Here is a 115343-nt window from a genome sequence, read left to right on the forward strand (position 1 = left end):
AAAGTGAGCGTTGCGGTTAGCATCAGATTGATTAAATTGTGCTAACCGTCACTGGCTTTAAATGCTATACTGTATTGCGTTTGACCAATGTTAAGTGATGTCAGGATAAGTGCAATTGAAACAATTTTGGTTAACTAAAAACAAGTGGTGTATGACCAGTTTTTCTGTTCTTTTCTGGCTCAATAAGAGCCGTACTAAAAACAATAAGCCCGCTATCTATCTTCGCGTCAGCGTAGGCGGCAAACGTGCAGAACTTTCCACGTATCAGTATGTAACCCCGGCGTTATGGAATGCGGCCTCTCAACCTGTTAAAGGAAATTCCGAAGAAGTGAAAGCCATTAACCGGCAGCTAATAATCCTGAAAGCGGATCTATAAAAGCATTACAGCCTGTTAATTACAGTCACCGCTAGTTCTGTCAAAAATTCCTTTGTGGGAATTACTGAATACTCGCGTACATTATGTGAAGCGATAGACTTCCATAACCGCCGGTTTGCAGAGAAGGTAAAAGCCGGAATGAAGTCCGGGCGAACGCTGAAACGCTTTGAGATCACAAAAGAGAAAGTGGTAGCGTTTTTAAAATCGCATTTCCATGTATCAGATAAGCCGCTTTCCGAAATCAAGTTTTCTTTTGCCCCTGATTTTGAACACTTCCTCACCACCGCGCAGGGGATAGGGGCTAATACTGCTATGAAGTATGTGAAGATTTTAAAACAGATGCTCAAATTGGCTGTAGATCAAGGCTGGTTGGTCGTTAGCCCACTGAGCAGGTTTAAGTGCAGCTACGAAGAACCGCAGCGGGAACGGCTTACAAGGGACGAAATTATGGCTTTGTATAACAAAGAGCTGATTCCAAGACTGGAGGAGGTGAGAGATATTTATTTGTTCTGCTGTTTTACGGGCTATGCTTACACAGATGTACTGCATCTTACAACGGATAAATAAGCACTTAACCACGTATACCGCACGGCATACATTTGCAACTACAGTAACGCTGGAAAATGATGTGCCGATTGAAACGGTGAGCCAGATGTTAGGGCATAAATGTATCAGGACAACACAGGATTGGGTTCAAATACGATTGTACATTTGGAGGATATTGGAGCAATTTATCAAACGCACAAACAGGGAATAAGTTTACAATTGTAGATGTAAATCTTTCCCTGTTTTGCTTCAAAGCCTATAGTTCACCATATGGAAGAACTGCTGCAGTTTAATAAGATACGAAGACACTATCCTTTGCCCACGCCCCGTCCACGCCAACGCTGGTACCACTTCCGACAGGAGCAAAGAGTGTACCCGACAGGATGGTGTTTTTATTCTTTGTAACCTGAATATTAGAAATAACTTTTTGTGCGATGACTTTCCATTCTAATTCAGGTTCGGTAGCGCACTGCAAATCCAATTGAATCTTTTGTGTACCAGTATTTGTTATGTAAAAATCAAACTTATAGTTGTTAGTCCCCAGGACAGAATCAGGAAGCGTAGTAACAATTTTCGCCATCTCGAAAGTACTCCTGTCGTTTCCCCGAATCACAGCTCCGGAAAAATAGCTGAAGTAGGGAGGAAGCCCCTCCAATATTGACCCGTTGGTCTGTGGCTGATAGCTAAGATACTTTGCGTTATAAGGTATCTGATCTTTAATGATAACACTTACCTTAGATACAATCCTCTCTAGTACGACAGGCTGTGAAACCGGTCCGCTGATCGTTAATTCCATTCTCCGGTAGAACATATCACTGCCAGGGAGCCAGTTCACCATACCATCAATATCTGGTATGGAATAACCATTAAAGATGGAATCCGGAGATGCGGCAATGGCAATAACATAGTTGCCGGTAGGAAGTGTATCATTCAACTGACCAAATGTGTCATTTCCGGTGCCACTTTGATTAATTGTTTTGATAAGTTTCTGAGTCTGGGCATCAAATACCTTATAGGTTATAAAGTTGATATGATCTTTTAGTGTATCCGAAGGGGTCCTATCCAATGCTCCAGATGCTTTATTGTTGTTATTATCTGTAATTTCCTGGGAGAAGGTTGATACGTTAAATTGTAAAGAATATTTTTCATGATTATCAACCGGCGAATCTTTTTTGGCCTGATCTTTTTTACAGGCCGCAAAGAAAATGGTAATGGCTAATAAGCCTGGAATAATGTTTTTCATGAGGGGGAAATTTTAGATATTTGATTTTTGAGGTTAATATTTTATATTGGAAATCTTCCGATTAACAGAATATCAGGATGCCGATGCTTTTTCTTATCTTGAAGAAGGTCTGTACCCATGAAGTTACAGGGAAATGATTAGATTCCCTATTTTTATTGTTAGATTTTCTATCGGGAATAGTTTGTGCAAAGTTTCATTGGGGATAGGGATTGAATCAGATTTTCAAAGCCCAAATGGATTCAAGTTAGCACCATAAAGTTCACCTCCAATGTAAAACTAAGTACGCTGAAGTAATTAAAGCCTTGTAGAAGTTCATTTACCTGAGCGAGCAAATTTTCTGGACATTCAATTCCTTTCGATAAATTATTGGGCATTTTTTTAAAATTCCTTTTTTCAAATTCTCCATAGTCCAGGTATTTATATACTCCATGAGCTGAGACGCTGTATATATTTTGTAAATTTATTTATTATGTGAGGAATCCAGATAATTTTACTAAATTCGATCGCTCAATATAACCTTATAGACCTATAACCATTTTTTTTCACCCTCAAATCACCATGTACTATGGAACCCAAAACTTCCCAAACAACAGCCCAATCCAGTAATGGCGGGCAACAACCCGCAGATGCAAAAATTGCCGTACAGCTGTGCGCATTAACGCTTGATCTGAATATCGTCAATGATATCGGCAAGCTCATGCCTGGTTGGAAGATCGTCTGGAATGGCAAACCGACTATTGACGACAACTATGCATTTGTGGCGTACAATGCTTCCGAAAAAAAGTATGCGTTGGTTATCCGTGGATCGGCATTCGACGGCTTTACTAGCTGGGACACCTTCGCTAACTGGATACTGGAAGACCTGAATGCGATTGTAATGCTGCACTGGCCTTATGCCCCCACAACTTCAAAGCCACTTATTGCCGCAGGAGCTTATATCGCCTTCACGAACCTGCTCCTGATGGAAGATGCGCTGGGATCTGGTAAAAATGTTGGAGAGTACCTCCTGGCCCATGCGACCGGCGGAGACAACCGCCTGATCATTGCAGGGCATAGCCTTGGGGGTAATATAGCCAATGTATATGCCTCCTATTTTGTGCAAACGCTGATAAGCAGGAATATTTCCACTGCCAATATTTCGCTTTTCACCTTTGCGGCACCCGCTTCCGGAAACGCTGATTTTGCGCTGGACCTGGACAACAAACTGACTACTGCATGGCACTACGAGAACCAGAATGACATGGTTCCCAAGTTTCCTGTGTTTACCGGGCTCGTCTATACCAGCAATACGTTTGCACCTAAAACACCGGATGCGCACAAGATTACAGTTACGCTTAATCCCAAAACAATTACCCTCAACGGTCCGAACCTCACGTTGCATGACGCGTATATGGCTATAGCGGGTATATTCGCGAAGAATGGCTACGTACAGCCAATACAGAATAATTATATCATCTTTCCGACAAACCTGGACCCTAATCTTACCGAGAACAGTATCACAGACTGGCTTGGTCAGGTGGCCCCTCAGCATGGACTGGATTACTATGCGGCGTTCCTGGGTGTAAAGCTGCCGGTACCGGCAGCTAATGCCGTAGTAGCAACGGCGCTTGCCTAAGTACATCACAAGAAAATATCAAAATAGAAGGCTGTCTCAAGGTGTATCACTACCTTGAGCAGTCTTTTTATTTATTGCTAACATCGGTGAATAACTGGTTAACTTCTAACTATACCGCTTATACGGGTTATCGTAATATTGCATCGAATGAAAAAACGGTCACAGCTAAATATTGGCGAGGCATACTAGTGATATTATAAAGACAATTATTCTCAAATAACCATGAATAAGTTTAACTCTTCGGAGTCCCTGACGAATGATATCATTATGTTTTTGCCAAAAAATCAACTTCATCTTGTAGTGCCTGATCCCAGATAAATTCCATATTGAATTTACCATCAGGAGTTACTGTAAAAATCGCCCTGTTCCATTTATTGTTGCCGCCCTCGGTAGTAATTGAATGGAGATTAAGGACAGACTTGGCCAATGAAAAGCCTCCCGGCGCATTGAACCGTTCATTGTCATTCAGGTACCCTTTAAAATCCACACTAGTCCCTAATACCTCCAGGTGAAGCTGAGCTTTTCGCCAGGTATTCGTTTCAATGCTGTTAGAAACAGCTTGGACTAATTTTTCATAAATATCATCTACCGTTTCCATAATATTGTAATTATGATTAGCTAATAAATATTTTGTCACTTTTACATCACTACCTCTGTTGAGCCGTCACCGCGACCTGCGGTGTGCCATTCTAATATATAGAAAATGTTTCAATTTGAGATGCCAAAATATTTTTGGGGACGGTTTACCCAATTTACAGCCTTTATAAATCTTTAAATTTGCCCCAATACCTGGATTGAATATGATGGTATATATCATTAAAATAACGCAAATCATTTCTCCCTAACTTATCCCAACAATCAGTTGTAAAGGCCCCCTTTAGACTATGCTTAGGGGAGTTAGCTAAAAAAACAATTTTGCTAAAAGCATGAACATCATCGCGGCATCCGGAGAAATTTATAGTTGTATCCAACCGGGCCTTATCAATACACTTAATATAGTTTGATTTGTCCTCCTTTGTTAATCTTATCAGGTGCGCCTCCATTTCCACCATGGTCTACTCCGTCGCGGTACCCCTTGAAGGCAAATCCGCTTTTCCGCAGACGCAGCCACAGCAACGCGCCCAATGTAAAAAATACACTTTCAATGATCAGCCATTGTGTACCAAAAGCCCCCAGCGGTCCTTCTACCATCCAGGTAATTATCCTCGACAGCGCATACAAACCCCAAAGCCAACACAAGAAAATTACACCCTGTTGTATATCTTTAAACGCCCAACGCACCAGCATGATGGCGATGGTGAGCCCAACGCCGCCATATACCCCTCTGATAGAACTGAAAGCATCGCTGTTAGGCAACTTCACCTGTACAAGGTCCATAACCGCCTGGGGGCTGAAAAAGCCCATCATACTCACCATTAAAAAACTTCCCGCAGACAGGAACAGGTATATGCGGGATAATACATTGATAGTTCGGGAATGATTCATATTACTTTTTTTATAGCGCAAATTTGACAGTGTTGCACAAATAAAATCTTTGTGTGCGCCAAGATTTTTATGCAAATGATCACTTTATGATATAAACGAAGAAGGGAGATTTCCAAGAACTATCGATTTGAGCTAGTTTGTGAAGATCAGAAAGTAAAAGGTTCGATATTCGAGTGTACATTTAACTAATATTAAAACTTCTGATAATTAGCTTATTGAGTTCATGGCATAGCAATTGAAGGCTTAAGGCGTGAAAAGATTTTATAAGGAAATATCTGCAACGGTGTCGCGTTTCATGAGCTCCGAGAAATCATCTTCATTTATGAAAATAATACTTTCCCTATTATCCGGACTTTTCCTGCACAACAGCCTGCAGGCGCAGGCACAATATGTTATCCAGGATTCGCTCGTTGCCCGCTACAATCGGGATGACTTCAGCGGATTTTATGATCTCGGTTCCGCTTCCTGGAAATCAAAGGCCAACCCGGATGGTATTGCAGGCTGGCTAAATTATATGAGGTCGCAAACCGGACCGATTAGACACAATGCTTTAATGACAGACACTGGAAATACAAAATATTTTATGTGGGATGGCGCAAAAAAGGTAATGACTTTTAAATTGACCTTATCAGACACAGGTGGTTTTGACGGATTTGACTTTCAATCCTATCATTTACCGGTGTCCAAAGTGTATGCTGCACCTATCCCAAATGATAATCCACTGATAACGCAGTTGGATTCGGTTGTCCACTACAACACAATCGACTTTATGCTTACACAACATTTGGCAGGCCTGTCTGTCGGCGTAGTTAGTAACGGTCATAAACACTTTTATAATTACGGTACGGTAGAAAAAGGCAAAACGCAGCTACCTGCTTCACAGACCATATTTGAGCTGGCTTCGATCGCAAAAACATTTACCGGCATTTTACTGGCACAAGCGGTACTGGACCACAAAATTTCGTTGGACGATGATATCCGGAAATTTATGCCGGGCGACTTTCCCAACCTGCAATATCAGGGGGCTCCCTTAAAAATCGTTAACCTCGCTAACCATACTTCCGGTCTTCCGTTGGAGTTGCCTAACCTGGATACTTTCAAGAATGAATTTGATGTGTTGAAAATGTACGATCATTATACCAATAACAAATTTTTCGCTGATCTGCATTCCGTAAAGATCGATACGCTGCCCGGCGCCAGATATGCCTATTCCAATACAGGCATGAAGCTGCTCGGTATTATCCTGGAAAAGGCTTACGGCCTGTCCTACCAGCAATTGCTAAAAAAGTATATTACTGGTCCACTGGATATGCCGGCAACGCGAACAGCGCCGGCGATAAGTGATACAACAAGTTATACAAAAGGTTACAACGCTGATGGCATCACAATGCCGCATGGAAACTGGAACATGTTTGGCGGCGCCGGGGCGATCATTTCCGACAGTCGCGACATGGCGAATTATGTAAAAGCAAACATTGATGAGACGCTGCCTGCAATCCGGCTTTCCCATAAGCAGACTTTTACCGATGGTGATCTTACGCTGGGCCTGGGCTGGCAGATTTCCAGGGATACTATCAATGGCAGTCGCATATGGAAAAGTGGAGGCGCACTGGGCTTTCGTAGTTACTGCGTGGTTGTGCCAGATAAAAAGACCGGTATGATCTGGCTTTCCAACCGGTCAGACCTTGCAGACAATGAAATCGCGGAAATGGTCAACCGTATATTATCTGCCGCTATACAATAGTCTATATCCAGGTTGATCTTTGAGGATTATTGCAATGATTTTTATTCTCCCTTTAGTCGTCAGTTTTGTTGTGACTAAGATTCCTTTAAAAGCCGCAATGGCTTTTTATCCATTACGTAAGATTACCAGGCCTGCGCTTAACGCAGGCTTGGTAATCTTACGTCGGTGCAAATACCCTGTTAGCGGTTCGCTATTTTAGTTCTTATACTTCATCCGCGTTACCACGGGATTTCTCCTGTTTCAGGATTATTTTCCTCGCTGAAAAATTTTCCCGTTGGGCCATCATTGTCAATCAGCGCATATTTTACTACCCGTTTTCCTGCATCGTTGACAGTTCCCGGCCCACGATGGCCATTGAAATCCGTTTTTGTATATCCCGGGCAAACGGCATTTATTTTGAAGTTGGTATTTTTAAGTTCGTAAGCCAAAACAACGGTATACATATTCAGGGCCGATTTTGAAGAAAGATATACCGCACCTTTGTAGTCGTAGTATTTATAATTTGGATCGCTGTGTAGCGTAATTGAACCTTGGCTTGAACTTACATTTACAATACGGGGTGCTGACGACTTTTCCAATAAATCAATAAATGCCTGTGTAACCCGCACCACGCCATAAACATTAGCATCATAGGTTGCTTTAAACTGATCAATGGTTGAGTTAAGTGCCATTTGCGGATAACCACCATAGATACCCGCATTATTAATAAGTATGTCCAACACGTTTGTTTTTTTACCTATTTCTTTACGGGCTTTAATTACGGATTCGTCATCCGTAATGTCAAGCTGAATAACTTCTACATTGTTTAATCCGTTCGCTTTTAATTTATCAACGGCTTCAATACCATTTTCTATATTACGACTGCCGAGGTAAACATAAACCCCTTTTTGAGCCAGCTGCTGTGCAACTTCAAAGCCAATGCTTTTGTTAGCTCCTGTTACTAATGCAAATTTCATTTCTTGTATGAATTTTATGAAGCAAAAGTAGGGGGCTGAAAAATAGCGGGAATGGACAATTCATTTTATTTCCCCGACAAATCTTGCTTGGGCAAAAATTCACTTGCACTTTTTCCTGTACTTTTTTTGAAGAGCCTGGAGAAGTAATCAGGGTCATTAAAGCCCAGTTCATAGGCCAATTCTTTGATAGAAGTATTAGAATAGCGTAATTTTCTCTGGGCTTCCGCTATCAAACGGTTAATAAAATAGTCTTTTGGCGATGTGCCGGCATATTCTTTTACAATCCGGTACAGACTGTTTGTCGTTAAAGCTAATTTTTCCGCAATGGCGTTCATGGAAGGTTGCTCTGTAAGGTGCGTTTCCACGACTAATTTGAATTCGATAAACTTTGAAAGGTTGGCGTTTAAGATATTGGCGGGTTCTTTGTTTTTGAAATAGGCACTGTTTAATTCTGATAGCAATGTGTTCAGATAAGCTAATATTATTTCAGTGTCGGTCTCATATTTATCTGAGTAAAGTAGCTGGTTTAGAATTCCAAAAACCTTTATTACCCTTTCTTTTGCAGCATGGTCAAGAACGATGATTTGTGCGTTTAAGGGGTTGACCAAAAAGGGATACTGTTGGGGCAATAATGCCAAAGTATTTTCGTCAAACAGCAGCTTGAAATATTTAAGATCGTCTGTTTTGGCGGGTGGCGTAAAAAATTGATTGGGCATCGCAAAAAGCAGGTGCCCATCAGTAAGCGTAAAGTTTTGTGAGTCTATGTTATAGGTAATTGAACCGCTTTCAATTAATACAATAAAATAGGAAGATAACCTGCGCGGTTGCAGCAGTTTTTTTTGACTATCAACCGGAAGGTAAGGATTGTCGTTTGAGCGAATCTTTATTCCCAGCTCATCCCGCTGTGAGTCCTCATATTTCCCTTTTTGTTCCTGCATATTATCTTGCTAGAGATAGATCTGTTTAAATATTGTAATTGGTTATGCTATTTCAGCTAATTTACGTAAATCGAATATAAAAAGCTCGAATTTTGTACCATAGGGGTCACCAGGCTATGCTTAGCGTAGCCTTTTTTTGGGCGGCAGTTTACCATTTATCGATGGTCTTTCGCCAGATTTCCTTTACACCAGACCAGATAATAACCGGTGCTTCAGGCGTTGTGCGCCGGGGGCTAACTTTGTCAGAAATTCTTCACTTAAACCACTGGTTATGAAATCAATCTCTAAATGGATATTCCTGCCGGGAATAGTAGCCCTGTTATCGCTTTGCATGCCTCGCGCGGTACTGGCCCAGGATGTAACAAAAGTGGCTCCCGCTGGTTATCAGAAAGTATTGCTGGACAATGAACATGTTCGTGTACTAAAAGTAGAAATGAAACCAGGTATGGAAATACCCTGGCATAGTCACCCTAACCATGTGGTATATGCAGAAACTTCCGGGAAGGTGCAGCTCACCGAGAAAGATAAACCGGCCCAGGATCAGGATATCAAAGCCGGATCCGCCATCTATGTACCTGCTGTAACACATATGGCTAAAAATATTGGAAAAACCACCATTAGATTGATCATGGTCGAAATGAAAGATTAAGTTACTCCGCCTGATTACCCGACCCTACTCTTAATTACCGAACCCGATCCGGATGCCAGAATCGCATGCGGGAGATAAGGGTTTGCCGTTTCTTTTATCAAAGAGGTGTATATCATTCTTTGATCAGGCTGATTTTTTTCATGTTTCCCTGTGCATCTTTTATCGTGAGGGTGGTTGCTTGTTTATTCATAAACCAATCAGCCTTATCATTCATCCATGCGCAAAGGTCTATCATCTCGCAGGATTCGCCATCAATTGACATGATCTGATCACCTGTTTTAACGTCGTCTCTAAGTCTTCCCCATACCATACCAGCTACCAGTTTATTATCGGCTATGATTGGTCGCAATGGCAAGAGCTTTTCATTCAGATTAGTATTGTCAGTGGTGGGCTCAAAATAAAAGGAGTGGTGTATAAAATCGATGGTTACGATACCGTAGTCCAATAATTTTGAACCCACTCTTGTATTCCTGCTATTACCTGTTTCCGTTATCAGATTTGTAAAATTACATCCGGCGATACTGAGCGATGGCACTTTCATCCGGGATAAACTATCCGGCACGGCTAAACCTAAAATGCTCATATGATTAATGCCATAGCCGGTTGAGATCTTTTCGATGATGCCATCCTTTTCAAAACGTTTTGCATGTACTGCTGTCATCCTTAAAAAGTCTTTCGTACCTGTATCAAAGCCAACATTCAGCGTCTCTTTGTCTGAAAGCTGTATCGTGAATAATGGATAACTCTGTGGCTCCCCGGTTTTAAGCGTCGTTTGCATTTTCCTGTTAAGGGAAAGTTTTGTTTCATCGTCCGTTAAAATAATAATATGCTTAGCAGGTATAATCTGCACAATGCTTGTACGTAGTAAATTACTACCAATAACACCATCAATCTGCCAGCATTTGTAAATACTGCTGCCTGAAACCAAAGCAGGGATCCCTGTGAAAGAAAGGTTGTTCAGTTTAAGATTTGCGATAGAAACAATATTTAACCGGTCCTTGTTTCCTGTGGCATCCGTTATTTCAGTATGATTAATAATCTCAGGTTTTAACTCCTTAAATAGTTCATCCGTGATCTGCAAAGGAGCACCCGTATCGAAAAGGAATTTTCGTTTTATACCGTTAATCTCCGGAGTAACAAACATAACACCATTAATAAATTCATAGGGAATTTCTTCATAATAATTTTTACTGTTGGTGCCTCCTTTGTTAAAGGTAACACGCTGCGCATGACTTACAGTAGCAGATACTAACAAAAAGATAAGACTAAGCGTATATCTCATATATGCATTATTTCATCGGGAAAAAGCTTAATATAACTTATTTTAAGCAATCTTCCCTCATCGAGCCCTGTCGCTGCAGTTCAATAAAAATTTTTTGTTCGTTAGAAAATACATCGTAATATTGCGATAGCGAAACACTTAAACCAATGGGCGCCACAAAGACAGATCTATTCACCAAGCAGCAGAACGAAATAGCCGCCATGGCTAAAGCACTGGCGCATCCGGCCCGTATTGCCATACTGCAATACCTGGTTAAAAAGAATGCCTGTGTTTGTGGAGATTTAGTGGAAGAACTGGGCCTTGCCCAGGCCACCACTTCCCAGCACCTGAAAGAGCTGAAAATAGCCGGTATCATACAGGGTTCCATCGAAGGAGCCAGTGTATGCTATTGTATCAATCCTAAAGTTTGGAAGCAATACAAGGAACTGTTCAACACATTTTTTAAGGATGTAGACCTGCAGGCATCCTGCTGCTAATATTTTTTTGCCTGAATATATCGCAATATTGCAATAATACAATAATAATAACACCATGACTACCGAGGAACAAATGAAGGAACTGGTAAAACAGAAATATAGTGAGATCGCTTTACAGGACAGGGCTACCAACGAATCTTCCTGTTGCGGCTCCGGTTGTTGTTCTACTGAAGTATATAACATCATGAGCGATGATTATTCCCAGCTGGAGGGATACAATCCCGATGCTGATCTGGGTTTGGGATGTGGCTTACCAACGCAGTTTGCAAAAATTAAAAAAGGGGATACCGTCATCGATTTAGGTTCCGGCGCTGGTAACGACTGTTTCATCGCCAGACAGGAAACCGGGGAAGCAGGAAAAGTAATCGGCATCGACTTTACGCCTGCCATGATTGAAAAGGCCCGCGCCAATGCAGAGAAACTGAATTTCAATAATGTGGAATTCCGTCAGGGCGACATAGAGCAAATGCCTGTTACAGCCAACGTGGCGGATGTGGTGGTCAGCAATTGTGTGTTGAACCTGGTGCCCAACAAAAACGGCGTGATCAAAGAAATTTTCCGTGTGCTGAAACCCGGTGGTCACTTCAGTATCTCCGATATAGTATTGCAAGGCACTTTACCTGCCGGCATCCGGCAGGCGGCGGAAATGTATGCTGGTTGCGTGTCCGGCGCCGTACAAAAGAAGGAGTACCTGGACATGATCGAAAACAACGGCTTCAAAAACATTACCATCCAGAAAGAAAAGACCATCACCATTCCGGACGACATTCTTTCCAACTACCTGAATGGCGAAGAAATAGCCGCCTTCCGTTCCAGTGACACCGGCATCTATAGTGTTACGGTTTATGCGGAAAAACCGTTTGATGCTGCATGTTGTGCTCCGGGCTGCTGCTAACCGATCACCTGAAATCAAATGGATCATACATAGAGAGATACGCTATTATTTGAAAGAAGAAGTACATAAGCAGATATTTAAACTATATACAGTAACATCATGCAAAACTGCCATCCTGCCCGGCGCAAGCAACTAGGCTTCCTGGACCGCTACCTCACCTTATGGATATTCCTGGCAATGGCTATTGGTGTTGGCATAGGATATTTTTTTCCATCGTCCGCCGGGTTCATCAACTCCTTTTCATCCGGCACTACCAACATACCGCTGGCAATAGGGCTGATCTTAATGATGTACCCGCCGCTGGCCAAAGTCAGGTATGAAAACATGGGTGAGGTATTCCGGAATACAAAAGTATTGTCCGCTTCCCTGATACTGAACTGGGTAATTGGTCCCATCCTCATGTTTGTGTTGGCCGTAGTGTTTCTGCATGGTTACCCGGAATATATGACGGGCCTTATCCTGATTGGGCTGGCCCGTTGTATTGCGATGGTTATCGTGTGGAATGAACTGGCAGACGGTAACCGCGAATACGCCGCCGGACTGGTAGCTTTAAACAGTATCTTCCAGGTGTTATTGTACAGCGTTTACGCCTACATCTTCATCACCTGGTTACCGACCGTTTTTGGTATGAAAGGACTTACCGTAGCTATATCCATTGGCGAAATCGCTAAAAGCGTGGGTATCTACCTGGGTATCCCGTTTGCTGCCGGTATTATCAGCCGTTATAGTCTTATTGCGTGGAAAGGAGAGCAATGGTATCAGGAAAAATACGTACCCTTCATTTCTCCGATCACATTAATATCCCTGCTGTTTACCATTGTAGTGATGTTCAGTCTTAAAGGAGAACTGATCGTGCAGATACCTTTCGATGTTATCAGAATAGCTATCCCGCTGATGATCTATTTTGCCATTATGTTTTTGGTAAGTTTCCTGCTGGGCAAAACAATGGGTGCCGACTATTCCCGGAATGCCTCCATTGCCTTCACCGCCGCAGGTAACAATTTTGAACTGGCCATCGCGGTAGCTATCGGTGTGTTCGGCATCAACTCCGGTCAGGCTTTCGTTGGTGTGATAGGTCCGCTGGTAGAAGTGCCCGCGCTCATCGCACTGGTAAACGTGGCCTTCTGGCTCCGGAAGAAATGGTATAACACTCCCGCCAACACTGTAAAAGCATAAACCTTCAACACATTATACTACACATCACATGAAAAAAATCCTTGTCCTTTGTACCGGCAACAGCTGCCGCAGCCAAATCGCAGAAGGCTATTTAAGATATTTTGCCGGAGATAAGGCGGAAGTGTATAGCGCAGGCGTGGAAACACACGGTGTCAACCCACGGGCCATTGCCACCATGGCGGAAGACGGTATCGACATTTCCGGGCATACCTCCAACAACATTACGGAATATCAGGACATACCTTTCGATTACGTAATTACTGTTTGCGACAACGCAAAAGAAAGATGCCCTTTCTTCCCCACCACCGCGCAGAAATTTCATGAAAACTTTCCCGACCCTGCAAAAGCTACTGGAACCGAAGGAGACATCATGCAGCAGTTCAGGACAGTACGCCAGATCATTAAAGACTACACCAAATCCTTTGTAGCAGCAAACCTGTAATGGAACAGCCGGTAACCGATATATGGAAGCAATTCAGCGCCGAACTGGAAAAATTCATCTGCGGGCAGATGGGCCACGATGCCGTGTGTGAGGATCTCTTGCAGGAAGTATTTCTGAAAATCTATATCAACATCAGGAAAGTTAAGGCCGCTGATAACGTCAGGGCATATCTGTATCGAATGACGAATAACGTCATAACAGATCACTACCGCCGTAACCAGGTAGGGAAGGTGTCAGCTGCACAATGTCCCGAACCCGCTGACAATGTTGTCAAGTCGCATGATGAATATAAATTGGCAGATTGTCTGAGACCTATGATAGATACATTGCCTGAAATATACCGGCAGGCCCTGATCATGACAGACCTTAACGGCCACACTCAAAAACAATATGCTGAAATATCCGGCATATCCGTATCTGGCGCCAAATCAAGGGTGCAGCGGGCCAGGGAGCAACTGAAAGAATTGATTCTGCGATGTTGTGAGTACGAATTTGATAAATATGGCAACATCCTGTCCTGCTGTAATGATTCATCACCCAACAGGAAATTTTGCTAAAATAACTGCGTCCTTTTGCAGAAATGTCCGTCTTATCAGCGATAAATATTTTAAACATCTAAAACTTATCCAGATGAAACGTTTCTTATTCGCAGGATTATGCGCATTGAGCCTCACAGCAGCGATGGCGGCTGGAATTGAAAAGAAATCAAAAAACAAAAAGCCAGCGGCTACTAAAGAACAGTGCTGCGACAAAAAAACCGGCAACTGTTGTCAACAGGGCTGTTGTCATTAATCATCAAGGCCGTAAGCAGCTATACTGCTTACGGCTTTTTCCATCCACACCGGCTACAAACAAAGGATTTTCTTATACCACACATGGAGCAAACACCAGCTGATTAGCCGGGAAGCCTCGTTACCGCCAGGGCATATTATTCAATAAACAATAATGTCGCTTTTCACAGATACTACTTTTTTATACGGGTCATTGAGGAACAGCCGCATGAACTGCTGGAAGTCCAGGCTGCCTACGCCATGACCACGGTTAGTGAACAACAGCCGTTGGCTGTTTGGCATATAGTGTCCTGAAAGATAGTTCTGGACAATATCCAGCAGGTCATTACGGGTGTATTGGATGTTGATGGTATCTGTGGTACCCTTGAAGATATGATCTGAGGGCTGGTTATAACGGTATCCCGGTCGGTTATGTAATAGTTAAATGTAAAGAATTGGACGGATAAATGTGAAAAAGGCTGTTTCAGTGAATGACTTTTTTGAAATGAGGTTCCATACTCATTTAGAGGGGAAACTGGCAGATCTATGTTCAAAGGATGGTGAAGTGTTGCTTCCGCACCCTCCGCGATGACAGCGAGGTTCCCCAAAAAATGGCATTATAATGGTGGGGCTTGGGCTATGAAAAATAAATTTCTTGTCTTTATTATCACTTTCGCTGCTGTAATCATTGCAGACAAAGTAAATGGACAAAGTCCATCTGCTGATACAACTGATACTATCTTAGAAAACAAACGGAAAGATATCGACTCGCTCGACAGAAAGCTTTTCGAGGTGCTGGGCGCAAGAGAAAGAGTTGTCCGTGAGATAGGCGTTTACAAAGAGCAGCATCATATTGCTCCATTACAGGCAGCCCGATTTCAGAAGGTGCTGGAAAAAGGCATAGAGGCAGGTAAGAAAGAAGGATTGTCGGCTGAATTCGTCACTGAAATGCTTAATGCCATCCATAGGGAGAGTTTGAGGATAGAAGAGGCTATTTCGGATGATAAGCGCTAGACGAGTTGCTGCCGGTATAAACAAATCTATATATAAGCGATCTTAACGATGCTGAATGGCAATACCATTGTCAGCCTGCCACTCAGTGGTAACAGGATCTTTATGGCCTATTCAGAAGCTCCCTTCCTCTTAAATATATCTGCCGGGAGCATTTTTCGTTGAATCGGATATAATTTTTAATGCCTGGTTGTCTTACCTATCTGGTCAACTTTCACGTGACTTGTTTTTTGTCGTTGAGATTTTTTATGAAAATGTTGGGAAAATGTCCGGAAATGATAACTCCAAACGTCTTAGTTGTGGAGCGTGAATGATTCACGTATAATTTCTCAACATAAAAATAGCATCATGAATGACTTAAAAGACAAAGTGGTAGTGATCTATGGGGGCGGCGGTGAAATTGGCGGCGCTGTTGCACGTGCCTTCGCACGCGAAGGAGCCAGGCTTTTTCTTACAGGGCGCCGCCTGGCATCTGTGGAAACGGTTGCCAGGGACATCGTGTCTGCTGGCGGCGTTGCTGAGGCAGCGGAGGTGGATGCCCTTGATGAGCAGGCTATAGACAAGCATCTGCAGTTTGTAATGGCGCAGGCAGGCCGTATCGATATTTCGTTCAATGCGATAGGGAATTCGCCAACCAGGTACCTGGGGCATTCGCTGGTCGATATGGATCTTCAACAATTCTCTATGCCGATCACCAGTTATACCACATCGTACTTTCTGACAGCGCGATTAGCAGCAAGACGCATGCTCCCGAATAAATCCGGGGTGATCATGACCGTCACTGCGCCTCCCGCAAAAATAGGCACGCCAAACGGAGGTTATGGTCCCTCACAGGCTGCCAAGGAGGCGCTTACCCGATACCTGTCGGTTGAACTCGCACCTCAGGGTATTCGTGTGGTTTGTTTGCAACCGCACGGCATGCCGGAGACGGAGACAATAAGAGAAATATTTGAAACGAAGGCCAGGCCAGCGGGCGTAACCTGGGAACAGTTCACAGATTACCTTGCAGGCATGAATCATCCCAAGCGCTTCATGACACTCGCTGAGGTGGCGAATGTAGCGGCTTTTGTCGCTTCCGATAAGGCCAGCGGGATGATGGGGACGACCGTCAACCTGACTATGGGCGCCCTGGACGATTAATTTCTGCCGACAAAAATCTATACAATATTAACCATCAACATAAAGAAAACTGCTATGACTGAATTTGTATACCTCTATCGGGGTTATGAACTACCTGCATCTCCGGAGGAAATGCAGCAGAAAACTGCCAAATGGATGATCTGGCTTAAGGAGCTTAGTGACAACGGTCATCTGAAGTCACTCGGAGACCCTTTGCAACCTGGCGGCAAAGTAATCAAAGGGGCAAAAAAGCAGGTCATCGACGGTCCTTATGCCGAAGCTAAAGACGTGGTCGGAGGTTATAGCATCATTGTGGCCAAAGACATTGAACAGGCTGTGGGGTTTTCCCTGGGATGCCCGATTTTTGAGGATGGCGGTTCCGTAGAGGTACGTCCGATCGGACAGTAAGTATCAGGCGATGGATATGGAGGAACATTTTTTTCGGCATGAATTCGGAAGAATTGTTGCCACACTTACCCGGCTTTTCGGAGTCGATAACTTCGCATTGGCAGAAGACGTTACTCAAGACGCCTTCTGCCGTGCGATGGAAACGTGGAAATTGCGCGGCCTGCCAAAAAATCCTTCTGCATGGCTGATGACCACCGCGAAGAACCGTGCCCTGGATATCTTGCGCCGGGAGCGCACCGCCAGGGTGTCTGAGCCGGAACTGGCGAGGTTTCTTGAATCGGAATGGACACTGGTTCCAACAGTAGAGGAGGCGTTTAGTACGTACGCGGTGAACGATTCCCAGCTGCGTATGATGTTTTCCTGCTGCCATCCCCGCCTCTCAGAAGAAGCTCAAATTGCACTTATATTGCACATTTTATGCGGATTCAGTGTAAAAGAGATTGCACAGGCATTCGTGAGCAGTCATGCCGCTATTGAAAAACGTATCACCCGGGCAAAGAAAGTATTGGCGGAATCCACGAAACTTTTTGATCTTGCCGATGCGGATTTTACTGCCAGGCTTTCCTCCGTGCTGCAAGCATTATATTTGCTTTTCAACGAAGGATATCATGGCGCTTCACCAGAGGCGGCAGTGCGTATGGAGCTTTGTGAGGAAGCCATGTGGCTGATGAATTTACTTATCAAACAACCTGCTTTAGTAACTCCCCAATCATATGCGCTCGCTGCGCTGATGTATTTCAACGCGGCCCGTTTGCCAACTCGTTTAGATGATGCGGGTAATCTTGTTTCGTTCTTCGAGCAGGACCGGTCTTTATGGAATCATAACTTCATAGCAGAAGGACAAGCGCTCCTTAATCTTTCTTCTTCCGGTACAGCGCTAACAAAATATCATATGGAAGCCGCTATTGCTTCCATGCATACCAGTGCCGCTAAAAGCGAAGATACCGATTGGAAACAGATAGTATCGCTTTATGATATGCTGATGGCTATCCATCCTTCTCCGGTTATTGCACTTAACCGTGCCATTGCTATCGCACAGGTAGATGGCCCGGAAATGGGATTGCAGAAGATAGGTGTCATCCATGACCTTCATCGTCTCTCTTCTTACCCGTTTTACCCGGCTACGCTGGGGGAACTTGAACTTCGTCGGGGAAATTATCACGTTGCGAAAGAGCGCTTCTGCACAGCGCTTTCGCTGGCGCGCAATCCTATGGAACGTAATTTCCTGCAACGGCGTATAGATACATGCAGGGAAAGGTAGGGCCAGCCCTCAATGTTACGCCTCTATTGAGGTAGAAGGCGAGGATAGGTGGGGATCACCGTATAATTTTAAAACCGGTTCAGCTGTTTAATTTTTTCCTGGATAACCACTTTTTCTGTTTGTGTTTTTGCTAAAGCATAAGAACGCTGAAAGCATTCCCTGGATTTTTCCAAATCAATATTTTTATATAGTTCACCCAACAAAATAAAATAGAAATGATTGTTATCCATTTTCAGGTTTTCGGCTTCAGCTAATGCGAGCTCCCAACCATTTACCTTATATAGTGCGAAGATCCGATTAAGAGCTACAGCCGGTGAATAATTGATAAGAAGCAGCTGGGTATAAAGCTTTAAGATAGCTTCCCATTTTTCCCGGGTATCAGTTTTTAAGCAATGCCAATAAACTATCTGCGCTTCGATATGATAGGAGCTAACTTCATTACCCTGTACGGCGCAGTCCAGATAATGTACTCCCTGGTTAAACAGTTCCACATCCCATAGTTGCTCGTTCTGCTCTGCGTATGTTATAAAATAGTCATCTGCTGTTTGCCGTGCGTTGAAACGTGATGCATGGAAACACATTATCGCCACCAGTGCATTTGTTTTTGGGAGATTGGTTTTTTCATTTTCGGTGAGCATCAGGCCTAATTGCAGCCCTTCCCAGCATAGCTTTTTACGCAGAATCTGTTTTTGTGTTCTCGAATAGTAGCCTTCGCTGAAAAGCAGGTAAATAATATGGAGTACATTGTCAAGCCTGTTTGAAATTTCCGTTTCGGGTGGTAATGTAACGCTTACATTTTCGGACCTTAGTTTTTCTTTTGCCCGGTAAAGTCTTTTATTAATCGTTTCCTTATTGGTAAAAAAAGCCTCCGCTATCTCATCGATGCTAAACCCGCATAAGATCCGTAAGGCCAGTCCCACTTGCGCTTCGCTGGCGATTGCCGGCGTGCAAATGGCAAAGATCATGGCTAACTGGCTGTCTTTTATATTCTGGGTCGAAAAATCCGGCTCTGTAAAATCCATATCGGGCTCTTGCAGTTCAGGAGCGATTTGCGCTGCCTTAGTTCTAAGCCGCCTATCCCGTCGTAGATAATAAAGTGTTTTTTGTTTGGCCACGGAATATAGCCATGCTGCCGGGTTTGCGGGTATACCCTTAACGCCCCAGGTTTCGGCGGCTTGCAGGAAGGTTTCACTTACAAGATCTTCTGCGACTTCAATATGCTGTAACTCAAAGCTGCTGCTGATAACAGCAACCATCTTGGTGAACTCCCGCTGAAATAAATTTTTCAGATCATCATTTTCCCACTCCATAGCTAGCAACGATCTTTCCCGGCCTTCCGGGAAAGATCGTATTGAAAATAGTTATTAATTAAGTACTGGCCTGATCTCTACACTACCACCCCGGTCAAGCACAGGGCAACCATGGGCCACGGTTGTGGCATCATCCAGACTTTCTGCAAGGATGACCACAAAGCTTCCCAATATTTCTCTGACCTCCACGAAAGGCCCATCAGTCAAAATTCCCCCTGCTTTGAGCACTTTACCAGGAGTGTCAAGCCGAATGCCGTTATTAACTAAACGTCCTTCTGCTACGATGACGGCGGCCCAATCAGCCCATTTTTTTCTTAATACCGCCATTTCATCAGCCGATAAATTGCTATAGTCAAACCCCGGTTGCCTGAATAGCAGTGCAAATTCTTTCATCCTTTTGAGTTTTACTAAAATTATGTTTTATCATGAACTTTATAAAATTATTGAACAGCGTGAACCCCGGGCTTATAGGTACCCACCACCGCAACATTCGGAAAGGCAAGATTTACGCGATTGTAACCATTTATAGCTATCACAGCTATCGTAATGTCAATCAATTCCTCTTCGCTGAATTGCTTTAACGCGGCATCGTATATTTCGTCAGATACGGCACCTTCTAATTTTGTCAGCGCTTCAGCCCAGGCTAAAGCCGCACGCTCGCGGTCAGTGTAAAACGGCGCTTCGCGCCAGGCCGGTAGAACATAGAGGCGCTGCTCCGTTTCTCCGAGTTCGCGTAAGTCCTTGGTATGCATATCCAGGCAGTAGGCACAACCGTTTATCTGGGACACCCGGTAATAAATTAATTCTAACAGCGATTTTTTAACCGGAGAAGTCGAAAGATAAGTGCCCATACCATACATTGATTTCATGGCAGGCATCCCTTTTTTAGCAACATTGAGTCTTTGTTTCATTTTGATGTTTATTTAGAGTTTAACATTTACCCTAATAATGCTTTGGAACGACTGGATTGGACATTTATAGAGAATTCTTTTCAGGGATTGAAAAAATTAACATTGATTTTTTAAAAGTATTTGACATTTCCTGTCCTGTTTTCATTCGCTCCCGCATTATTGTAATGAAAATAGTAACTCGTTAAGCAATGAAAGAAGCATGTAAACTTGACAAATTCAGTTGACGGGCCGCTATGAGAGAATTTTATTATTCATTAAATAATTTACCAGATGTTTATTTTTCCTGCTTTATTAATGCTGCATTTAATGGCGCTCGTTCTGATGGCGGGCACTACGTTAATCGATTTTATTAATTATCAAACCTTCTGGAAGCTCTTTGATCGTCAGGAAGAACAGGCTGTTGGTGTGTTATCGGCAACCGCCCGATTTCCGAGATTAATTGGTATCGGTGCTGGTTTGCTCGTAGTTTCCGGTGCAGGAATGATCGCTCTTACCCATGGCTTATTGGCGGAACAATTATGGTTCAGGATCAAGTTTGCCCTTGTGCTTTTATTAATCGGCAATAGCATTTTAAACGGTAACAGAGCTGGTGTGAAACTTAGGAAATTAGTTGTTTCTGATGCCCCTTACCTTACGACGCAGGTAATGAGCCTGAAGAACAGATTGCGCATTTTCCACCTTTTGCAGTTATGCATCTTTGTCATCATTATCTTTCTAAGCGCCTCCCAATTCCGTTATTTCTAAAGCCAGGTTTTGCAAAGCGTCAGCTCTGCGGGCGCCTATTACAACTTTACATCCCTGTGTGGCCAGGAGCATGGCAGTTGCTTTGCCAATCCCACTGCTGGCACCCGTTATTACAACTACTTTTCCGCTGAGTTTTATGTCCATATGCATGATTATTTATGGACAAAGTTCATAAAATGCTTGCAGAAGCATGTAGCCATTTTCGTCAATTCTGAAGCCCAAAATACGACTTGTGTGTTTATTCGATCATAGAAGGTGGGCATCGTCGGGATTGGTGGTTTGGGCACATGGGAATTAAAATAGCTAAAGCTATGGGGCACATGTCGTTGCTTTTACGACCTCTGAACCCCAATTTGCAGAAGCTAAGTGGCTGGGCGCCGATGAAGTGCTGTTGTCAAAAGATGCAGAACAGATGGCCGCTACCGTGGGAAGTTACATTTTATCCTGGATGCAGTATCGGTGGCGCACGATATTAATGCTTATCTTGCCCTGCTTTATGTTGACGGTGTGGCCAATATTTTTATCATCAAAAAATAAAAAGAAGTAACCGGGAAGCAGATGACACGGTATTACAAGATCGTTTTCTGGCCGCCTGTGCGCAGTTAACAGGTATTAAATTTAAATGATATGGAAATTACAAGAACAGCGACAAAACCTTCAATGAAAGGCCCTGAGGACTGGTTTACGGGGGCTGTCAGAATTGACCCTTTATTCGATGCAAACGACGCGCGACGTAGTGCTTCAGCAACCGTGACGTTTGAACCAGGTGCAAGAACCGCCTGGCATACACATCCACTGGGCCAAACCCTCATCATCGTCAGTGGTTTAGGCTGGGTACAGCGTGAAGGCGGTCCGGTCGAAGAAGTCCGCCCGGGAGATGTGGTATGGTTCGAACCGAATGAAAAACACTGGCATGGCGCTTCAGCAACCAATGGCATGAGTCACATTGCGATCCAGGAACATCTGAACGGCAAAGTTGTGGATTGGTTGGAACAAGTTACTAATGAACAGTATGGCTCAAAATAGTAGTTTATCTTTAGCAAAAAGGCAAGAAATTAAGGAGTAGCGAAGGTGCCTGCATCTACTGTTAGTTGATGGTGCCAAACACATGCAATGCCTCTATGCCTATTAATTACTTTATCGTATACTCCTTTACGTCCACTTCCGATAATCTGAAATATCCATAAGCGAAGTTTTCGAAATGGGTCTGATTGATGATATTCCCTCTCACCGAACCCGGTGTTGTTTGGAACGGGCCGGTACCAGCGCCGGATGCTGCTAACAGTTTCCTGAAATAATCATAATATCTCCTGGAAATTCCATACAGCCTGATGTTTATCATGTCGCCGGTCTTCAGGTCCTTGTCGGAAAAATATTCCTGCATTAGTTTGCCTTGACTGTTCTGGTCATCCTGGGCTTTGTAATCCGGAAACGTTGATACAGGTGATAGAATACGGTGTAGATAGTAGTTTTCCTCATTGCCATTATCCTGGTAGCTGTAACTGATTTCTACTTCATCACCTCCAAATCCGCCGGCATTATTCTGTACAATATTATTTTCAATATTTGGTACACCTATACAAGTTTCAGTTGCGGTATAGGTCTCCCCATTTAAAACTACTTTTAACGTATAGGTTTCCCCGATAGCCGGGTGAAAATTGGAGCAGATATATACTCCCGTACCGGGATTTTCTATAAAACTAAAAACAGTATTCTCAGAATTTGTTATAACGATGTTCGCTCCCGAAACTGTTGGAAATGTAGTACTGTAATATCCGGTTGTGGTGGAAAGTTTAATTTTCTGCTCACCGCCTGTTGTACCCTTTACCCAATCAATCGATGCGTCAATCACTAACTTTGGTGCTGCTGTTTCTAAATCTACGTCTATTACTTTTGTGCAGGACAAAAGAAAAAAACAGCATAATAATATCAGGTATTTAACTTTATTTTTCATTTGTATACTATTGGAATTAAAATTTGAAATTGTAAGTCACGCCCGGAATGATACCGAAAATCGATATCCTCTTTGCTTCGCTCGACCCTGTTTCCCTGTTTTGCTCAAACATAAGAGATGCAGCGTTGCTTCTATTGTAAACATTGTAAAGACTGAATACCCATTCACCTTTCCAACTTTTTTTGCTGTCGGGTTTTGGGGTGTAGGTGGCCGATAAGTCCAAATGATGATAGGCCGGAAGCGAATTAACATTTCGCTCTCCGTAATTCCCAATCGTAATTTCCTGATACTGGTATTTGCCGATGGGGTAGGTGGCTGCTTTCCCCGTTTGGTAGGTAAAAATGCCGCCAAAACTCCATTTTTTCGTCAGTTGATAGGCGGCTGTAAGTGAAAGGTTATGCGTTTTATCGTAATTGGCACGATACCATTCGCCGTTGTTAATCCCGGGTTCTTCTGCATTTCTTCCTGGTGTGCGTTGTTCCGCTCTGGAAAGTGTATAGGAAAGCCAGCCTGTCAGCTTCCCGGTATTTTTCTTCAGCATCACCTCAAGTCCGTAGGCCCTTGCCTCTCCGTTTAACATTACCTGTTCTATGGCTTTTTGGGCAATGAGTTCGGCGCCGTCAATGTAGTCTGCTTTGTTTTTAATTTTCTTGTAAAAAGCTTCTGTTTCCAAAGAATATTTTCCATTGCTGAAATCTCTGAAATAGCCCAACGCAACCTGGTCAAGAATTTCAGGTTTCAGATATTGGTCGCTCGGCGCCCAAATGTCCAGTGGTGATACGGAGGCTGTGTTGGAAATCAGATGAATATACTGGCTCATCCGGTTATAACTCGCCTTAATGGATTGGTCGTCATTTAGAGAAAAAGAAACTGCCAGACGAGGTTCTAAGTTGCCAAAATCGACGATCTTTTTGTTTTTATCGTAATAAGTTGTACTGGTGGGCGTTCCTTTCTCATAAATTTGTAACTCGCGATTGAAAATCACTGCCTGATTGTTGGCATAGTTATTTACATGCTGTTCTCCCAACCGTTGAAAATTGCTGTACCGCAGCCCATAGGTCAATGAAATTTTGTCCGTGAGTTTTTGCTCGGCACTGATATACAATGCATTTTCCCAGGCGTATTTTTTTTCAATCTGGTCGGGATTGACAGGCGATTTATCATCCATCGGTTTTATAGTACCCGGGTTGAATTTGTAGTAGATGGAATTGAGGCCATAATTCAACACCAGCTTATCAGACAGGTGATGGTTAAAATCATACTTAAAATTATAATTACGGATGTCCGATATCCAATCAATGCCTACATATTTTATCTTCAGGCCATAATCGTACTTACTGTAAATGACTGACGCATTGGAAAAGAATTTCTCGGAATAGATATGATTCCAACGAAGATTAAAGAATGAGTTCCCATAATTGTTGCTGAAAAAATTACTGAAATCCATTTTGTCTTTGCCGAAATATGCGGAAAGGAAAACCCTGTTATTGTCATTGAACTTATAATTCAGTTTAGCATTCAAATCATAAAAGGACACAGAATTGTCGTTGTTAGCCAGTTTCATAAACAATTGAGCATAAGAAGTACGACCGGCAACTACGAACGAACCTTTATCTTTTACAATTGGGCCTTCTGCCAGTAGTCTGCTCGAAATCGCCCCGATTCCACCCGTTATGTGATATTCTTTGTTGTTCCCTTCCTTTTGATAAATATCCAAAACAGAGGAAGTGCGCCCACCGAAATTAGCAGGTATTCCGCCTTTATACAATTTCAAATCTTTAATCACATCAGCATTGAAAACAGAGAAAAAGCCGAACAGGTGTGAGGTATTGTACACAACGGCTTCATCTAACAATATCAGATTGCCGTCGACCGCACCACCCCTGACGTTAAAACCTGTTGCTCCTTCCTGTGCATTGGAAACTCCCGGAAGTTGCAGAATGGCTTTCAAAATATCCACCTCGCCCATAACCGCCGGCATCTTTTTGATGGTAGAAATAGAGAGTTTATTCACGCTCATTTCCGGTTTCCGGATGTTGCTTGCTGAACTGTTGTTTTTTATTACTACTTCATCTAAAGTTCTGGTTTTTTCAAGCATGGGAAAATCTTTCCTGGTGTTTCCTCTCAGGGAGATATGTTCCTGGATACTCTCAAATCCTATACAGCTGATAACGATCGTATATTCTCCTTTTGGCAACGTAATAGAATAAAATCCATACGCATTGGTAACCGTTGAAGCTTTTACTTCAGGAATGAAAATGCTTGCCCCGATTATTGTTTCGGTGTTTGTTTTCATGGTGATTATTCCACTCAATGTGACTTTCTCCTGTGACCAGGCCACTAATGAAATGGGTATAAGCAACAGTGTATAAATGATTTTGTATCTCATATTTTTAAAATCGATTTAACAATTACAATTCGGATACAAAACTATTTCTTTCAATAACCGTCTTTTTCCAATTATACCAAACGCGGTATCTTTTATAGCAAAGCATGCAGGGGCACTACAAAATATATTTCTTGCTTATGCGTTTTTCCAATACTTCCTGCTTTCGTATAAAAAGCCCACAGTTTCGTATAAAAAGCAGATCAAACGATAGCTTAAAATGTTAAGTTTGTACTATATAATTTTATAAATGAGTGATTTTACCCATCAACAGCTTATTAGCGAGAACACACTTTTCCGTTTCCTGATTTCACCTGAACGCAGGGTATTCCGGCATCTGCTGCTCATTGTTTTTCTAGGTATTGTGTTGTACAACAGCACTCCCGTAATCGACAACCCGATAGTGGTATTTATATATTTCATTATATTATTCTATGTAAATATGTATGTGCTGGTACCAAAGCTTTTATTCAGGAATAGAAATATCGAATACTGTTTATCCGTGATCAGCATCCTTATTGTGGTGGCTATTTGTGGTTATTTTTTCAATCCTTTTAATAAGGAAAACGGGCTGAATATCCCACTTTTTTCTTTCCTTACGGTACTGCTGTTAGCAGCTTCATCTTCCATAAAACTGTTTCAGAAGGGAATGCTGGACAAGCAATTGATTTACGAGTTGGAGAAATCGAAGACTTATGCAGAATTGGAACAATTAAAAAACCAAATCAACCCGCATTTTTTGTTTAATATGCTAAACAATGCCAATGTGCTGACGAAGAAAGACCCCGATAAAGCCTCGCAGGTGTTGGTGAAGTTGAGCGATTTACTACGCTACCAACTTTATGACAGTGCAAGAGATAAAGTATTACTGACTTCGGACATTCATTTCCTGGAAGACTTTTTAAATTTGGAAAAAGTAAGGCGGGATAGTTTTGATTTCCTGATTTCAAAAGAAGGCGATTTGAGTGGCGTGCAAATTCCTTCTTTGTTGTTCATTTCATTTGTGGAAAATGCGGTGAAGCACAATAATGATGCAACAAAATCGTCTTATGTAAACCTGTATTTTGATGTTAGGAATAATGAACTTTTCTTTAAATGCATCAACTCCAAACCTGCGCTTAAATCCGTTAATAATGCAGGCGGATTGGGGTTGGCAAATGTCAGGCGAAGACTGGAACTTTTATTCCCCGCAACACATAGTTTGAATATAGAAGATGACGCAGAAAGGTATTGCGTAACCTTAACCATAAAGCTATGACAAGATTAAATCGTATAGAATTATGAACTGTATTATTATAGATGATGAACCATTGGCAAGAGAAGCCATAGAGATGTTGATTAACCAAACTGATAATTTGGATTTAATCGGCTCGTTCAACAGCCCCGAAACCGCCACTGGTTTTATGGAAAGCAATACAGTTGAATTAGTCTTTCTTGATATTCAAATGCCGGGAATCAACGGCATTGAGTTTGCCCGATCCATTCCCAAAGAAACATTTGTGATTTTTACAACCGCCTATTCTGAATTTGCTACCGACAGCTACGAAGTAGATGCGATTGACTACCTGATAAAACCCGTAAAATTGGAGCGTTTTAAAAAGGCTGTTGAAAAAGCTCATACCTATTCCAAATTATTCAAAGCGGATTACGCTAATAACAAAATCGAACAGGTTGCAGACGATTTTTTCTTTGTGAAAGCAGACCGGAGAATTTTTAAAGTCTATTTCAACAGCATACTTTTTATTCAAGGTTTAAAAGATTATGTGGTGATGCACACCGAAAATCAGAAAGTCATTACGGCAATGAACATCAAAACTATCTGCGATCAATTACCAAAAGATATGTTCGTGAGGGTAAGTAAATCCTATGTTATCAATGTTAAGCATATCGGTTCTGTGGATAATAACACCGTGTACATAGGTACAAACGAAATTCCTATCGGAAGTATTTACAGGGATTACTTTTTCAGCGAATTTGTAACAAAGAAAATTGTGGGGAGGTAATATGACAGTATTTGCAATAGATGCCCTTAAAGATAAAACCGCTCACTGACAGGCAAATAGTCGGTTTTGTATAAAAAAAGTCTAATTAAAACAAAGGTTGGGTAAGCATTTCGGAGTAAGTTTGACTTATCAATTACCCGTTTCTTTTATAAGCCGGGAATTGCCGGTAAACGACTGGTAATTCCCGGCATATAACAGCAGCCAACAAAATTAGATTCCATGAAAAGGAAAACGCTGATCAAGTGTTTAACGACAGGCCTGTCATCTCTATATCTATCAAAATCTGCACGCACACCGTTTGTTAAAGACGCAGTCAAATCCACGTATGGCGCAGTTTCCTGTTCCCTGAGCCAACTAACGGCAATGCACGAACGTATTCCACGTTGTCAATCCCTGTAAAATTTAAGACGCATATATGGCAAAGAACCATACATTATTCCCGTTTATTCTGATTACAAGCCTGTTTTTTTTGTGGGGTTTCGCACATAACCTGGATCCTATATTAATACCGCACCTGCAGAAATCATTTACTTTAACTACTGTTCAGGCCACCCTCGTTGATTCTGCGGTGTTTATCGCCTATTTTCTCATGGCTTTACCCGCAGGGTTTATCATGAAAAAGTATGGCTATAAAACGGGAATTATCGCAGGACTGCTGGTTTTTGCCCTCGGCTCGTTTCTGTTTATTCCTGCTGCCAATACGCAACAGTATATTTTTTTTCTTATAGCATTGTTTATTATTGCCTGTGGCCTGACAATTTTGGAAACGGCGGCTAACCCTTATGCATCATCGCTTGGCGATCCTGCTTCCTCCACACAACGGCTGAATCTTGCGCAGTCGTTTAATGGCCTTGCTGCTACGCTGGCGCCCGTAATAGGCGCACGTGTTATTCTTACGAAAGGATATACCGCCGCGCAACTAAGCACAATGACAGCAGAAGGTCGTCAACTCGCGCTTGCTGCGGAAGCGGCCACCGTAAAAATGCCTTATTTTATCCTGGGTAGCATACTGGTATTGATAGCAGTCATTTTTGCCTTTACCCGTTTACCGGCCATCCAGACAAACGAAGATCATGTAGCCAGCAAGCATATCTTCCATGCGTTTAAACATCGTCACCTGGCCTGGAGCGTTGTGGCACAGTTCTTTTATGTAGGCGCCCAGGTATGTGTGTTTAGCCTTTTTATCCTTTACGCAACAAAGGCTGGGGGCATAACAGAGGTAAAGGCGGCTGACTACCTGGGTTTATGTGGGCTGGCATTCTTAATTGGAAGATTTATTGGTACCTACTTAATGCAGCATTTCAGTTCTGCCAGGTTGCTGGCAGTGTATGCCGTGATGAGTACTTTACTTTGCGTGATCGCCATCATGGGCACTGGTATGATCACGATTTACGCGGTGATGGGTATCTGCTTTTTTATGTCTATCATGTTTCCAACCATCTTTGCCCTGGGCATAAAGGAATTACGTGGCGATACCGAATTTGGAAGCAGTTTAATCATCATGTCTATTGTAGGAGGCGCTATCCTGCCCCTGGCATTTGGCTACATCAGCGATCTGAGGGGTAGTATTCAACATGGTTATGTAGTGCCATTGGTTTGTTTCCTGGTGGTAGCTTATTTTGGATATAAAGGTCATCGCGTAAAAGTGAAGACCGAAAAGTTAATGGTGTCAGCTATTCTTTGAAAATAAGTGGGTTTAGTATGGAGAAAATTATGTGGCCGAAGGTAATTTTCGGCACCAGCGGGTTAGGAAATTTATATGTAGCACTCCCGGATGAAGTGAAGCGATCTATTGTTGAGGAGTGTGTAAAGTGTTCGGCGGGACCAGTAATATTTGATTCCGCTGGCAAATACGGGGCTGGACTGGCGTTGGAAGCGCTGGGCCGGAGTTTGAAGCAATTGAACGTTGATCCGTCAGCAGTGCTGATCAGCAATAAGCTGGGCTGGTTGCGTACGGAGTTAAAAACAACAGAGCCTACTTTTGAACCCGGGATATGGCGAGATCTTGAACATGATGCCGTTCAGAAAATAAGCTATGATGGCATCCTGGAATGTTATGAGCAGGGAAATGAATTGCTGGGAAACTATCATGCCGCGCTGGTATCGGTACATGATCCTGATGAGTACCTGGCAGCGGCCGGAAATGAGCAGGAGTATCAACAACGTTACCAGGATATATTGGATGCTTACCGCGCTTTACATGAATTAAAACAGGCGGGTAAAGTCAAAGCTATTGGGGTAGGGGCAAAAGATTGGCGGATCATAGCCAGGATAGCCGGTGATGTAAAACTGGATTGGGTAATGATTGCCAATAGTATGACGATTCATAGCCACCCTGCTGAATTGGTGAATTTTATGAGAAAGCTGGAACAGGAGGATGTGGTCATCGTAAATTCTTCCCTTTTTAACGGCGGCTTTCTAACAGGATCTGCGTACTATAATTACCAGTTAACAGACCCGGTAAAAGATAAGGCATTGTATCATTGGCGTGTACAGTTTTACCAGCTATGCGTCGATCATAATATCAAACCGGTAGAAGCATGTGTGATTTTTGGCCTGAACGCGCCAGGGGTAAGTAGTATCGCGTTAAATACCACGCAGGCTGAAAGGGTGGCGCAGAATGTGGTATTGCCCTATTCAGTCATCCCGGATGAATTTTGGAAAGAAATGGAAAAGTTTGGGCTGATTGACCCGGCGTATGCTTCCAGCTATTTGTAAATGTTAAATAAAATGATGAAAAGACACTGTTTGGCTCTTGATCTGAAAGATGATCCACGGCTGATTGAAGAATACGAATATTGGCACAAAGCAGAAAACGGGTGGCCGGAAGTTAGAAAGAGCATTCTTGAGGCAGGAATTGTTGAAATGGAAATTTATAGGACCGGCAATCGCCTGATGATGATTATGGAAACCAGCGATCTGTATAATGAAACGGCAAAACGCACGTCGGATGCCGCCAATCCTAAAGTACAGGAATGGGAACAACTCATGTGGAAGTTCCAGCAACCATTGCCATGGGCAAAAGAAGGAGAGAAGTGGGTATTGATGGAACAGATTTTTCAACTTTAAAAAATGAGCATGCGAACAATAATTTGTGAGGAACCGGGAAAACTGGTATTTCAACAAACGGAGAAACAAGCGCTAGGAGAGGGTTATGTGCAGATCAGGATTCGAAGGATCGGGGTTTGCGGCACAGACCTGCACGCCTTTGAAGGAACCCAACCTTATTTTAATTATCCACGGATTTTAGGCCATGAACTTTCCGGGGAATTGGTGGAGGCCAATGGCGCAACGGGATTTACAAACGGAGAAGTCGTAACATTTATTCCCTACTTTAACTGCGGCGTTTGTGTTGCCTGCAGGTCGGGAAAACCCAATTGTTGCGTTAACATCAATGTTTGTGGCGTCCATGTTGACGGAGGAATGCGGGAATACCTGAATGTACCTGCAGCTGCGCTGGTACACGGCGGCGGCCTGGGTTACGATGACCTGGCCCTGGTAGAACCCCTGGCTATCGGCGCGCACAGCATCAGGTGGGCGGATGTAAAACCCGGAGAATTTGTATTAGTGATTGGCGCCGGTCCTATCGGGTTAGGCGTAATGGAATTTGCGCGCATTGCCGGTGGTAAAGTTATTGCGGTAGACGTCAACGCCAAAAGATTAGCGTTTTGTAAGGAAACGTTGAACGTTGATCACGTGATCGATGCATCCAACGAAAACGTAACAGCGCAGTTCGCTGCTATCACCAACGGAGACATGGCAGCAGCAGTGATAGATGCCACCGGTAGTTTAAAGGCAATAAATAACAGCTTTCAATATATTGCGCATGGTGGCAGGTATATCCTGGTAGGTTTGCAGAAAGCAGATATCTGTTTCAGTCACCCGGAATTTCATAAGCGGGAAGCTACCTTAATGAGCAGCCGTAATGCAACACGGGAGGATTTTGACCACGTTATAGCTGCCATAAAAAAACGTTGGGTACAACCGGCCAATTACATTACCCATCGTATCGCGTTTGAAAAAGTTACACAAACGTTTGAAAGTTTGCTCGATCCCGCTAATGGCGTTATTAAAGCAATTATAGAAGTGGAATAATAAGGGAAAGTTTTTTTTGTGAAAGTCACTGCCCACAAATCAATAACGGCAATACTCACCTGGTGAGTATTGCCGTTATTGATTTGTTCCTGCTGTGCAGTTTATGCCTGTTTGTCTTCGGGCAATAACCCCGCAATACGTTTATTGTTTAATGACCTTGAATGATTTTGTCCAGGTATCGCCTGTCACCTTAATAATATAAGTATTAGGTTGGAGTGAGGCGCCAAACGCTAACCGGTTTTTAACAGCAGCTGGTTTTATAGCTTCAACCCCTCGGCCGTTTATATCAACTACTTCGATAAGCTTTATCTTTTCGTTGTCATTAATTACCAGGTTGAAATTTGACGAAGACGGATTAGGATATATCACCACCTGCGACGTTTGTTTGTCATTAGAAGAATTGCTGACTAATGCCATGGAAGCCGGTTGCGCCGCGGTTCGTGCATTGGCCGTTGCCGAGGAGGTCCACTGCTGGTTATAGCTGGAACTTGTGCTCCATTGCCCCAGGTCAACACCGTTGCCTGATTGGCCAAGGCCGTCGAGGTACAAACCTGTTGCCCGGTTCTTGAATTTCACAAAGCCGCCGGCACTTTCCATGGTCCATTGCTGGTTATTGCTGCTACTGCCGGCCCATTGTCCCGCAATTGATCCGTCGGTGGTTCTGCCCATTCCATCCAGGTATAACCCTGTGGCGCGATTTTTTAGCTTTACATAACTTCCGGTTGTTTCTAAAGCCCATTGCTGGTTATAACTTCCGCTATTGCTCCATTGTGAACAGTTAGACCCGTTGGCTGTTCTGGCTATTCCATCCATCAATAGTCCTGTAGCGCGATTGGCCAGTGTAATGTAACCGGAAGTTGATCCGCCGGCCCCTTGCATGATAGCATTGATTACGCCCTGGTCAGTTACTGCTGCCGTGCTACGGTTAAACAAACCAAAATCCGTAGCGCCATTATCCCAATAAACCGGAATCATGCCTTTATTCTTTGCTGAACTGGTCACATACTTATTGAAATACTCCCTGGACGCCAGGTGAAGCGAGAGATCCGAAGGATTACTTCTTTTAATGGCGCCAAATTCACCGATGATGACCGGAATACCATTATCTACATACTTCGTTTTCATCAGTCCCAATGCGCGTTCTACTTCGCTTTCTTCCCCCCAGGTGCTGTTGCGGTTTGTTTGGGAGGTAGAATGGAAGCCATTTCCCCAATAGTAAAACATGGTGCCCCAGGAGGCATCTTCTGTTAACCCGCAAAATTGCCAGGGTGCGTGATAGTGAACTTCCATCATCAAACGGTTGGAGATCTGATCGGTGGGCATCGTATTCATCAGGTTATAGGTATTGTCTATACTTGTTGATGGCCCTTGTATAATAAGACTGCGGGAACTATTATTTCCACCGGTTGCACGGACCGCATTGATAAATGTTTGGTGGTAAGATAATAAGACCGACATCCCGGTTGCATCGCTAACAGCTGGTTCATTAGCACTGGCAAAAAGCAGTCGTTCATTATAGTTCTTAAAATAATTGGCAATCTGGGTCCAGTAATTTTGTTGTTTGGCGTTTACAGCGTTTTGTGCACTGGTGGTACAGTTATTCTCCAACCAGCCCCCGTCCCAATGAATGTTTATGATTACATACATATTGTTATTGATACAGTAGTCTACTACTGTTTTTACGCGGGATATCCATGCAGCATCAATTACGCCGTTGCTGGTATGGCAATCCCAGGCACAGGGGATTCGTACGGTGTTGAAGCCGGCAGCCTTTACCGCATTGATAAGTGCCTGGCTGGTATTAGGATTACCCCAGGCATTTTCGCCGCAAATGGCTTCCAGGGTATTACCCAGGTTCCAGCCAACTTTCATCTGGCTGGCCACCTGCTGCGCTGTGGGTAGCTGGCCCGAGGCAGGAATTGATAAGAAAATACCGGCTGCTACAAATAGAAGTTTGCAGCCGTATCTTAACAGTGCTGGTAAAAATAGAAAATGTTTCATAGCGTGAATCTTTTTTAATTTGGTTGAAAGTGATTATTAACTATATTTTTATGGATTGATTGTAGTATGTCTGGAAGAGGAAGGCTATATTTGCCAAATGGAATCTGTCGTACAGTAATAAAGGGTCTTTTACTTTTGTTCTGCCATTAATCATAGTACAGATCATCTACGAATACTACAATACGCAGGAATGCTGATGAAATAGGGGATGGAGTTGCAGTGGTTCTTTTTAAAACAGCAAATTAACATCAACACATTATTTGCAAAAGCATAAGATATTATTGGCCCCTCTGGTCATTAGAGGATTCATTGTGATAAAAAAGTATCGGGAAACTGGATGAGGAGTTCAAAAAGTATGGAATTAAGCACGCATTTGAAATTTATGACGGTGACCATATTAATCGTGTTGAAAAGAGGATTGAAGAAAAAATGCTCCCGTTTTTTGGAGAGAATTTGTCGTTTTCAGGTAACCGATAAAACCTGTCAGTCATATCTTTGAGTACCTTTAGTATACCACAGCACCTGGCCTTTTAAGAAGAGTTCGGCGTTAGTAATAAACCTGTCAACGTCTTTGTTATATGCGCCAAAACCAGGCCTGGAGTGCTTTATTTTAATAAACTCATTTAGATCAGCGTCATGGATCCGGATTGCTTCGGCGTATGCTTCTTCCAGCGTACAATGTTGCTCCTGCCGGATAACCAGTACCAGGTTCATTGCCTCATTTTTCAGCAGATCCTTCTTCACTGAATAAATGTCGTTATACCAGGCCATCATGCGAACGACTAGTTGTCGCATGCAATTAATTCCGACGTCCAGGTGGATGATAATCGGGTTTACTTTCGACGATTTCTATGGCCCCTATCCAAAGAATCAATTGGAGGACGCCTGTAAGCGCTTTATTGATGTATTAGGCGGGGGCTCCATTCTCCGTCTCAGATCCATAAAACGCATGGCGCCAAACATCATCATGCAACCTATGATTTGAATCTTCCATTTGCCGGACAACAACACCATGTGTGTCTCTGATCGCCATCAGCCCGGTCTTCCCGCATTCAGTTGAATCTAAAAGTTGTTTAACTGTTTCCATAACCACGAAGTTATTATTTTTTGCCTGGTTTCACGCTTGTAACCGGTTTCCTGCATGAAACCCGGAGTAGTTTTATGCACCATCCGGCTTCTTTATCAGCCGCCTTGGAGGCCGGAGAAGGCGACAAATTAAAAGCCGCAGATCTTGAGGCCATTGATCAGCAAACACTCATGAATCTGTATATGACCTTTTCATTTTTCCCGTCATTTAAATTAAAAGATCCCAGGTACAAGGAGGCTTTAAAATAAGAATGGGGGCCGACTGAAAGACAACTTTTACTCGGCCTCTACTTGATAAAAGTTAACCGAACCTGTAGTTGTTTACTCCAAAATAGCAATCCTGCCGACCACAACTTTAGTCATCGAGGAATACAATATCATCAGAGTCAGAAAAAAACTTCACGCTCCGTCCACTCAAAGACAGCAATTACAGAGAGCAATCACCCTTTTTAAAATTGACTTGTCGTAATGGTATACTTGAGCTCAAACGATCAAATAGGATTGGCTGCAGGGCGATACCTGTGATATAGCAATTGGTGAAACTTTTGATCTTTGGCAGGTAGGTCAGGAGAACGTCCATATTTTAACGGGTTCGTGGTTGGCCGGTTTTAACCCAATGATTATGACAGTTATTTGATGCTATTTTTGTCTACAAAAAATTAATATTCAAAACTCGAAAAGTATATTAATTTTTTATGAATAAAGTTTCATAGAAAGTTATAATTTCATTTTCGCGATATGATGAATAATAAGATGATAATTAGTAGTGCTAATAATTGCAGCAAAGTAACCCGGTTTGTTTAACTGTAGTGTAAGGAATCATCGCATAAAATTTATAAAATTATGTACTGAGCATTATTCTTTATGGTGGCGCATTTCACGGACGGTGTGCCTGGAAATGTATATCCTGATGTTTCCCCGGAATTTTACAACATTCATTTACAGTGAATATTTATGTCTTGGCCCAAAGCGTATTTTGGTGCGTGTATAAACGTCTGTAGACTTTTATGCATGTAGTTACTTTACGCCTGCGTTGACACAGAATAAAATAGCCATTTATTTAAATTATCTATGGATGAATTATAGATCCTATTCGTTAGCCAATTTTGAACATATTCCGCAGGTCAGGAACTATCTTTCGAAAGACGATATTGATGCCGTTAAAATAATTGGCAGTGTGCTTCCTTTTAAGATAAATAACTATCTGGTAAATGAATTGATTGATTGGGATAATTTCAGAAATGATCCTATATATCACCTGACTTTTCCTCAGTACGGTATGCTATCCGGTGAGGATTACATATTAATGCAGCAGGCGATTGCGCGGGGAGCGAATAGTACACAGTTGGCTGAAGTCGCCAGCAATATCAGAAAACGTCTTAATCCCCATCCGGGGGAGCAGCTGACGCTAAATGTACCGGTAGTAGATGGCAGCATTATAAAAGGAATGCAACATAAGTATGATCAGACGGTACTGTTTTTCCCCAGTCATGGCCAAACCTGCCATGCCTACTGCACTTTTTGTTTCAGATGGCCACAGTTTGTAGGAGATACAGAGCTGAAGTTTGCATCAAGGGAGGTAAGTACGCTTCTTTCTTACGTAAGATCGCATCCCAAGGTAACAGATATATTATTTACAGGAGGAGATCCCATGATCATGTCGGCGAGGATGCTGATGGCTTATTTGGAACCCATCATAGAAGCAGATTTACCCAACCTGTCTACCATCCGGATAGGAACGAAGGTCTTAGGCTATTGGCCTTACAGATTCCTTACTGATACAGATGCAGATGAGCTATTACGTTTTTTTGACCGGATCGCCGCCAGGAATATTAACCTGGCATTAATGGCACATGTAAATCATCCTAAAGAACTACAACACCCCGCCGCTCAAAAAGCCATCAGAAGAGTATTAAACACAGGGGTACAGATAAGGACCCAATCTCCTATACTCAATCATATAAATAAGTCCGCCGAAACATGGAGAGACATGTGGAATTTACAGGTGAAGTTAGGGTGCATTCCCTATTACATGTTTATTGCCAGGGATACGGGGGCGCAGGATTATTTTTCTGTTACCCTGGAGGAAAGCAGCTACATTTTTAATGAAGCATACCGGCAGGTAAGCGGGCTCGGAAGAACTGTCCGTGGACCCAGCATGTCTGTAGATACAGGTAAAATTGAAGTGATGGGAGTAACGGAGATAAAGGGGGAGAAAGTATTCCAGCTCAGGTTAATTCAATGCAGAAATGCAGCCTTTGTAGGGAAGATTTTTTATGCAAAATATAATCCTGATGCTATTTGGTTCAGTGATCTGGAACCCGCATTTGGTGAAACCGGTTTTTTCTTTGAAGATAAAAAGGAATTATTGAATCTCTAAATAGCAAATCTTAATAAATTATTTTAAGGTCATATGAGAATTGAAACATTCTTATCAAAAGATGGTATTCCATTGGAATATTATGTATTTGGCCATGGTCCCAGGCGAATAATGATCAATAATTCACCGGGCATGAGCATCAAGTTTTGGATACCTATCATCAATAACTTTCCGGAAGATGAGTACACCATTATTGGGATGGAGTATCGCGGATTTCCAAAACTGGAGATAGAAATACCATTCGATCAGTGTAGTCTCGAACTCATTGTGGACGATTGCTTACAGATATTGGAACGGGAGCAGGTAGATAAAGTACATTTATTTAGCTGGTGCGTGGGGGCAAAAGCAGCCCTGAGTGTGTATGAACGTATTCCAGACAGAATATGTTCCATCAATGCACTGAATTGCGCTTATCGTGTACATGATTTAGCTAATCCCGGCACTTTTACCAGGTTAATGTATGCGATTAAAAGCAAGATAAAGCGGGACGATTCCTATATCCCCAGGATGATCAAAATAATGAAGGAGGTAGGAGATATTCCCAAGACAGATTTCCTGGAAATTATGGGAGAGCAGGAAGCCGAGTCGCCGAGCTATGAGTTGTACAAGCACCTGGATGACCAAAGTCCGTTGGCGGGACTGGCTTTTTACCTGATTGATAATTACTACGGACTGGTGAACTACCTGAATATCTATGAAAACTTTGGAAAAAAGGATGTAGAGCCGGTGATCCTGGGTATAAAATGTCCGTTTAACATTATTAATGGCGAACTGGACACAACTGTTAAATATGAAGAACGGGATTTTCAATTAATCAGGCGAAATTCTAATGTCAGTTACGCAGATATTGAAAAAGGCGCACATTTTATGATGATTGACTTTCCGAGGAGAGTTTTTAGGAAACTGAAGGGAAATCTGGATCTGGTTGGTATCTGATTGATAAATAAGCTGAATAAAAAAGTATGAGTTATAATAAATATGCCAGGCCAGGTCTGAGTAAGTTAATGCGCCTGCTTAGAATTGATAAATTTTATTACAAGGGAATAGCGGATTACCTATATTATAAGCCTGCAGGGGGTGAAGAAGATGTACAGGTAGTTGATTTTGTGGGCGGTTACGGAAGCCTGTTACTGGGGCATAATCACCCGGCAATGAAAGCCTATATACATGAATTACTCGATAGCGGTTTGCCGGTTCATACGCAACTTTCAGAAAAATATCATACCGGTTTGCTGTGTGAAAAGATAAGTGAACTGGTAAACCCCGATGAAAAATACATCACTACGCTGACAAATTCCGGCGCAGAATCCGTAGAAGCGGCAATTAAGCATATCAGGCTTAAAAAGAGAAAGGCATTAAATAAGATCACCGACGATATTACCATCCGCTTTAATTATGTAAGCAGTTTATGGGAAAGCCGGTATAGCATGATTTTAAATCATAAAGGTACGGTTTACAAAAGCTTCGACGACTTTAAACATGCGGTGATGCAGGAAAATGACGGGAAAATATCGCGGCTTGTTCCATGTGTATTGTCAGTGAAAGGTGCTTTTCATGGCAAAACGATGGGAGCTTTAAAGGTCACTTATAACAATGATTTTAAGGATTTGTTTCTTTTCGATGCAGAAAAATATGATGCTGGTTTTTTTGATGGGGATATAACTGAAGTTCAGCAGATGTTGGACGCCAATGTAATAACGCTCTACATTCCACGTGTTTCCTACGATGGTAATGTGGTAACAGAAGAGGTGTTATTTAATGCATGTTTAGGCGTAATCGTTGAACCGATCCTGGGAGAAGGTGGGGTCAGGGAGATATCGCCGGATTTTTTGCGCGCGGTGCAGTGTGCTTGTGCTGAACGGAAGATTCCATTGATTGTGGATGAAATACAGACGGGAATGTTTAGGACCGGCCATTTCCTGTATTCCAGGTCTATTGGCGTAAACGCCGATTACTACCTGCTCGGGAAGTCAATGGGCGGTGGCTTTGCCAAAATAGGAGCAGTGGTCATTAACGGGAAAGAGTATGATGAAGATTTTGGTTTATTGCATTCCTCTACGTTTGCAGAAGACGAGTTTACGTCTGCCGTGGCACTCAGGGGGATGGCATTGATGGCTACCCTGGCCGGAAGTATTATGGAAAAGGGGGCTTTCATCAAGGAAGAACTAAAGAAGTTGCAAGCTGCATTCCCGGGTGTTTTAGATAGTGTTTCAGGCGTTGGATTGATGATTGGTGTGAAGTTCAGGAACTTTGACAACAGTGCATGTTATCCTTTGCAGTTTTTGTCCCGGTCCAGGCGGTTTAACTATCTGGTATCGGGGTATCTGTTAAATACCCATCATATCCGGGTCGGAGCCACTTTGTCGGAGAGCTTTACATTGCGAATTCAACCCAGTGCCTATATTTCCAATGATGATATTGGTCGCCTGCTTAAAGGACTTACCAGCGTTTGTGAGATTCTGGCAAATGAAGATATTTATCATCTGATTAATTTTCTCCTTCCCGAGAAATACAGGAATCTGAGACCAATCCAGAAGTTTGAGAATGGCAGTATAGCGGTGCAGGACACCGGTGCTGTCAACAGGGTAGCATTCCTGGCCCATTATATTGACACCGAGAATGTATATAAATCAGATTACTCGTTATCTGTTTTACCTAAGCATGTTATTGAAGATTTTTTGGAAGATGTGGTGGACATAAAATCTTATATTCTTACAGGCAGTCAGATCATTGAAAGCCCAACAGGAGATAAAGTGGAGATACTATTTGCCGCGTTGCCGTTTACATCCACGATGGCCAGAACCGCGTTGAAGAATGGATCTTTGCCTGCCTATTCAGAGATTTGCCACCTGGCGATAAAACAACTGAGAAAAAAACATAATGTTAGCCTGGTTGGCTTAGGGCAGTATACATCTATTCTTACCAGGAACGGCACTTCCATCCCCGAAAAGAACATCTGCCTGACTACAGGTAATAGCTTCACGGTGTACATAGGCATTCAGTCAATTATTGAAAAAATAAAACAGCGGAAAGAGGAGGGGCTAATGCGTGAATGCGTTATTGGCATCCTGGGGGCGGCAGGAAATATCAGCTCGGTATATGCAAAAATGTCTGCCAGTTTTGCTTCAAGGATTTTTCTGAAAGGGAGCGATACCACGGCTGGGCTGGCCCGGGTAGAGAGGTCGGCAAGAGAGTTAACCAAATACATTATACAATTATTGCTGCGGGCTACTCATCCTGGCGCTCTTTCACCACTGGAATGTGTGATAAAGGAGTCCCGGTTTTATAATCAGGTAGAACAGGGGCTGATTAACATCGATACAGCAAATCCATTTCTTGCACTGGAAGATGAATTGCAGGAGCATAATCCCATTAAAATTTTCAGTGATCTAACAACATTGAAACAATGTAACATTGTTTTCGTTGCTACCAATGATCCACATCCTTTTATAGGCGTTGAACATCTTAGTCCTAATACGCTGGTGTACGATGTTTCGGTACCTATGAATGTAAAGGAGGAACTAATAGATAATGACCAGAATATCGAAGTTTTTTTTGGTGGTATCGTAAAGCTGCCGGATAATTCAAAACTCCCTTTGAAAGGCTTTCCACTGGAAGATGGAACCGCTTATGCCTGTATTTCAGAGACCATACTATTGGGGCTGGAACAAAGTTGGGTGAATTTTTCCTATGGGAATATAACGGTGGACCAGGTACGAAAGATAGGAGATATAGGGAAGAAACATCAATTCGAATTTTGTGATGTAAAACGTGTTAATATTTCTTAAACAGTAACCGGTTTTGAACGATAAGCAAAAAATCAACAAAGTATGAGTGCAATACTTTACGGACATCTGCAACAATTCAGGGAGCATCTCAATACCAATATAAAGTTGCGTAAACTGCTCGGTGATTGGAATATACATGTTGTATTGAGGGCAACGGACCCGGAGATAAACTATACGCTCGTAGTAGAAAATGGCTACCTGATAGATATTGTAGCGTCGGAAATCATTGGCCCGAAGATGTTTGTCGCCGAAGCCACCTATCAAACATTTGTCGAAATATTCACCGGAAAGCTCAATCCGACGGAAGCAGTAATAGATGGAGATATGTCTACTTACGGCGAAGACAAGGATGAATCTTTATTAGATGGAATTATATTAATAATCTGGGGATTTTAAATATCATCATGAAGAAATTTGAGTTGCTTTTTTATATTTCTGTATGCGTAGGTATATTTATCAACAATAGTTCCTATGCTATTATTTCCGGTATGTTTGAAAATGTAACCGGTTTTTGGAGTCTTATTGCATTAGGTATTGCCGGCATGCTTTGTATTGTAATTGCAGATGCTATCGCCTGTCTTGCCTACAAATATCCTTCTGCGCCAGGTATAAGGACCTACCTTAAAAAAGCTTTCCCTAACCGCGTATCACTTTTTTTTGTATACCTGTATATTTTTTTCCTGTTGATAGCGGGCGCCGTAGAAAGCAGCGTGTTTGGAAATATCTACCGGCTCATATTTCCCGGAGCTGATCCGGTATTTATATTTAGCAGCATGATATTTTTAATCGTAGTGGTTAATCTTTATGGGTTACGTTTATCGAGAAGTGTGCAGTTTGTTACCACTGTGGTGATGTGTTTCATTATACTGTTTCTCGGCATTTATGGTGTCGCAAACGGACCTGCCGGAAGAAGCGCCGATTTTATGGACATATCAAATGGGCTGATCTACCTGCAACACCTGCCTGCTGCTGTGGGTATTGGCTTTTTCTTATTTGTAGGATTTGAATGGGTAACTCCCCTGGGTTTCTCGAAGTCATCTTATGAAGTGAAAATTCCGGCATCTATGCCCATCGCCATCATAATTGGGACGCTGGTGTATGGCATATTCATCATTGGAGCTTCATTTACCTTGCCGAGAACACAAATTGTAAATACCAACGTTTATCAGCTGGAACTGGCAAAACAGATCACATTTATGGATGGCAGATGGATCATTGTATTGCTGTCTTCCCTGTGTGTTATCTCCACCTTTAATGCAGGCATTATGGGAGGCGCCAGGCTGCTGTATGCGCTTGGCCGGGAAAATAAACTTCCAAAAGTACTTACCCGCATCTCATTACGTAACGGAAATCCTTATGTGGCCATCATCACACTGGGGGTGTTAGTGGAAGCTCTAACTATTCCTGTTTATTATACAGGCAGCGAACTGGTTTTTGCAGTAGCTGCATCCTCCCTGATGTGTTTTATCTATATCATGCTGATGATATCCAGCATGCGAATCTTGAAAGGAAATATTCAATCTTCCGGATTCACCGGCTACTTTTCAGATAGCACCAAAAAAGTAGTCATCTTTTTACTGGCAGGGGTAGGTATGGCAACGCTTTTTTCATTGCCGGGAAAAGAAAGGTATGTACTTGGATTACTATGCGGACTTTCTGCGCTGGCGTTGGGTATGTGCGTTTACTACGGAAGGGAGAAGGCCAGCGTGACCGGCAGCATACAGGATCCCGTGCTATAAACAATATCATTTATAGATTTTAACCGAACTAATATGAAACATAATAAAGAGTGGAAAATACTTGAGTTCATTTGCACTTCCGGCGGAGCGGCCGATTTTGGGAAACATTTTACAGCAATACTGAAAGACGGCGTTTTCTGGGGAGAGTTAATAGAGCAGGCAGTAAGACATAAACTGTTACCTACACTGGGCTACTATGTTTGTAAATACGGAAAGAATGAACAGGGAGAGTTCGCATCGTATATCCCTGTTCAGATAGGCATGCACCTGGAGGAAGCTTTTCTGGCCAACCGCCACAAGGCGCTTGTTTTTAAAATGAAAGTTAGGGAAGTCGCCTCTTTTTTATGTGAGAATAGTATTCCTTTTGTTTGTACCAAAGGTCTGGTATTGGATGCAACAATATATGAAGAGGAAGGAGTAAGGAATTTTTGTGTGGACGTGGATTTTATGATCCGGCAGCAGGATATGGCTAAGGTGGAACAGGGGTTAAAACACCGTGGATTTGAATATGGATATTACGATCATTTTCAGGATAAAGTGGCTCCCTTTGCCAGACAGGAGATGGTATTGTACCGCATGAATCCCGATCATCTTCCTCCTATGAGTATTGGCACCCATGATGCCATATACAGAGGTGTAACCATTGATTTTTCCAGCAAATTTACCTGGCATAACAGCGATTTTGAGGTAAACCAGGACGATGCGTTTAAGGAAAATGTACAGATTCTCCTTTCAAGGCGGATAGAGAACAGTTACATATCCTCCTTTTCACCCCGCTACCAGTTTTTGTTTGTCCTCCTTCACCTATTCAGGGAAGCCTGGTTTGAAAGATGGATGGAGTTTGAAAATGATGTTAACCTGATGAAATTCAGTGATATCGTCCGGCTATGGAGGCATTACCAGCTGGTATTGAAAGATGGCATTTTTTGGGAAATCGTGCAAAAGAATAATATAGAAATGCCGGTGTTATGGGTGTTACAACATCTTGATGGCGCCTTCTCATTAAATATTCTGGACGATTTAGGTATAGCAGAAAGGGTCAGTGATGCGTGGCTCTCGAGCACCCATCAGTCCAGCATGGATAGCGGCGATGGATGGGATGGTAATATGAGGGATCGGCTGGCATGGAAGGATAGAAAGGATTTTCTGACCAGGAAATAAATCATTGTAAAGTTTTGCCTGATGAATTGCTTACATCATATTTTATACCAGAAGGAGAAGCATTTTGCCGCGAAACCGGCGATTATTTTCGGCGACACCATCATCAGTTACGGCGAATTGGTGGCAGAAACGGAGAAAATGGCGAAGTGGCTTCAGGTGGCAGGATTGAAAAAAGAAGACCGGTTGATAATTTTTTTACCTAATCATCCTATGGTGATTAAGCTGATAATGGCCGCTTCGCGGATAGGCGTTATCTTCATCGTTATTAACGACAAAACCACTCCTGCTACGCTGCAACGGATTATCGGTAATGCCGTGCCTTCCTGCATTGTGAGCAGCGGGCAATATACCGGAATCATTGCGCAGGCTACAGCAGTGCCCCCGCTTCTTATAGAAGAAATTGATTTACATGGCACACCGTTAATGGTTGCCGAAACAGTAGGAAATAACGATAAAGATGCCATCGCCGGCTTAATCTATACTTCCGGAAGTACGGGTGAACCCAAAGGAATTGCTACCACGCATAGGAATATCCTTTTCTCAGTGCAGGCGATTCAGCAAGCGCTTGATATCAGGGAAACAGATATTATTGGCAGTTTTTTACCATTGTCTTTTGATTACGGGTTATACCAGGTGTTTTTGGCTTTTAATGTTGGCGCAACCATCATGTTGGGGATGGAAGGAGAAGCCGGGCCACTTATCGCCAACAGGATTGTTGAAACAAAAATAACCTGTCTCCCCATCAACCCGCATATATTCGAAATGCTGGTAAAGTTAATAGAACGGAAAGGAGGCGGCTGTTACTTTCCGGATGTCCGGCTGATTACTAATACAGGGTCCTATCTGAGTTATGATCTTATTCTTCGCTTTAAACAGTACTGCCCACATGTAGATGTTGCCCTCATGTTTGGGTTAACAGAATGTAAGCGGGTATCTATTTTACCTCCGGCAAAGCTGATCAAAAAAAAAGATTCTGTAGGCATACCCTTGAGCGGCACTCGGTGTTTTATCATCGATCAGGCGGGGAATGAGGTGGAAAGAAATACCAGGGGAGAGCTGATCGTTCAAGGGGAACATGTTACAGCGGGATACTGGAATAATGCTATTCAAACCCATGAGAAATTTAGGGTATGGGCTGGTAATAATATCAGGTCATTGTTTACAGGCGATACCTGTAGCATGGATGAAGATGGATATCTGTATTTCTATGGCAGAAACGACGAACTGCTGAAGAACAAGGGATTTCGCATTTCTGCGTTGGAAATTGAGCAGGAGGCCGCCCGGATTGTCCGCTCTGATAAGGTGGCAGTGGTATCTGCCGGTAATGAAAACAGCATCATATTGCTGCTGGAAAAACAGGCGTCAATTTCTGAAAGTATGCTGTTGAATGCTTTGAGAGAATGCCTGGAGGAATATAAGGTGCCGGACAGGGTCATTTTTGTTGACGCGATTCCCCGTAATGTAAATGGAAAAATCGATAAAAAAGCATTAAAACTTAGTTATGGATTATAAGGATTTAATCGGTAGTTACGGGAGCCCTTTATATGTTTATGATATAAACAAAGTAATAGCTGCATATCAGCATTTGCAGACATGCTTGCCGCCGGAAGCTGCAATTTTTTATTCGGTAAAAGCTAACCCGCATCCGTTCATTATCCGCCAGCTCTATGACTGTGGAGCGGGAGTAGAAGTGTCTTCTCCCGGCGAAATACACGCCGCTCTCCAGGCAGGAGTGGCGGCAGAGCGGTGCTTGTTTACAGGTCCTGGGAAAAGTATATCCGATCTGGAATTTTCGTTACATAAGGGTATCGCTTTTTTTTCTGTTGAATCGGAAATGGAACTTCGCCGGATAGAAAAGGCAGCAGATAATTTTCCTGCAACGGAAATCAGTTTATTGCTGCGCATTAATCCGGTACAAGCCGCCAGGGGAATATCATTGACGATGATGGGGAAGGATTCTCAGTTTGGAATTGATGAAGCGCTTATTATCAGCTATCCGGAAAGGTTTAAATCCCGGAAAAAGAATGTGGCGATAGTGGGATTTCATACTTACATGGGATCAAATATCACGACGATAGCACATCTGACAGAAGCTTTTGAGATAGGACTGCAATGTGCCTGCAGGATGGGGAACGCATTGAATATAAAGCCGGAAGTAATAAACCTGGGAGGTGGTTTCTGGCATCCCTTCGCCAACAACGAGCCATCGCCCCGGTATGAGCCGCTGCAACCTGTTGTGGCAGCCCTTCTGGCTCGTTATTTTCCAAACCATCGCCCGCGATTTATTTTCGAGTCAGGCCGTTTCCTGGTAGGGGCAAGCGGATGTCTGGCAACTACAGTGCAGGACGTTAAATGGTGCCGCAATACACAATATGGAATACTCGACTCCGGTATTAACCACCTGGGCGGAATGGCCGGATTGAGGAGGGTACCCAGGTATGAAATAGATATCCATAAAGAAGACAAAGCTCATGAGCCGCTTTCCTGTTGGGTGCTGGCCGGACCGCTATGTACCCCGCTGGATGTTTTTACCTATGATATTACCACAACTCCTTTTTTTTGCGGAGATATTATCGTTATAAAAAATGTAGGCGCTTATAGTCTCACGGCCAGTTTGATCGGCTTTCTGAGTTTTGAACCACCTGTAGAAATCTGCGTACTCGACGGAACAGTCTGTGAAGTATCGAAACTGGAAATTAACAGAAAAAAAATAGCATATATATGAAAGAACGTTTTTTTAATATTTTAAGATCGTACCTGAAGTTTGCACCGGAGGCGGAAGTATTTGACTGGAATGAACCACTAAAGAACATGGGGTTGGATTCTATGGCTTCCATCAACCTGGTCATCGTTATTGAAGATGAGTTTGGAATTATTATTCCGGACGAATATTTGAACGCTGCTACGTTTAGGTCGGCTGCTACTTTATATCAGATGATTGGTAAAGTGATGGATACTACGGATACTATAAAATAGGAAATATGATACACATACATGCAGCGATGATAGGCAAACTTGTGAAAACCGCTATTCCACTTTCTTTTGGCGGACTCGCAATTACTTTTCTTGCCATTATGGATGGTATATTTGTTTACCGGTATGCTGCTGCTGCCTATGAGGCCATTGTTTTATCAATCCCTTTAATTTCCGTAGTGAGTGGAATCAGTGCTGCCATAGCCGTAGCGATTGCCAATGGCGTTAGCCGCTCATCTGATGAAAGTACGCTATTCCGGGAGATTTATGTCGTGTTCATTATTGCTCTTATATTGGCCATCGCCGTTTTTCTACTGTCTAATGGATTAACAGATCGTATAATCGGTTATTACAGGATTGGGGAAGTGCCTACGGGTGGGTACTTTCGCATTTACTGGCGCAATATGATTTCCGCGTTTGTATTGCAGGTATATTTTAGTTTGCTGGTGCAGTTTATTACTTCTATTGGCAAAATCAGGCAGGCAAATATCGCGTTGTTGGTAATGCTGGGGGTTAATCTTCTTGTAAATCCCCTGTTGATATTCATGATGGGGTATGGAATTAAAGGAGCTGCTATTGCTACCAATCTTTCTTACCTGGCAGGTTTTCTTGTGATTTTTGGAATATGGCTATGGCCGGCGAGAAGTACGTTTTACCGGTTATGCAGGTTTGGAAAATGCATGGTGCATAACCGGTTACTTCAGGTTACAGTTAAGGCCCAGGTAACAGATGTCGTGTCCGTATTTATTTCCTCCATGGTATTTACCATCAGGAGTGTTTTATTTACTAAGCTGGCACTCGGGCAAGGGCCGTTGGCTATCACCGTATTTGGTATTGCAGAGCAACTTAAGAATATCTGCATTATGCCAGTAAGAGGAGTAGTATCTGCCTACCTGGTCGAATTCGGTAAACTGCTGTCTCAAAGAAATATAGCAGGCTATGCAACAGTGTACTGGCAGGCAACCATCATTACAGGTGTGGTTCATTTTGGGATTGGACTGCTGTTTGTACTAACATCAGGATATATAGCAGATATATACGGCATTACAGACGTGTCTGCCAGGAACCTGCTGCGTTATTTTATATTTTATACTTTTCTTATTCTTCTCGTGGAAATATTACCGCGATGTGCGCAGTTTGGCTTTCTATCTGTAGGGAAACCAGGCATTTTCATATCGCATAGTATTGTTACCGTGACATTGAGCTATGCTTTTATGATGGCTGCAATGAAGTATCAGCCGGTGGAGGGGTTAATGACCGGGCAACTCTCAGGCATCCTGCTTACGTCCGTCATCTTTGTATTTATTTTTTTTCGGATACTGAAGAAATTGAGCCGGCAGCCGGATATCCGTTTGGCTGGTAGCGGGTAGCATTCGGTATTACGGTGCTATTACTTATATAAACCAAAATATTTTTTAATTATTAAAGTATCGTTATGAAGAAATACGGGATTTTAATTTTAGTTAAGCACTCAGATCTTTACTTCCAGCAAACACCTGAAGAAGAAGCGGAAAGTCAGCTTGCGGTTAATAATTTTATTAGCTCATGGCAACCGAGAATAGTGCAAACATTTGGATATCATGCCTGTGGTCTTGGGGAATATGACTGGTTTGGCTTGTTTGAAGTGGATGAAATCGCTGACTGGGAGGCTTTCAGGGAAGAATATCACCGGCGATTCCGGGGACGAACAGTGAAAAGAGATGTTGTAATTGGCGTCAGTCACCCGGCTTTTGTGGAGGCAACTAAAGATATTGACCATTACAAAAAATTAAGGGAAATGAATATTCTTCCCGGAATGGCGGAAAAAAACAATCATTATGGAAAGAATTAATAAAGCGGTAGAATATTTAGCTACAGGAAAACCTGTACTGATTTCTGATTCGGTTGACCGCGAAAATGAATACGATATTGCATTTTCAGCACGGCATGTAAATCCGCAGCTGGTAAAATTATTGCAGGAGCGCGGCGGCGGCTTACTATGTCTGGTACTTAGCAGTGAGAAGGCCGGTGAGCTGGGCATTCAGAGACTCAATTCCAACGGGAATGATTTTTTTGATACGCCCTTTGGTTTTCCGATTTCTTATAAACACATGACACATTCAGCCGTTTCGATCGAAGGAAGGGCACATACTATTGTAAAGGTAAGCGAGCAATGTGCCAGTATCCAGAACTTTGTTATCCCGGGGCATATCGCCACCCTGATTGCCAAAACCGGTGGCTTACTGGAAAGAAACGGACATACGGAAGCGATCGTTGATTTGCTGAAATTAGCGGGTGAACCTCCCGTTGGGGTGCTCTGTGAAGTACAGGGAATTAACGGAGGGATGGCAGATCAGCGGGAGTTGAAGGAAATATTCAGCGACATAGATACCTGCGAAGTTTCTATAAAAGAAATTGCGGAATTTATAAACGGAAGAATGAAAAATGATGATTAAAGACCTGGGGATTATTCCATCGGAAACAATCGCTAAAAAATTTTCTGCTAAACCGCATCAGGATACCCCGTTAATGACGGGTTTCGGGGAAGTGCTGCTGCCATGCCTGGAAGTATTAGGCGTCAGGCCGGAGCAGCTGCTGGCTGATACAGCTGCTTATACACCGGAATTGGGAATACCGGAGTTGAGAAGCTTAATTGCCGGAAAAATAAGTGGCCGGCTTGGCAGCAATATTTTATCAGACCAGGTAGTTGTTTCGCCCGGAAGTAAAATGGCGATCTATAATCTTTTACAATCCCTGGAAGGCGATGTTATTATTCCGGTTCCTTCCTGGCCTACCTACTTTACACAGGCCAAAATGCTGGGGAAACGGATTATTCCTTTTGAAGCATATCCATCCGGAGGTAGTGGTTTTGACCTGGCAGCATTCAAAAAACTGCTGCAACATGCGGCCGGCAACACGTTGATATTAAATTCTCCCAGTAATCCGACGGGCGCCGTTATTCAGCAGGAACAGATGGAGGAGATTGCCTGTCTTTGCCGTGCAGCCGACGTGTTCATTATCTCTGATGAGGTATATGCAGATATTGTTTTCTCAGATAATTTTTTCGTCAGCCCTTACCGGTATTCTCCTGACAACGTGGCCGTTATTGGAAGTATGAGCAAATCATTTTCCGGGGGGGGCTGGAGGGGCGGTTATTGTGTGCTACCGCAGGGGGAAGCAGGAACACAACTGAGAACAAATATTCATGCCATCGCCGGCGCCACCTGGTCCGGGTGTTCGGCCATCAGCCAGCATATTTTAATAGCCTTGTTGAGTGCCCGGCATACCCCGGCGCTGTTGCAGGTCATAAGTGACATGCATGAAGTAACAGGATTATCAATTTATAACAAATGGAAAGGAGAGATAGATATGCTTCCCCCTCAGGGCGCATTTTATCTTTACCTGAATTTTGATGAGTACAGGGAAAGCCTTGAGAGGAATTTATCAATCAGTAAAGGAAGTGAATTGGAAGCATTATTTAACAGGTACCAGGTACCGGCATTGTCCGCTCATCACTTTGGAGCAAATGAGTCACAGCTTTCCGTGAGGATCTCTTATGCACAACTACTGCAGCCAGATGCCGCTACGTTGTCCGGGTTTTTGAATATAAGGCAAAAGGAAGAACGGCTGTTGCTGTGGAAGCAATACTTACAGGCGTCAGATGCATATAAGTTTTTTGAACAACAGATGAAAATCATACAGCACAAGGTGTCTGGCGCCTGACTGCTATCTCATATAACAGTGGCTGGTTGGATAAACAGCCACTGGTGAGCCCCTGATTTATGATGTTTAATTTTAAGTTAAATGACGATATCAAATTTAAGACACAGAGGGAAAAAACCGAAAACGTACCTTTACCGGGATGGATATTATCTGGTTGACAATGCTGGAAAAAAACTCCTTGATTTATCAGGTGGCACGCTTGTACAAACCCTCTATGAAACAACCTCCTTCCCGTATAATTTCGAAAATTATATGTTTACTCCTTCCTATGGAGTAACAACACCGGAAATTGAAAGACTGGAAGCCCGCATGCTGGAGAGGACGAAGCAGGTATTCGATGATATGGTATGGTGTTCAAGCGGAAGCGATGCCATTGAGATGGCCCTTAAACTGGTACTGCATCATGCCACTCATATGCACCCGGACCTGGCGCCTGCTGTGGCCGTATTGAAAGGAGCCTATCATGGTAATACACTATTTGCCTCGGTGTTGAATGATCGCATAGGAAAGCGTTCAAACCTCAGTAAAGCCGCCGTAGAAGTATTGGTGCTGGATAATATAGAGACAGCGCCCTTAAATATTGCCGCTTATCAGCAAAGAACCGGCAAACAGCTGATTAGTGTTGTTGTTGATCCCATCAATATAACCGGCGATTTTGGTTACAGCATAGAACAGCTGAATACCTTTGTGAAGGCAATGGAGGATCTTCATGTGATCACAATTTTTGATGAAATTGCCTGTGGGTGTTACCGGCATGGATATTTCAGTATAGCGACGGCCATGAAAACCCCTCCCCGGATAACCATTTTGTCGAAAGGGCTGACAAATGGCATAACGCCTTTATCTGTGTTGCTGTTGAATAATATTGGTACAGATACACTTCCTGAAAATAGCCTTTCCTTTGGTCATACATTCGGCATAAATCCTTTTTCAGAACGTATTTGTTCATGGGTAATGGAAAGATACGACAAGCTGGAAGCGTCCGGCCAGATGAAAGCCTTGTCGGACTGTTTGCAGAAACAGGCCCTTGCGCTTGATAGCATACCGGGTATTCAGGCCAGGGCATACGTTCATCTTCTCAGGATAACGATTACTGACAAGACGTGCTGGCATCAGTTTAAAGCTACATTAACTGCCAGGCAACTATCGATGTATGAAACAATAGATTATGACCAAAGGTATACTTTTATTGTAGCCCCGCCATATGATATGGCCCCCGCTTTTTTATGCGAAATTTTTTCCGGATTTATACACGAATTTAAGTCAACCTGCTCATGAAAATACTGGCATGTCTGAGAGGGCGGCCCGGTCTGGGCCATGTAACACCGGGACTGGTACTGCTCGACTATATGAAGAAGAATATAGCCGGTTGTGAAATACTGATATGCTCTTATGATAATGGTATTTCATTTTTGAAAGAAACGGATTATAAGGTAGTTGACCTGAATATCAATCCTTCTTATGAATGCTGGGCAGGACTGAATGTAATTGATGATTTGTTATTGAAAGTGCAACCGGTCATACAGGACTTCGGTCCTGATTTTATACTATCCTCCGGGGAATACTTGCTTCCTGTAATACAGCCTTTTACCAACGCCAGGATGGGATTGATTTATAATCCGGAGGTTTTGATGGCCAAAGCCCATAACAGGCCATACAAAGATTTATTCTGTGAGCTGTTTTCAAGATGCGAGGTGCTGATAGCCAATGGCTATCCACTTCAGCAGCATGATATCTGGGAGGAAGCACAGCAGGTATATGAGCGGTCGGTTAAAACATTGCTGGTGAGGTCCCCCAGGCTGCCTGTCAGGCAGAGCGTAAAAAAAACATTCCTGGTAGGAAATGGCGGTGGGGTAAGCCTCCCCGCCAATACGAGCACCTATAGCAACAGCGCAGACCTGGTGCAGATCTGGAAAAAACAAAATGTTGAATTTTTGCAGCACACATTGAGCATCATCAAAGAAGAATGTGAGGGTGAAGAAATAGAAGTACATGCTTTTCTTTGTGTAGATCAGCCGGATTATCTCCGGATAAGCGATCAGTTCAGGGAGGATAAACGTTTCCTGTTTTATGCCTTCTCTCCGCTGTATATAGATATTCTGGCTATCGCAAACCTCGTGGTTACCAGGGCTGGAGTAAGTTCAATCATGGAGATAGAACATTATAATAAACAGGCTATCATATGGCCTTTATACCAGCATGCGGAACAAATAAAAACAGTGGAGGAAGTCGCCGGCAGAAATACCAATATAGGCGCGTGGTATGAGGCAGCTGCCTTTAAAACATTATTTAGGGAGAAAATGACGAAAATAGCCGCAGCCGGTACGCTTGTCAGGCAACAGGCGACGGATGATGATTTTTCTTTTAAAACTATAGTAGATAAACTAATTAAAACTAAAATTTAATGTAACATGGCAACAACAACAAAAATTACCCTGACAAAGGAACAGATATCAGAAATTGCGCTGGCTCTGCGGGTAAAAGAAGACAAAATTCCAACCGAAATCAGTATCATAGCAATATCACCTGAAGCGGGAGAACGGAATAATATGCCGAAAGATATGCAGAGTAGCTTCTCTCCGGCTGTAATCATTACCTGACGTACTTTTTTTATAGGCACGTTGGCAGTCTGATTAAACGGATCATTTTAAAACTTAGTAATTTAATGATGGATAAAAGCATGGTAGAGCAGCAGTTGTCTCTTTTGTCCGGGATTAACTGGGATGATCTGCAGGAAGTGGAGCGTAGTACCACCGGTATCTTACAGGAACTGGCCACACATAAAAGCCTGTTGAGTCAGTTTATTGCGGCAGTTGAAACCAACAATACCTTGATGGAATTATCGGAATACGACGCGGTACTGATAAAACTGGTGTTGTTTGATGATAGGGGGATACGCCTGCGGTTGCATATTTTTAAAGATGATGCGGTAGACCGGGCGCATAATCATCGCTGGACTTTTGCCGGTAAAGTGTTGAAGGGAGGCTATAAGCATATTCTGTACAGCACAGAAAAGGAACTGTCAACAGCACTGAGGTATACAGACCTCAAACCTGTTGTTATCCGGTACGAAAAAGCCGGAGATGGGTATTGTTTGCATCATTCTTTCATACATACCCTGCATGCCGAGGCTGACGGCGTTTCTTTAATCATCCGGGGACCTTCACTCAAGGAAAAAATGATTATCCTGGACAAAGATACCGGGGAGTCGTGGTGGCAGTATGGAGCGGCAAATGATCTTACTGCGGCACACAAGAAAAATGCGAAAATTACCTTGGAGGAATACAAAGAAATTGTCAGTTTTTTACGTGAACATAACCTGATGGACCTATGATTAATCTAAGCGTGAATATCAATAAAATAGCATCATTAAGAAATACCAGGGATATTAATGTTCCCGATCTGGGGGATGCAGTGGAACTGGTGATTGCAGCGGGCTGCCAGGGTATTACTGTGCATCCCAGGATTGATCAGCGGCATATCAGGTTTTCAGATCTGCAGGTGGTCAAAGCACATATTAATGGACGGGTTGAATACAATATTGAATGCGACCCCCACGAGCTGTTTATCAATATGGTGTTGGAGGTGAAACCTACGCAATGTACGCTGGTCCCTACCAAGCCCAATGAAATTACTTCTTCGGAAGGATTTGATCTGAAAGTAGATTATGAAGATATCTGTAAGAAAGTTAAATTGCTGAAAGCAGCAGGTATCAGAACCAGCCTTTTCTCCGGTACGGAAATTGATCAGATCCGGTTGGCGAAAGAAACAGGTACTGATGCAATAGAACTCTATACAGGCCCCTATGCGATGGCCACAGGAGATAGGCGGAAACATTATTATGAACAGCTGTATGCCGCAGCCGCATTGGCGCATCAGCTGGGATTAAGGGTGCATTGCGGGCACGATTTGACACTAGATAACCTGGGGCTGATAAGGAATCTTCCGGGGCTGGCAGAGGTATCAATAGGACACCATTTAATTGTACAGGCCATGTTTCAGGGACTTCCCGGCATTATACATCAACATTTATCTATTCTTAATGACTAAGATCATCGCATTTTGTGGCGTAGATGGAAGTGGAAAGACTTCTATCGTTGATTATCTCCACGAACAAGATTTTTTTGACCGTGCGCTTTATATTAAGAAAACATTCTCCCGGAATGTTTCGGTTATAAAGAATTATCATCACAGAAACTATAACAGTAATAAGGATTGGGTTACCGGGTCCTTTGCGGAAGCAGTTTCCTATGCCAGTTGCCTGGATTTTTTACAGCATTACCACTCCTGCATTGCACCGAATATCGGGGCATACGATTTCCTGGTTTGCGACCGACATGCGTTGTGCTTTGCCGCCTATCACCTGGCAGTAGGAGGAAGTATGAATATGTCTGATCTGTTTGAAGGCGTTCGCGTACCTGATTTATATTTTTTTATAGATGCTCCGCTGAGTGAGCTGGAAAACCGCTATGAGAAAAGAGGGGGGGCATCTGAAGACGAGTCTGTAGAAGTTATGCATATTTACAGGGAATCTTATATGCGATTATTAAAAGAAACAAAAATACCTGTTGTATGGATAAAAAATGACGGCTCACTTGAAGAAGTATTTGAAAAAGTAACAACCGCACTGCGCGGCATCTATCCCGGTCATATGAAATGATGGTAGCCGGTACGTTTTTTTTGATTATTCACAATACTTTAGTTATCTGCTAATGTTATCTGTATCATTTTACGAAAAGGTTTTAGCCGTTATTGCAGCCGTTCCTGCCCAAAGTGTCTGGATATCCGGGTCAGTGGTGGAGCATCTTGGCAATGCCGCATCGGATGTAGATGTATTTGTGGCGGTGGAAGACAGAGCCGCAGCATCCGTACTGCCACTAACCAAAATTAACGGGAATTTTGATATCCTGATTTCATTCGTAGAAGGGAGAAGAGTAGATTATGAGTTTTGGTCCCAAGATGAAATTTTGCGTATCGCAGCGCGTCTGCATGCCATTCCGTTGAATGATGCAGGCAAAAATATTTTGAACCAGCTGAGTGGGAGCGATACCGATTTTGTGCACCGGCTGAAAACAGGATGGCCGGTTATGGACAAAGCCCGTTTTAACGAAATTCAATCCTGGTTTGATTTTAACTTTTATAAAGACTATCTGGTAGCGAATACTATCTTGTACGTAGATGACGCTTTCGACGATACTGTGGGAATGTTTGATAATAAAGACATTGATTGTGCTGCGCTACGGGCAAGGTTTACCGTTGAAATGAGTGTGGACGTACTGCTGTACAGTAATGGGATTACCAATGACAAGGCAAAGTACCGTATAAAAAAGTTGAAGACCCTGGGGGAAAGCAATGACTTTGCAAAAGATGTATACAACAGGTTCTGGCAACTACAGTCTAAAATCCCTGGCTCGCTGAAGGGGAAAATAGCATACATACAAGACGCATTGAAATTTTCTTCCGAAATAATAGAGTCGGTACAACACTAAAAAGTCAACTTTATGCAGCAGGTGGATATTTCAAAATGCCCCGTTAAACTATTCTATGTACGGAAAAGGAAACATCACAACAAAGTATACCTGATACATTTGAACAGAATCTTTGAACTGACGCCGTTTAGCGAGGCGGTATGGGATCTGTGCGGTGGACAGATCCCCGTTAGTGGAATGGCCACTGTTTTGGCGTCCCGGTTTCAGATGAATATGGAAGATGCTATGGAAGATGTTATAAGGAATATATTTTTTTACAGGAATAATCAACTCATTCAATATGATAAATACACTGGATGATATTATTATCGCTTTTCATAAAAATGAACCGGCAGAACATTGGGTACATTTTGATGTCGCCATAAAGGAAAAAATATATAACAGGTTTTTCCAGATATTGTTTGAATTGTATAGCCGTGATTACGACTATAATAGCCAACTTAAACAACAGTTTTATCATACTTTATCGGGAAAAATAGAAGCGGGATGTGTGGAAGAATATTTGCAACATACCTATAAACTGATTCATTGGAAATATAGTCAGGAAGAAGAGAAACTGGAAATGGTTTTCACCAATAATGTATACGTGGGTTCAATTCACGACAGGTTTTAAATGGAAAGACAATTAAATATTATCATTGGCGTATCCTCATTTTTAGGGCAACAGGTAGCGTCGTTGCTGCTGAATAACGGGCAGTTGGTAGCAGGCACATTTTATGAGCATGAAGATGCTATTGGTCAGCTCGGTGACTATGACCGTTTTTTCTCTTATAGGCTAAATGTTACAGATGCAAACGCATTGCATCGTTTTGTGAAACTGTATCTGGCCGGTATTATTGAGCAGCACCACATCAGGTCTCTTAATATTATATACTGCTGTGGTGCATGGTACCAGGGGAAAATAAAGGATTGGAAACCGGATGATTTTGACCGGGTATACCAGGTAAATGTAAAAGCGCCATGTGTGCTCACATCTCTGATATTAGCTGCTGGTGGTTGGCCGTGCCGGTTTGTATTTGTTTCGGGTCTGGCGGGAGATGATAATGCATTTGAAGGTAATGGGCTGTACGGGTTGTGTACTAACAGTATACGTTTTTTTACCAGGGTATTAAGTAAAGAACTAGTGGACCGGTCCGCATCCGCTTGTGTTTTGTTAACTTTAGGACTGTTCGACAAGGGACAGCCATATTACGCAAGCCTGATCAATGATATAGGAGTACCACAGTATTTTTCAGTACCACATGTGGCTGCATTAATTCATGATCTGGTCGAACACCCGTCCCGGATGGTGTTATTAAATGGCAGCGAATTGAAAGCACCTAACAATATTACCAGTTATGAAAAAGTAGTACATTGGTTAGATAAATATTATGATAATGTCTGCAAATAAGAAAGCCTTTATACTTCCTTTCTGTGGAGTGGATGGTACGGGCAAGACAAGTACATTTAAGTGGCTGGAGAAAAAATTTGAAGGAGATGACGCTGTCATTTTTATAGGGAGAGGGCCTTGCCGGGTAGAGACTTTTGTAGAGCATAATTTCCCGCGGCAATTTAATGTGGAAAAAGACTGGATCGACACTTCATTCGGTAATGCCATTGCATTTGCCTGTGCAGTGGATTATGTGGAGTACTACAACGTGGTAATCGCTCCACTGCTGGGTGACAGGAAAATCATCGTTTGCGACCGGTATGCCTCCTGTTTTATTGCACTGGCACTGGCAATGGCCCGGAAGGAAGAAATGGCTATCACGCTTTTAAATACTCTGGCAAAGCCCGACCTGATCTTTTATTTTGAATCGTCCTGGACAAACATTGGTCAAAGATTATCCGGGAAAAATGCCCCGGCCTATGAATTCGAATCTTATTATTGCCAGAACAAGTTTAAATCCGGATATGACAAGTTCTTTGAGGATACCAGGCAACAACGTTATGTTGTTACGAATGATGACTCCGTAGAGGCATTACAAGCCGAGGTATTGCTTCAGTTTAACGTCATTTATGACAGGTATTTTAAATCGTAAATGGGCATCGGATGAAGGTTGCGTTAATCAGTGATGTACACAGCATGATAGTCAATGGCCGTTTTTAATGGCCATTTGCATTGGGAACCAGCAGCTCTGCTATATCAACATTAGTGTCGTAACTGGCGAAACTATATGGCATAAATGTTATTTCCGTTGTACGTCGTGTAAAACAAGCGCACCTACTGGAATCACTGGGAGCCACCGCGGTTATAGACCTTTCGGCTGAACGGGCAACTATTATGCAACGTATCATGGAGATTACCGGGAATAAAGGCGTAAATGGCATTATTGATAATGTGGGTGGTCCGGTTACCGGGGAACTGATCCGGTGCATTGACTTTGGAGGCAAACTAATCATCAACGGCGGTATGAGTGCGGAGAAATACTCACTTCATAATTTCGACATTTTATTAAATGGGCTCCAGATTGAACCTCATGTATACCGGTACTTTTTCACGCCACCACTTCCTGAAGATATTACCATGCTGAAGGAAATCGCGGAGATGTCTGCCGGTTTTGTGTCGACTGTTTCCGGGAAGCATGCGCTCGGGGATTTTAAAACTGCCATCGGGGAGAGTGTACGTTTTCCGGAAAAAGGGAAGCATATTTTCTGCATGTAGCCAAATAGACAGTACTGCTTTTCTGAGTTTAAACTGTTAGCACAACAGGACTACATGAAGATATGCCGAATGCAAAGATATGAGTTGCCAATGCTACATTGGGAGTGATTCATATTGAGCAATTCTGGCGCTAATTTGTTTTTTTAAGTTGTACCAATAACTAGCGAATAAAGGACCGGGGAGTCGTTTTGACTTTGATATTTTGACTGAGCCTGACTATCTATGATAGTTAGGCCAGCCGATAAAAATAGGTACTTATTATTGATCCAGCCTTTGGTTGTAGAAGCCGTTTTTATTTTACATTCACGACCACCCGGAACGCTGGAAATAGCGTGGTGATGGACATATCCTCGCCCTGGTTAGTTCTGCTATGCCCTCCAAAATAGCCGCTTCCGGTAACTGTTCTTCATAGAGAGGGTTGCCTGTCTCAGGAGAATCATTGTGTTAATACAGCATTAACATCCGTTAAATTTCAGGTATTGCAGATCATTTCTCTGGCTTATCTTACCTTAGCATATCTATACACACAAAATAAGTATACTGTTCACATTTATTGGTATTAGCGGATGCAGGATCTGTTGGAGAAAATATACAGAGAAGATGATCAACTAGCTTTTCGCCAGCTATTTTTGCAGTACAGCGATCGGTTGATTGCTTTTGCTGTTTCCCTGCTGCCTTCCAGAGAAGAAGCGGAAGAAGCGGTGGCTGATGTTTTTGTGAAGATATGGCAGAACCGTGCATCACTTTCTGCTGTTCGCAACCTCAATACTTACCTGTATACCGCAGTCCGCAATACCGCTTATAACTACCGTATAAGCGCCGGAAGAATACCAGAGATATTGACGGGTGAGCATATCCAGGTGACCGTCGATACGATGGCTGCTTCTCCGGAAGATATGCTGATCAGCAAAGAAAACCTGCAGAAGATAGAGCAGGCTATTAACCTGTTGCCCGCCCGCTGTAAACTCATTTTCCGCCTGGTCAAAGAAGATGGACTTAAATACCGGGAAGTGGCAGAGATCCTGGAAGTATCCATTAACACCGTCAACACACAAATGGCGATCGCCCTGAAAAAACTGGCAGGGATGATCGATATCCACCGGCATTTCGGCTGGCCGGAATAAAAAAATAAATTTTTTTTCTCCCCGCTTCATAGTATTTCTCCAAAAATACTGTCTTATCTGTTACATCACCGTAACATGTCAATTTAATGGAACAACATGAAAGGATTTGGGAACTGATGGCCAAACGGATGGCAGGCACTTTGTCGGCTGGAGAAGAAGTAGAGCTGGAAGTGCTGCTGGAAGCTGCACCGGAAGTAGCCCGGCAACAGGCGCTGCTGGATAAAATATCATTGCAGAGCATCGGTAAGCCTACGCTGGAGCGGAAAGAGATGTTGCTGGACCGCATTATGAGAGATAGCGTCACGGGAGAAAGCAACCCGGAACAACCGGGTCAATGCGACCAGGAAGATAGTGAAAGTGTGGTCATGAAGCCGGCACGCCGCTACTGGCGAATAGTTGCTGCTGCCGCTTCACTGATGGTACTGCTGGGTGCTGCCACGGTCATTTACCTGCGTATGGCAGCTTCCTCAAAAGTGGTATGGACGACGGTGCAAACGCGACCCGGCTCAAAAACACGCATTACATTGCCTGACGGCTCGCTGGTAGTATTGAACGCCGGCAGCACGCTGGCCTATCCCAGTAACTTCGCCCAGGTCGGACGGGAAGTGAAACTCACAGGGGAAGGTTATTTTGATGTGGCCAGGATGGCCAATTATCCATTTACCATTCATACCACTACAATAGATATCAAAGTACTTGGCACCACCTTTAACGTGCGCGCCTATGCCGACGAGTCGCATACCGAAACAGCGCTGATCAGCGGCGCCGTAGAGGTAATAGTAAAAGATGCGGGTAAACAGCATATCACGCTGAGCCCGCACCAGAAACTGCTTATTGCCAACACTATTACGGAAAAAGTAGAGAAACCTGCTCCTGTAGCTCATCCGGATAATCAGAAGCCACTGATTGTACTGGAAAGTATGGAAAAAGAACAGACAGGCAAGCTGATCGCAGAAACAGCCTGGGTGGAAAACAGGTTTGTGTATCGCAATGAAAGTTTTTTACAACTGATAAAGAGAATGGAAAGATGGTATGGGGTTACTATAGAATGCCATAACCAGTCACTATTAGAGGCTTCTTTTACTGGTAACGTACAGGGTGAATCGCTGGACCAGCTGCTCGGCATGTTAAAACAGACCAAACACTTCGAATATAGTGTCGCTGCAGGAAGAGTAATTATTTATTAACCAAAGTTTAAATTGAACGTTATGAATCGGAATGCACTTATTCCAGTCCCGTCAGGATCTACCTGATAACTACCCGTATTTCAATTGAAAAAAAACGGGAAATGCGCGCACATTCCCCGTTGCTAAGTATCAGGAGACCTTTATGCTTGAAGGTTTCAAGGACTCCTATTGTCTCAACTCAACAAATCCAAGGTATGAAAAAAATTACAAAGTCGGGACCTCCAACCGTATGGGCGAGGGTCCAGCAGATGCTATTGATTATGAAATTTACCACGTTGTTGCTGCTACTGGTAGCGCAGGCCTCGGCCGGTGTTTATTCTCAGAAAAAAATCAGCCTCCGGATGGAAGCTGCCTCCCTGGATAAAATGCTGATCACGCTGGAGAAAAAATCCAGTTACCGCTTTTTCTTTAATAATGATGAGTTCAAAGACGTTGCACCAGTGTCTGTGGATATGACCGATGTAACGGTGACCGAAGTGCTGGACATGCCTATACGCTTTTTCAAGGTAGTATGTATTCTAATTCCGTTACAACAGGGAATTGGGAGGATTTTATTGCCAGGGAGTTGGTAAGTTATGTTGACGGTCATTATCGTACGCTTTCACAAAAAGAAAGCAGGGGAATCTGCGGTCACTCTATGGGAGGGTATGGTGCACTCAGAATTGGCGAAAAGAATCCCGATGTATTTTCAAGTGTATACCTGCTGAGTCCATGTTGCCTGAACAGTTCCCAGGAGCTGGTAACAACTGTTACGCCACAATTCCTCCGTGCAGATAGCATCAGGACCATTGATGAGTTTAAAAGATCCGATTTTTTTACCAAAGCGCTCTTTGCTTCTGCGGCTGCCTGGTCGCCTAATCCGGTAAATCCTCCCTTCTACCTGGATCTTCCGGTTAAAAACGGAAACTTACAACCTGAAGTATTGCATAAGTGGGACGCTAATCGTCCGTTAAATAATTTAGATCGGTATGTCTATAATATCAGGATGCTAAAATCCATTGCCTTTGATGCAGGAGATAGAGATAAGAGCATAGCGGAAAGCATTGAAAAACTGGATGACGAGTTCAATAAGTATGGGATTAAGCACTCATTTGAAATTTATGATGGTGACCATATTAATCGTGTTGGAAAACGGATTGAAGAAAAAATGCTCCCATTCTTTTCCGGGAATTTGCTGTTTGTAGGTAGTACAAAATAAATAGTTTGCCAATAACAGTCGAGATGCCCAAGAATAAACGTGTATTCAATTGAAATACTATATATTAGCGGCCAGGATAATGCTTTTTATCCCCATTTTAATAAGGACATTGCGTCGTATTTGAATATAGTCGAAAATAGAAACATGGTAGTAATCAATACTTTCGAAGAGTACCAGGCACATCTCGGTAAAGAAATAGGTATCTCCAACTGGCATACAATAGACCAGGAACAGATTAATAAATTTGCTGATGCAACACTGGATCATCAATGGATACATACCGATCAGGAAAAAGCTAAACGTGAAGGACCATTCAATGGAACCATCGCTCATGGCTATTTAACGCTGGCATTAATCCCTTATCTCTGGAAGCAGATTGCAGATGTCCGCAATATTAAAATGGAAATAAACTATGGTATAGAGTGTTTTAAATTTGGCCAGCCTGTACTGGTGGACAGTGAAGTTCAGCTAAAGGCTAAACTCAATTCGATAGCGAATTTAAGGGGCGTTACCAAAGTTGTAATTGAGGCTACGCTTATTATTAAAGGCCAGCAGAAGCCGGCCTATACTGGCAATGTTGTTTTCCTGTATCATTTTAATGATTGAGTAAGGCGGTAGAAAGCCCGTAGTATTGGTACTGCGTGCTTCCCTTGCCTTATTTGCCTGATGCCATTATATTCGATGCAGTTGTTGTTTTTATAAACAGGATGGCATCAAAATCCGCACCTGGTATGATGGGCAAGGCCCTGGTTTGCGTCCAGTTTGCGTATATATTTGTAATATTTTTTTGCACGCGCGAAAAGGGATTCGGCTTTTTATTAAATGGGATGAAGATAGCAGGATGATTTGCTTTTGCGAACATCGCTGAAAACGATCCATCTTCTGTTTCAAAGTCCCGTTTTGCCGATTCATCTTCCTGTGTTATTATGCGTACGGCCCCTTTAAAAGTATCAAAGCCCAACACATAAAAACTTTCGCCGAATTTTTGTTGCAGATGATACCCCATCCCTTGGTATTGAGCCATAGTTGTGTCCTTGGCAATATGGACATTATGGGCCCATATAATTGTTTTGAGTTTGTGAGACCGCTGCTCAGCAACTATGTTTTCCGCCATGAATTTATCCCGGTTAAGCGGATCAGCCGCATATTCTTCCCGGTCGAAACCAAATACACTAACTTTCCCGGATAGCGGTTGTTCATTGTTGTATTGTTTTATAAACTGAAAGAGGTTGTAAATCTCTTCTGTATTATAAAGCACCATATTCTTCATAAGCGTTGTCAGATCACCTGTTCCATCAATTAAGTATTGATTGATGGGAGCTATGTACGATTCTCCAAACTCGAAGCCTAAGCGTTTATAATCGAGATGAACGACCAGGTATTCAATGATCCGGCGTTTTTGATTGAAAAACTCTTTTGTCCCATGGGATGCTTCGCCTAGTCCAAATACCATGTTGTTTTTCCATTCGGCTGCGAGAAAGTTGAGATCTGTTGTTGACGCAGCGGTATCAACTTTTATTACATACGCATTTTCATTGATCCATTTCGTTGCTGCATCCTGCGAATAGCCTGTGATGGCATTGGCTAATAGCAGGATACCAATAGCAATACTACCTCTTACAAACATAGGTTTTGATTGATCCCGCATTTTTCTAAAGTTTCACAGGTAGATGCAGTCGCTTCCGTTTTCCATAAAAAGTATTTTGGCAAGGAATGGTAGTTTCAACCATCACACCGGATCAATTCCCCATTCCTGCATCGCCTCATTACTAAAAATCCGCAGCATTTCAGGGTCTACCACCTTAGCACGTGCGGCCAGGAATTGGTCCAAGTTAGCTCCATACATCTGTCGTACGCGTGTAGGCGTTAGCGTATTCATCTTCCCCCAGTGAAAGGTAAAAGGGATGTTCAGCTGATCGAGCATATTCCATACAGCTTCATAAAAGCGTTGGGTTTCGGGTGATTGCACGCCATCCAGTTCCAATACGCAGGTGACAGGGGTAAAATGCGTGAATGCCATAGTGGCCTTAGAAGCTTTTACAAAGCGGAATGCAAATAGGCCGGCAAATGGTCCGTCTGTTTTATTCACCTGCAGCAATCCGGTTATTACTTTATCTACCATGGAAACGGGAAGCCCCACTGCGGCACTGGATACTTTACCACGGAGCGTGGTGTTGTTGAATATTTCCGCCAGTCGCCCATATTTCTTTTCAGATAACGTGAGACTTGTCGCCAGTACTTTATTGACTAATAACGGTACGGCCGCAGGTAGTACACCCGCCAGTTTGCCGATAAAGCAGGGGGCGTCATCGCCGGGACCGATCCCTTCGCCATTAGGTTTGGGCCTGGTGTAGTCGTTGCGGTAAGGACGTTTATACATAGTGGTCATGTAGGCGCCTTTGTCGAGGTCGTAGGGATTGATAAGCGACTGGAAATGAAAAGGGATAACATTCAGATAGGGTAACTGTGCATATGTAAAATCGAGGGTGGTGAGCTGGTGAATCAAGGCGTCGTCATACGGTACGCGACGCAGATAGTATTCCAGCAGGTAATCATCTTCTGCTTCGATCATAACGCCATGTATAAAGCCAAATGCGCCAAAGCTGACCACGGCGGCGTTGAAGATGTCATCGTCCTTTACTATTGTTGCTCCTAGTTTATTGGCAAAGGAGTCGGCCATAACCGGATAGGAGGCTCTTTCCAGCCAGATGTGCTTATCCGGGCCGGTAATGATATGCAAGCCGACCACGCCTTCCTGTACGGCGCCAAAATCAATGGCTGCGCCGTGTGTGCCTGTGGCAATAGCCCCTGCAATTGTTTGGCCGTTGCTGGCGCCACATGCCGACAGGGACAATCCCCGTTGGTGAAGGAAGTCGTTCATCTCCCATATCCCGTTGCCACACTGCGCAAGACAAAGCCGCTTGGCATCACCGGTATAGGCTGCGGACGTACTGTTCCGGTTAATAGTAAAACGGATATTCAGTGGCTTGGTATTGAGTAAAATACCTTTGGTAGCTGCTATCGGGGAAAATGACCAGCTGCCGCCTAACGTGCGAAGCGAGGTATTACTTTGTATGGCATCTTTAATAATTTGCTGAATGCCCCTGGTGGTATTATTATAATTCTGTAATACCGTGCCCGTCACATCATTGGCCAGATCATAAAGATCTGTTACCTGTTGCGTAAAGGTATTATGCTGATTGCTCCAGGGGAAGCTGCCGTGCTTAATAATTTTCATAGCAGATGAATAACAGGATGAAGAAATGTACTACAGCGAATCGACCTGCGCACAGGGTTTGGCGCATTTCCATTCTATCCTGGTCGGGCAATAAATCCCCAGCGTACCAATGGTTAGCAATGCATTGCCGAAATTAGTTTTGACAGTTACCTCTGCTACACCGTTTACACCCAGGGAGTCGCATACCGGCGTACTGATGACCTGCGGCTTGTTAAGCAGCCCCCAGAACAGGCTATAAGCACGCTTGCTGTTTACCGGGGAAGTGTCTGTAGATGGAAGTGCGTGAGTTGCCACACGATAGGAATAGCAACTGTTGATACACAGCATGCCGGCTATCAGCAGCAAATGCATACCGTATCTATGGAATTTGGGGTTACACATAGATTTATATTTTCCTAAAGATACTATTTATAACGTAAATGCCTACTGCAGCCAGGATATCCGGACCGGATCTTTTGAATCTCTGCGCTCAAAATGCCACAAACAGGCATTATAATTGTTAAAGACGGGCAAGCTGAAAAATGGTATTATGAAAACTAACATTCACCGGATTTTTACTCTTCTTACTACTACCGGATTTATTACTATTTACTGCGGCGTTACCTCACCTGTTTTTGCCCAGGGCATAGTACCTGGTGTAGTGGCTCCTGCTGAAACTACAAAACGTTTGGATGCCAGGCTTATTATTGATCCGGTGATGAGGGAGTTCTTCGAAGCTCCAATTAATACCCGGCTGATTGAAGCGAGTATAAGCCAATATATTCCCGGTAGTACAACTCCCAACGCCAATTACAACCTGAGTATCGAAGTGGACGCTGCTGCTCATACGATAACTGAAATCTCCCTGCCTGTAAATAACCCGGAAGGCGGCGCAACAAAAAAAATATATAGCTATAGCGAGCCGGCAAAACTGCAAAGTTTAAAATACTATAGGGGAGATAAGAATAACTGGAACCTTCAGCAAGAGGAGATCTACACTTATCCCGGGATGGGAGGGAACAGGGGGTTGCCTATGCGTAAAACACGAGTGATCGTGGGTCGGGATACAACAGTCGTGCCTGTTCCGAATGGGGAAACCTACGTATATGATAGCCATATGCAGGTTGTTGAATACCTTGGCCGGAACGAGTCATATACCTGCCAGTATAACAAACAGCATGACCTTTCTGCTAAAAAAATAACGGCAACAGCTGGAAAGTGGCGCTTGTTGGAATACGTTTACCAATATGAAGAAGGCCTCTGGATCAGGAAAGAGGAATTTGAGACTACCCCAGATCAGCCCCGTTATCTTAAAACCAGTACTACACGCAAAATTACCTTGCAATAGTAATATATGAGGACATCTCAACAGCAAAAAACCGGTAACAGATAATAGCTGCTACCGGTTTGGGTTGCAATAGATCAGGCCGGGTGACTGAACTGTCGGGATGTTAAGTATTGCTGCAAAGGATGTTGGGCGTTGCCTGATAATATTTCTTCGTTGATACTGGCCCACAGTTGGAGAGCATGCTTTTCGACGAAAGCAGCCTGTAGCTGTTGGGTTTGTTTGGCGGCAGCGGCAATCTGGGCCAGAAAGTCTACAACTTCTGTGGAAACACCCCACCGGGTCCATTTTTTTTACCTTCTTCGTCGTTGGGCAGTATGTCAGAGAGAAATTTAAAGGCATCTTTCACCCCATCCATATCAAGGTGAAATCCCTGCGGAGGCTGATATACCTGTGCGCCGTCGGGTACGCCGTTAAGAAGGGCGCCGGAGGAATCCAGATACATGCCACCGGCCAGGTGTACAACATATGAGTCTGCCATGGTTTTTCAGTTTAAACGTAAATGAAGGAGATCTCCCGGTGCCGAAGTTTATATATAAAAGGTTGTGAAAAAAACACCGGTGAGCCGTTTGCGGGAATGAGTGAGCAGATGGGTCTGTTCGCTATAAAACGTTTATCTGGCATGCTTGTGGACCGCAATTTGATGTGCACAGAAGAGGGAATGAAACATAACCCAATTTGTTAATCATAAAATTACAATTATGAAAAATCAAATTTTGGAGCTCGAAAAAAAATATTGGGACGGAATGAAAAACCACGACTTTCAAACGGTGAAAAGTCTTACTTATTTTCCGTGTCTGGTAGCAGGAAAAAATGGCGTGCTCAATGTGGATGAAGCCTCCTATAAAAAAATGTTTGAATCAGGAAAGGACAAACAAATAGAAGTGGAGGACATTTCCAATGTAGAAAGTCAAATGATAAATGAACGGACAGCCATCATCGCTTATCTTATAACACTGGAATATGACGGCACCAGCATGAGCTGCGCTTGCACCTCCACCTGGGTGAAGCAAAACGATAGCTGGCTTTGCGCGATGCACACGGAGTCGGACCTGGAAAAACAAACAGCATAACGTTTAAAAATTAAAGTAATGATCCGGAAACTAAAATCGGGGCAATACCGCATCTATTCGCGGAAGGTAGATCCCAAAACGAATAAAAGGAAAAACCTCGGTACTTTCGATACACTCGAAGCGGCCAAAAGGCACGAACAGGAAATACAGTATTTTAAACATAAAGGATAAAACTGTTTGAATGGCCGCCCGGGAAGTAGCCCTGTTTATACATAGCTGTATAAGCAAGCGATTTTAAAACCGGCGAACAACAGGACAGATAAAGTCCCAATTGGAAACCGCGGTTGGTGTGTGAACATTGAATCCGTTCCTTCGTTGCAGGATCACAGCAATGTTAGGAATGCCCGAAGCATATGTATAATCTTTCGGCACCAAAAGCGAAGCCTCTGCGCCTTTATCTGTCCTTGTTCGTTTGCAATGACAGTAGCCTTCATAGATGTGCTGAGCTACCCAGGTTCTTCCTGAATCTGATGACATGGCCATGTAAAAGGCCGGATCATCTTCCTGCATATGATTGACGCCAATGTAGGGCCATACAACCAGGACAGTATCGAGTATCATGGTGTTATTGCGGCCGGAGCCGGTCCAGGTTAGGGTGACCCACTTATGGTGGGGCTGGTCGTAATAAACTGCCCATATTTTTTCCAGCTTATCGGTATTGCAAACGATACGCATATAACAGGTGTCGCCAATATTGAAATATCGTGGTTCATACCCCGGAAACTGCGGTTTGGCGGCTAACACTTTTTCAACGGTTATAATGCTGGTATCCTCGGCAGTAGCCGGGGCCTCCGGGATGTTGGGATGCGGGTGGCAGCCGATGATAAACAAAGCTGCTGCCAGGAAATAGGCAGAGATTTTCATGTGTATGTTTTATTGTTATATAGTTATCAATATAACGAAAATTGCTACCCTATTTAGCTAAAACGGCTTCAACTTGATTTATTCAAAAATAAGTCGGAACTTACTATAGTCGACCAAATACGGTGTACCCCCAAAATATAGATCCTTATGAGTATGCCCAATACCGTGAAATGGATTAAACTGGAATTTGTTCGCAGCAACGAAATGTTGACATTGAACTATGAGGATAGTTCGGGAGCAAAGGTTATTGCCCGGCAATCCTTTCAGTTGTTTGAGCCGGAGGAGTGGCCTGAGGCACTCTTTATTGATCCTGCCATACTGCGATGCATAGAAAGGTTAACAGATAACCAGGATCCCGTCTCCGGAGAAAGAACCAGGCTGCTGCCTGTTTACGTGGATACAGAAAAGATTCCCCTCTGGCCTGACATGTCTTTGCTCAGGAAAGATTCGTTAATACATACGTTACTCTTCAGGATTATTCCACGGGAGATAAGTTTTCAACTGTTCTATTTTAACGAACGTATTTTTTCAAAACACGCGATCAGTGATCCGATAACCATTGGGCTTGGGAATGTAGATCCCGGGTTCTATGAAGAGCTGTATCATTTACTCCGGAAGGAAATTCCCCGGGAGCTGATATATGAGAGATATACTTATTTTGAAAAGTGGCATTGGTGTGGCATATTGATACTCGGATACGAGGACATCGCCAATATTTTAAAGACTGGTGGCTTAACCATGGCTAGCCAGTTAGTTATCGTAACAGCAGCTGACTATGAGAAAATGCCGGATGATTTGCTGGATTTTCTTTACCATCATCTGAAATTGTTATCTGTTAACAGTATTATTCTTACTTCGTCGGGAGGGCAATTGCAATTCATTTCTAAGTTAATTTCGAGGTTGGCTGATGATTTGTCATTGTCTGATGCATTAGATTTTGTAGAGCAGGAATATAAATACCCTGTATACCCGATTGTGATATCCAGCCCTGATGGTAACCTGTATTCCCGTCTCTCCCGTAAGGAGAATGCCATATTAATAAACGAAGTTGTCCCTGCGGGTAAGATAACGAATAGGTGGCAATTCGATGATCTTGAAGTGTCCGATCCTAAATCGGAGAGCAATAATAAAGAGAACTACCGCAGGGTAGATGTTTCATTAGAACAGGGCGATAGCCCCGGGAAGTGGTTACATAGCGATTCGCGAATAGAACATGGGGCTATTTATCGCCTTCATGTCAAAATAGGTTTGAAAGGCCCGCATAGCCTGATGAAGGGGCGGGTTCCTGCATTCGATCCGCTGCTGCCTGATCCTGCAGATGAGAAGGGACACCAGGTTGATATCGTAGTTTTTCCAAAGGATTTTACGCTCAGATCAGCATCGCTCCAAACTGTTTTTTTGCCATTAACAGGGGAGTCGCCTGCTGCCATGTTTGATATAGTAGCGCCGAAGGAGGGAAAAGTTCCCAGCCTGAGGATAGGCGTTTTTCATCGTAATGTTTTGCTCCAGTCATTTCTCCTGAAGGCTGAATTGGGCGGCTGGAACAATGCTACTTTCCGTCCCGGTATCAGTGTAAGACTTGATATAGCCAGCTCAGAGAAATTTGATAACCTGGATGAGCTAAAGGAAAGGGGTTTGTTTATTGGGGTGAACGGGAATCAAAATGGAACACACTCGATTTTTTTTAAGAAAGATGAGGTAGCTGAAGAGATTACCGGGATCAATCAATTTGATATTGAAGCTGCCCAGGTTGATTTTTGTAAGCTCATCAGGGAGATTTATGGCGATGAAGCAGCGCCCAGGTATCACCTGGATGGGCTGGAAGGAGCGCCGTTTAGCGACTCGTTTTATGACGATGTACGCAAGCTCGCCCACTTCGGTTCCGGCAGGTATAATTTATTTTTTGAGTCTTCCAAAACCACCCTGGGCAAGAAGTTAAAAGAGGTCAGGCAACTTTCTGATCAGCACATCACCATTGCCAGGCATCAGATGGATTTTGCCTTTCCCTGGGCGGCTATCTACGACTATATGATGCCCCCTGAACTAGCCGGTGATCCTCCTCATCCGGTTTGCACCGGCCAGGCCCTTGACCCTGACAGATACAAACACTTTTACGATGAATCCTGGCAGGGATGCGAGCATAACCCCCATTACCGGTGTTACTGTACCTCGGGCTTTTGGGGTATTCGTCACCGTATAGAACAGTTACTGACCTCGGCCGCTGCCACCAATTCGGTAATGACACTGAGTACCGATGCTAACCAGCGTATTCTTCTTTCTAAAAATTTTCTTGACCAGGCCGGCACGCAGTTAAGTCATGATTTGCAAATGCTGCCGGCGCAGCTAACAGAGCTGACTTATGACAACGATCTGCTTACGCTGCTGTGGGATGCCCGCACCAGGCCATTGGTACTGGCAGTGATCGGGCACCTGGAAACAACTCCTGTTACTGGTGAGCCGGATTGCTCCAGGATTATCACATTCCCCAAAGAAGCATGGCCGGCAGACCGGGGGCCCATACCGGCAGAGAAATGGATCTTTCAGCAATTGTTGCAAAACAAGATTATGCGCGATGATGCCTGGGAGGGCGATCCTCTGCCCATGGTGTTTTTAATAAATTGCAGTAGCATGGGCATGAATTTTAATAGCCTGGATGCTATCTCCAGGGCATTTCATACAGCCGGTGCATCAGCGATCATTGGTACAGAGGGCACGATACATGCCAGTATCGGCACAAGGTTTTTAAGGGAGGTATTGGAAGATCTCTATATTAAGCAAATAGAACTGGGACAGGCCATCCAGGCATTTAACAAACGGATGTTTGCGTTGGGAGCGCCGGTGGCATTTATCTTTACTTGTTTTGGTAACAGTAACCTCAAACTAGCTAAATAACTCACCCCATGAAAAAATCTATTTTTCTATTGGCATGGCTGCTGTCCTGCCTTTCCGCGGCCGTGACTGCGCAAACATCTGCCACTGTTTCGGTGGAGCTGGATGGCAAAGTAAATGTAGACACGATTTCAATACCTATGCCACTGCAGGCAGGGAAGCCAATCAAATTCTCCCTTGCCGGTAACAGGCCCTATTCTGTTAAGCTGGGCGATACCTTGCTGAACGAGCGGGTCATCAGGGCATTTAACATTTATGGCGGGGATACAATACTGCCTGCCATCCATGTTATCGTCAATATGAAGGTATTGGCAAGGCCCGGAAGCTATAAAATAGCCATTCCCATCAAAAGGGCTGACACTATCGAGTTGGTCAATCTGATACTCGTACGTGCTCCAGCTGTGATTGATACGCTCACTACTGCCCGTATCGTTGTAAGCGGCAGGTGTGTTTCCGGCAGCTCCGCCCTGGTGCTTAAAGAAACGGGAAAGTTGGCAAACGCCAATGATCTTACCATTCATGCACCTTATTTCAATTTCGTCAATGACAGTAACCTGGTTTCTTTTAAGCACCCTGTTACCAACCTCAGTGCAGGTGGCGTTTTGCAGGTTTTCTACGATTTAAATATTCCCAATATAAAAAAACTGCCGCTGGGGAAAAGCATGGGGTTTGCGCAGGTAACCTCTTCCAATTTATCAGCGCCGTTGGTCATTCCTTTTGAAATTACCAACAAAAGAAGTAACTGGTGGATATGTGTGGCTATTGTATTGGGGCTGCTTGCCGGTCTTGGTTTAAGGCATTACCTGGCAGATAAGAAGCAGTGGGAACAACAGCGGATGACCGGCTTCCTGTTTATTGAGAAGATCCGGCAGGAGTCTGCCCGGATCCAGGACAAAGAATACCGCCAGGCAGTGGGGCAGCTGTTGCTTGACTTAAATGTGCTGTTGGAGAAAAATGGGGGAGCCGGCTATTTTACCGGTGTTGCCGATGCTGATATTACAGCAAAAATAACGGAGGTAACCACTGCCTATAACGCATTGAAAACTGACCTGGAGAAACGACTAAAGGATCTGAACGATGCGGTTAAAAAGTTATCCGGCAGTTTTGAAAACGGGCAGTTGGAACCCCTGGTGAAAAAGGGACTGGCAACGGTAAAGCTTTCCTATGATCTTACCGGTGACAGGATCCGCGCTTGTGATCCTACCAGCGCGGAGCAAACATTTGAGCAAACTATCGTCAGTATGAAGCAGGCATTAAAGGAACTCAAAAATTACCTGCTGTCGGTTCAACAGCTTTTTTCAAAAGATGAAAATTACCCGGCGAGTATCCCGGCTCAGCTGAAAACGACTATAAAAGATAAAATTAACAGTGTGGTGCAGGCCCTGCCTGATCTGAAGGACGAAGAAAAAGATCCGCAGGTATTGACCGGTAATGTAACTGCTCTTAACCAGGTTTCAACGCAGTTGACTGCCTTACTGAATTTTTATGGTAACAGCCTCGATGGTGTATATAAACTGCCTGCCGACAAATCAGCTCCTGCGGTGATCAGTTTTATGAAAACCCTTTCTGCCTGGAAGGAGAAGTTGACTGATATCACCACCAATACAGCCAATTCGCCGGATGCGGCTACCTACTTTAACGCAGCATTCGCCGGTGAAATAGACAAGGGATGGAATGAAGTTGACAAATTGAAGGATCGGGCCTTTGGCGCATCTCCAATAGCTGCTGATCAGTATACATTCAGTGAAGCAGTGGTACAGCAGGAAGACTACGAGGCAAAAGACGTATTGGATACCAATAGCCCCATCTGGCAGGAAATAAGTGCCGGATCTGCCACAACAAAGAAAAGGATAGTGTGGTATGGATTAATACAGACCGCAGTGCTGGCGGTGGTACTTTGCGCAATTGCCTATAATACTTATGCGGCTGGGTTTATCGGTACTTTTAATGAGATACTGACGCTTTTCCTTTTTGCGTTTTCGATCGACGTTACGGTAGATACGGTATTAAAATATAAAGCGGGTAAGATTTCATAATTAACAGTTTGATGAGGCTGTATCATAAATAAATGATACAGCCTCTTTTTGATGGCTTGAAACCTGGTACCAGCTTACTTCGTAATAAGAAGCTGATTTTTACCGGTAATAATATTTGTGCCATCAACCACCGTCGCTTTTATTAATATCATACCAGCGTAGCTGGTATCCTGTACCCAGAAATTGGCAGATGCCTCGCCGTTACTGTTCGATACTTTCTCATTGATAAAAGTACCAATAACCTCTCCGGAGGGTTTTTGCGCCGTGAATGTTACCCGTTGCCCGGCGGAAGCAGTACCATAAGTACGCGTTAGCAATGCCGTTACAACTGTATTTGCGTCTAAAGCATTTCTCAGGTTACCCGGTACATCTACATTGATATAATCGGGAATAGCTGGAATAAAGCGCAGCTGCGTTTCCCTGCTGAAAGCAGCCGCAATAGTGGCTTTTATAATCACCAAATCAGGTTGGGAACATTTTATGTACGCAGTGGCTGTGCCATCGATAGTGGTGGTAGTGGTATAACTCTTTTCTCCATTGGAAAAAAGCCCTTTGTCTGTTGTGAAAGCCACTTCCCTGGAAGTATTAATGATATCAGGATCTTTCGATCTTACTACAACGGTAGCATAGCTGTAGTTGTCGGCCGGTTGATTATTGTTTACGGCTTCCAGCGTAATAATACTGTCCGGGGAAGTACGGGAAACAAAATGCACCTGTATCTCCCTGGAATAGAGGTCGTTTACCGTTACTTTCACGGTAGCAGTTCCCGCTTTGTCATGTTTCAGGTAAGCATTTATTTTTCCGTCCAGCGAAACGGTGGTGGTGTACTGCGCTGTATTGTTAGAAAAAGTGCCGGCATTCGTTTCAAACTTGATATTCCGTGTGGCCGCGGAGGTCGACATATTTACCTGCGCCAGTATTTCTGCGTTATGAATATTATCTGCAGAAATACTGTCCTTTACCAGGGAAAGGGACATGATATCATCTGGCTGTACTTTTGTTTTATCCTGACAGGCGCTCACGATAAAGCAGCAGAGTAATAACAGGTAGGTGTACTTGATCATTGGTGCTGTTTTTTGAATTGGGCCCTGCGGATGACTTGTCTGATCGCATTACGGGCTGCCGGTTTGCGGGTATTGTTTTGAGGAACGAAGCCGGACAATAAAACATTATCTGCAACTTTCAGGTGAGCTGGTACACCGGCATCTGCGCACACGCTCACAACGGCTGAAAGGTCTTCCTGCAAACTACTTCCCGCTATGGCGGCGGTGATGATGATCGTAGTTTGTTGCTGATTAGCCACCCTTAATACAATCGTGTCGCTGAAATTATTATTGTTGCCAACCAGCGTAATGGTACCGGGGTTACTGCGGCTAACGGCAACGCCATTGTTGGTACTGGAATAACTTAACCTGAGTTGTAAAGGGGTGTTTTCATTACTTAGCCTGCAAAAGTAATCTAAGGTCAGCGGATCTCCTGAACATACAGGAAGATTGCCATTGGCGCCATTCAATAATTTAAAATCTATAATAGGCATATATCAGATATTTTGAGTAGAAGGATCAATTAAAGCCTGTTATTTTTCCGGTAATATTCTGTACCCATTTTTTCAGGTCCAGGTCCAGCGATAGTCCCATATAGGGGATAGTAGCCAGTGTTTTGTCTGTTTTTAAGGGATTGGCGTCTTTTTTATATGCCCACATAACGCCACCAGACAGCCTCACACCATCTGTAAGCCTGATCCCTAACGCGGTAATCAGGCTCAGGTTATTAAAAAGATCTTCATACTGTTCGTCGCTCGAGAAGGGAACCACGGTAACGCCGATAACACCGGACATACTTTTAAGCAGATTTCCTTTGATAGGATGAAACAGGGATTTGAAGAAAGAATAATTTGCCTGCCGGTTAATAGGGAAGAAATTGAAATTGGCGCCTACATAAGGTCTGATAATAGTGTGAGGGGAAGTAAAGGCCCATGCAATACCAAGATCGGCGGTAATGTACCATTCGCCTCTTGTTACAAAATCGGCGGTGGTTTTTCCCGGTATTTTTACTTTGATCGGGAAGCGCAGGCTAAGATCAAATTGTAAAGTACTGTATCGTTGATCCAGATCGGTAGATGCCGTAATATAACGTCGGAGGGTAGCGTTGATGGCCATCAATTGCGCATTCAATGTCCTCAGCAGGCTGGTGTTCTGGTCTATGGTTGCCTGGTTGAAATATTTAAGTAACGCTTTATGTTTTTTAGGATCACTGTTTATTTTTTCCAGCAGGTCCAAAGCGGAGGCGGTGAGGCTACATGTTTTATCGGATGTTTCCTGGTAAGGCGGAAGTGCAGCTGTTATCAGATTTTTGTCTGTAACCGGCAACGCGACCGAAGTCGGCAAACAGAAGATCTTGTCGTCAAACACACCGGCAGGCATTACATCAGTAGAGATCTGTGTAGCCAGATCTGACGGGGTTTCCAGTTCATCTTTTTTTGATGCCAGGGTGCCAAGGAAGGATTGTAAGGCAATGCGGTTCCCGCTGTAAAAGAGATTACAATTATTAATGCTGGCGATGAGATTCCCTGATTGCACTTTTTTATGCATCAATAGCGGATAGAGCGAATCAGCGATGTACGAGGTGAGCTGATCTTGTATGACCCCTGATATAGATGATGGCTCAACCTCGATGTCTTTATGATGGTAGTACTTGACAATACGGGTAGTAACTGCCTGCGACAATGCGATGATTTTTACGTCACTCGTATCCAGTAGTGTTGTTGCAAGAGCGGCTGCCGTAGCTGTGTTGTCATATATCTGGTTCGTCTTTTCTTTTATCAGGCTTCTCATAACCGGGCTTATTTCAATGGATTCCTCCACCGTAGCATCCCGTTCCATTTCAAATTCAAACCTATAGTTCCTAATGGCTTGTAGCGGCGGGATCACGAAATAAAAGCTGTTGTGCTGAGAATCCGGCGAGGCATGCAGTATATCCCGGTACCAGGGTTCTACAAGAGGTCCGTCGGAAAGATTGCCTCTGTCATTGACAATACAGATTTTCAGCATCACCTTTGAGATCTCTTTTGGGATGTCGCCAAATATCCTGAACGGCACATCGAACGGGATAGAGTAATCTGTAAATCCTGCTTTTTGCAGATCCACTTTAATAGCTACACCATATTCATGCCCGATCTTCTTCGGGGGACTTTCTTCTTTGGCCTGATCTTGGGCCATTACAGCAGTCGATAATAAATAAAATATAGATGTAAACAACAACATCTTATACCGGACAAAATAGGTAAAGCGACTATACATAGATAGGGTTGATTATTTTGGAGCAAGATAGGGGCTAAAATTTTCTTGATGTCAATATACGAATTATTTGAAATATTTCTATCGTAATCTTAAATTCTTCTTAATACCTGGTTACAAATCAAAATGATTCGGATGTTTGAAGCGCGTACTACTCCAATCCTTTCCAGTTATTGGCAAACGTCATCCTCTTAATAAAAGGAACGGCATTGCATAGGCGGAACCAGGTTCTGTTTACTGCCCGCGCCAGGCGATTGGCGGAAATAGCCTGGGTAGTGTATTTCAATGAGGTATTTACGGCTTCAAACCCTGTTTTTAGCATTATCGCTTCGTACTCGCTGATGGCTGTTACCAGGTCCTTTTGGCCTGCAGCCGATTCCTGTAGCTTTTTAAGGAGTAGCGAAGCATCAAACAACGCCATATTTGCACCCATTCCCTGCAGTGGGGTCATGTTGTGGATGGCGTCGCCCAGTAATGTAACAGGGCCGCTTTTCCATGGACTTACCGGCAACATGGTTTTCAACGGCAGCCATAACAAACTCCCGGTATCCGAATTAAAGATTAATTTCTTAAAAGCAAAGTGCCATTTGCTTATTTTATGGATAACTTCTCTTTTTAAATCCTCTCCATCCATTAAGTTGGGAAATTCCTTTTTATCAGCAACGAATGACCATAGGATATAGTTTTCATCCTCTTTACGATAAACAGCATTGAAGAAAAAGTATTTGCTTTTTGGCATCACTACATTCATCCTTGTACACAGGAAGTCCGGGAGCCATGTTGTGTTTTCCTTATCCAGGATCATTTTGCCGCCAATAGCGATGGCGTTGGTTGCCACACGTTGGGCATCGGGTAACAACTGTTTCCTTATCCTGGAGTTGGCGCCATCGGCGCCAATGAGGATATCTGTTTCAATAGTGCTGCCATCTTCAAAATGGACTTTTATTTTTTTGTTTTCCAGCAGCTCATATTTCAAAAAAGTTTTGCCATAGTGAATATGTTCTTTTATCCCCGACATCAATACTTTCCTCAGCAGTTTCCGGCTCACATTATATTGTCCTTCTTCCGGTACTTTATGGTTACCGGTCATTAACGATTCTTCTATATGCACCAGCTCTTTCATATCCTCGGTAAGGAAGCCAATACCGTCTGTGGGCGCCGCTGTAGCAGACAGGAAATCTTTCCAGACTTCTTCAGATAAACAATGGTGAAGTGATTTTGCCCCTATGGATCTTAAATGAATGCGGTAGCCATCGAGCCAGTCTTCTTCGCGGGCGTTTCTTTCATAAACAGTAAAATACAGGTTAGCTTTTTTAAGACCCTGTGCCAGGCATAATCCGCCGATGCCGCCGCCTATAATGGTAATGTGTTTCATAATTTGGTATTAATCAGTAACACAAAGGTAGGCGGACTACCAGCCGGATAGTTGAACATATGCGGACAGGAACAGCACAAATTATTCCATTTTGCGGTAATCGAGGGGAGTATGACCGGTTCTTTTTTTAAAGAGACGGGTAAAGTAGGAGGCGTTTTCGAAATTGAGATAAGCAGCAATTTCTGAGATATTCATAGCGCCGTGCTTTAACAGCACTTTGGCTTCCAGTATGAGCATTTCGTGTATCTGCTCCAGGGCTGTTTTACCGGTGATTTGCCTGACAGCCTTATTTAAATAGTTAGGCGTTACAAAAAGCATATCAGCATACTCATTGACCTGTTGCTTATTTAAATAATGTTCGCTGATCAGGTCCAGGAATTTACCAGATAGTTGTTCCGGCGATGAATTGTTGGAGGGGCTGACGGTATTCTCTTGTTTTTGATGTAAAACACCCGCTTCGAGCAGTAAGACATTTAAATAAGCGGCCAGCAATTGCCTGTTATTGGAGTTATGGTATATGGTATGAATGGCGCTGAAAAGACCATCGAATTTAATCGTTTCCTCCCGGTTTAAATCAACCATCGGATGATGACCGTATTTAAAAAAAGGAAAAGAGGACAGCGCAGAATTAGCGGCACCTTGTGCAGAAAGAAAATCGCTTTCCGCCAAACAAAAGTATCCTTCAATATCGGTACCGTAAATATCTCCGGATGAAATCTGACCAGCGGATTTAAAAAAGAGCTGTTGCGGCCTGATCGTATATTCTCTTAATCCGCAATGCCGTGAAGAGGTGGCACCGGCAGATACAAATAATATCTCAAAATATTCGGACCGGTGCAAAGGAAGTGGAAATTTAAGATGCCTGATCACATCCTGTATTTTGTAAATTCGAAAAGTATTGTCGCCACCAAAAGGAAATTTGTCGCTTTCAGTAAAACGGCGATGAAATTCATTGTGATTATAGCTGGGTATTTCTTTCCGAGGTTCCAATTACAGAAGATATTAGATCGCGTCAAATGTAGTTGTATTCGGTAACTTAGGCAAGTTTAGTTAAATAACCTGCTGTATGAGCAACTTGCTTTCTAGATAGGGTCCTGTTAAGTAAAGTTTCCTTGATGGTGTCTTTTAAAACAGGCATAATATAACCTGGTCTGCCAACGCAGGAATCAGCTAAGGTGAAAATCACCTATTCCTGGTAAGGATTTAAAAAGGGTATTTAGCTCTTGCTTTTTTGATAAATATTCTTCATGCGATAGGGCGTCAACATTGTGAAGCCATAAAATATTCTGGTGCTGCTGCTCGTATGATAATAACGTTGAAATCTGTCCATATTTGTCTAGAAGATATGCTTTCCTTTTTTCCTTAAGTACTCCTATAAAGTCCGAGAGTTCTGCTTTAGATGGGTTGTCTATCAAAAAGGTTATAGCGCTTGAATTGTTGTTGTGAGCCAGATAAATTAATCTTTTGTAGGTAAACAAATAGGCAAGGAAGCAAAGAATTGCAGCTACCAAATAAAATAAATAAGCGTTGTGTCCTACTTTTTCGTGGTTAATTTCTTCGACATAGAGTAAGGCTGAAATGCCTGCTAAAAAAAAGACGCCAATAAGCCACCCTTTATGGCCGGATTTAGATTTTATTGTCTTTATCCCAATGTCTTCGAATTTGAGGTAATATTCGCTGCTGTTAAGTAATTGTTTGTTTCGAATTGTTAACCCATCAGCTTTTATCTCAAACCACTTTTCATGAAATAGATAATTTCTCTGATGCAAGCTATATTTTACCATATTGGAATCAGGCGTTTTCGTCTAAAGTACAATTTTCTTCAATATTGATCATTTTTAGTAATTGATGTTTCTGGAGTTTCGCCTCTTGTTATGTCCCGGGAAAACCATCCTGTGCAGTCATCAATAGCCAGAAATGCCTCAGTTTTTGACCGCAAGTTCATCCACCATCCCGGATATGCATCTGCCGGCATCTGGCGGGCAGGCGATCCGATTTATCGAGACGAAATAACAGGTATTCGAGAAATAAACAAACACGGCGACTGCTATACGCAGTTGCCGTATTTATTTATTTCGCCAGCTGCCCGGCTTCAATGATCGCATCAGCAAAAGCTTCCGGGGCTTCTTCCGGCAGGTTATGGCCAATGCCACCTTTGAGGGTATGATGAACATATTTCCCGGTGAACTTACCGGCATAGGCGGTAGGGTTGGGGTGCGGGGCGCCATTGGCATCTCCCTCCAGCGTTACGGTTGGTACCGTAATCGCGGGACCGGTGGCCAGCTTTGTTTCCATGGCATCATATTGTTTTTCACCTTTCGCGACGCCGATGCGCCAACGGTAGTTGCTGATCACAATAGCCGCATGATCAGGGTTATCGAAAGCAGCAGCTGCCTTTTCAAATGTGCTGTCTTCAAAATGCCATTGAGGAGAAGCGGTTTGCCAGATCAGCCTGGCGAAATCGTGTGTATACTGCTGGTATCCTTGTTGTCCGCGTTCCGTTGCAAAATAGAATTGATACCACCAGCCAAGTTCCGCTTTGGGAGGCAGCGGCGCACGGTTGGCCTGTTGGCTGCCGATGAGGTACCCGCTTACTGATACGAGGGCCTCGCAGCGTTCGGGCCACAGGGCGGCGATAATGTCGGCGGTGCGGGCGCCCCAGTCAAAGCCTCCGACGATGGCTTTGTGGATCTTCAATGCATCCATAAACGCAATGATATCTGCGGCGAACACCGCCTGCTGACCGTTTCTCGCTGTTTTTGGGGAAAGAAAACTGGTACTGCCATAGCCGCGCAGGTAGGGCACAAACACATGATAGCCTTTTGCGGCCAACAAGGTGGTTACCTTGCTGTAACTGCTGATATCATAGGGCCAGCCATGCAGCAGGATTACAGGTTGCCCGTTTGCCGGGCCGGCTTCTACATACCCTACATTTAATACACCGGCTTTGATGTGCTTCGCAGCGCCGAAGTTGGCGGCTACAGCGGTGGTGTCGTTCTGGTAGCCAACAGCGGATACTGGCAATTGGAAGATGAAAAGAGCGGCGGCTATTAAGGCTGCTGTAACGATATGACGGTTGCTGGTATAATTTTTCAGGATTTTCATATACAAAGTATTTGAGCTGAATTTATGTTGTGAAGAGGGGGATGCGGTTGTTATAGCGGTTGTGGTATGGCAGATGAATACCTTGCAGGGTATAATTTTCTAAACATCAGGTACGTAACCGATATAATGGTGAATGCGATAATGGCATCTACGGCGGCGGCGAAGTTCAGCACATAAATTTTGGAGAAAAACGCAAAGAGGATGTCAAAGAAGATGCCGGCGAATACCCATTCCTTTAAGCGGAGCAGCCTGTTGGGGGTGAGGAGCACAATTACCCCGGAGAGTTTTGCAACACCAAGAATGTAAATAAAATGAGGAGGATAACCCAGCTGCCTGGTAATGCCCCATACAATAGGATTGCCGGTTAATTCGAAAACGCCGCTGGCGCCAAACCACAGGGAGATCAATATTGCGCCGGTCCAGTAAATTACTTTCGAAATCTTTGAGTGCATGTTTTTTTGTTTGTAGTGTTAAAGAATGACACAAAGTTGCGCTATGAACCGGCTGCAGCATAGGCGAAATCGTTGAAATAGACAGAATAGGGCGCCAGTTAGACAATGCTGCCCTGAAAAAACGGGAAGGCCGGCATTCACTCGGAATGCCGACCTTCTAAGGTAATGGTCGGGTGGATATATATTGAATGTTCTAGTCTTTGTAGGTGCCAACCTCGCACATCGCGGCAAATTGCTCGCCATCATAGGAACTTTTCATATTCAGCTTGAAGTAGCGGAAGTTCTTTGTAGATGAAAGCACGATGTTTTGTGGATTAGTGGTTTGCGCCAGGGTGAAATCCCCCAGGGAAGTCCAGGTGGAATTGTTGTTGCTGGTCAGGATTTCCACGACCTTTACCATCCGGCTGTCGCGCTGTTTGAACGTAAACCGGTTTACATCCAGTGCCTGGGCCATATCCACTGTAATATAATGAGGATAGCTGGCGGCGTTGGTCGACCAGCGTGAATGCCAGTACGTGCTGCCGGAGCCGTCAATGATGTTGGCAGCGGCGCCGCTTTCGGCGGCGGTTTCCTGGGAGCTGTAAGCAGCTACCGTCCAGTTGGTTTTGTTGTATACCACTTTGTCGCCGAATGTGATAACAGGGGTGCCGTTAACGAAACTATAAGCGGCCACGTAACTACTGATACTGCCATTTTCGTGGCATAACCGGATTGTAAACTCGTAGTTGGTATTTCCTTTGTCCCTGAAATCACTAACGGGCATGACAATACGGAAACTGTCGGTGCCAATTGGTTTTGAGGCAAACGTTACGGAGTTATAACCGCCATTATCATTGCCGGTATTACGGTTGTAATAAGCGATATCTTTTACAGCCTTGGCAGCGGAAAATTTCCCGGAAACAATAATACTGGCGGAGGCGCTGTTATATGCCGCGTATACCTGCTTCACCTGGCATCCCGGATCTGTGTACCAGTCGGTTCGGGTAACGTTGCTGAATACCTGGCCATTGGCCAATATGGCCGCATCCGCCGGTGAAAAATACGTAGGGGCTTTCCCGAAAGTGCCATTGCCATAGCCCATCAGGGTGGTGCCATACAGGATATTTTCTGACTGGGCGCCTCCATTATGCGGAAGGTTAATGCCATGGCCCATTTCATGTGCCATACCGCCAATCCATTTGGTGGAGAACTTATCATCGGGTTTACCAAGATTGATGGTATCCAGACCTGTATAATCCAGTGCGAAGCACCAGCGGCCAATTCCGTAGAATGGTCCGCCACTGGGGTCTCCGTTGGCGCCATAGGAATAGGTGGGGATGATCACCATGATATGGTCGCTTTTTTTCTCCGTGGGATGCGCGGCAAACCAGGCATTTACCTCGGTCATTACAGCGCCGGAGCCACCCTCATAAGGATAACTGTTCTTGCCCAGCTGACCCCGGATCAGCGATATTTTCAACTGACCACTGGAGTCCGATTGCAGCCCCAGTGTTTTGCCGGCATATCCCCATTTGTTCATCCATTTGGTGGTGAAATTCTGCATATACAGGAATACCCCGTTTAGCCGTGCCCGGTAGCCGGGTACAGTATCCAGGTCAGATGGAACAAAGTATACCACGTTCAGCATATAGGTGCCATTGGCCACGCCATTAACACCTGTTGGCGGCTTTTTTTTGTCAATTTTTTCGACTGATTCAGACTGCTTTTTACAGCTGGTCACAGCCAATGTAAGTGCGGTGATAACCACTAAAAAATGGAAGATTTTGGTCATTGTTTACTGTTTAAGTGATGAAATATGGTTTTGTCAGATAGTAGATTTATTTAAGTGCTGTAAATTTTCGGGAATTTTCGCTGCGCTGCCGCCTCGCCTGGTTGGGCCGCTATGCCGCCAACAAGGAAATACCAGGTCAACTGTTGGATTACAAAACAGGAATAAGGCTTATTCAATGCTACAGGTTTTTCGGTTGACTGATGTAAAGATGATCAACAGCATTTTGGGAGCTGTTGCTAATATTCATTGCTCTATTCAAATATAAGGAATAGTTGCGCTCTTTAACAACTATATTTTGTGCGTTCCGGTTCATCATTACCCGTGTTGCATTTCCAGTATGGAATGTATATTTTGCGTCTTCGTAATACCGGTATTTCTTATTCCACGTACTTCCCGGCGGATGAAAACCTGCCCGGGATATAAAAGGCCTTCGATACATGACAGACTTCTCTTTAAACCGCAGACAAGTATTAAAAACGCTGGGAGTAACGGCTGCAACCTCCTTGCTCCGCGTCCCCGCTGTAGCGAAAGAAACCGCTGCTAAAAAGCAACCGGCTTTTAAGTACTCGCTGAACATGAGTACCATACGGGGGCAGCGGCTCGGATTTATAAAGGAACTGGAAACCGCTTCCAAAGCGGGGTTCAGCTCCGTAGAAATATGGATAGATACCTTTCAGCACTATCTAAACCAGGGTGGATCTGCCACTGAAGCCAAAAGGATCATAACAGATCTGGGACTTGAAGTGGAAAATGCCATTGGCTTTGCCAAATGGATCGTTGACGACGAAGTCACCCGCAAAGCAGGAGTACAGCAATTACAAAGGGAAATGGAGCAGCTGGCAAAAATTGGCTGTAAACGTGTGGCAGCCCCGCCAATGGGCGCCAATCACCGCGATGCGGCTTTAATTCATCTCAATGTGGTAACAGAAAGGTACCTCACCATTCTTGAAATGGGAGCGCAAACGGGTGTGCTACCCATACTGGAAATGTGGGGCTCATCACCCAACCTGAAAAAAATCAGCCAGGTGATGTATGTGGTTACAGAAAGCGGCCATAAAAATGCCCGCGTGCTGCTGGACTCATTCCATATTTTTAAAGGCGGTTCCAGCTTTAACAGCACTGCCTTTGTTGGCAACGCCGCCATCGATATTGTACATGTAAATGACTATCCCGCTGGCATTCTCCCTAGTAAAATATCAGAACCGGATCGTATTTATCCGGGAGATGGCATAGCGCCGTTGCGGCAACTGCTGGAAAATATCAAAGACCCCGCGAAGCAGGTGATTATTTCGCTGGAGGTGTTTAATGAAAGCTATTACCGGCAGGATGCTTTACTGGTAGCTAAAACAGGGCTGGCTAAAATGAAAGCAGTGACTGCAGGAATATAGCCGTTATTTCGAGCCGGAGAACTTAGCAATTTTATTTTTCTGTTCCAGCATTATTTGGGCAACTTTTTCCTGGCCTAATGTTTCCAGGAGAAGCTCATCTATGGACTTGTTCCGGGAATTTGACAATAACTCCTGGTGTTGATGTTCCGTGTCTTTGAGCAGGTTGATGATAACTTGTTTGTCTTTATGATCAATGCCATTATACATCAGCAACGTAGGTTTATATAACAGCTGGTATAATTTGAACAGGATCTTTTCCCCGGCTTTTGTGATGCTTACAAGCTTGGCTCTCTTATCATCCGGGTCGGTTCTCTCTGCAACATACCCCAGTTTTTTCAACTTATTAAGTATATCAATACCGGTGGTTTGCTCTGTGAAATTGTACTGTATTACCTGTGTTTTCTTTACTTCTTTTAAATGGTAGATGGAGCTTAGAAAATAGAACCATTCCAGTTCAAACCCGGGTATCTCCTGTAATGCCATTTTCGAATAGGCTGTTTGCATGCCTGCCAGTCTTCCTATCAATTTGGCAAATACTGTATCCAGATCGGGAGGCGTTAGTCCGCTGAATAATTCACTGTTACTTTCTTTCGCTAAAAAATACATACAGAATTCCGTGGCGGAAATATGTACCGGATTCTTCTGTGCATATGCTTCCCAGGCGCTGATTAATTTTATAAGCTCACTCATAATTTATATCGAATTCGATGTAAATATAGTTAAAAATGGGTGGAATAGTTTGTTTAATGCTTATTTTGACCTATTTTTGCATCGAAAATGATCTTTTAATACAAAAAATGAATCGAAAACGATGAATAATATAACAACCAATTATCTTACAAGAGCTGAATGGTGGCTGTTCATCACCACCCTGGTCTATTTTCTCATGAACGGGGCGCAGATATTTGAAACCCTGGTATTTGTTCCCAAATGGACAGGCGCTCCACCGGCCAACTTCAAATTGTTGCTGGACGGATCGGGGGCCAGTTTGAAAAATTTCTGGATAGTCTTTCATTCATTACATGAAATTACTTTCCTGCTGGCCATCATATTTTGCTGGAGAATTGATTTTGCCAGGAACTGGTTGCTGGTGTTATTTGCCGTTCATTTCGCGGTGAGAGTATGGACGCTGGCTTTTTTTGCGCCTAACATTATCAACTTTCAGAAAATAGCCGAAACAAATTCCGTAGTGGAAGGCCTGGCAAATAAAACGGCGCTCTGGCAAACACTTAACTATATCCGGGTAGCGATTTTTATCGCGGTGTCAGTGGGTTTGATCCCCTTATGCATCAGGGTATTTAATTTGCGTCACTAACGCGATGCTTTTACTCAACGGGCTTTTTCCATCTGCCTGATAGCATTCCATCCCTCCGGTGTGATGCCCATAATTTCGGTCACAACGCCCATTGTTTGATAAGTGTCGAAGAACGCCATCCGGGCAATAGGGTGGTCTACTTCGCTGATGACTGCATGGCCCTGTTCGCGCAGCTCATTGGTGACAGTTTCGAAACCGCTTACCGGCAAACGGAAAGCCAGGTGTTGTGTACCGCCGGCGGGATATTTAGCAAGATAGTCATGGAACATACTTTGACCGGAAAGGGGTTGAATCAGTTCAATGAAGGTGCCCCCGTTATAAGTTTGTGTGGTGAGCCAGTCGCCGGCTACCACTTCGCCATAATAAGTCATATCCAGATCCTGTGCGCGGAAATATTCGGGTTCGGGAAAGCTGATACCCAGTGTTTTTGAAAGGAACTTTACGGTGGCATGAATATCCGGAATCACCCAGCCAATCTGGGCCAGTTCGAGTCCTGCGGGCATGTTATCGGTAGTTTTCATATTTGTTTGTTGTGAGTGGAGTGATTGAACAAAGATAAAATACAGCAATTTCAAATGTCGGGGGCATTTACGCCAATATAAAGGTAATTCGCGACGATCTGCTATTGTCGCTATTTACCCCTGTTATTGTCGCATACATACAGCCATTAACAAAATATTGTTGCAGAACTTTGTAGCCTGACAAACAAACGCTCAACATATGAAGAAACATCTTATAGCCGGCTCTTTTGTAGCACTCATCCTGGCGGCAATGGTGGCTTGCCAGTCAAATCCTAAGGAAACAAAAAATCTTCCGGCAGCAAAAAAAGACAGTGTTGTCACCCCGTCCGTGAAGCCCACCGAAACGGGTTATGCCGATGTAAACGGATTGAAAATGTATTATGAGGTATATGGAGAAGGCAAGCCTATCGTACTGCTTCATGGATCTTTTATGAACATTCCATTGAACTGGTCGCATATCATCCCGGTGCTGGCCCAAAAGAGAAAAGTGATCGTAACCGAACTGCAGGGCCATGGCCGCACGAAAGATATCCCACGGGAATTCAGTTATGAAGCCATGGCAGATGATGTGTCGGGCCTTCTCAAACATCTTAAAACAGACAGCGCAGATGTTTTAGGCTACAGCATGGGCGGGGGAGTAGCCTTCCAGGTAGCAGTGCGCCATCCGGAGCAGGTACGCAGATTGGTAATATTGTCCGGGGCATATGCCCATGACGGTTGGTGGCCTGATGTAGAAGCTAGTTTTGCGACCATGAATGCCGATATGTTCAAAGGTTCGGTGATACAGCAGCAATACGATAGTATGGGTAATGATCCTGCACGTTTTCCTGAATACATTAAAAAAGTACTGAGCATCGACCTAAAACCATATAACTGGTCGAAGGAAGTCAAAAACATAAAGTCCCCTATATTCATGGCCATTGGCGATGCCGATGGTATACGGTATGAACATGCACTGGAATTATTCCGGGCCAAAGGAGGAGGGAAGATGGGAGACCTTCACGGATTACCAAAATCCCGCCTGGCCATTATCCCCGGCACTACGCACATCGGTATGATGGTGCACGCGGATTTGTGGATTCCAATGGTGAGCGATTTCCTGGATAGTGATCTGAATGCACCGCCCCCTACCTTTTAACCAACTGCATAATAGATGATGTTTGACAGGTTGCCGGAAATTATATTCCGGCAACCTGTTACTGTTTCCGGCCGGGGGGTAGCCTTTCCGGTTTTTGTCTACCCGAAAACAGGTATTTCTGTACTCCCTTTTTCCCTGTATATGCTGCTTATCTTGAATCCCTTATTTTTGTGGGGTCAGATAAATTATCAGAAACATGCTTTTTAAATTTCGTAACCCAGTTTTAATTTCTTCTGTTTCGCTTCTCCTTACCGCCATCGCCTGTGAAACTCAGGCACAGGAAAAATTCGACAGTAAGTTGCTGCAGAATGGTAAATTTACCCTCGCCTGTTACACTGTAAATGACGGCAGTGAATCAGCGATCGGTACATTTACCATTGGCATCAACACCGCCAACGATAAGTTGGCGCTAACAACGATTACCGCGCTTGCCGGACTGGAAGCCTGGAAAGATACTGCTGTATCTAACCTGAGCGACTTTAAACCTATTTACCGCGCATCCCACAGCACCCTGAAAGATATGGTGCTGCACTTCGGAAATGATGTTACCGGTTACTATGTAGATAAGAAGACCGGTAAGAAAACGCAGATCAAAGAAGCCGGTAACCAGCATTTCGTGGATAGCTATACGTACCCGTTCCTTTTGTCGTTATTGCCGCTAACCTCCGGTTACAGCACCGATTTGTCAGTGTATGAATACAAACCCACCAACAACGGTAACCTGAAAAAAGCCGTGGTGGAGGAGGTGAAGAATAGCACCTGGGTGAGTAAATACACCGGCAAGCACGATGTATGGGAGGTGACCGTAGTTGAACCTACTACCAACGAAAAATCTGTTTCTCTGATTGATAAGAAAACCCGCCGGCTCTGGCAGGTAGACATGTGGGCCGATGGCCAGCAGATCAGGATGGTGGACACCGAAACAGATTTCAATTCCGTTAAGGCGCCTTTCGATAAAGACCTTACCATGAAAATGGTGAAGGGAGGTAACTCCATCATTTATGGCCAGGTGTTTGCCCGCGACTTTGACGATAACGGAACCATCTTTGCGAAAATGCAGGTAATGAACATCCAGGCCAAACAGGTGGCGCCCCGCGGTACACAGGTGATCCTCATCCCTTACAACGACTACTTCAAAGAATGGATCAAAACCAATGAATCCCAGCGGAAAAAAGGCCGGGAAGGTATCGCCCTGCTCGATGAAGCCGCCGAGTGTATCAAAACCACCCGGGTGTACGACGATGCAGGACACTACGAATTTGTAAATCTTATGCCCGGTGAATACCTGTTATACACCGAGTTTGGTTATGACCACTCCTATACCCAAACAGAAGTGGTAGGTTATACGGATCACTATATCAATGGTATGTTCCAGGGTACTACCAACAATACCGTTAACAGGAACTATAGTACCGGCAACAGTGCTGTAGTGAAAAAGATAGTAAGGGTAAGCAAACCCGGTGAAAAGGTGGAAGCAAAACTTAAGAAAACACGCGCCTGAGTATAACTGAATTAAACGGAGCCGCATACACGAAATGTATGCGGCTTTTTTTATGATACTGACCGGACTTTTATTATCTTGTTGTTTGCTAACCAGCAATTATTGACAGTGAATAATGAAAAAAAGCTTATTTATGATAAGGATAAGACTATTACAGACGGTTGCGCTATTACTAATTTTTTCGACGCAATTGTACGCACAACGCCGCCCCAATATCCTCATCATTGTTTCGGATGATCATGCCTATCAAACGATTGGTGCTTATGGAAGTAAGTTAATGAAGACACCCAACATAGACCGGCTGGCCAGGGAAGGCGTACGATTCGATAACGCCTATGTTACTAATTCCATTTGCGGGCCAAGCCGTGCAGTAATTCTAACTGGAAAATACAGCCACAAAAACGGGTTTAAAGACAATGAAAGCTCCCGGTTTGACGGCTCTCAAAATACTTTCATTAAAGAACTGACCAAAGCAGGGTACCAAACCGCATGGATCGGTAAGTGGCACCTGGAAACAATTCCCCGGGGATTTACTTTCTGGCAGGTATTGCCGGGACAGGGAATGTACTACAACCCGGATTTTATTATGATGGATAGCAGCAAAAAGAGGATAGAGGGATATGCCGCCAATATAATAGAAGATCTGGCAGAGGATTGGCTGGATAAAAGAGATACCACCCAGCCATTTTGTTTAGTGATCGGTCATAAAAGCATGCACAGGACCTGGATACCTGATACCTGCGATATGGGGATGTTTGATAAGGTCACTTTTCCATTGCCCGCTAATTTCTATGATGACTATGCGGGAAGATCTGCTGCAAAGGTACAGGACATGACTATCGCTCAAACAATGAGGATGGGCTATGACCTGAAAATGTTTGACAGTGAAAAAGAGGAGAACAATGAATCCGGCATTAACAGGATGACGCCGGATCAAAGAAAAAAGTTTGATGCCTGTTATCACCCGATACACGATGATTTTAAAAAGCAACATTTAACGGGTAAGGCGCTGGTGGAATGGAAGTATCAGCGTTACATGCGCGATTATTTGTCTACCGCCGCCTCCCTGGACCGTAACATAGGCCGCACACTTGCCTACCTTGACAAACATCATCTGGACGACAATACGATTGTGATATACCTGTCAGACCAGGGATTTTACATGGGAGAACATGGTTGGTTCGACAAACGTTGGATGTATGAACCGTCGTTTCGTACGCCGATGATGATGCGGTACCCTGGTGTGGTGAAACCCGGTACTGTAAACAGGAACATGGTAATGAACCTGGATATTGCGCCTACAGCATTGTCTGCCGCCGGCCTCGCGGTACCGAAAGATATACAGGGCAGTTCTATTCTTCCTTTGGTTACAAACACAAAGGCCAAAGGAAGAAATGCCATGTATTATCACTACTACGAAAATGGCGAGCACCAGGTATCTCCACATTTTGGTATTAGCACCGGTCGCTATAAGCTCATCCGTTTTTATAAAAGAGTAGTGGCCTGGGAGCTATATGATCTCCAAAAAGATCCCGACGAAATGCATAATCTATACGGGATGAAGGAATATGGTAAAACTGTACAAGCGTTAAAGCAACAGTTGAATAAACTGATTGACCAGTATGATGACAATGACGCCAGGTCGGTGCTTCATGATGAAACAGTCATTCGGTAAAAAGAAGCGGGGAACCGGTATCGCGTTGCACTTTTCATATGGCCTATAACCCGGTAAAGATAATATGCTTTACCGGGCTATGGGCCATCTGATTATCATGCATCCGGTATTTCAGGCTCTACCAGCTTAGTCAGCTTTTCCAATGACTCCTGCCAGCCCAGGTAGCACATTTCTACCGGTATAGCATCAGGAATGCCTTCCTGTGTAATTTTTACTTCCGTACCGGCGATGGTTTTCCGAAGTGATACGGTAACAACCATTTCTCCCGGCAGGTGAGGATTATCAAATTTATCGGTGTATTTCAACAGCTCGTTAGGCTTAAGTTCCAGGTAAGTGCCACCAAATGAATGACCGTTACCGGTGCTGAAATTATGAAATGACATTTTGTGAGAACCGCCTACCACCGGATTCAGTTCCTGAACGGTGCAAAGAAATCCATAAGGAGGTAACCAGGAAGCGATAGCGGCTGGTTCAATAAAGGCCCGGTATACTTTTTCCGGAGATGTTTTCAGCATTCTGTGTAATGAAACAGTGTTTGACATAACAAATTATTTTATCCCTACTCGTCTGGCTTTTCGGTTCCGCCCGTTTTTGAAATGGTGGCTGCTCCACTTGTTTATCGTTTATTTTGATAGAACAAAGATGGCGTGAAAATCGGAGTTTGAGAGAGGGGAGATACGACAATTTCACGGGTTGATTGCGACTTGGCAAACACTTTGTTAACGTTCACCGCCAACCGGCCGGCGATTGTCGATTTTAGAGGAAGCTCTTTCTTTTTTTACCACAACGGCGCACTCCCGGAAAAATAATATTTGTATTAATGACAATAATTTATGATCTTGGCTGCCGGGAATGAACTTTCCCGGAACGTGATAGTTTCATGATCATAAAACACACGATCCTCCATAACATCAACCATTATCAATAAGGAAACTATAGTTAAAAGTCAGCCAACAAAGTAGGTACGATCTTACTGTATTTTTATGCGGAACACACTCAGTTTAATGGACGCAGGTTAGCTGCGGGCCCACTGGTTGTTCTTTTTTTTAGTATATCATATAAGCGGGGATGCAGTCGATTAAGTCGTTTGAGGGTAACCAGTCATTCGGGGAAGCAGAACTGCTGCAACGGCTTGCCGTGGCAGATGAAGCCGCCTTCTCTGTTGTTTTCAAAGAATACTACGCTGTTTTATGTGCCTTCGCACGGAAGATTATCCAGGAAGCTGCCGATCCGGAGGACCTGGTCAACGAAGTATTTTTAAAATTATGGAACCGCAACCAGGTTTTTGAAAATATCCGGCACCTGAAAGACTTTTTGTACAAGTCAACCCGTAACGCCTGCTTTGATACTATAAAACGCACGGTTCACAGTAAAGAGCGACAGGCAGTATTTCTCGGATCCCAGGCAGGCTGGGAAGCCGCGGCAGATCTTGAAATGATTCGCCTGGAGGTGTTCAATGAACTCTATCGGGAAATCAACCAACTGCCGGAGCAATGCGGGAAAATTATACGCATGGGCTATATTGAAGGCCTGAAAAATGATGAAATTGCCCGCGAACTGGGCCTGTCCGTACAAACTGTAAAAAACCAGAAATCCAGGGGGATAATGCTGTTGAAACATCGTCTCCCACCGGAAATTTTTATCTTTCTCCTGCTGGCATCTGTACATCCCTGAATTTTTTTTAAATCGCTTTGGTACTATCCTGGTATCACGTCGTAATAACAGAAAGCATAATGCTATTATGGACGAGCCAACATCGAATGCCCTTTATATAGCAGACCTTCTCAGCAGGCATTTAAAGGGAACCCTGACTGCCGGGGAATCAGCACAGTTGCATGCCTGGATAGCCGGGAGTGAGCAGCGCCGGCAACTATGGGAAGATATCAACGATGCAAAAATTCAACAGGTTGCGGTAAAATTGATTGCGCAGTATAATGAAAACGAAGCGTTGGAACGTTTTCTGTCTACCCACGCGCGGAAAGAGCAACCGGTAGTATCAAAGGGGATATACCTGCTGCACCGGTGGAGGTGGATCGCCGCCGCTGTGGCTATTATATTCGCCGCAGGTACCGGGTACTGGTTCCTGTCTCAAAAGCCGTATTCCACGGGCATCACACAGCATGCTTCTATGAGCGATATTGCGCCCGGAAAGAATGGTGCAATACTGAAATTGGCCGACGGCAGTAACATTACGCTGGATAGCCTTGCGAATGGCGTAGTAGCCACACAAAACGGTGCCAGGATAGTACTTGATGATGGTGCGCTGGTATATGGTCCGGGTGGAAATGAAAATAAAGAGATTGCTTATAATATAATTACGACCCCAAATGGTCGCCAGTTCCGGGCAAGCTTACCGGATGGTACGCAGGTGTGGTTGAACGCCGCCAGCTCTATCCGCTACCCTACAGTATTTAACGGTAAGTACCGGAATGTGGAAGTTACGGGAGAAGTTTATTTTGAAGTGGCTCCGGATGCCGGCATGCCATTCCAGGTAACCGCTATGAACAACGTACGCATTGAAGTACTGGGCACGCATTTCAATGTAAATGCCTACGAAAATGAAGAAAGCCAGCATACCACCTTGCTGCAGGGCGCCATCAAAGTAATGTCATTGAACGAACAGGCATCGGCGCGCTATAAAAAAGGGATCATACTCCGGCCTGGCCAACAGCTGCAGCTGTCTGAAACCCCTGTCGTTATTAACGATGCAGACATTGATAAAATCATGGCCTGGAAAAACGGGTTGTTTGATTTCGATGGAATGGATGTGAAGTATACTATGAAACAGATTGCCCGATGGTATGATGTGGAGATCATCTACAAAGGCGATATACCAGATATTAAATTTTATGGAAAGATCAGCAGGAACATAAGCCTGGCCGGCCTTATCAAAGGACTGAACGGCGCCGGTGTGCATTTGCACATTGAAGATGGCAAAAGACTGGTAGTAACAAAATAAGCATCATCATAAAAACAGATTGTCAAAAAAAGATAGCCGGTAAATAAAAAGCCGGAAGCGTTGGCGCGCTTCCGGCAGGTAGCCGGTTAAACTTAAAATTTCGGTGTAACGAATTTTTTATCAACCAAACCACAACCAAATTTATGCAAAAAATCGCTCATGTAGAACGAAAGGGATGTCTATTGCCGGTCCCGATCCAAATATTGCGGATTATGAGAATTACTACCTTCTTCCTTTTCGCGTCCTTACTGCACGTTTCCGCAAAATCGTTGTCTCAGGCGGTGACTATTTCCGGGAAGGATATGCCACTGAAAAAAATATTTGATGCAGTGTACAAACAAACCGGATTCGTGGTGTTCAGCAATGACCGGCTCATGGAACGCGCGATCCCTGTATCTATTAACGCAAGGGAAATTCCTTTGCAGGAATTCCTTGAAAACGTATTCAAAAACCAGCCATTAACTTTTTCCATCGACAGTAAAACAATTTTTCTTGCTGAAAAGCCATACCAGCAGGAGCAGGTAGCATTTTCAGATTCTACCGTGATCCCCTTGCTGAAAGGAAAGATCCTGGACTCTGCCGGTCTTCCGGTACCAGATGTTACCGTATCGGTACGTAATACCAAACTGATAGCGGTTACCGACATACAGGGAGATTTCTCTTTTGTAAACGTACCGCGCAATGCCACGCTGGTAGCTACCAACATCGCCTACCAACGCAGGGAATTAAAGCTGGAGGGAAGAAACGCCGTAACCATCCGGCTTTACGCAGAAGTAAAAAAGCTGAGCGAAGTGCAGGTAGTGGTGAATACCGGTTACCAGGCGCTCCCGAAAGAAAGGGCCACCGGCTCATTCGGTATAGTGACAGGCAAACAGCTGGCGCAGGTGCCGGTAGTTAGTATACTCGAACGGCTGCAGGGCATGGTGCCCGGCGTGGAAATTTCTACCAAAACCGCTGCGAATAAGAGTCGTAACGGATCGGTAAGGATTCGTGGCTTGTCGACCATTAAAAGCGAGTATACAAAAGTAAGCACGGATCCGCTGCTGGTGATAGATGGATTCCCATCACAGGTATCCATTGCCAATGGCGCGCTGGACCTGCTCAACCCCGACGATATCGACCAGATCACTTTTCTGAAAGATGCGGCAGCAGCTTCTATATGGGGCATCCAGGCGGCCAACGGCGTCATTGTGATAGCTACAAAAAAGGGAACGCGTAACAGCAAACCGGTGTTTAGTTTCTCTACCACCATGGGTACCAGCAATAAGCCCAGTTTGGGTTATGGTGAAATGATGAGCATAGCAGACTACATCGACCTGGAAAAAGAACTGCTGGATAAAGGAAGATATAACGATCCTGTTCCACGCAGCACCCCGGGAAGTTATTACCCGGAAAATAACAGCCAGGTGCAGGCTATTTATTTCCGTCAAAAACGCGGAGAAATAACAGAAGCGGAGATGAACGCACAGCTGGCAGCATTGGGCGCCACCGATAACCGCTCGCAGATGGAGAAGTACATGATCCAGTCGCCCACCACCCAACAGTATAACCTCTCTGTTTCCGGCGGGGGAGTGAACAGCTCTTACTTCCTGTCGGGCTATTTTTATAAAGAAGACCGTGTTTACAGGAGTAATACCAACAAAGGATATTCCCTGAAAGCAGGCAATACCTCCAGCTTATTGAACGGGCGCGTTACCATCAGCACCGATCTGACTTTCGGTAATACAAGGGATAAAGTAAACGGCGCCGCCGTAAGGGCGATGAGTGTTGCTTCTGGCGGGATGCGGCCTTATGACATGCTCAAAGATGCATCCGGTAACACGATTTATTACGACCTGCTCACGATTCCGTCGACCGCCAGGTACCTTGAAGGCAAAGGATATCTTCCATTCCGCTATTCTCCCATCGATGAGTTACAGTATTCCAATAGTTATAATACGGCCAACAATGTGGCATTGAATATCGCGGTAAATGGCAATATTACGCCCTGGTTAGGGGTAAACATTTCCGGTAACGTAGGAAGAATGTTTACCGAATATGAGCAATACTGGGAGCCGGATAGTTACGACGCCCGCATGCTGGTAAATAAAGCAACGAGCATCAGCGCCACCGGTGCCCGTGTATATGGTGTGCCCCCCGGAGGCAGGCTTGATCTGAGCAACGGTCAGGGAAGAAGTTATAACCTGCGCGGACAGCTCAATGTAAATAAAAATTGGAAGGACAGGCATCAGCTGAATTTGCTGGTAGGTAATGAGATCAGGGAGTCTTACAGTAAGGGCAGCGGAGAAATGCGATTTGGTTACGATAAATCCATCAATGCGTTCCGCAGCGTGAATCCTTTTACAGGATATGTAGATATCTATGGGACTACACAGTCAATCGGCGCTACCACCAGGCCGGTTACTGAAAGCACTACGAGGTCGCTATCGTATTATGCCAACGGATCTTATACGTTTGATAATAAATATACCGTTTCGGGAAGCGCCCGTTTTGATGATTATAACTTACTGGGTGTTGAACGCCGTAAGCGCGCTATTCCGTTGTGGTCGGCCGGTTTGAAATGGAACCTTGGCAAGGAAGAACTGCTAAGCAATATCAGCTGGCTGGATCAGCTGTCGGCACGTTTCACCTATGGCTTTAGCGGCAATGCTCCCCAGGGTTATGCGCCCGTTACCACTATTAATTTACTCGGCGCCGATTATTACACCAACTATAGTTATGGTATTATTGACAAACCTGCCATAGCAAACCTGGGTTGGGAAAAGACACGGATGATCAACTGGGGCCTTGATTTTTCCTTCTTTAAAAACAGGGTGTTCGGGTCTGCGGAATATTATAAAAAACATACCACGGATATCATCTGGCAATTGCCTATTAACGGCACTTATGGTTTTACATCTACTTTATTCAATACTGCTAACCTGGAAGGACATGGAGTGGACCTTGGCATCAATGTAGTGCCTGTTTTGAGTAAAAACTGGAGGTGGACGGCTACCGTCAACATGTCGTACAATACGAATATCATCAAAGATGTACGCTTCGAAAAACCTACTACCTATTTTGCACCGGAGATGCTTTATTCTGGCTATCCAACGGATTACCTGTTTACCTATGCCTGGGCAGGACTGGATAATACCGGTCAGGCGTTGATCTATAACGGTAACGATCGCTCGAAGAAATATTCGGTGGCAGAATTTCCCTATGAAAATTCCCGTGTTTATTCGGGACGCACCACCTCTCCCTGGTTTGGAAGCTTCAGCCACTCTGTACAATACAAAGGCTTTGACCTCAATGTACAGTTCCAGTGCGCGTTCGGTGGTGTTTTCCTGAAACCGTCGCTACAGGATCTCGGATATAGTAATAACCTTTTTGCGGGAAGAAACGGCGACCTGGCGAATCGTTGGAGGAAGCCGGGAGACGAAGCATTTACCAACGTGCCGGGACTGGCATTTGGCGCTAACACAAGTTTCTATACCAGCACTGCCCGGTACAGGGAATCTGATCTGCTGGTGAGAAGTCGCAGTAATGTAAAGTTACAACAGGTGATGCTGTCGTACTCGATTCCCGCTGCTTTACTGGGGAAGGCCGGTTTGAAGAGTGTGACTGTTTCCGCAGTAGCCCGCAACCTGGGGATGATCTGGGTAGCCAATAAAGAAAAGCTCGATCCTGATTATCTCTATGTAACCGGGAACAACTACCAGCTTCCTCCATTAACCAACTATTCGTTTAGAGTTGCACTGAGTTTCTAATCCATTAAACTACAAAGTATGCGTCGATATAAAATAGTGATTGCTTTTTTATTAGTTAACACAGGCATGACTTCCTGCCGTAAATATGTGGAGGATGTGCCGGTACAGGGCCAGCGGGTGCTGGTATATACGGAAGATTACCGTGCCTTGATGAATGCGAGTGGCGACAGGCAGGAGGTGGCATTTGGGCTGGCGCCGCTGATGAGCTCCGACGATGTGGACCTGAGTGCTGCAGAGATCCAGAATAATTTTAAAACCAACAATATTCAAACGGCCATTTACACGTGGCGTAAACCTTTTTATACAGATCTTGGACAGGATAACGACTGGAACGCGATGTATGCTGCCATGTATACCTACAACGTGGTGATAGATGGCGTAATGGACAGCAAAGGAGGAGACCAGCTGTTAAAGCAAACGATCCTGTCGGAAGCGCTGATGCATAGGGCCTTTACTTATTTCAGCCTGGTTAACCTGTATGGAAAACAGTACGATGCTGCCACCGCAGAAACCGACCTGGGTGTGCCTTTAATGCTCAAGGCAGCGCTGTTTGTGAACCTGAAAAGAGCATCGGTGAAACAGGTGTATGAACAGGTGATGAAAGATATCAGGGCTGCTATTCCGATCCTGCCGGTTAAACAGGATATTAATTTCAGACCCAATAAGCCCTCGGCGTATGCATTGTTGTCTAAAGTATATCTCAATATGCGGGATTTTCCCAATGCTGCTGCTTTTGCTGATAGTACACTGGCCTTATCCAACACCCTGTATAATTATAATATCGCTTTTAACGGGGGCAATTTTATTTTCCCTTCCCAGTTTGAAGATAAACAGATCCTGTTGCGGAAAGTGCCCCGCGTGACCTTTAGCGCGCCGCAGTTAAGCCAGGCGATACTGGATTTGCTTGGTACAAAGGATTTGCGCTATCAGCTTTTTGTAAAGCAAGGCGGCTCGTTTTATCCTGCATTTACCGGCCAGGGATTTTGGTCCCGGGAAAAATATTCAGGTCCGCCGGACAAGCCGGCAGTAGGCCTTTCCGTAAATGAAACCTGGCTGATAAAGGCGGAATGCCTTGCCCGCGCGGGTAAAAAAGACGAGGCGGTGGATATGTTGAATACACTTCGTAAGCTGCGCTTTCTGCCTGCCGATTATACCGACCTTTCTGCGGCCACTGCAGCAGACGCGCTGCAGCTGGTAGTGAATGAACGCCGCCGTGAATTCTTTGGTTCAGGGCTGCGCTGGTTTGATCAGCGCCGGCTGAACAAGGATGCTCAATTCGCTAAAACAGTTACCCGTGTATTTGACGGAAACACTTACACGTTGGCGCCCAACAGTAACAACTATGTATTTCCACTGGCCAATATACTGATTGCCCAGAATCCGGAAATAGAACAGAACCCATAGTAAAGGACAGGCTTACATCTACCCGAAAAATTATAAAATAAACAAATGGAAAGTATTGTCAGAATTGAAAAGTTATCCCACAGATACAGTACCTCCTGGGCCATCCGTGATATCAACATGGAGATTGGCCCCACGGGGATTGTAGGATTACTTGGCTCAAACGGAGCAGGAAAATCCACCACCATGAATATTGTATGCGGAGCGTTGAATCAAACGGAAGGCGATGTTTATATCAATGGGATTAACATGAAAGAACATCCGCAGCAGGCCAAAAGAGAGATCGGGTTTCTCCCGCAAAATCCTCCGTTGTACATGGACCTGACGGTAGACGAGTATCTCAGTTATTGCGCCGGTCTGCGGCACCTGCCAAAAGATAAAATGAAACCCGCTATAAAGGAAGCAAAAGAACGTTGCGGTATTGATCATTTCAGCAAAAGATTAATCCGCAACCTTTCCGGTGGTTACCGGCAACGGGTGGGCATCGCGCAGGCGATTGTGCACCGTCCCCGGCTGGTGGTGCTGGACGAACCCACCAACGGGCTCGATCCCAATCAGATCATTGAAGTGCGGTCGCTGATCAAAGATATTGCCCGCGACAGGGCCGTCATTTTTTCTTCTCATATCCTGTCGGAAGTACAGATACTGTGTAAGGAAATCAGGATGATCGAAAATGGAAGGATTGTTTTCTCAGATACGATGGACACCTTTAACAACTACGTAGAGCCACACAGCTTGCTGGTACACATGGAAAACCCGCCGATAGTAACGGAGTTAACAAAAATTAATGGCGTTACACAGGTGGAGTTTTTGACGGAAAGACAGTTGCGCATTTATTTCAGCGGCGACCAGGATATCACCGAGAAAATTGTGGCTGCATCCGTACATAACGGCTGGCGGCTCCGCGAGATCAGTCTCGATAAAAGTGCGCTTGATGAAATATTTAAGCAGTTATCCCATCCATCATCCAAACAATAATCCTTTAATGAAGACGATATTCAGAATAGCTAAGACAGAGTTACGCACCTTGTTTTATTCTCCCATTGCGTGGTTTTTAATGATTGTATTCCTCATCCAGTGTGGCGTAACCTACCTGGGTACGGTGGAGGCTGTAGCAAGAGAGCAGGAGGCGGGCGGAAAATTTTTCGGCAGCGTGGTAGAATATGTTTTCCTGAGTAACCAGGGCATGTTAGGTGGGGTACTGCGTAATCTATACCTCTATATTCCGTTGTTAACAATGGGTTTGATCAGCCGGGAAACCAGCAGTGGAACCATCAAGTTGTTGTATTCTTCACCTATCCGGGTAAGGGAAATTGTGTTTGGGAAGTTCCTGGCCATGATGATCTACAGTCTTTTGCTGGTGGCCATCCTGGCGGTTTTCGTCGGTTCCGCCATGTTCCAGGTAAAGTCCCCTGATACCGGGCTGCTGATGAGTTCTCTTCTCGGCGTATACCTGTTGCTTTGTGCCTATTCGGCCATCGGGTTGTTTATGTCCTGCCTGACCACGTACCAGGTGGTAGCAGCAGTTTGCACATTTGTGATGATCGGCCTGTTGTCTTATGTTGGGTCGCTCTGGCAGGATATTGCTTTTGTACGCAACCTGACTTATTTCCTTTCCATTTCCGGTCGCACGGGAAAAATGTTGGTGGGGCTGATTACCACGAAGGATGTGATTTATTTCCTGGCCATCGTTTATCTCTTTCTTGGGCTCAGCATCTATAAAATAAAAGCGGGCATGGAGTCGAAACCGCCGATGGTAAAGGCGGGGAGGTATGTTTTTGTGGTGGTATCCACGCTGGTGATCGGTTACTTCAGCTCCGTTCCTTCGCTGGTGGGCTATTATGATGCTACCCGTGCCAAGGAAAGAACGCTCACGCCCAATGCACAGAAAATTATAAAGGAACTGGGAGATGAACCACTGGAGGTTACTGCTTATAATAACCTCCTGGGTCGTCACTGGGACCTGGGCAGTCCCGAGTCATATAACCAGAACCTGGCCCGCTGGGAACCTTACACCCGGTTCAAACACAACATTGAATTGAAAACGGTGCTATATTATGATTCGTCCTATGAAAACCCAGGTATGTTCCGATACTATCCCGGTAAAACGCTGGAGCAGGTAGCGAAGCAATACGCCGATAGTAAGGATCTTACGATGGATCTGTTTAAAACGCCTGCGGAGATACGCAAGATGGTTGACCTGAAACCGGAGTTGAATCGCTATGTTATGCAACTGAAGTATAAGGGGAGGACTACCTTCCTGCGGGTGTTTGACGATAACCGGCAATGGCCCGGTGAAACGGAGGTGTCGGCTGCATTTAAACGCCTGTTACAGGCAAAGATGCCCAAAATAATTTTCCTGACCGGGCACCTGGAGAGAAATATAAATAAGCTGGGAGACAGGGAATATAAGGTACTCACCAACCTGACTACTTTTCGTAATTCACTCCTGAACCAGGGATTTGATGTAGATACCCTGTCGTTAGACGCGCAGGAAATTCCCGCAGGTATTTCCGCTTTGGTACTTGCAGATCCCAAGGTCGCCCTGACGGCTGCCAATATGCAGAAACTGCAACAATACGTAAATAACGGCGGCAACCTGCTGGTAGCAGGTGAACCGGGCAAACAATCCATATTAAATCCTTTTCTCCGGCAGCTGGGAGTGCAGTTGATGGATGGTATATTGGTGCAAACCAGTAAAGATCTGCAACCGGAACTGGTATCGCCTTACCTCACCGCTACCGCTGCTTCGTTTTATCCGGCATTGATTCACGCGCATCATGATAGTGCAATGGTTTCCATGCCGCGGGTAACAGCGCTTTCGTATGCAGATACCGGCGCCTTCAGCATCAAGCCTTTGCTGGTAACAAACATAAAAACCTGTTGGCTGAAAAAAGATAACCTCGTAACAGATTCAGCGGAAATTGTTTTTTCCCCCGAAAATGGAGATGAGCAAAAAACTTTTGCTACAGCAGTTTCCCTGACGCGTAAAGTGAACAATAAAGAGCAGCGCATCGTCGTAACCGGCGACGCCGACTTCATGGCTAATGCAGAGTTACAGCGATTTAATATGCGGGCGGCAAACTTTGTATTTAACACAGCGCTATTCAGCTGGCTCAGTTATGGAGAATATCCGATCGACAGTACCCGTCCTAAACCGGAAGATACCGCGGTACTCTTAACAAAAGCACAGGTGAAGTTCCTGCGGATCATTTACCTGTGGGTGTTACCGGGTGTTTTGCTGGCATTCGGGGCCATCCTGCTTATCAGGCGGAAAAGGAAGTAGTCAGAAAAATGGTGGCAGGTTTAAATTTTTTATAAGATGATTTTTAATACAGATAAGCAAACCCTTACGGATCTCAATATATTGGGAAAGCCTGGCGCTGAATCGGTTTATACTATTTTTAACCATACCAGTACCCGTGGCGGCGCTGCTATACTGGAAAATATGTTCAGGTATCCGCTCGCAGAGCGTGCCGCTATCAATAACAGGAGTAGTAAGATCCGGTTCTTTCAGTCTGTCAACGCCGGTTTTCCGTTCAGGAGCGGCTTGTTTGACGTGATAGAAACCTACCTGGCTATGCAGGACGACCGTACCCGTTTATCGATGGAAGAGAATACGCTGGCCAGGAAGTTTAACAACCTGTTAGCAGCAGATAATAATTTCAAAGCGATCAGCGACGGGATCCGGTCGGTAATTGAAATGCTGCATATGCTGCAGGGTTTTCTTCTTCATATGGCAGCCATATCGGATAATAACCCCTACCAGCCGGAGATGGAGGACATGAAAGAGGTCCTCCGGTATCCGGCCCTGGGGCCGGTGTTAAAGGAACAGGCAAACAGTAAGCTGTCTTACGCCAAAGTGGTGGAATATGATCAGCTCCTGCGATTCAGGCTTAGAACTGAGCTCAACAGGATCTTATCGCTGATCTATCACCTGGACGTATATATTACGGTGGCGAGGGTAGCTTCACAAAGGAAGTTGGTATTCCCGGTAGCATTGGATGCGGGTAGTCATCATATACGCCTGGAAGGTGTTTACCATCCGCAGGTAAAAAATGCGGTAGCCAACACTATTCATATCACGCCGGAGAACAACATTATTTTTTTAACCGGTGCCAATATGGCGGGGAAGTCCACCTTTATGAAATCATTGGGTATCGCGATGTTCCTGGCTCATATGGGCTTTCCCGTGGCCGCAGAAAAAATGGAGTTTGCGGTAAGGGAAGGTATTTACACTACTATAAACCTGCCGGATGATCTTTCCTCCGGCAGCAGTCATTTTTATACGGAGGTATTACGCATAAAGGCGATCGCCAGGGAACTGGCGAAAGGAAAGAACCTGTTTCTCATCTTCGATGAACTATTCAGGGGAACCAATGTAAAAGATGCCTATGAAGGCACAGTTGCAGTCACTGCCGCTTTTGCGGAAAGAGAGAATTGCATTTTTATAATTTCTACCCATATCACGGAAGCGGGAGAAGCCCTGAAAGCTCAGTGTAATAATATTCACTTTATTTTTCTGCCTACAGGAATGGAAAATAACAGGCCCGTTTATACGTACCGGTTAGCCGAAGGAGTTACCACCGACAGGCATGGAATGGTGATTATCAATAATGAAGGAATACTGGATATCATCAGCAAAAAAAAGATAAAAAATAAAGAGGCATGAGTTTTTTCGCAGACAAACAAACGCTTGATGATCTGAACATTTCCGGTAAGTATAACCATAAATCTGTTTACCGTATGTTCGACACCGTTACTACCGGTGGCGGCAGGAAGTTGCTGGAACAGATGTTCAGGCAGCCCTTAACAGATCATGCGGCTATCAATGACCGCAGCAGTATCTTCCAGTACTTCGGCAGGAATGCGGTAACATTTCCGTTTGGTACGGAAGCATTTGAGGTGGTAGAAAACTATCTTAGTTCCGGCATCAGCGGCAGTATGCCAGCTACGGCATGGAATATTATATCTGTAAGGCTGCTTAAAACGGTGATCCGCGATACCCGCTATGATTTATTGGTAACAGGGGTGGGCAAAACGATTGCCTTGTTGAAGGTGTTCAGGGAGTTCATTTGCCAGTTAGCAGCATCAGGCGCCTATAGCCCTGTGCAGGCGCACATTGAAAAAATCCGGGAAATATTTAATGATAAGCGGCTGCAATGGCTTAACGATGCACAAGATGTAGCACAGATATCGCCTTTAAGGCTGATCAGGTACGACTACCTGTTAAGAACCGCCTGTCAGAACGAGATGAAAACCCTGGTAGATATTATCTATGAATTCGACGTATATATAGCGGTAGCCGCCGTAGGGCGGACAAAGCACTTCTGTTATGCAAGGGCTGCACCCAAACATAAAAATGTAATCAACATCAGTGGTTTGTTTCATCCGTCATTGGAAAAACCGGTGTCGAACCATATTTCCTTTCAGCAGGAATGTAACGTCGCTTTTCTCACCGGGGCGAATATGGCCGGGAAATCCACCTTTATGAAGTCGTTCGGCATCGCGGTGTATCTTTCGCATATGGGATTCCCCGTGGCAGCAGAAAAAATGGAGTTCTCGGTAAAAGATGGCCTCTTTTCCACGATCAATGTGCCCGACAGTCTCGAGCATGGATACAGTCATTTTTATGCGGAAGTGCTGCGGGTGAAAAGCGTTGCTGAGCAGGTAGGCGCGTCGAAAGACCTGGTGGTGCTTTTCGATGAGTTATTCAAAGGCACGAATGTAAAAGATGCCTTTGACGCTACATTGGCTATTACCGCTGCTTTTTCAGAAAATACGAACTGCTTTTTTATTATCTCGTCGCATATCATTGAAGTAGGGGAAGCGTTAAAGGAGCGGGGAGGAAGCTACCAGTTTTTATACCTGCCAACAGTGATGGAGGGTAATGTTCCCAGGTATACTTATCAACTGCAACCAGGCATTACTGCAGACCGCCATGGGATGGTTATTATTGAAAATGAGGGGTTGATAGGGTTGATCCGTAAGCGGGAGTAGGTTTGCCGACGCAATTAAAATAGCTTGAACAGCAAACAGTGGAGAAAATTGCATTCCGCAATGTATATTGCGGATGTATCTTCCCCTGGTCAGGAAGCTATTGGCAGGGAGCTACATCAATACATAAACCACATGATTGACAACGATACCAAGCGGCTTTCCAGGCTTGCTGCCATCCTCACGCAGTTACAGGCAAAACGGCTCCTGACAGCTAAAATGCTGGCCGAAAAATTTGATGTAACAACCCGGACAATCTACCGCGATATTAAAGCATTAGAGCAGGCAGGTGTGCCTGTTTTGACGGAAGAGGGGAAAGGCTACTCTTTAATGGAAGGCTATCGGCTGCCTCCCATAATGCTTACAGAGAGCGAAGCAAATGCTTTAATTACGGCTGAACAATTCATATTGAACAACAAAGACGAATCGTTAGCCACAGCATATGCCGGCGCGATCAATAAAATAAAGGCGGTATTGAATTATGTTACGAAAGATAAGGCTGATCTGCTCTCAAACAGGATCGTTGTCAAGAACAATTACGAAAGAACCAAAGTAAGTACCCATTTATCTCAATTACAATTGGCGTTAACAAACTTCAACCCCGTCAAAATTGAATACCTGAAATCGGACACGGATACCCCGTCGGAGAGGATCATAGAACCTTTCTTTTTGTATCACAGTACGCAGGAGAATTGGTTGATAGTGGCCTTTTGCAGAATGAGAAAAGACTTTAGGGCATTCAGGCTTGACAGGATCCATAGCCTGGTGACAATGAGCGGGGAGTTTGAACCCCATAAAATGACTATCTCACAATATTTTAAAAATCATGAAGTAAAATAGACCTATGACATAGGGCTGTCGCAATGCCATTTTAACTTTGTCCATCACCAACAAATATAATGATGGAAAAGATTAAAATCGAAATCCAATGGGCATTCGTATATGCCGTCATGACCTTAACCTGGGCCGGACTGGGCAAACTGCTGGGGTTTATGGACAGCAAAATAGCTTACAGCCTGCTGTACAATACGCTTATTTTAATTCCATCTTTTGTAATTTACCTGTTGGCGGCATTTGCCAAACGAACAGCGCAGGGTGGAATTATACGATTCAGACAGGTATTTATCAGCGGCCTGGTGATGACGGGGTTCATTACTATTTTGGGTATTTTCACTACTATCATTTTTTTGAAGATCATCGCTCCTGGTTTCTTTGAGCACTCCATTAATTATGTAACTACTCATAACAAGATGCCCAGGGAGCAGGCATTGGCACAATTTAATTTAAACTCATTTATTATCCAGGGTATTTTGGGCGCTATTGTAACGGGGGGTATTTTCTCGCTCATAACAAGTTTCATCGTCAGGAAAAAAGCAATAACTTTAATTAAAACAACATCACATGGCAACAGATAAAATGAAGTTTAACACTGTTGACGAATACATGGCAACGCTTCCTGAAGAAGCCGGGGCTGTTTTAGAAAAAGTAAGACAAATAATACTTGAAACAGCTCCCGGCGCAGAAGAGGTGATCAGCTATCAACTCCCGGCGTTGCGGTTTCATGGGATGCTGATTTATTACTCTGCCTATAAAGAACATTATTCCCTTTCATTCCCGAGCGGTACGCTTTTTAAAGACCTGGCGAAAGACCTGGAGGGTTATGAACTTGGAAAATCAACCGTAAAGTTCCTGTTAAACAAGCCCATTCCTAAAAAGCTTATTCAGGCGATAGTTAAGCATAGAATGGCAGAAAATCTTGAGCGGGAAATAACCGCTAAGAAGAAAAAGTAAAATCAGTGGGCGTATCGTGATCGCTCATCGTCCCCATTGTTCCAATACTCCTTGTCTCAATATCTGGATGCTATTTTCCGCTTCCTGCAATGTAAAATGTCCAAATCCCAGTCGCATCGCAGTAAGTTCCTTATGCTGGTATAGCAATGTTTTGGGTATAAACAGGTTGTTCCGGGCGCAGGATTTACTTAGCTGCATCAGGTTGATGGGTTGTTTCCAGCGGGTCCAAACGGCGAGGCCGCCGGCCGGCTTTTTGAATTCGATGAATTCATGGAGCTGATCCTGCAATATATTCACAATATGGTCCCTGCGTTCCTGGTATACCTTGAGTGATTTTTTCAGGTACCGGTGTATTTCTCCGGCTTCGATCATTTCCCCCAATACCTGTTCCATCAGTACATCGCCCTGCCTGTCGATGATGCCCAAATGTTTCCTCATTTCGATCATCAGGTTTTCAGGGGCTACAATAAATCCTGTTCTGAATCCCGGTGCGAGCGATTTACCGAATGCGCCGATGTATACCACCATGCCGTTGCTGTCGGCGCTGGCCAGGGGCAGTACCGGGCTGTTGTCGTAGTGAAAATCGTAGTCATAATCATCTTCCAGGATGATGAACCCGAATTCGGTGGCCAGGTTAAGCAGCGCAATGCGCCGGGAAGCGCTGAGGGGTACAGTAGTGGGGTAGTGGTGATGCGGTGTGATATACAACATCCGTATCTTATGTTTGTTACAGATATCGCGGACGGCCGCTACGTCGATCCCTTCATCGTCAATAGGAACAGACATGATCCTGGCGCCGGATTTCTGGAAAATCATGTTCACAGAAAAGTAGCTCAGTGATCCGACGAGCACGATGTCGCCGGGCGATAATAATATTTCGGAAGTAATGAATACACTCATTTCCGTGCTGCGTGTAATCAGGATATTGTCTTTAGAGATATGCAGTCCGCGCGACTGGTTCAGGTAGTTAGACAGGTGTTGCTTAAAAAATTCGCTGCCATCATGGTTGAAGTAACCCAGTTTTTTATGGTTAATTTTTCTTTTCAGGTTGGCGCTGTACAAGCTGGACAAATGACTGATCTGGGTAAGCCGTATATCGGGGGTGCCATCATTGAACACATATTCGCAGGAGGAGTGTTCAAAGGGATTATCCAACAGGTTGGATTTTTTGAACGGGAACCCGGTTTCTTTGGGATAGTGGGCCAGCTGGTGCTCCCCGGGGCTGCCAATCTTCTGTGGCCGTGGATCTATTTTGCCGATGATGAAAGTGCCTTTGTTGGGGCGTGATTGTACCCAGCCCTGGGCGTCCAGTTCTTCATATACCGCCACAATGGTGTTTCGGTTTACTTCCAGCAAGTCGCTGAAATGCCTGGTACCCGGAAGCCTGGTGCCGGTAACCAGGAAGCCCCGTTGGATCGCGTTGATCAGCTGGTGGGCGATCTGTAAATAAATGGCGGTCCCCGACTGTCTGTCTATCTGCACAAAACTTTTATATGGAACCTGTACCGGACTATTCATGGTATTATTTATAAGATAGTATAATGGTCCGGCAAGATATTTTATTTAGCTGACAGTTTAGTTGAATTAATTTATTTTTAATATATAGATGGTTTATTATTTATCTTATAGTAAAAAATAAAATAGGCGTAGAGAGATTATCCGGCGATGAAGGTAATGTAACAGCGCACCATTTGGAGAGAAAAATAAACCGGACTAGCTGAAATATGAAAACTGGCCTAGTTGAGTCATCCGGTAAGCGCCTACTTTTGGCTGGAAACAGAACTGAATATGCAAGATATACTCCCGCAGATTGTTGGTCGCGATACCCTTCACGCCAGGTGGTTAAATACCCTTTCTTTTATGGAGAATGCCGGCGCCCGGAAAATATCCGCCTGTGAGCATCCTGTGCTGGTAGACTTTATACAGCTGAAACATGCGGCCGAAGAACACCGTCACGCCTATTACCTGAAAAAGCAAATTGCCAAAATAGATACTGAAAACTGCAAGACTTACCAGCGCCATGAGCTGCTGGCGCCCAATCAAACCCGGCAATACCTGCACCAGCTGGACGTGCAAACCTGCCGCTATCTAAAAAAGGCTTTCGGTTTGGAAGGCCAGCAGCTGAAATATGCAGCCTATCTTTTTGTTACCTATGCCATAGAAGTACGTGCAGACCTGCTTTACCCCGTATACCAGGCGGCGCTCGACCAGGCACAGAGTAAAGTGATGGTACGCTCCATCATCCTGGAAGAAGAAGGGCATTTGGAAGAAATGATCAATCAGCTCAACAGGTTTGATCCAAACTGGGAAGCACATGCAGCACACGTACAGGGGCTGGAACAGCAACTGTTTGATGAATGGCTCGCCGCCATTGGCCGGGAATTGCTCCAATACGCATAATTACAGGAACCTACTACTTATAATCCACTCAATAACGCACCATGACATCAGTTATCAGAAATGACTGGACCCTGGAAGAAATCCAGGCCATATACGACCAACCTTTGCTGGAACTGGTTTTCCAGGCAGCTACCGTACACCGTGAACGGCATTCTGCCAAAGAAATACAGGTGTGTACGCTTCTATCCATCAAAACCGGCGGATGCCCTGAAGACTGCTCCTACTGCGGACAGGCAGCCAGGTATCATACCGATATTAAAGTGCAGGCATTACTGCCCACCGAAACCGTGATCGCTCACGCCCAAAAAGCAAAAGATACAGGATCTACCCGTTTCTGTATGGCAGCCGCATGGCGTGAGGTAAGGGATAACAAAGACTTCGACCGTGTAATAGATATGGTAAAAGGTGTAAATGATCTGGGCCTGGAAGTATGTTGCACGCTCGGTATGCTCACGGAAGAACAGGCCGTTCGCCTGCAGGAAGCCGGTCTGTACGCCTACAATCACAATCTCGATACATCCGAGGATTACTATAAGGAAATTATTTCCACCCGGAAATTTGATAACAGGATCAACACCATCAACAATGTCCGCAAAGCCGGTATCACAGTATGTTCAGGTGGTATCATCGGTTTGGGGGAAACACACCGCGACCGTATTTCCATGCTGCTCACACTGGCTACCATGCCTAAGCACCCGGAATCCGTACCCATTAATGCATTGGCGAGAGTGAAAGGCACACCGCTGGAAGACAATCCAAAAGTAGATGCCTGGGACATGGTGCGCATGATCGCTACTGCCAGGATAGTAATGCCCGCATCTACCGTACGCCTCACTGCTGGTCGTATTGAAATGACGGAGTCTGAGCAGGCCTGGTGCTTTATGGCGGGCGCCAATTCTATCTTTACCGGCGAACGTCAAACATTGCTGGTAACACCTAATCCCGGTGTAACAGAAGATATGCAGATGCTGCAAAACCTGGGATTAGAGCCTAAGCTGAGTAAGAAGGAAGTGTCGTCCTGTTAAGCGACGGAACTAACTGCAATAGCTATACATTTTACACGGGATTCTCTTTTGATGAGCAAAAGAGAATCCCGTTTTGTTTTCCCCATCGATAAAACATTTCTTTCCTGTTTAAATATAATCTTCCTTTTTAATTGTTATTTCGACAGTTATAACCTATCTTATCTCCATCAACTAAACGAACATTCCACACATGAAAAACCTGTTTGTTATTACATGCCTGATCAGCCAGCTGGCCTATGCTCAGTCTAAAAAAGATGTCCTCGCCGCGATGCGCCTCACCAACCACTATTTTATGCAGCAATGGCCCGATCCCGGTAAACCGACTTTTACCAATAAAGAACGTCCCTCGAACCTCTGGACCCGCGCGGTATACTACGAAGGCCTCATGGCGCTTTACGCTATCGATAAACAAAGTACTTATTACGATTATGCTGTGTCCTGGGGAAGCAGCCATCAATGGGGGCTGTGGGGCGGCACCACTGTTCGGAATGCGGATAACCAGTGCTGCGGACAAACCTACATAGATCTGTATCTCATCGACAAAAAAGAAGAGCGGATCAAAGATATTAAGGCCGCAATGGATAACATGAAAGCCGGTGCTAAAGTGGATGACTGGTGGTGGATCGATGCGCTGCAAATGGCGATGCCGGTCTATGCCCGGCTGGGTGTGCTGTACAAAGATACCAGCTATTTTAACAGGATGTATACCATGTATGCCTATACGAAATATAACCATGGAGGTAAAGGCTTATATAATTCCGCCGATCACCTGTGGTGGAGAGATAAGGATTTTGTTCCTCCCTACAAGGAGCCGAACGGAGAAGATTGTTACTGGAGCCGGGGAAATGGCTGGGTGGTAGCAGCATTGGTGCGCACGCTGGATCTCTTGCCGGCTAATGATCCGCATTACCAGGAATACCTTCAGGATTACAGGGATATGCTGCATGCGCTGCTGCCCATCCAGCGGCCGGATGGCTGCTGGAACGCCAGTTTGCATGATGCGGATAACTATGGCGGTATGGAGCTTACAGGTACTTCGCTGTTTGTATATGGCATGGCCTGGGGAATCAATCATCGCGTGATTGATAGCAAAACCTACCTGCCGGTTGTGCAAAAAGCATGGAAAGCGCTGACCCAAAACTGTATTGATACGAATGGCCGCCTGGGTTATGTACAGGGAACAGGTAAAGAGCCGAAAGATGGTCAGCCGGTTAGCTTTGATAAAGTTCCTGATTTTGAAGACTATGGCCTGGGATGCTTTTTGCTGGCGGGCAGCGAAGTGTATAAACTACAGGATATAAAGCAAAAACATTAACTTGGTAATGCTACCACTATTTTATTAACCACTATATCTTTCCCCTATGAGCATTTTAGGTATTGTACACACCGTAATTGCCGTTATCGCTTTATTATTTGCTGCCGCCGCATTGATAAAAGAGGGCATCATCAATCCCTTTTCTTCTGCCGGTAAAATATACAGTATCCTGACAGCGGTTGCCAGTATTACCTCCTTCGGGCTTTCCAAGGCCGGCGGCTTTAACCCCGGCCATGCTATTGGCATACTGATACTCATTTTATTGGGTGTTGCTTATTTACTTGGCCGGAAGGCATCGGAGAAAAGAGGGCTTTTCTTAACACAGGTATTTTGTATGACGCTCACCCTGTTTCTTTCCCTGATACCCGCAGTAAACGAAACTTTATCCCGCCTGCCGGTAGGACATCCGCTGGCCGACGGCCCAACTTCACCGCTGGTTCAAAATTGCATAAAGGGCTTACTTGTATTGCTGGTGATCGGACTTGGGTTACAGTTTTTTAAAGTGAAGAGAGCTGGATGAAGAACAGGGGAGTGTTGAAGAAGTAGCGTTATATACCACCAATGCAGCAGGCTTCAAACCACCCGGTTTAATGCCTGCTGCACTTGAAAACTATTCAATTTTCAATTTAATAATGTAGTGACAGTACCCGCTGCGCGATATTATTACCCGTTACTTTCCCGGCATCGCTGTCAAAGTCGTAGTGAATACCGCCATACACTCTTGATACTGCAGCTTCATTGATCATTTGTGTGAAGCTGCTGAAAGTGCGTGGCGAAAATCCGTCTGCCACTTTTTGATTGTCGGTAAATGCAAAGCTGTTTCCAAATTTTGCTGCTAGGATGTTACCGGCGGCGCCGGTAAAGGTAGCATGCCCTGAAGTGTAGGAGGGGAACGGCGGCGTACCGATGAGAGGCATCCAGCTGCTGTCTATGCTTGCACGGATAACAGATACCGGCCGGATGAGATTGAACCGGTATTTATATTTCCAGCAGAGTATACCGGCATCATTTAATCCTATGCCTACCTGTGCCAGCAGGGAGGCGGCAGCACCCAAACTCAGCTGTTGATCACCGGCCAGTTGGGCAGCAATAGCAATCAAATGTCCGGGAGGCGTGAAGGTACCGCCGCCGTCTGCCCAGTATTGAGCTATCAGCTTTTCTTCCGGCGTAAGCGTTTTTCCTTTCTGATAAACAAAATAGGCAGCCTTGTAAAAAACGCTGTTGGTATCTGTTGAAAATGCTGGCGGCAGGAGATAGGTCGTATCTGATGCGCGTGGTTTGAGCAGCGGGCGGTTGCTACCCCAGTAAGGCAGCATGGCACGCTGGAACTGTGGCGGAGTTGGTATCCAGAAACCAGGACCCACCGGTGGAATATAGTCGGTAGGGAAGTTGTTGAGGTAGCCGTCTTTACCACCGTCTGTGGTCGACCATTGGTAAATAGCACCGGCTATTGTTCTGCCAAAATTAACAGAGCGGGTAATTACGTCCGGAGAACAGCTGTCAGAATGCGCCAGCAGGTTATCATTTTCCAGCTGTGTGATCAGGTTCATATTTTCAACGCTGGCATTGGGAAACAAATTCTTGATAATCTGCGCCATGGCACTGTTGGCCGCAATCGCCCAGTTATATCTTTTCCACCTTTCCGGTGCAGGCAAACGACCAAGTCCGTTTAACTGACCGCCCAGGGACGCTCCGTTGTACATGCCGCCCAATACGGCTTCATGTAAGGTAATGCCGGTATAGGCAATTGCTCTCGCCGCTACAGGCGGCGTAAATCCGGCGCTCTCTTTAATTAGTTTTAATTCCAGCTGATACCAGGAAACAGGTACTGCCACATCCCCCGATACGGCGATTTTTGCTACCATTTCTTTTGATGACTTCGGAACCGGCTGGAGGGATACATCATTTTTTTTACATGCCAGCATACTGACAACAAAGAGTAGCCCGATGGAACGGGACAACAAACAAATAGATTTCATGTTTAGACTTTTTTCGAATGTTAATGACTAATGGTTAAATACAGATAGAACCGTTTACACGGAGGTTTTCCAGGCTAATTACTAATGGCCATTTTGAGAATCACTTAGGCAACAAAGATAACCGGGCACTACGCAGTCATTCGGCGTAGTAACGAAAAAAATAGCACAAGGCGTTATGAATTAAATGCAGTGCGACGCAATACTTTTAACCTGATAATTGTGTTGGGGCAGCTCTGAACATCTATTCTTTTCCCAGTAAGATTTTCAGCAGGTTTTCATAGTTATTGATAAACTGGTGGGAGATTTTATAATTCTCTGTTTCATTATAATTCGTTTTTCGTATCCCGCTTTCTGAAAGCTCGTAAATAGTTGCGTCGGGATAGGCCATTACGATAGGCGAATGTGTGGCGATAATAAATTGGGACTGCTGTTCAATCAACTCATGCATTCTCGACAGCATAGCCATCTGCCGGGCAGGAGAAAGGGCGGCCTCCGGCTCATCCAGTATATATAAACCATTGCCGGAGAAACGATGCATAAAAAGCGCCCAGAACGATTCCCCATGCGATTGTTCATGTAAAGACACGCCGCCATAATTGTTGATGACTTTGCCACCGCCTTCCGGCTCCGCATCCAGTTGCTCGATATTGGTACCCAGGTTGAAAAAACTTTCGCTTCGCAGGAAAAAACCATCCCTGGGCCGCACCGGCGCCCTGGCTATTCTCAGGTATTCGTGCAGTATGGAATGTGAAGCCCGGGTGGCGAAATTGAAATTGATGGTACCACCTTCGGGGTTAAATCCACAAGCCACCGCAATGGCTTCAATAAGCGTGGATTTCCCCATCCCGTTTTCACCGGAGAGATAAGTTACTTTCGGATGAAACTGCAGGGAGGAGAAGTTTTTCAGCGCAGGAATATTAAAAGGATAGGCCTTTGTTGGAGGCACCTTCTCTTGTTTTAAACTCAGCTCTATTAATCCCCTTTTTGTAACCATGGTGGCTCCTTAGTTTTCACGAAAATAAGCGACTTGCCTGAAATGAAGATTAAATAGTCTTCACCATTTAAAGGGCGTGCCTTCCAGCGGCGAAATGTTTTTCAGCTCCGCCGCGGTTTTGTCTTTGTGCTGATCCCACCAGCTGGTGTAAAGTCCCGCCACTTCTGCTAACTCCACTTTTCGTTGCGGCGCCGTGGTATCAGTGATAAACGGACGGTTGGAAACGCCCACTGGCCTTTGCTGCCGGATGCTCTCCACGGTATACAGGATAATCATGCCTACTTTTTGAGGACCATAGGCTGCCGCCGAGAGGGCCGGTATAGGGTAGTTTTCAATGATATCGTTGTTGCCCGCCTGCTTAAGCAGCACACCAATATCTTTCTTCTCCAGCTTTGGAAGAATATCGTATTTCGGATATTTATTGGCGGTTAACAGCGATACATATTTTGCAGCATCATCCTTGTCCTGAAGGGCTTTGTTTTCCTGGCAGGCGTTTACAGAAAGC

At 44.2% G+C, this 115343-nt stretch carries 114 protein-coding genes (1 of these 114 running past the window's edge); 78 read left to right on the plus strand and 36 right to left on the minus strand.

Annotated features, from left to right (window positions below; translation table 11 throughout):
* The first annotated feature begins 151 nt into the window (after positions 1 to 151).
* Genes KE626_RS30665 through KE626_RS35230 form a run of 3 tightly spaced genes read left to right on the plus strand, consistent with a single transcriptional unit; the run spans position 152 to position 1133 of the window.
* Positions 152 to 376, plus strand: a complete 225-nt coding sequence (locus KE626_RS30665; RefSeq protein ID WP_211976897.1) for an Arm DNA-binding domain-containing protein — start codon at positions 152 to 154, stop codon at positions 374 to 376.
* 54 nt (positions 377 to 430) lie between these two features.
* Positions 431 to 943, plus strand: coding sequence for a site-specific integrase (locus KE626_RS30670; RefSeq protein ID WP_211976898.1), 513 nt, complete (start codon positions 431 to 433; stop codon positions 941 to 943).
* Complete coding sequence (locus KE626_RS35230; RefSeq protein ID WP_211976899.1) at positions 915 to 1133, plus strand: tyrosine-type recombinase/integrase; 219 nt, start codon at positions 915 to 917, stop codon at positions 1131 to 1133. Before KE626_RS30670 ends, KE626_RS35230 begins: the two co-directional genes overlap by 29 nt.
* Before the next feature lie 78 nt (positions 1134 to 1211).
* Here the strand turns inward: KE626_RS35230 and KE626_RS30680 are convergent, their stop codons facing one another.
* Positions 1212 to 2165, minus strand: coding sequence for a DUF6562 domain-containing protein (locus KE626_RS30680; RefSeq protein ID WP_211976900.1), 954 nt, complete (start codon positions 2163 to 2165; stop codon positions 1212 to 1214).
* A 565-nt stretch (positions 2166 to 2730) separates the two neighbouring features.
* On the opposite strand from KE626_RS30680, the gene KE626_RS30685 reads away from it, so the two are divergent.
* Entirely contained in the window at positions 2731 to 3780 is a 1050-nt protein-coding gene (locus KE626_RS30685) for a lipase family protein (protein ID WP_211976901.1), read from the plus strand.
* Positions 3781 to 4045: 265 nt separating this feature from the next.
* Here the strand turns inward: KE626_RS30685 and KE626_RS30690 are convergent, their stop codons facing one another.
* Together KE626_RS30690 and KE626_RS30695 are read right to left on the minus strand one after the other, a co-directional pair.
* Positions 4046 to 4378, minus strand: coding sequence for a hypothetical protein (locus KE626_RS30690; protein ID WP_211976902.1), 333 nt, complete (start codon positions 4376 to 4378; stop codon positions 4046 to 4048).
* A gap of 392 nt (positions 4379 to 4770) precedes the next feature.
* Positions 4771 to 5265 (minus strand): DUF4345 domain-containing protein, encoded by a 495-nt coding sequence (locus tag KE626_RS30695; protein WP_211976903.1) that lies wholly within the window; start codon positions 5263 to 5265, stop codon positions 4771 to 4773.
* A gap of 322 nt (positions 5266 to 5587) precedes the next feature.
* Here KE626_RS30695 and KE626_RS30700 point away from each other — a divergent pair, with 322 nt between their 5' ends.
* Positions 5588 to 7009, plus strand: coding sequence for a serine hydrolase domain-containing protein (locus KE626_RS30700; RefSeq protein WP_211976904.1), 1422 nt, complete (start codon positions 5588 to 5590; stop codon positions 7007 to 7009).
* 218 nt (positions 7010 to 7227) lie between these two features.
* Here KE626_RS30700 and KE626_RS30705 read toward each other — a convergent pair whose 3' ends face one another.
* Both KE626_RS30705 and KE626_RS30710 read right to left on the minus strand, forming a co-directional pair.
* The gene (locus KE626_RS30705; RefSeq protein ID WP_211976905.1) at positions 7228 to 7965 is read right to left on the minus strand and encodes an SDR family oxidoreductase; all 738 of its coding nucleotides are present in this window, start codon (positions 7963 to 7965) and stop codon (positions 7228 to 7230) included.
* 65 nt (positions 7966 to 8030) lie between these two features.
* Positions 8031 to 8903, minus strand: coding sequence for an AraC family transcriptional regulator (locus KE626_RS30710; RefSeq protein WP_211976906.1), 873 nt, complete (start codon positions 8901 to 8903; stop codon positions 8031 to 8033).
* A gap of 271 nt (positions 8904 to 9174) precedes the next feature.
* On the opposite strand from KE626_RS30710, the gene KE626_RS30715 reads away from it, so the two are divergent.
* On the plus strand, positions 9175 to 9552 hold the full coding sequence (locus tag KE626_RS30715) for a cupin domain-containing protein (RefSeq protein WP_211976907.1): 378 nt from the start codon (positions 9175 to 9177) through the stop codon (positions 9550 to 9552).
* 112 nt (positions 9553 to 9664) lie between these two features.
* On the opposite strand, the gene KE626_RS30720 is transcribed toward KE626_RS30715, so the two are convergent.
* Positions 9665 to 10834, minus strand: coding sequence for a retropepsin-like aspartic protease (locus KE626_RS30720; protein WP_211976908.1), 1170 nt, complete (start codon positions 10832 to 10834; stop codon positions 9665 to 9667).
* A 146-nt stretch (positions 10835 to 10980) separates the two neighbouring features.
* Between KE626_RS30720 and KE626_RS30725 the strand changes: the two genes are divergently transcribed.
* From KE626_RS30725 to KE626_RS30745, 5 genes are all read left to right on the plus strand, one after another.
* Positions 10981 to 11310, plus strand: coding sequence for an ArsR/SmtB family transcription factor (locus KE626_RS30725; RefSeq protein ID WP_211976909.1), 330 nt, complete (start codon positions 10981 to 10983; stop codon positions 11308 to 11310).
* Positions 11311 to 11365: 55 nt separating this feature from the next.
* Positions 11366 to 12205: an arsenite methyltransferase gene (locus KE626_RS30730; protein ID WP_211976910.1), complete on the plus strand. Its 840-nt coding sequence runs from the start codon at positions 11366 to 11368 to the stop codon at positions 12203 to 12205.
* A gap of 99 nt (positions 12206 to 12304) precedes the next feature.
* Complete coding sequence (arsB, locus tag KE626_RS30735; protein WP_211976911.1) at positions 12305 to 13381, plus strand: ACR3 family arsenite efflux transporter; 1077 nt, start codon at positions 12305 to 12307, stop codon at positions 13379 to 13381.
* A 28-nt stretch (positions 13382 to 13409) separates the two neighbouring features.
* Positions 13410 to 13823 (plus strand): arsenate reductase ArsC, encoded by a 414-nt coding sequence (locus KE626_RS30740; RefSeq protein WP_211976912.1) that lies wholly within the window; start codon positions 13410 to 13412, stop codon positions 13821 to 13823.
* Entirely contained in the window at positions 13823 to 14380 is a 558-nt protein-coding gene (locus tag KE626_RS30745) for a sigma-70 family RNA polymerase sigma factor (RefSeq protein WP_211976913.1), read from the plus strand. Before KE626_RS30740 ends, KE626_RS30745 begins: the two co-directional genes overlap by 1 nt.
* Before the next feature lie 375 nt (positions 14381 to 14755).
* On the opposite strand, the gene KE626_RS30750 is transcribed toward KE626_RS30745, so the two are convergent.
* Positions 14756 to 14896, minus strand: coding sequence for a hypothetical protein (locus tag KE626_RS30750; RefSeq protein WP_211976914.1), 141 nt, complete (start codon positions 14894 to 14896; stop codon positions 14756 to 14758).
* A 336-nt stretch (positions 14897 to 15232) separates the two neighbouring features.
* Here KE626_RS30750 and KE626_RS30755 point away from each other — a divergent pair, with 336 nt between their 5' ends.
* The 4 genes from KE626_RS30755 to KE626_RS30770 all read left to right on the plus strand — a co-directional run bounded on the left by KE626_RS30755 (position 15233) and on the right by KE626_RS30770 (position 18392).
* Entirely contained in the window at positions 15233 to 15607 is a 375-nt protein-coding gene (locus KE626_RS30755; protein ID WP_211976915.1) for a chorismate mutase, read from the plus strand.
* A gap of 345 nt (positions 15608 to 15952) precedes the next feature.
* Positions 15953 to 16744 (plus strand): SDR family NAD(P)-dependent oxidoreductase, encoded by a 792-nt coding sequence (locus KE626_RS30760; protein WP_211976916.1) that lies wholly within the window; start codon positions 15953 to 15955, stop codon positions 16742 to 16744.
* Between the two features lie 54 nt (positions 16745 to 16798).
* Complete coding sequence (locus KE626_RS30765; RefSeq protein ID WP_211976917.1) at positions 16799 to 17131, plus strand: YciI family protein; 333 nt, start codon at positions 16799 to 16801, stop codon at positions 17129 to 17131.
* A gap of 16 nt (positions 17132 to 17147) precedes the next feature.
* The gene (locus KE626_RS30770) at positions 17148 to 18392 is read left to right on the plus strand and encodes an RNA polymerase sigma factor (RefSeq protein ID WP_211976918.1); all 1245 of its coding nucleotides are present in this window, start codon (positions 17148 to 17150) and stop codon (positions 18390 to 18392) included.
* A 68-nt stretch (positions 18393 to 18460) separates the two neighbouring features.
* On the opposite strand, the gene KE626_RS30775 is transcribed toward KE626_RS30770, so the two are convergent.
* From KE626_RS30775 to KE626_RS30785, 3 genes are read right to left on the minus strand one after another with little or no spacing between them, the layout of a single operon-like run.
* On the minus strand, positions 18461 to 19702 hold the full coding sequence (locus KE626_RS30775) for an RNA polymerase sigma factor (RefSeq protein ID WP_211976919.1): 1242 nt from the start codon (positions 19700 to 19702) through the stop codon (positions 18461 to 18463).
* Positions 19703 to 19756: 54 nt separating this feature from the next.
* Positions 19757 to 20095 (minus strand): YciI family protein, encoded by a 339-nt coding sequence (locus KE626_RS30780; RefSeq protein WP_211976920.1) that lies wholly within the window; start codon positions 20093 to 20095, stop codon positions 19757 to 19759.
* A gap of 47 nt (positions 20096 to 20142) precedes the next feature.
* The gene (locus KE626_RS30785; RefSeq protein WP_211976921.1) at positions 20143 to 20613 is read right to left on the minus strand and encodes a carboxymuconolactone decarboxylase family protein; all 471 of its coding nucleotides are present in this window, start codon (positions 20611 to 20613) and stop codon (positions 20143 to 20145) included.
* Between the two features lie 270 nt (positions 20614 to 20883).
* Between KE626_RS30785 and KE626_RS30790 the strand changes: the two genes are divergently transcribed.
* The gene (locus KE626_RS30790) at positions 20884 to 21357 is read left to right on the plus strand and encodes a hypothetical protein (protein ID WP_211976922.1); all 474 of its coding nucleotides are present in this window, start codon (positions 20884 to 20886) and stop codon (positions 21355 to 21357) included.
* Here KE626_RS30790 and KE626_RS30795 read toward each other — a convergent pair.
* Complete coding sequence (locus tag KE626_RS30795) at positions 21328 to 21501, minus strand: SDR family NAD(P)-dependent oxidoreductase (RefSeq protein ID WP_211976923.1); 174 nt, start codon at positions 21499 to 21501, stop codon at positions 21328 to 21330. The genes KE626_RS30790 and KE626_RS30795 overlap by 30 nt on opposite strands.
* Before the next feature lie 483 nt (positions 21502 to 21984).
* Between KE626_RS30795 and KE626_RS30800 the strand changes: the two genes are divergently transcribed.
* A complete protein-coding gene (locus tag KE626_RS30800) occupies positions 21985 to 22383 on the plus strand; it encodes a (R)-mandelonitrile lyase (protein WP_211976924.1) in 399 nt (132 codons plus the stop codon).
* Positions 22384 to 22489: 106 nt separating this feature from the next.
* Here the strand turns inward: KE626_RS30800 and KE626_RS30805 are convergent, their stop codons facing one another.
* Both KE626_RS30805 and KE626_RS30810 read right to left on the minus strand, forming a co-directional pair.
* The gene (locus tag KE626_RS30805; RefSeq protein ID WP_211976925.1) at positions 22490 to 23311 is read right to left on the minus strand and encodes a DUF4249 family protein; all 822 of its coding nucleotides are present in this window, start codon (positions 23309 to 23311) and stop codon (positions 22490 to 22492) included.
* Between the two features lie 16 nt (positions 23312 to 23327).
* On the minus strand, positions 23328 to 25700 hold the full coding sequence (locus tag KE626_RS30810; RefSeq protein WP_211976926.1) for a TonB-dependent receptor: 2373 nt from the start codon (positions 25698 to 25700) through the stop codon (positions 23328 to 23330).
* A gap of 247 nt (positions 25701 to 25947) precedes the next feature.
* Between KE626_RS30810 and KE626_RS30815 the strand changes: the two genes are divergently transcribed.
* The 6 genes from KE626_RS30815 (at position 25948) to KE626_RS30840 (ending at position 31795) form a co-directional block, all read left to right on the plus strand.
* Positions 25948 to 26955: a sensor histidine kinase gene (locus tag KE626_RS30815; protein WP_211976927.1), complete on the plus strand. Its 1008-nt coding sequence runs from the start codon at positions 25948 to 25950 to the stop codon at positions 26953 to 26955.
* 22 nt (positions 26956 to 26977) lie between these two features.
* Entirely contained in the window at positions 26978 to 27700 is a 723-nt protein-coding gene (locus tag KE626_RS30820; RefSeq protein WP_211976928.1) for a LytR/AlgR family response regulator transcription factor, read from the plus strand.
* A gap of 415 nt (positions 27701 to 28115) precedes the next feature.
* On the plus strand, positions 28116 to 29384 hold the full coding sequence (fucP, locus tag KE626_RS30825; protein ID WP_211976929.1) for an L-fucose:H+ symporter permease: 1269 nt from the start codon (positions 28116 to 28118) through the stop codon (positions 29382 to 29384).
* A 17-nt stretch (positions 29385 to 29401) separates the two neighbouring features.
* Positions 29402 to 30418: an aldo/keto reductase gene (locus KE626_RS30830; RefSeq protein WP_211976930.1), complete on the plus strand. Its 1017-nt coding sequence runs from the start codon at positions 29402 to 29404 to the stop codon at positions 30416 to 30418.
* A 12-nt stretch (positions 30419 to 30430) separates the two neighbouring features.
* Positions 30431 to 30769 (plus strand): L-rhamnose mutarotase, encoded by a 339-nt coding sequence (locus KE626_RS30835; protein WP_249207823.1) that lies wholly within the window; start codon positions 30431 to 30433, stop codon positions 30767 to 30769.
* A gap of 9 nt (positions 30770 to 30778) precedes the next feature.
* On the plus strand, positions 30779 to 31795 hold the full coding sequence (locus KE626_RS30840) for a zinc-binding alcohol dehydrogenase family protein (protein ID WP_211976931.1): 1017 nt from the start codon (positions 30779 to 30781) through the stop codon (positions 31793 to 31795).
* A 141-nt stretch (positions 31796 to 31936) separates the two neighbouring features.
* On the opposite strand, the gene KE626_RS30845 is transcribed toward KE626_RS30840, so the two are convergent.
* Both KE626_RS30845 and KE626_RS30850 read right to left on the minus strand, forming a co-directional pair.
* Complete coding sequence (locus KE626_RS30845; protein ID WP_211976932.1) at positions 31937 to 33796, minus strand: cellulase family glycosylhydrolase; 1860 nt, start codon at positions 33794 to 33796, stop codon at positions 31937 to 31939.
* A 483-nt stretch (positions 33797 to 34279) separates the two neighbouring features.
* Positions 34280 to 34591: a terpene synthase family protein gene (locus KE626_RS30850; protein WP_211976933.1), complete on the minus strand. Its 312-nt coding sequence runs from the start codon at positions 34589 to 34591 to the stop codon at positions 34280 to 34282.
* 1366 nt (positions 34592 to 35957) lie between these two features.
* Here KE626_RS30850 and KE626_RS30855 point away from each other — a divergent pair.
* The 30 genes from KE626_RS30855 (at position 35958) to KE626_RS30995 (ending at position 62873) form a co-directional block, all read left to right on the plus strand.
* The gene (locus KE626_RS30855) at positions 35958 to 37262 is read left to right on the plus strand and encodes a KamA family radical SAM protein (RefSeq protein ID WP_211976934.1); all 1305 of its coding nucleotides are present in this window, start codon (positions 35958 to 35960) and stop codon (positions 37260 to 37262) included.
* A 33-nt stretch (positions 37263 to 37295) separates the two neighbouring features.
* Positions 37296 to 38198, plus strand: coding sequence for an alpha/beta fold hydrolase (locus KE626_RS30860; protein WP_211976935.1), 903 nt, complete (start codon positions 37296 to 37298; stop codon positions 38196 to 38198).
* 26 nt (positions 38199 to 38224) lie between these two features.
* Complete coding sequence (locus KE626_RS30865) at positions 38225 to 41050, plus strand: aminotransferase class III-fold pyridoxal phosphate-dependent enzyme (RefSeq protein ID WP_211976936.1); 2826 nt, start codon at positions 38225 to 38227, stop codon at positions 41048 to 41050.
* Between the two features lie 42 nt (positions 41051 to 41092).
* Positions 41093 to 41446 carry an SCP2 sterol-binding domain-containing protein gene (locus KE626_RS30870; protein ID WP_211976937.1) on the plus strand — a complete coding sequence of 118 codons (354 nt, stop codon included), beginning with the start codon at positions 41093 to 41095 and terminating at the stop codon, positions 41444 to 41446.
* 8 nt (positions 41447 to 41454) lie between these two features.
* Positions 41455 to 42789, plus strand: coding sequence for an APC family permease (locus KE626_RS30875; RefSeq protein WP_211976938.1), 1335 nt, complete (start codon positions 41455 to 41457; stop codon positions 42787 to 42789).
* Positions 42790 to 42822: 33 nt separating this feature from the next.
* Complete coding sequence (locus tag KE626_RS30880) at positions 42823 to 43950, plus strand: nucleotidyltransferase family protein (RefSeq protein WP_211976939.1); 1128 nt, start codon at positions 42823 to 42825, stop codon at positions 43948 to 43950.
* 21 nt (positions 43951 to 43971) lie between these two features.
* Positions 43972 to 45462, plus strand: a complete 1491-nt coding sequence (locus tag KE626_RS30885; RefSeq protein ID WP_211976940.1) for a class I adenylate-forming enzyme family protein — start codon at positions 43972 to 43974, stop codon at positions 45460 to 45462.
* Complete coding sequence (locus KE626_RS30890) at positions 45452 to 46675, plus strand: type III PLP-dependent enzyme domain-containing protein (protein WP_211976941.1); 1224 nt, start codon at positions 45452 to 45454, stop codon at positions 46673 to 46675. The genes KE626_RS30885 and KE626_RS30890 overlap by 11 nt, the downstream gene beginning before the upstream one ends.
* On the plus strand, positions 46672 to 46926 hold the full coding sequence (locus KE626_RS30895; protein WP_211976942.1) for a phosphopantetheine-binding protein: 255 nt from the start codon (positions 46672 to 46674) through the stop codon (positions 46924 to 46926). The genes KE626_RS30890 and KE626_RS30895 overlap by 4 nt, the downstream gene beginning before the upstream one ends.
* Before the next feature lie 5 nt (positions 46927 to 46931).
* Positions 46932 to 48293, plus strand: coding sequence for a hypothetical protein (locus tag KE626_RS30900; protein ID WP_211976943.1), 1362 nt, complete (start codon positions 46932 to 46934; stop codon positions 48291 to 48293).
* A gap of 65 nt (positions 48294 to 48358) precedes the next feature.
* Positions 48359 to 48754 carry a hypothetical protein gene (locus tag KE626_RS30905; protein ID WP_211976944.1) on the plus strand — a complete coding sequence of 132 codons (396 nt, stop codon included), beginning with the start codon at positions 48359 to 48361 and terminating at the stop codon, positions 48752 to 48754.
* A complete protein-coding gene (locus tag KE626_RS30910; protein WP_211976945.1) occupies positions 48741 to 49358 on the plus strand; it encodes a 3,4-dihydroxy-2-butanone-4-phosphate synthase in 618 nt (205 codons plus the stop codon). Before KE626_RS30905 ends, KE626_RS30910 begins: the two co-directional genes overlap by 14 nt.
* Positions 49348 to 50625, plus strand: coding sequence for a pyridoxal phosphate-dependent aminotransferase (locus KE626_RS30915; protein ID WP_211976946.1), 1278 nt, complete (start codon positions 49348 to 49350; stop codon positions 50623 to 50625). Before KE626_RS30910 ends, KE626_RS30915 begins: the two co-directional genes overlap by 11 nt.
* 81 nt (positions 50626 to 50706) lie before the next feature.
* Positions 50707 to 51903 carry an aminotransferase class III-fold pyridoxal phosphate-dependent enzyme gene (locus KE626_RS30920; RefSeq protein WP_211976947.1) on the plus strand — a complete coding sequence of 399 codons (1197 nt, stop codon included), beginning with the start codon at positions 50707 to 50709 and terminating at the stop codon, positions 51901 to 51903.
* Positions 51900 to 53030 (plus strand): glycosyltransferase, encoded by a 1131-nt coding sequence (locus KE626_RS30925; protein ID WP_211976948.1) that lies wholly within the window; start codon positions 51900 to 51902, stop codon positions 53028 to 53030. Before KE626_RS30920 ends, KE626_RS30925 begins: the two co-directional genes overlap by 4 nt.
* A 6-nt stretch (positions 53031 to 53036) precedes the next feature.
* Positions 53037 to 53225 carry a hypothetical protein gene (locus KE626_RS30930; RefSeq protein ID WP_211976949.1) on the plus strand — a complete coding sequence of 63 codons (189 nt, stop codon included), beginning with the start codon at positions 53037 to 53039 and terminating at the stop codon, positions 53223 to 53225.
* A gap of 65 nt (positions 53226 to 53290) precedes the next feature.
* On the plus strand, positions 53291 to 53959 hold the full coding sequence (locus KE626_RS30935) for a hypothetical protein (RefSeq protein ID WP_211976950.1): 669 nt from the start codon (positions 53291 to 53293) through the stop codon (positions 53957 to 53959).
* Positions 53956 to 54675 carry a pyridoxine 5'-phosphate synthase gene (locus KE626_RS30940; protein ID WP_211976951.1) on the plus strand — a complete coding sequence of 240 codons (720 nt, stop codon included), beginning with the start codon at positions 53956 to 53958 and terminating at the stop codon, positions 54673 to 54675. The genes KE626_RS30935 and KE626_RS30940 overlap by 4 nt, the downstream gene beginning before the upstream one ends.
* On the plus strand, positions 54668 to 55285 hold the full coding sequence (locus KE626_RS30945) for a dTMP kinase (protein ID WP_211976952.1): 618 nt from the start codon (positions 54668 to 54670) through the stop codon (positions 55283 to 55285). Before KE626_RS30940 ends, KE626_RS30945 begins: the two co-directional genes overlap by 8 nt.
* A 52-nt stretch (positions 55286 to 55337) precedes the next feature.
* Positions 55338 to 56114 (plus strand): hypothetical protein, encoded by a 777-nt coding sequence (locus tag KE626_RS30950; protein WP_211976953.1) that lies wholly within the window; start codon positions 55338 to 55340, stop codon positions 56112 to 56114.
* A 12-nt stretch (positions 56115 to 56126) separates the two neighbouring features.
* A complete protein-coding gene (locus KE626_RS35250; protein ID WP_487249710.1) occupies positions 56127 to 56414 on the plus strand; it encodes a PqqD family peptide modification chaperone in 288 nt (95 codons plus the stop codon).
* Positions 56395 to 56727, plus strand: coding sequence for a hypothetical protein (locus KE626_RS30955; protein WP_211976954.1), 333 nt, complete (start codon positions 56395 to 56397; stop codon positions 56725 to 56727). Before KE626_RS35250 ends, KE626_RS30955 begins: the two co-directional genes overlap by 20 nt.
* The gene (locus KE626_RS30960) at positions 56728 to 57504 is read left to right on the plus strand and encodes an SDR family NAD(P)-dependent oxidoreductase (RefSeq protein WP_211976955.1); all 777 of its coding nucleotides are present in this window, start codon (positions 56728 to 56730) and stop codon (positions 57502 to 57504) included.
* Positions 57491 to 58135, plus strand: a complete 645-nt coding sequence (locus KE626_RS30965; RefSeq protein ID WP_211976956.1) for a nucleoside/nucleotide kinase family protein — start codon at positions 57491 to 57493, stop codon at positions 58133 to 58135. The genes KE626_RS30960 and KE626_RS30965 overlap by 14 nt, the downstream gene beginning before the upstream one ends.
* Positions 58136 to 58257: 122 nt before the next feature.
* Complete coding sequence (locus tag KE626_RS30970; protein WP_211977018.1) at positions 58258 to 58758, plus strand: zinc-binding dehydrogenase; 501 nt, start codon at positions 58258 to 58260, stop codon at positions 58756 to 58758.
* A 566-nt stretch (positions 58759 to 59324) separates the two neighbouring features.
* A complete protein-coding gene (locus tag KE626_RS30975) occupies positions 59325 to 59882 on the plus strand; it encodes an RNA polymerase sigma factor (RefSeq protein ID WP_211976957.1) in 558 nt (185 codons plus the stop codon).
* An 86-nt stretch (positions 59883 to 59968) separates the two neighbouring features.
* On the plus strand, positions 59969 to 61069 hold the full coding sequence (locus tag KE626_RS30980; protein WP_211976958.1) for a FecR family protein: 1101 nt from the start codon (positions 59969 to 59971) through the stop codon (positions 61067 to 61069).
* A gap of 194 nt (positions 61070 to 61263) precedes the next feature.
* A complete protein-coding gene (locus tag KE626_RS30985; protein WP_211976959.1) occupies positions 61264 to 61641 on the plus strand; it encodes a hypothetical protein in 378 nt (125 codons plus the stop codon).
* Positions 61581 to 62267, plus strand: a complete 687-nt coding sequence (locus tag KE626_RS30990) for an alpha/beta hydrolase (RefSeq protein WP_211976960.1) — start codon at positions 61581 to 61583, stop codon at positions 62265 to 62267. The genes KE626_RS30985 and KE626_RS30990 overlap by 61 nt, the downstream gene beginning before the upstream one ends.
* Positions 62268 to 62411: 144 nt before the next feature.
* Positions 62412 to 62873, plus strand: coding sequence for a MaoC family dehydratase (locus tag KE626_RS30995; protein ID WP_211976961.1), 462 nt, complete (start codon positions 62412 to 62414; stop codon positions 62871 to 62873).
* Positions 62874 to 62922: 49 nt separating this feature from the next.
* Here the strand turns inward: KE626_RS30995 and KE626_RS31000 are convergent, their stop codons facing one another.
* From KE626_RS31000 to KE626_RS31010, 3 genes are all read right to left on the minus strand, one after another.
* Positions 62923 to 63894, minus strand: a complete 972-nt coding sequence (locus KE626_RS31000; RefSeq protein WP_211976962.1) for an erythromycin esterase family protein — start codon at positions 63892 to 63894, stop codon at positions 62923 to 62925.
* 102 nt (positions 63895 to 63996) lie between these two features.
* Positions 63997 to 65505: an FAD-binding protein gene (locus KE626_RS31005; RefSeq protein ID WP_211976963.1), complete on the minus strand. Its 1509-nt coding sequence runs from the start codon at positions 65503 to 65505 to the stop codon at positions 63997 to 63999.
* A gap of 30 nt (positions 65506 to 65535) precedes the next feature.
* Entirely contained in the window at positions 65536 to 65856 is a 321-nt protein-coding gene (locus KE626_RS31010) for a Bor family protein (RefSeq protein ID WP_211976964.1), read from the minus strand.
* Between the two features lie 178 nt (positions 65857 to 66034).
* Between KE626_RS31010 and KE626_RS31015 the strand changes: the two genes are divergently transcribed.
* Complete coding sequence (locus KE626_RS31015) at positions 66035 to 66832, plus strand: hypothetical protein (RefSeq protein WP_211976965.1); 798 nt, start codon at positions 66035 to 66037, stop codon at positions 66830 to 66832.
* Between the two features lie 250 nt (positions 66833 to 67082).
* On the opposite strand, the gene KE626_RS31020 is transcribed toward KE626_RS31015, so the two are convergent.
* Entirely contained in the window at positions 67083 to 67310 is a 228-nt protein-coding gene (locus tag KE626_RS31020) for a hypothetical protein (protein WP_211976966.1), read from the minus strand.
* A 220-nt stretch (positions 67311 to 67530) separates the two neighbouring features.
* On the opposite strand from KE626_RS31020, the gene KE626_RS31025 reads away from it, so the two are divergent.
* Together KE626_RS31025 and KE626_RS31030 are read left to right on the plus strand one after the other, a co-directional pair.
* Complete coding sequence (locus KE626_RS31025; protein WP_211976967.1) at positions 67531 to 67902, plus strand: nuclear transport factor 2 family protein; 372 nt, start codon at positions 67531 to 67533, stop codon at positions 67900 to 67902.
* 18 nt (positions 67903 to 67920) lie between these two features.
* Positions 67921 to 68073, plus strand: a complete 153-nt coding sequence (locus KE626_RS31030; protein WP_211976968.1) for a hypothetical protein — start codon at positions 67921 to 67923, stop codon at positions 68071 to 68073.
* A gap of 63 nt (positions 68074 to 68136) precedes the next feature.
* Here KE626_RS31030 and KE626_RS31035 read toward each other — a convergent pair whose 3' ends face one another.
* The gene (locus KE626_RS31035; protein WP_211976969.1) at positions 68137 to 68766 is read right to left on the minus strand and encodes a hypothetical protein; all 630 of its coding nucleotides are present in this window, start codon (positions 68764 to 68766) and stop codon (positions 68137 to 68139) included.
* Between the two features lie 147 nt (positions 68767 to 68913).
* On the opposite strand from KE626_RS31035, the gene KE626_RS31040 reads away from it, so the two are divergent.
* Positions 68914 to 71658, plus strand: a complete 2745-nt coding sequence (locus tag KE626_RS31040; protein ID WP_211976970.1) for a cupin domain-containing protein — start codon at positions 68914 to 68916, stop codon at positions 71656 to 71658.
* A gap of 8 nt (positions 71659 to 71666) precedes the next feature.
* Positions 71667 to 73691 carry a hypothetical protein gene (locus KE626_RS31045; protein ID WP_211976971.1) on the plus strand — a complete coding sequence of 675 codons (2025 nt, stop codon included), beginning with the start codon at positions 71667 to 71669 and terminating at the stop codon, positions 73689 to 73691.
* 74 nt (positions 73692 to 73765) lie between these two features.
* Here the strand turns inward: KE626_RS31045 and KE626_RS31050 are convergent, their stop codons facing one another.
* From KE626_RS31050 to KE626_RS31090, 9 genes are all read right to left on the minus strand, one after another.
* A complete protein-coding gene (locus tag KE626_RS31050) occupies positions 73766 to 74755 on the minus strand; it encodes a hypothetical protein (RefSeq protein ID WP_211976972.1) in 990 nt (329 codons plus the stop codon).
* Positions 74752 to 75228, minus strand: a complete 477-nt coding sequence (locus tag KE626_RS31055; RefSeq protein ID WP_211976973.1) for a hypothetical protein — start codon at positions 75226 to 75228, stop codon at positions 74752 to 74754. The genes KE626_RS31050 and KE626_RS31055 overlap by 4 nt, the downstream gene beginning before the upstream one ends.
* A gap of 25 nt (positions 75229 to 75253) precedes the next feature.
* Positions 75254 to 76909 (minus strand): hypothetical protein, encoded by a 1656-nt coding sequence (locus KE626_RS31060; RefSeq protein ID WP_211976974.1) that lies wholly within the window; start codon positions 76907 to 76909, stop codon positions 75254 to 75256.
* Between the two features lie 229 nt (positions 76910 to 77138).
* A complete protein-coding gene (locus KE626_RS31065; protein ID WP_211976975.1) occupies positions 77139 to 78362 on the minus strand; it encodes an FAD-dependent oxidoreductase in 1224 nt (407 codons plus the stop codon).
* 81 nt (positions 78363 to 78443) lie between these two features.
* A complete protein-coding gene (locus KE626_RS31070; RefSeq protein WP_211976976.1) occupies positions 78444 to 79352 on the minus strand; it encodes a helix-turn-helix domain-containing protein in 909 nt (302 codons plus the stop codon).
* 176 nt (positions 79353 to 79528) lie between these two features.
* Positions 79529 to 80146, minus strand: coding sequence for a hypothetical protein (locus tag KE626_RS31075; protein WP_211976977.1), 618 nt, complete (start codon positions 80144 to 80146; stop codon positions 79529 to 79531).
* A 286-nt stretch (positions 80147 to 80432) separates the two neighbouring features.
* On the minus strand, positions 80433 to 81467 hold the full coding sequence (locus KE626_RS31080) for an alpha/beta fold hydrolase (RefSeq protein WP_211976978.1): 1035 nt from the start codon (positions 81465 to 81467) through the stop codon (positions 80433 to 80435).
* Positions 81468 to 81517: 50 nt separating this feature from the next.
* A complete protein-coding gene (locus KE626_RS31085; protein ID WP_211976979.1) occupies positions 81518 to 81919 on the minus strand; it encodes a DoxX family protein in 402 nt (133 codons plus the stop codon).
* 193 nt (positions 81920 to 82112) lie between these two features.
* Positions 82113 to 83690 carry a discoidin domain-containing protein gene (locus tag KE626_RS31090; RefSeq protein WP_211976980.1) on the minus strand — a complete coding sequence of 526 codons (1578 nt, stop codon included), beginning with the start codon at positions 83688 to 83690 and terminating at the stop codon, positions 82113 to 82115.
* 437 nt (positions 83691 to 84127) lie between these two features.
* On the opposite strand from KE626_RS31090, the gene KE626_RS31095 reads away from it, so the two are divergent.
* The gene (locus KE626_RS31095; protein WP_211976981.1) at positions 84128 to 85078 is read left to right on the plus strand and encodes a sugar phosphate isomerase/epimerase family protein; all 951 of its coding nucleotides are present in this window, start codon (positions 84128 to 84130) and stop codon (positions 85076 to 85078) included.
* A gap of 3 nt (positions 85079 to 85081) precedes the next feature.
* Here the strand turns inward: KE626_RS31095 and KE626_RS31100 are convergent, their stop codons facing one another.
* Positions 85082 to 85768, minus strand: coding sequence for a MarR family winged helix-turn-helix transcriptional regulator (locus tag KE626_RS31100; protein WP_211976982.1), 687 nt, complete (start codon positions 85766 to 85768; stop codon positions 85082 to 85084).
* Positions 85769 to 85889: 121 nt separating this feature from the next.
* On the opposite strand from KE626_RS31100, the gene KE626_RS31105 reads away from it, so the two are divergent.
* Positions 85890 to 86393, plus strand: coding sequence for a transposase (locus KE626_RS31105; RefSeq protein WP_211976983.1), 504 nt, complete (start codon positions 85890 to 85892; stop codon positions 86391 to 86393).
* Positions 86394 to 86407: 14 nt separating this feature from the next.
* On the opposite strand, the gene KE626_RS31110 is transcribed toward KE626_RS31105, so the two are convergent.
* On the minus strand, positions 86408 to 86914 hold the full coding sequence (locus tag KE626_RS31110; protein WP_211976984.1) for a VOC family protein: 507 nt from the start codon (positions 86912 to 86914) through the stop codon (positions 86408 to 86410).
* A gap of 199 nt (positions 86915 to 87113) precedes the next feature.
* Here KE626_RS31110 and KE626_RS31115 point away from each other — a divergent pair, with 199 nt between their 5' ends.
* The 3 genes from KE626_RS31115 to KE626_RS31125 all read left to right on the plus strand — a co-directional run bounded on the left by KE626_RS31115 (position 87114) and on the right by KE626_RS31125 (position 91228).
* Positions 87114 to 88052 carry an alpha/beta fold hydrolase gene (locus KE626_RS31115; RefSeq protein ID WP_211976985.1) on the plus strand — a complete coding sequence of 313 codons (939 nt, stop codon included), beginning with the start codon at positions 87114 to 87116 and terminating at the stop codon, positions 88050 to 88052.
* A gap of 196 nt (positions 88053 to 88248) precedes the next feature.
* Positions 88249 to 89553, plus strand: coding sequence for a DUF3108 domain-containing protein (locus tag KE626_RS31120; RefSeq protein ID WP_211976986.1), 1305 nt, complete (start codon positions 88249 to 88251; stop codon positions 89551 to 89553).
* Between the two features lie 133 nt (positions 89554 to 89686).
* Positions 89687 to 91228: a sulfatase family protein gene (locus tag KE626_RS31125; protein WP_211976987.1), complete on the plus strand. Its 1542-nt coding sequence runs from the start codon at positions 89687 to 89689 to the stop codon at positions 91226 to 91228.
* 95 nt (positions 91229 to 91323) lie between these two features.
* On the opposite strand, the gene KE626_RS31130 is transcribed toward KE626_RS31125, so the two are convergent.
* Positions 91324 to 91770, minus strand: a complete 447-nt coding sequence (locus tag KE626_RS31130) for an SRPBCC family protein (protein WP_211976988.1) — start codon at positions 91768 to 91770, stop codon at positions 91324 to 91326.
* A gap of 526 nt (positions 91771 to 92296) precedes the next feature.
* Here KE626_RS31130 and KE626_RS31135 point away from each other — a divergent pair.
* The 11 genes from KE626_RS31135 (at position 92297) to KE626_RS31185 (ending at position 107125) form a co-directional block, all read left to right on the plus strand.
* Positions 92297 to 92902 carry an RNA polymerase sigma factor gene (locus KE626_RS31135; RefSeq protein ID WP_211976989.1) on the plus strand — a complete coding sequence of 202 codons (606 nt, stop codon included), beginning with the start codon at positions 92297 to 92299 and terminating at the stop codon, positions 92900 to 92902.
* A 67-nt stretch (positions 92903 to 92969) separates the two neighbouring features.
* The gene (locus tag KE626_RS31140; protein ID WP_211976990.1) at positions 92970 to 94187 is read left to right on the plus strand and encodes a FecR family protein; all 1218 of its coding nucleotides are present in this window, start codon (positions 92970 to 92972) and stop codon (positions 94185 to 94187) included.
* Between the two features lie 212 nt (positions 94188 to 94399).
* A complete protein-coding gene (locus KE626_RS31145) occupies positions 94400 to 97936 on the plus strand; it encodes a SusC/RagA family TonB-linked outer membrane protein (protein WP_211976991.1) in 3537 nt (1178 codons plus the stop codon).
* A gap of 18 nt (positions 97937 to 97954) precedes the next feature.
* Positions 97955 to 99340 carry a RagB/SusD family nutrient uptake outer membrane protein gene (locus tag KE626_RS31150; protein WP_211976992.1) on the plus strand — a complete coding sequence of 462 codons (1386 nt, stop codon included), beginning with the start codon at positions 97955 to 97957 and terminating at the stop codon, positions 99338 to 99340.
* A 45-nt stretch (positions 99341 to 99385) separates the two neighbouring features.
* The gene (locus tag KE626_RS31155; RefSeq protein ID WP_211976993.1) at positions 99386 to 100315 is read left to right on the plus strand and encodes an ABC transporter ATP-binding protein; all 930 of its coding nucleotides are present in this window, start codon (positions 99386 to 99388) and stop codon (positions 100313 to 100315) included.
* 7 nt (positions 100316 to 100322) lie between these two features.
* Positions 100323 to 102623 carry a DUF4350 domain-containing protein gene (locus KE626_RS31160; protein WP_211976994.1) on the plus strand — a complete coding sequence of 767 codons (2301 nt, stop codon included), beginning with the start codon at positions 100323 to 100325 and terminating at the stop codon, positions 102621 to 102623.
* 36 nt (positions 102624 to 102659) lie between these two features.
* The gene (locus tag KE626_RS31165; RefSeq protein ID WP_211976995.1) at positions 102660 to 104009 is read left to right on the plus strand and encodes a MutS-related protein; all 1350 of its coding nucleotides are present in this window, start codon (positions 102660 to 102662) and stop codon (positions 104007 to 104009) included.
* Positions 104006 to 105337, plus strand: a complete 1332-nt coding sequence (locus KE626_RS31170; RefSeq protein WP_211976996.1) for a MutS-related protein — start codon at positions 104006 to 104008, stop codon at positions 105335 to 105337. The genes KE626_RS31165 and KE626_RS31170 overlap by 4 nt, the downstream gene beginning before the upstream one ends.
* Positions 105338 to 105397: 60 nt before the next feature.
* Positions 105398 to 106174 carry a helix-turn-helix transcriptional regulator gene (locus tag KE626_RS31175; protein WP_249207827.1) on the plus strand — a complete coding sequence of 259 codons (777 nt, stop codon included), beginning with the start codon at positions 105398 to 105400 and terminating at the stop codon, positions 106172 to 106174.
* 62 nt (positions 106175 to 106236) lie between these two features.
* Positions 106237 to 106749 carry a DUF4199 domain-containing protein gene (locus KE626_RS31180; RefSeq protein WP_211976997.1) on the plus strand — a complete coding sequence of 171 codons (513 nt, stop codon included), beginning with the start codon at positions 106237 to 106239 and terminating at the stop codon, positions 106747 to 106749.
* Entirely contained in the window at positions 106736 to 107125 is a 390-nt protein-coding gene (locus KE626_RS31185; RefSeq protein WP_211976998.1) for an iron chaperone, read from the plus strand. Before KE626_RS31180 ends, KE626_RS31185 begins: the two co-directional genes overlap by 14 nt.
* A gap of 24 nt (positions 107126 to 107149) precedes the next feature.
* On the opposite strand, the gene KE626_RS31190 is transcribed toward KE626_RS31185, so the two are convergent.
* Entirely contained in the window at positions 107150 to 108643 is a 1494-nt protein-coding gene (locus tag KE626_RS31190) for an aminotransferase-like domain-containing protein (RefSeq protein ID WP_211976999.1), read from the minus strand.
* 270 nt (positions 108644 to 108913) lie between these two features.
* Here KE626_RS31190 and KE626_RS31195 point away from each other — a divergent pair, with 270 nt between their 5' ends.
* The 4 genes from KE626_RS31195 (at position 108914) to KE626_RS31210 (ending at position 112385) form a co-directional block, all read left to right on the plus strand.
* Complete coding sequence (locus tag KE626_RS31195) at positions 108914 to 109525, plus strand: hypothetical protein (RefSeq protein ID WP_211977000.1); 612 nt, start codon at positions 108914 to 108916, stop codon at positions 109523 to 109525.
* Positions 109526 to 109566: 41 nt separating this feature from the next.
* Positions 109567 to 110550 carry a biotin synthase BioB gene (bioB, locus tag KE626_RS31200; RefSeq protein WP_211977001.1) on the plus strand — a complete coding sequence of 328 codons (984 nt, stop codon included), beginning with the start codon at positions 109567 to 109569 and terminating at the stop codon, positions 110548 to 110550.
* Positions 110551 to 110740: 190 nt separating this feature from the next.
* Complete coding sequence (locus KE626_RS31205) at positions 110741 to 111865, plus strand: glycoside hydrolase family 88/105 protein (protein ID WP_211977002.1); 1125 nt, start codon at positions 110741 to 110743, stop codon at positions 111863 to 111865.
* 46 nt (positions 111866 to 111911) lie between these two features.
* Complete coding sequence (locus KE626_RS31210) at positions 111912 to 112385, plus strand: hypothetical protein (RefSeq protein ID WP_211977003.1); 474 nt, start codon at positions 111912 to 111914, stop codon at positions 112383 to 112385.
* A 106-nt stretch (positions 112386 to 112491) separates the two neighbouring features.
* On the opposite strand, the gene KE626_RS31215 is transcribed toward KE626_RS31210, so the two are convergent.
* The 3 genes from KE626_RS31215 to KE626_RS31225 all read right to left on the minus strand — a co-directional run.
* Positions 112492 to 113844 carry a vanadium-dependent haloperoxidase gene (locus tag KE626_RS31215; protein ID WP_249207829.1) on the minus strand — a complete coding sequence of 451 codons (1353 nt, stop codon included), beginning with the start codon at positions 113842 to 113844 and terminating at the stop codon, positions 112492 to 112494.
* Between the two features lie 241 nt (positions 113845 to 114085).
* Positions 114086 to 114838 (minus strand): AAA family ATPase, encoded by a 753-nt coding sequence (locus tag KE626_RS31220; RefSeq protein WP_211977004.1) that lies wholly within the window; start codon positions 114836 to 114838, stop codon positions 114086 to 114088.
* Between the two features lie 60 nt (positions 114839 to 114898).
* On the minus strand, positions 114899 to 115343 hold the 3' portion of the coding sequence (locus KE626_RS31225; RefSeq protein WP_211977005.1) for a DUF4943 family protein. Its footprint extends 35 nt past the window's final position; 445 of the gene's 480 nt are visible here — the last part of the coding sequence; its start codon lies beyond the right edge, outside the window; it ends in the stop codon at positions 114899 to 114901.

The sequence above is a fragment of the Chitinophaga hostae genome, from assembly GCF_018224885.1.
GTDB lineage: Bacteria > Bacteroidota > Bacteroidia > Chitinophagales > Chitinophagaceae > Chitinophaga > Chitinophaga hostae.

What these genes read in the sequence shown, in the direction of transcription:
- KE626_RS30665 (WP_211976897.1), top strand. Translation starts at nt 152, where the DNA reads ATGACCAGTTTTTCTGTTCTTTTCTGGCTCAATAAGAGCCGTACTAAA.
- KE626_RS35230 (WP_211976899.1), top strand. Translation starts at nt 915, where the DNA reads ATGTACTGCATCTTACAACGGATAAATAAGCACTTAACCACGTATACC.
- KE626_RS30680 (WP_211976900.1), bottom strand. Translation starts at nt 2,165, where the DNA reads ATGAAAAACATTATTCCAGGCTTATTAGCCATTACCATTTTCTTTGCG.
- KE626_RS30685 (WP_211976901.1), top strand. Translation starts at nt 2,731, where the DNA reads ATGGAACCCAAAACTTCCCAAACAACAGCCCAATCCAGTAATGGCGGG.
- KE626_RS30690 (WP_211976902.1), bottom strand. Translation starts at nt 4,378, where the DNA reads ATGGAAACGGTAGATGATATTTATGAAAAATTAGTCCAAGCTGTTTCT.
- KE626_RS30695 (WP_211976903.1), bottom strand. Translation starts at nt 5,265, where the DNA reads ATGAATCATTCCCGAACTATCAATGTATTATCCCGCATATACCTGTTC.
- KE626_RS30700 (WP_211976904.1), top strand. Translation starts at nt 5,588, where the DNA reads ATGAAAATAATACTTTCCCTATTATCCGGACTTTTCCTGCACAACAGC.
- KE626_RS30705 (WP_211976905.1), bottom strand. Translation starts at nt 7,965, where the DNA reads ATGAAATTTGCATTAGTAACAGGAGCTAACAAAAGCATTGGCTTTGAA.
- KE626_RS30710 (WP_211976906.1), bottom strand. Translation starts at nt 8,903, where the DNA reads ATGCAGGAACAAAAAGGGAAATATGAGGACTCACAGCGGGATGAGCTG.
- KE626_RS30715 (WP_211976907.1), top strand. Translation starts at nt 9,175, where the DNA reads ATGAAATCAATCTCTAAATGGATATTCCTGCCGGGAATAGTAGCCCTG.
- KE626_RS30720 (WP_211976908.1), bottom strand. Translation starts at nt 10,834, where the DNA reads ATGAGATATACGCTTAGTCTTATCTTTTTGTTAGTATCTGCTACTGTA.
- KE626_RS30725 (WP_211976909.1), top strand. Translation starts at nt 10,981, where the DNA reads ATGGGCGCCACAAAGACAGATCTATTCACCAAGCAGCAGAACGAAATA.
- KE626_RS30730 (WP_211976910.1), top strand. Translation starts at nt 11,366, where the DNA reads ATGACTACCGAGGAACAAATGAAGGAACTGGTAAAACAGAAATATAGT.
- arsB (WP_211976911.1), top strand. Translation starts at nt 12,305, where the DNA reads ATGCAAAACTGCCATCCTGCCCGGCGCAAGCAACTAGGCTTCCTGGAC.
- KE626_RS30740 (WP_211976912.1), top strand. Translation starts at nt 13,410, where the DNA reads ATGAAAAAAATCCTTGTCCTTTGTACCGGCAACAGCTGCCGCAGCCAA.
- KE626_RS30745 (WP_211976913.1), top strand. Translation starts at nt 13,823, where the DNA reads ATGGAACAGCCGGTAACCGATATATGGAAGCAATTCAGCGCCGAACTG.
- KE626_RS30750 (WP_211976914.1), bottom strand. Translation starts at nt 14,896, where the DNA reads ATGCCAAACAGCCAACGGCTGTTGTTCACTAACCGTGGTCATGGCGTA.
- KE626_RS30755 (WP_211976915.1), top strand. Translation starts at nt 15,233, where the DNA reads ATGAAAAATAAATTTCTTGTCTTTATTATCACTTTCGCTGCTGTAATC.
- KE626_RS30760 (WP_211976916.1), top strand. Translation starts at nt 15,953, where the DNA reads ATGAATGACTTAAAAGACAAAGTGGTAGTGATCTATGGGGGCGGCGGT.
- KE626_RS30765 (WP_211976917.1), top strand. Translation starts at nt 16,799, where the DNA reads ATGACTGAATTTGTATACCTCTATCGGGGTTATGAACTACCTGCATCT.
- KE626_RS30770 (WP_211976918.1), top strand. Translation starts at nt 17,148, where the DNA reads ATGGAGGAACATTTTTTTCGGCATGAATTCGGAAGAATTGTTGCCACA.
- KE626_RS30775 (WP_211976919.1), bottom strand. Translation starts at nt 19,702, where the DNA reads ATGGAGTGGGAAAATGATGATCTGAAAAATTTATTTCAGCGGGAGTTC.
- KE626_RS30780 (WP_211976920.1), bottom strand. Translation starts at nt 20,095, where the DNA reads ATGAAAGAATTTGCACTGCTATTCAGGCAACCGGGGTTTGACTATAGC.
- KE626_RS30785 (WP_211976921.1), bottom strand. Translation starts at nt 20,613, where the DNA reads ATGAAACAAAGACTCAATGTTGCTAAAAAAGGGATGCCTGCCATGAAA.
- KE626_RS30790 (WP_211976922.1), top strand. Translation starts at nt 20,884, where the DNA reads ATGTTTATTTTTCCTGCTTTATTAATGCTGCATTTAATGGCGCTCGTT.
- KE626_RS30795 (WP_211976923.1), bottom strand. Translation starts at nt 21,501, where the DNA reads ATGGACATAAAACTCAGCGGAAAAGTAGTTGTAATAACGGGTGCCAGC.
- KE626_RS30800 (WP_211976924.1), top strand. Translation starts at nt 21,985, where the DNA reads ATGGAAATTACAAGAACAGCGACAAAACCTTCAATGAAAGGCCCTGAG.
- KE626_RS30805 (WP_211976925.1), bottom strand. Translation starts at nt 23,311, where the DNA reads ATGAAAAATAAAGTTAAATACCTGATATTATTATGCTGTTTTTTTCTT.
- KE626_RS30810 (WP_211976926.1), bottom strand. Translation starts at nt 25,700, where the DNA reads ATGAGATACAAAATCATTTATACACTGTTGCTTATACCCATTTCATTA.
- KE626_RS30815 (WP_211976927.1), top strand. Translation starts at nt 25,948, where the DNA reads ATGAGTGATTTTACCCATCAACAGCTTATTAGCGAGAACACACTTTTC.
- KE626_RS30820 (WP_211976928.1), top strand. Translation starts at nt 26,978, where the DNA reads ATGAACTGTATTATTATAGATGATGAACCATTGGCAAGAGAAGCCATA.
- fucP (WP_211976929.1), top strand. Translation starts at nt 28,116, where the DNA reads ATGGCAAAGAACCATACATTATTCCCGTTTATTCTGATTACAAGCCTG.
- KE626_RS30830 (WP_211976930.1), top strand. Translation starts at nt 29,402, where the DNA reads ATGGAGAAAATTATGTGGCCGAAGGTAATTTTCGGCACCAGCGGGTTA.
- KE626_RS30835 (WP_249207823.1), top strand. Translation starts at nt 30,431, where the DNA reads ATGATGAAAAGACACTGTTTGGCTCTTGATCTGAAAGATGATCCACGG.
- KE626_RS30840 (WP_211976931.1), top strand. Translation starts at nt 30,779, where the DNA reads ATGCGAACAATAATTTGTGAGGAACCGGGAAAACTGGTATTTCAACAA.
- KE626_RS30845 (WP_211976932.1), bottom strand. Translation starts at nt 33,796, where the DNA reads ATGAAACATTTTCTATTTTTACCAGCACTGTTAAGATACGGCTGCAAA.
- KE626_RS30850 (WP_211976933.1), bottom strand. Translation starts at nt 34,591, where the DNA reads ATGCGACAACTAGTCGTTCGCATGATGGCCTGGTATAACGACATTTAT.
- KE626_RS30855 (WP_211976934.1), top strand. Translation starts at nt 35,958, where the DNA reads ATGAATTATAGATCCTATTCGTTAGCCAATTTTGAACATATTCCGCAG.
- KE626_RS30860 (WP_211976935.1), top strand. Translation starts at nt 37,296, where the DNA reads ATGAGAATTGAAACATTCTTATCAAAAGATGGTATTCCATTGGAATAT.
- KE626_RS30865 (WP_211976936.1), top strand. Translation starts at nt 38,225, where the DNA reads ATGAGTTATAATAAATATGCCAGGCCAGGTCTGAGTAAGTTAATGCGC.
- KE626_RS30870 (WP_211976937.1), top strand. Translation starts at nt 41,093, where the DNA reads ATGAGTGCAATACTTTACGGACATCTGCAACAATTCAGGGAGCATCTC.
- KE626_RS30875 (WP_211976938.1), top strand. Translation starts at nt 41,455, where the DNA reads ATGAAGAAATTTGAGTTGCTTTTTTATATTTCTGTATGCGTAGGTATA.
- KE626_RS30880 (WP_211976939.1), top strand. Translation starts at nt 42,823, where the DNA reads ATGAAACATAATAAAGAGTGGAAAATACTTGAGTTCATTTGCACTTCC.
- KE626_RS30885 (WP_211976940.1), top strand. Translation starts at nt 43,972, where the DNA reads ATGAATTGCTTACATCATATTTTATACCAGAAGGAGAAGCATTTTGCC.
- KE626_RS30890 (WP_211976941.1), top strand. Translation starts at nt 45,452, where the DNA reads ATGGATTATAAGGATTTAATCGGTAGTTACGGGAGCCCTTTATATGTT.
- KE626_RS30895 (WP_211976942.1), top strand. Translation starts at nt 46,672, where the DNA reads ATGAAAGAACGTTTTTTTAATATTTTAAGATCGTACCTGAAGTTTGCA.
- KE626_RS30900 (WP_211976943.1), top strand. Translation starts at nt 46,932, where the DNA reads ATGATACACATACATGCAGCGATGATAGGCAAACTTGTGAAAACCGCT.
- KE626_RS30905 (WP_211976944.1), top strand. Translation starts at nt 48,359, where the DNA reads ATGAAGAAATACGGGATTTTAATTTTAGTTAAGCACTCAGATCTTTAC.
- KE626_RS30910 (WP_211976945.1), top strand. Translation starts at nt 48,741, where the DNA reads ATGGAAAGAATTAATAAAGCGGTAGAATATTTAGCTACAGGAAAACCT.
- KE626_RS30915 (WP_211976946.1), top strand. Translation starts at nt 49,348, where the DNA reads ATGATGATTAAAGACCTGGGGATTATTCCATCGGAAACAATCGCTAAA.
- KE626_RS30920 (WP_211976947.1), top strand. Translation starts at nt 50,707, where the DNA reads ATGACGATATCAAATTTAAGACACAGAGGGAAAAAACCGAAAACGTAC.
- KE626_RS30925 (WP_211976948.1), top strand. Translation starts at nt 51,900, where the DNA reads ATGAAAATACTGGCATGTCTGAGAGGGCGGCCCGGTCTGGGCCATGTA.
- KE626_RS30930 (WP_211976949.1), top strand. Translation starts at nt 53,037, where the DNA reads ATGGCAACAACAACAAAAATTACCCTGACAAAGGAACAGATATCAGAA.
- KE626_RS30935 (WP_211976950.1), top strand. Translation starts at nt 53,291, where the DNA reads ATGATGGATAAAAGCATGGTAGAGCAGCAGTTGTCTCTTTTGTCCGGG.
- KE626_RS30940 (WP_211976951.1), top strand. Translation starts at nt 53,956, where the DNA reads ATGATTAATCTAAGCGTGAATATCAATAAAATAGCATCATTAAGAAAT.
- KE626_RS30945 (WP_211976952.1), top strand. Translation starts at nt 54,668, where the DNA reads ATGACTAAGATCATCGCATTTTGTGGCGTAGATGGAAGTGGAAAGACT.
- KE626_RS30950 (WP_211976953.1), top strand. Translation starts at nt 55,338, where the DNA reads ATGTTATCTGTATCATTTTACGAAAAGGTTTTAGCCGTTATTGCAGCC.
- KE626_RS35250 (WP_487249710.1), top strand. Translation starts at nt 56,127, where the DNA reads ATGCAGCAGGTGGATATTTCAAAATGCCCCGTTAAACTATTCTATGTA.
- KE626_RS30955 (WP_211976954.1), top strand. Translation starts at nt 56,395, where the DNA reads ATGATAAATACACTGGATGATATTATTATCGCTTTTCATAAAAATGAA.
- KE626_RS30960 (WP_211976955.1), top strand. Translation starts at nt 56,728, where the DNA reads ATGGAAAGACAATTAAATATTATCATTGGCGTATCCTCATTTTTAGGG.
- KE626_RS30965 (WP_211976956.1), top strand. Translation starts at nt 57,491, where the DNA reads ATGTCTGCAAATAAGAAAGCCTTTATACTTCCTTTCTGTGGAGTGGAT.
- KE626_RS30975 (WP_211976957.1), top strand. Translation starts at nt 59,325, where the DNA reads ATGCAGGATCTGTTGGAGAAAATATACAGAGAAGATGATCAACTAGCT.
- KE626_RS30980 (WP_211976958.1), top strand. Translation starts at nt 59,969, where the DNA reads ATGGAACAACATGAAAGGATTTGGGAACTGATGGCCAAACGGATGGCA.
- KE626_RS30985 (WP_211976959.1), top strand. Translation starts at nt 61,264, where the DNA reads ATGAAAAAAATTACAAAGTCGGGACCTCCAACCGTATGGGCGAGGGTC.
- KE626_RS30990 (WP_211976960.1), top strand. Translation starts at nt 61,581, where the DNA reads ATGTATTCTAATTCCGTTACAACAGGGAATTGGGAGGATTTTATTGCC.
- KE626_RS30995 (WP_211976961.1), top strand. Translation starts at nt 62,412, where the DNA reads ATGGTAGTAATCAATACTTTCGAAGAGTACCAGGCACATCTCGGTAAA.
- KE626_RS31000 (WP_211976962.1), bottom strand. Translation starts at nt 63,894, where the DNA reads ATGTTTGTAAGAGGTAGTATTGCTATTGGTATCCTGCTATTAGCCAAT.
- KE626_RS31005 (WP_211976963.1), bottom strand. Translation starts at nt 65,505, where the DNA reads ATGAAAATTATTAAGCACGGCAGCTTCCCCTGGAGCAATCAGCATAAT.
- KE626_RS31010 (WP_211976964.1), bottom strand. Translation starts at nt 65,856, where the DNA reads ATGCATTTGCTGCTGATAGCCGGCATGCTGTGTATCAACAGTTGCTAT.
- KE626_RS31015 (WP_211976965.1), top strand. Translation starts at nt 66,035, where the DNA reads ATGAAAACTAACATTCACCGGATTTTTACTCTTCTTACTACTACCGGA.
- KE626_RS31020 (WP_211976966.1), bottom strand. Translation starts at nt 67,310, where the DNA reads ATGGCAGACTCATATGTTGTACACCTGGCCGGTGGCATGTATCTGGAT.
- KE626_RS31025 (WP_211976967.1), top strand. Translation starts at nt 67,531, where the DNA reads ATGAAAAATCAAATTTTGGAGCTCGAAAAAAAATATTGGGACGGAATG.
- KE626_RS31030 (WP_211976968.1), top strand. Translation starts at nt 67,921, where the DNA reads ATGATCCGGAAACTAAAATCGGGGCAATACCGCATCTATTCGCGGAAG.
- KE626_RS31035 (WP_211976969.1), bottom strand. Translation starts at nt 68,766, where the DNA reads ATGAAAATCTCTGCCTATTTCCTGGCAGCAGCTTTGTTTATCATCGGC.
- KE626_RS31040 (WP_211976970.1), top strand. Translation starts at nt 68,914, where the DNA reads ATGAGTATGCCCAATACCGTGAAATGGATTAAACTGGAATTTGTTCGC.
- KE626_RS31045 (WP_211976971.1), top strand. Translation starts at nt 71,667, where the DNA reads ATGAAAAAATCTATTTTTCTATTGGCATGGCTGCTGTCCTGCCTTTCC.
- KE626_RS31050 (WP_211976972.1), bottom strand. Translation starts at nt 74,755, where the DNA reads ATGATCAAGTACACCTACCTGTTATTACTCTGCTGCTTTATCGTGAGC.
- KE626_RS31055 (WP_211976973.1), bottom strand. Translation starts at nt 75,228, where the DNA reads ATGCCTATTATAGATTTTAAATTATTGAATGGCGCCAATGGCAATCTT.
- KE626_RS31060 (WP_211976974.1), bottom strand. Translation starts at nt 76,909, where the DNA reads ATGGCCCAAGATCAGGCCAAAGAAGAAAGTCCCCCGAAGAAGATCGGG.
- KE626_RS31065 (WP_211976975.1), bottom strand. Translation starts at nt 78,362, where the DNA reads ATGAAACACATTACCATTATAGGCGGCGGCATCGGCGGATTATGCCTG.
- KE626_RS31075 (WP_211976977.1), bottom strand. Translation starts at nt 80,146, where the DNA reads ATGGTAAAATATAGCTTGCATCAGAGAAATTATCTATTTCATGAAAAG.
- KE626_RS31080 (WP_211976978.1), bottom strand. Translation starts at nt 81,467, where the DNA reads ATGAAAATCCTGAAAAATTATACCAGCAACCGTCATATCGTTACAGCA.
- KE626_RS31085 (WP_211976979.1), bottom strand. Translation starts at nt 81,919, where the DNA reads ATGCACTCAAAGATTTCGAAAGTAATTTACTGGACCGGCGCAATATTG.
- KE626_RS31090 (WP_211976980.1), bottom strand. Translation starts at nt 83,690, where the DNA reads ATGACCAAAATCTTCCATTTTTTAGTGGTTATCACCGCACTTACATTG.
- KE626_RS31095 (WP_211976981.1), top strand. Translation starts at nt 84,128, where the DNA reads ATGACAGACTTCTCTTTAAACCGCAGACAAGTATTAAAAACGCTGGGA.
- KE626_RS31100 (WP_211976982.1), bottom strand. Translation starts at nt 85,768, where the DNA reads ATGAGTGAGCTTATAAAATTAATCAGCGCCTGGGAAGCATATGCACAG.
- KE626_RS31105 (WP_211976983.1), top strand. Translation starts at nt 85,890, where the DNA reads ATGAATAATATAACAACCAATTATCTTACAAGAGCTGAATGGTGGCTG.
- KE626_RS31110 (WP_211976984.1), bottom strand. Translation starts at nt 86,914, where the DNA reads ATGAAAACTACCGATAACATGCCCGCAGGACTCGAACTGGCCCAGATT.
- KE626_RS31115 (WP_211976985.1), top strand. Translation starts at nt 87,114, where the DNA reads ATGAAGAAACATCTTATAGCCGGCTCTTTTGTAGCACTCATCCTGGCG.
- KE626_RS31120 (WP_211976986.1), top strand. Translation starts at nt 88,249, where the DNA reads ATGCTTTTTAAATTTCGTAACCCAGTTTTAATTTCTTCTGTTTCGCTT.
- KE626_RS31125 (WP_211976987.1), top strand. Translation starts at nt 89,687, where the DNA reads ATGATAAGGATAAGACTATTACAGACGGTTGCGCTATTACTAATTTTT.
- KE626_RS31130 (WP_211976988.1), bottom strand. Translation starts at nt 91,770, where the DNA reads ATGTCAAACACTGTTTCATTACACAGAATGCTGAAAACATCTCCGGAA.
- KE626_RS31135 (WP_211976989.1), top strand. Translation starts at nt 92,297, where the DNA reads ATGCAGTCGATTAAGTCGTTTGAGGGTAACCAGTCATTCGGGGAAGCA.
- KE626_RS31140 (WP_211976990.1), top strand. Translation starts at nt 92,970, where the DNA reads ATGGACGAGCCAACATCGAATGCCCTTTATATAGCAGACCTTCTCAGC.
- KE626_RS31145 (WP_211976991.1), top strand. Translation starts at nt 94,400, where the DNA reads ATGAGAATTACTACCTTCTTCCTTTTCGCGTCCTTACTGCACGTTTCC.
- KE626_RS31150 (WP_211976992.1), top strand. Translation starts at nt 97,955, where the DNA reads ATGCGTCGATATAAAATAGTGATTGCTTTTTTATTAGTTAACACAGGC.
- KE626_RS31155 (WP_211976993.1), top strand. Translation starts at nt 99,386, where the DNA reads ATGGAAAGTATTGTCAGAATTGAAAAGTTATCCCACAGATACAGTACC.
- KE626_RS31160 (WP_211976994.1), top strand. Translation starts at nt 100,323, where the DNA reads ATGAAGACGATATTCAGAATAGCTAAGACAGAGTTACGCACCTTGTTT.
- KE626_RS31165 (WP_211976995.1), top strand. Translation starts at nt 102,660, where the DNA reads ATGATTTTTAATACAGATAAGCAAACCCTTACGGATCTCAATATATTG.
- KE626_RS31170 (WP_211976996.1), top strand. Translation starts at nt 104,006, where the DNA reads ATGAGTTTTTTCGCAGACAAACAAACGCTTGATGATCTGAACATTTCC.
- KE626_RS31175 (WP_249207827.1), top strand. Translation starts at nt 105,398, where the DNA reads ATGTATATTGCGGATGTATCTTCCCCTGGTCAGGAAGCTATTGGCAGG.
- KE626_RS31180 (WP_211976997.1), top strand. Translation starts at nt 106,237, where the DNA reads ATGGAAAAGATTAAAATCGAAATCCAATGGGCATTCGTATATGCCGTC.
- KE626_RS31185 (WP_211976998.1), top strand. Translation starts at nt 106,736, where the DNA reads ATGGCAACAGATAAAATGAAGTTTAACACTGTTGACGAATACATGGCA.
- KE626_RS31190 (WP_211976999.1), bottom strand. Translation starts at nt 108,643, where the DNA reads ATGAATAGTCCGGTACAGGTTCCATATAAAAGTTTTGTGCAGATAGAC.
- KE626_RS31195 (WP_211977000.1), top strand. Translation starts at nt 108,914, where the DNA reads ATGCAAGATATACTCCCGCAGATTGTTGGTCGCGATACCCTTCACGCC.
- bioB (WP_211977001.1), top strand. Translation starts at nt 109,567, where the DNA reads ATGACATCAGTTATCAGAAATGACTGGACCCTGGAAGAAATCCAGGCC.
- KE626_RS31205 (WP_211977002.1), top strand. Translation starts at nt 110,741, where the DNA reads ATGAAAAACCTGTTTGTTATTACATGCCTGATCAGCCAGCTGGCCTAT.
- KE626_RS31210 (WP_211977003.1), top strand. Translation starts at nt 111,912, where the DNA reads ATGAGCATTTTAGGTATTGTACACACCGTAATTGCCGTTATCGCTTTA.
- KE626_RS31215 (WP_249207829.1), bottom strand. Translation starts at nt 113,844, where the DNA reads ATGAAATCTATTTGTTTGTTGTCCCGTTCCATCGGGCTACTCTTTGTT.
- KE626_RS31220 (WP_211977004.1), bottom strand. Translation starts at nt 114,838, where the DNA reads ATGGTTACAAAAAGGGGATTAATAGAGCTGAGTTTAAAACAAGAGAAG.